This is a genomic window from Mycobacterium intracellulare ATCC 13950 (assembly GCF_000277125.1).
Taxonomy (GTDB): Bacteria; Actinomycetota; Actinomycetes; order Mycobacteriales; family Mycobacteriaceae; genus Mycobacterium; species Mycobacterium intracellulare.
This window is the reverse complement of record NC_016946.1, coordinates 1,533,195-1,648,537: the sequence shown is the minus strand read 5'-3', so window position 1 is coordinate 1,648,537 and position 115,343 is coordinate 1,533,195. Positions and strand designations below refer to the sequence as shown.

At 65.7% G+C, this 115,343-nt stretch carries 108 protein-coding genes, 1 tRNA gene and 3 rRNA genes (2 of these 112 cut by a window edge); 34 read left to right on the top strand and 78 right to left on the bottom strand.

The window, feature by feature from the left end; translation table 11 throughout:
* The 4 genes from OCU_RS32920 to OCU_RS32905 all read left to right on the top strand — a co-directional run.
* Positions 1-572 carry the final stretch of a DNA-3-methyladenine glycosylase 2 family protein gene (locus OCU_RS32920; RefSeq protein ID WP_009955327.1) on the top strand. 916 nt of this gene lie to the left of the window's left edge, so only the last 572 of its 1,488 coding nucleotides appear in the window; the start codon falls outside the window, past its left edge; it ends in the stop codon at positions 570-572.
* Positions 569-1,060, top strand: coding sequence for a methylated-DNA--[protein]-cysteine S-methyltransferase (locus tag OCU_RS32915; RefSeq protein WP_008254850.1), 492 nt, complete (start codon positions 569-571; stop codon positions 1,058-1,060). The genes OCU_RS32920 and OCU_RS32915 overlap by 4 nt, the downstream gene beginning before the upstream one ends.
* Before the next feature lie 61 nt (positions 1,061-1,121).
* Complete coding sequence (locus tag OCU_RS32910; RefSeq protein ID WP_008254847.1) at positions 1,122-1,430, top strand: hypothetical protein; 309 nt, start codon at positions 1,122-1,124, stop codon at positions 1,428-1,430.
* A 22-nt stretch (positions 1,431-1,452) separates the two neighbouring features.
* Positions 1,453-2,166 carry a hypothetical protein gene (locus OCU_RS32905; RefSeq protein ID WP_008254846.1) on the top strand — a complete coding sequence of 238 codons (714 nt, stop codon included), beginning with the start codon at positions 1,453-1,455 and terminating at the stop codon, positions 2,164-2,166.
* A gap of 30 nt (positions 2,167-2,196) precedes the next feature.
* On the opposite strand, the gene OCU_RS32900 is transcribed toward OCU_RS32905, so the two are convergent.
* Positions 2,197-3,351, bottom strand: a complete 1,155-nt coding sequence (locus tag OCU_RS32900; RefSeq protein ID WP_009955325.1) for a PPE family protein — start codon at positions 3,349-3,351, stop codon at positions 2,197-2,199.
* Between the two features lie 366 nt (positions 3,352-3,717).
* Here OCU_RS32900 and OCU_RS32895 point away from each other — a divergent pair, with 366 nt between their 5' ends.
* Both OCU_RS32895 and OCU_RS32890 read left to right on the top strand, forming a co-directional pair.
* Complete coding sequence (locus OCU_RS32895; RefSeq protein WP_008254840.1) at positions 3,718-4,017, top strand: PE family protein; 300 nt, start codon at positions 3,718-3,720, stop codon at positions 4,015-4,017.
* Positions 4,018-4,029: 12 nt separating this feature from the next.
* Positions 4,030-5,205, top strand: a complete 1,176-nt coding sequence (locus OCU_RS32890) for a PPE family protein (protein ID WP_014379596.1) — start codon at positions 4,030-4,032, stop codon at positions 5,203-5,205.
* A gap of 235 nt (positions 5,206-5,440) precedes the next feature.
* On the opposite strand, the gene rrf is transcribed toward OCU_RS32890, so the two are convergent.
* The 4 genes from rrf to murA all read right to left on the bottom strand — a co-directional run bounded on the left by rrf (position 5,441) and on the right by murA (position 12,179).
* A 5S ribosomal RNA gene (gene rrf / locus OCU_RS32885) occupies positions 5,441-5,553 on the bottom strand.
* An 89-nt stretch (positions 5,554-5,642) separates the two neighbouring features.
* A 23S ribosomal RNA gene (locus OCU_RS32880) occupies positions 5,643-8,751 on the bottom strand.
* Positions 8,752-9,033: 282 nt separating this feature from the next.
* Positions 9,034-10,564 (bottom strand): 16S ribosomal RNA (locus OCU_RS32875).
* Together the 16S, 23S and 5S rRNA genes form the textbook arrangement of a ribosomal RNA operon.
* A 361-nt stretch (positions 10,565-10,925) precedes the next feature.
* Positions 10,926-12,179 carry a UDP-N-acetylglucosamine 1-carboxyvinyltransferase gene (murA, locus tag OCU_RS32870; protein ID WP_008254832.1) on the bottom strand — a complete coding sequence of 418 codons (1,254 nt, stop codon included), beginning with the start codon at positions 12,177-12,179 and terminating at the stop codon, positions 10,926-10,928.
* A 114-nt stretch (positions 12,180-12,293) separates the two neighbouring features.
* Here murA and OCU_RS32865 point away from each other — a divergent pair, with 114 nt between their 5' ends.
* Positions 12,294-12,878, top strand: coding sequence for a cob(I)yrinic acid a,c-diamide adenosyltransferase (locus tag OCU_RS32865; protein WP_009955322.1), 585 nt, complete (start codon positions 12,294-12,296; stop codon positions 12,876-12,878).
* A gap of 30 nt (positions 12,879-12,908) precedes the next feature.
* On the opposite strand, the gene OCU_RS32860 is transcribed toward OCU_RS32865, so the two are convergent.
* From OCU_RS32860 to argS, 21 genes are all read right to left on the bottom strand, one after another.
* Positions 12,909-13,352, bottom strand: a complete 444-nt coding sequence (locus OCU_RS32860; protein WP_009955321.1) for a DUF2550 domain-containing protein — start codon at positions 13,350-13,352, stop codon at positions 12,909-12,911.
* Positions 13,353-13,358: 6 nt separating this feature from the next.
* The gene (locus tag OCU_RS32855; RefSeq protein WP_008254826.1) at positions 13,359-13,724 is read right to left on the bottom strand and encodes a F0F1 ATP synthase subunit epsilon; all 366 of its coding nucleotides are present in this window, start codon (positions 13,722-13,724) and stop codon (positions 13,359-13,361) included.
* Between the two features lie 50 nt (positions 13,725-13,774).
* On the bottom strand, positions 13,775-15,235 hold the full coding sequence (gene atpD / locus OCU_RS32850) for a F0F1 ATP synthase subunit beta (RefSeq protein ID WP_008254823.1): 1,461 nt from the start codon (positions 15,233-15,235) through the stop codon (positions 13,775-13,777).
* 28 nt (positions 15,236-15,263) lie between these two features.
* Positions 15,264-16,178: a F0F1 ATP synthase subunit gamma gene (locus OCU_RS32845; protein WP_008254818.1), complete on the bottom strand. Its 915-nt coding sequence runs from the start codon at positions 16,176-16,178 to the stop codon at positions 15,264-15,266.
* Between the two features lie 6 nt (positions 16,179-16,184).
* Positions 16,185-17,840: a F0F1 ATP synthase subunit alpha gene (atpA, locus tag OCU_RS32840; protein ID WP_008254816.1), complete on the bottom strand. Its 1,656-nt coding sequence runs from the start codon at positions 17,838-17,840 to the stop codon at positions 16,185-16,187.
* Positions 17,841-17,910: 70 nt separating this feature from the next.
* A complete protein-coding gene (locus OCU_RS32835; RefSeq protein ID WP_009955320.1) occupies positions 17,911-19,251 on the bottom strand; it encodes a F0F1 ATP synthase subunit B/delta in 1,341 nt (446 codons plus the stop codon).
* Positions 19,252-19,257: 6 nt separating this feature from the next.
* On the bottom strand, positions 19,258-19,791 hold the full coding sequence (locus OCU_RS32830) for a F0F1 ATP synthase subunit B (RefSeq protein ID WP_008254811.1): 534 nt from the start codon (positions 19,789-19,791) through the stop codon (positions 19,258-19,260).
* A gap of 9 nt (positions 19,792-19,800) precedes the next feature.
* Positions 19,801-20,049, bottom strand: a complete 249-nt coding sequence (locus tag OCU_RS32825; RefSeq protein WP_024636915.1) for a F0F1 ATP synthase subunit C — start codon at positions 20,047-20,049, stop codon at positions 19,801-19,803.
* A gap of 84 nt (positions 20,050-20,133) precedes the next feature.
* The gene (gene atpB / locus OCU_RS32820) at positions 20,134-20,892 is read right to left on the bottom strand and encodes a F0F1 ATP synthase subunit A (protein WP_008254800.1); all 759 of its coding nucleotides are present in this window, start codon (positions 20,890-20,892) and stop codon (positions 20,134-20,136) included.
* On the bottom strand, positions 20,885-21,379 hold the full coding sequence (locus OCU_RS32815; protein ID WP_008254797.1) for an ATP synthase subunit I: 495 nt from the start codon (positions 21,377-21,379) through the stop codon (positions 20,885-20,887). The genes atpB and OCU_RS32815 overlap by 8 nt, the downstream gene beginning before the upstream one ends.
* Positions 21,380-21,595: 216 nt before the next feature.
* Positions 21,596-22,774, bottom strand: a complete 1,179-nt coding sequence (gene rfe, locus OCU_RS32810) for a UDP-N-acetylglucosamine--decaprenyl-phosphate N-acetylglucosaminephosphotransferase (RefSeq protein ID WP_008254794.1) — start codon at positions 22,772-22,774, stop codon at positions 21,596-21,598.
* A 61-nt stretch (positions 22,775-22,835) separates the two neighbouring features.
* Positions 22,836-23,495: an L-threonylcarbamoyladenylate synthase gene (locus OCU_RS32805; RefSeq protein ID WP_014379592.1), complete on the bottom strand. Its 660-nt coding sequence runs from the start codon at positions 23,493-23,495 to the stop codon at positions 22,836-22,838.
* On the bottom strand, positions 23,492-24,418 hold the full coding sequence (gene prmC / locus OCU_RS32800) for a peptide chain release factor N(5)-glutamine methyltransferase (RefSeq protein WP_014379591.1): 927 nt from the start codon (positions 24,416-24,418) through the stop codon (positions 23,492-23,494). The genes OCU_RS32805 and prmC overlap by 4 nt, the downstream gene beginning before the upstream one ends.
* A 28-nt stretch (positions 24,419-24,446) precedes the next feature.
* On the bottom strand, positions 24,447-25,520 hold the full coding sequence (gene prfA, locus OCU_RS32795) for a peptide chain release factor 1 (RefSeq protein ID WP_014379590.1): 1,074 nt from the start codon (positions 25,518-25,520) through the stop codon (positions 24,447-24,449).
* Between the two features lie 99 nt (positions 25,521-25,619).
* Positions 25,620-25,850 carry a 50S ribosomal protein L31 gene (rpmE, locus tag OCU_RS32790; protein WP_008254787.1) on the bottom strand — a complete coding sequence of 77 codons (231 nt, stop codon included), beginning with the start codon at positions 25,848-25,850 and terminating at the stop codon, positions 25,620-25,622.
* A 172-nt stretch (positions 25,851-26,022) separates the two neighbouring features.
* Complete coding sequence (rho, locus tag OCU_RS32785) at positions 26,023-27,840, bottom strand: transcription termination factor Rho (protein ID WP_373368561.1); 1,818 nt, start codon at positions 27,838-27,840, stop codon at positions 26,023-26,025.
* A gap of 318 nt (positions 27,841-28,158) precedes the next feature.
* Positions 28,159-29,106, bottom strand: coding sequence for a homoserine kinase (gene thrB / locus OCU_RS32780; RefSeq protein WP_165576447.1), 948 nt, complete (start codon positions 29,104-29,106; stop codon positions 28,159-28,161).
* 76 nt (positions 29,107-29,182) lie between these two features.
* Positions 29,183-30,265, bottom strand: coding sequence for a threonine synthase (gene thrC, locus OCU_RS32775; RefSeq protein WP_008254781.1), 1,083 nt, complete (start codon positions 30,263-30,265; stop codon positions 29,183-29,185).
* Positions 30,262-31,587: a homoserine dehydrogenase gene (locus tag OCU_RS32770; protein ID WP_014379587.1), complete on the bottom strand. Its 1,326-nt coding sequence runs from the start codon at positions 31,585-31,587 to the stop codon at positions 30,262-30,264. The genes thrC and OCU_RS32770 overlap by 4 nt, the downstream gene beginning before the upstream one ends.
* Positions 31,588-31,591: 4 nt before the next feature.
* Complete coding sequence (lysA, locus tag OCU_RS32765) at positions 31,592-33,010, bottom strand: diaminopimelate decarboxylase (protein WP_014379586.1); 1,419 nt, start codon at positions 33,008-33,010, stop codon at positions 31,592-31,594.
* Positions 33,007-34,659: an arginine--tRNA ligase gene (gene argS, locus OCU_RS32760; protein ID WP_014379585.1), complete on the bottom strand. Its 1,653-nt coding sequence runs from the start codon at positions 34,657-34,659 to the stop codon at positions 33,007-33,009. Before argS ends, lysA begins: the two co-directional genes overlap by 4 nt.
* 115 nt (positions 34,660-34,774) lie before the next feature.
* Here argS and OCU_RS32755 point away from each other — a divergent pair.
* Positions 34,775-34,847 (top strand) — tRNA-Arg (locus OCU_RS32755).
* 35 nt (positions 34,848-34,882) lie between these two features.
* Here OCU_RS32755 and OCU_RS32750 read toward each other — a convergent pair.
* The gene (locus OCU_RS32750; RefSeq protein WP_008254773.1) at positions 34,883-35,206 is read right to left on the bottom strand and encodes a hypothetical protein; all 324 of its coding nucleotides are present in this window, start codon (positions 35,204-35,206) and stop codon (positions 34,883-34,885) included.
* 175 nt (positions 35,207-35,381) lie between these two features.
* Between OCU_RS32750 and OCU_RS32745 the strand changes: the two genes are divergently transcribed.
* Positions 35,382-36,065 carry a hypothetical protein gene (locus OCU_RS32745; RefSeq protein WP_029384887.1) on the top strand — a complete coding sequence of 228 codons (684 nt, stop codon included), beginning with the start codon at positions 35,382-35,384 and terminating at the stop codon, positions 36,063-36,065.
* A gap of 15 nt (positions 36,066-36,080) precedes the next feature.
* Here the strand turns inward: OCU_RS32745 and OCU_RS32740 are convergent, their stop codons facing one another.
* Both OCU_RS32740 and OCU_RS32735 read right to left on the bottom strand, forming a co-directional pair.
* The gene (locus tag OCU_RS32740; RefSeq protein WP_263646700.1) at positions 36,081-36,590 is read right to left on the bottom strand and encodes an Rv2253 family sensor-like surface protein; all 510 of its coding nucleotides are present in this window, start codon (positions 36,588-36,590) and stop codon (positions 36,081-36,083) included.
* 60 nt (positions 36,591-36,650) lie between these two features.
* A complete protein-coding gene (locus OCU_RS32735; protein ID WP_009955283.1) occupies positions 36,651-37,181 on the bottom strand; it encodes an NUDIX domain-containing protein in 531 nt (176 codons plus the stop codon).
* 68 nt (positions 37,182-37,249) lie between these two features.
* On the opposite strand from OCU_RS32735, the gene OCU_RS32730 reads away from it, so the two are divergent.
* Together OCU_RS32730 and OCU_RS32725 are read left to right on the top strand one after the other, a co-directional pair.
* The gene (locus OCU_RS32730; protein WP_009955282.1) at positions 37,250-37,621 is read left to right on the top strand and encodes a nuclear transport factor 2 family protein; all 372 of its coding nucleotides are present in this window, start codon (positions 37,250-37,252) and stop codon (positions 37,619-37,621) included.
* A 196-nt stretch (positions 37,622-37,817) separates the two neighbouring features.
* Positions 37,818-39,536: an NAD-binding protein gene (locus OCU_RS32725; protein WP_009955281.1), complete on the top strand. Its 1,719-nt coding sequence runs from the start codon at positions 37,818-37,820 to the stop codon at positions 39,534-39,536.
* Between the two features lie 16 nt (positions 39,537-39,552).
* Here OCU_RS32725 and OCU_RS32720 read toward each other — a convergent pair whose 3' ends face one another.
* Positions 39,553-40,419 (bottom strand): tetratricopeptide repeat protein, encoded by an 867-nt coding sequence (locus tag OCU_RS32720; protein ID WP_009955279.1) that lies wholly within the window; start codon positions 40,417-40,419, stop codon positions 39,553-39,555.
* 69 nt (positions 40,420-40,488) lie between these two features.
* The gene (locus OCU_RS32715; protein WP_009955278.1) at positions 40,489-41,367 is read right to left on the bottom strand and encodes an LLM class flavin-dependent oxidoreductase; all 879 of its coding nucleotides are present in this window, start codon (positions 41,365-41,367) and stop codon (positions 40,489-40,491) included.
* Positions 41,368-41,433: 66 nt separating this feature from the next.
* Between OCU_RS32715 and OCU_RS32710 the strand changes: the two genes are divergently transcribed.
* Entirely contained in the window at positions 41,434-41,847 is a 414-nt protein-coding gene (locus OCU_RS32710; protein WP_014379582.1) for a VOC family protein, read from the top strand.
* A gap of 43 nt (positions 41,848-41,890) precedes the next feature.
* Positions 41,891-42,280, top strand: coding sequence for a VOC family protein (locus OCU_RS32705; RefSeq protein WP_008254755.1), 390 nt, complete (start codon positions 41,891-41,893; stop codon positions 42,278-42,280).
* A gap of 17 nt (positions 42,281-42,297) precedes the next feature.
* On the opposite strand, the gene OCU_RS32700 is transcribed toward OCU_RS32705, so the two are convergent.
* From OCU_RS32700 to cysD, 3 genes are read right to left on the bottom strand one after another with little or no spacing between them, the layout of a single operon-like run.
* Positions 42,298-42,783 (bottom strand): Rrf2 family transcriptional regulator, encoded by a 486-nt coding sequence (locus OCU_RS32700; protein WP_008254753.1) that lies wholly within the window; start codon positions 42,781-42,783, stop codon positions 42,298-42,300.
* A 58-nt stretch (positions 42,784-42,841) separates the two neighbouring features.
* Complete coding sequence (cysC, locus tag OCU_RS32695) at positions 42,842-44,683, bottom strand: adenylyl-sulfate kinase (RefSeq protein WP_008254752.1); 1,842 nt, start codon at positions 44,681-44,683, stop codon at positions 42,842-42,844.
* A complete protein-coding gene (cysD, locus tag OCU_RS32690) occupies positions 44,683-45,612 on the bottom strand; it encodes a sulfate adenylyltransferase subunit CysD (RefSeq protein ID WP_009955272.1) in 930 nt (309 codons plus the stop codon). Before cysD ends, cysC begins: the two co-directional genes overlap by 1 nt.
* A gap of 163 nt (positions 45,613-45,775) precedes the next feature.
* Between cysD and OCU_RS32685 the strand changes: the two genes are divergently transcribed.
* Positions 45,776-46,165: a PaaI family thioesterase gene (locus OCU_RS32685; RefSeq protein ID WP_009955271.1), complete on the top strand. Its 390-nt coding sequence runs from the start codon at positions 45,776-45,778 to the stop codon at positions 46,163-46,165.
* Positions 46,166-46,239: 74 nt separating this feature from the next.
* On the opposite strand, the gene OCU_RS32680 is transcribed toward OCU_RS32685, so the two are convergent.
* Positions 46,240-46,731 (bottom strand): beta-class carbonic anhydrase, encoded by a 492-nt coding sequence (locus tag OCU_RS32680; protein WP_008254746.1) that lies wholly within the window; start codon positions 46,729-46,731, stop codon positions 46,240-46,242.
* A gap of 212 nt (positions 46,732-46,943) precedes the next feature.
* Between OCU_RS32680 and OCU_RS32675 the strand changes: the two genes are divergently transcribed.
* From OCU_RS32675 to OCU_RS32660, 4 genes are all read left to right on the top strand, one after another.
* The gene (locus tag OCU_RS32675; RefSeq protein WP_009955270.1) at positions 46,944-47,921 is read left to right on the top strand and encodes an ABC transporter permease; all 978 of its coding nucleotides are present in this window, start codon (positions 46,944-46,946) and stop codon (positions 47,919-47,921) included.
* A 101-nt stretch (positions 47,922-48,022) separates the two neighbouring features.
* Positions 48,023-48,898: an ABC transporter permease gene (locus OCU_RS32670; protein WP_009955267.1), complete on the top strand. Its 876-nt coding sequence runs from the start codon at positions 48,023-48,025 to the stop codon at positions 48,896-48,898.
* Positions 48,895-50,730, top strand: coding sequence for a dipeptide ABC transporter ATP-binding protein (locus OCU_RS32665; RefSeq protein ID WP_009955266.1), 1,836 nt, complete (start codon positions 48,895-48,897; stop codon positions 50,728-50,730). The genes OCU_RS32670 and OCU_RS32665 overlap by 4 nt, the downstream gene beginning before the upstream one ends.
* Complete coding sequence (locus OCU_RS32660) at positions 50,723-52,399, top strand: ABC transporter family substrate-binding protein (RefSeq protein WP_009955265.1); 1,677 nt, start codon at positions 50,723-50,725, stop codon at positions 52,397-52,399. Before OCU_RS32665 ends, OCU_RS32660 begins: the two co-directional genes overlap by 8 nt.
* On the opposite strand, the gene OCU_RS32655 is transcribed toward OCU_RS32660, so the two are convergent.
* The 3 genes from OCU_RS32655 to OCU_RS32645 form a co-directional block, all read right to left on the bottom strand.
* Complete coding sequence (locus OCU_RS32655) at positions 52,386-53,630, bottom strand: alpha/beta hydrolase (RefSeq protein WP_009955263.1); 1,245 nt, start codon at positions 53,628-53,630, stop codon at positions 52,386-52,388. The two genes, OCU_RS32660 and OCU_RS32655, sit on opposite strands and share 14 nt — an antisense overlap.
* Before the next feature lie 95 nt (positions 53,631-53,725).
* Complete coding sequence (locus tag OCU_RS32650) at positions 53,726-56,347, bottom strand: AAA family ATPase (protein ID WP_014379578.1); 2,622 nt, start codon at positions 56,345-56,347, stop codon at positions 53,726-53,728.
* A complete protein-coding gene (locus OCU_RS32645; RefSeq protein WP_014379577.1) occupies positions 56,344-57,495 on the bottom strand; it encodes a metallophosphoesterase family protein in 1,152 nt (383 codons plus the stop codon). Before OCU_RS32645 ends, OCU_RS32650 begins: the two co-directional genes overlap by 4 nt.
* A 162-nt stretch (positions 57,496-57,657) precedes the next feature.
* On the opposite strand from OCU_RS32645, the gene OCU_RS32640 reads away from it, so the two are divergent.
* Positions 57,658-58,161, top strand: coding sequence for a SixA phosphatase family protein (locus tag OCU_RS32640; RefSeq protein ID WP_009953977.1), 504 nt, complete (start codon positions 57,658-57,660; stop codon positions 58,159-58,161).
* 92 nt (positions 58,162-58,253) lie between these two features.
* Here the strand turns inward: OCU_RS32640 and OCU_RS32635 are convergent, their stop codons facing one another.
* Together OCU_RS32635 and OCU_RS32630 are read right to left on the bottom strand one after the other, a co-directional pair.
* The gene (locus OCU_RS32635) at positions 58,254-58,784 is read right to left on the bottom strand and encodes a DUF3558 domain-containing protein (RefSeq protein ID WP_009953976.1); all 531 of its coding nucleotides are present in this window, start codon (positions 58,782-58,784) and stop codon (positions 58,254-58,256) included.
* Positions 58,785-58,792: 8 nt separating this feature from the next.
* On the bottom strand, positions 58,793-59,350 hold the full coding sequence (locus OCU_RS32630; protein ID WP_008254722.1) for a DUF3558 domain-containing protein: 558 nt from the start codon (positions 59,348-59,350) through the stop codon (positions 58,793-58,795).
* 181 nt (positions 59,351-59,531) lie between these two features.
* On the opposite strand from OCU_RS32630, the gene OCU_RS32625 reads away from it, so the two are divergent.
* From OCU_RS32625 to OCU_RS32615, 3 genes are all read left to right on the top strand, one after another.
* Positions 59,532-61,298 carry an ABC transporter ATP-binding protein gene (locus OCU_RS32625; RefSeq protein ID WP_009953975.1) on the top strand — a complete coding sequence of 589 codons (1,767 nt, stop codon included), beginning with the start codon at positions 59,532-59,534 and terminating at the stop codon, positions 61,296-61,298.
* Complete coding sequence (locus tag OCU_RS32620) at positions 61,295-63,211, top strand: ABC transporter ATP-binding protein (RefSeq protein ID WP_009953974.1); 1,917 nt, start codon at positions 61,295-61,297, stop codon at positions 63,209-63,211. The genes OCU_RS32625 and OCU_RS32620 overlap by 4 nt, the downstream gene beginning before the upstream one ends.
* Before the next feature lie 178 nt (positions 63,212-63,389).
* Positions 63,390-65,156: a serine/threonine-protein kinase PknH/PknJ gene (locus OCU_RS32615; RefSeq protein WP_008254716.1), complete on the top strand. Its 1,767-nt coding sequence runs from the start codon at positions 63,390-63,392 to the stop codon at positions 65,154-65,156.
* Positions 65,157-65,199: 43 nt separating this feature from the next.
* On the opposite strand, the gene OCU_RS32610 is transcribed toward OCU_RS32615, so the two are convergent.
* Together OCU_RS32610 and OCU_RS32605 are read right to left on the bottom strand one after the other, a co-directional pair.
* A complete protein-coding gene (locus OCU_RS32610) occupies positions 65,200-65,772 on the bottom strand; it encodes a hypothetical protein (RefSeq protein ID WP_008254711.1) in 573 nt (190 codons plus the stop codon).
* Positions 65,773-66,051: 279 nt separating this feature from the next.
* The gene (locus OCU_RS32605; RefSeq protein ID WP_014382055.1) at positions 66,052-67,176 is read right to left on the bottom strand and encodes an adenylate/guanylate cyclase domain-containing protein; all 1,125 of its coding nucleotides are present in this window, start codon (positions 67,174-67,176) and stop codon (positions 66,052-66,054) included.
* A gap of 40 nt (positions 67,177-67,216) precedes the next feature.
* On the opposite strand from OCU_RS32605, the gene OCU_RS32600 reads away from it, so the two are divergent.
* A complete protein-coding gene (locus tag OCU_RS32600; protein ID WP_008254704.1) occupies positions 67,217-67,741 on the top strand; it encodes a DNA-deoxyinosine glycosylase in 525 nt (174 codons plus the stop codon).
* Positions 67,742-67,819: 78 nt separating this feature from the next.
* Here the strand turns inward: OCU_RS32600 and OCU_RS32595 are convergent, their stop codons facing one another.
* Positions 67,820-69,163, bottom strand: coding sequence for an amidase (locus tag OCU_RS32595; protein ID WP_231119620.1), 1,344 nt, complete (start codon positions 69,161-69,163; stop codon positions 67,820-67,822).
* 128 nt (positions 69,164-69,291) lie between these two features.
* Between OCU_RS32595 and OCU_RS32590 the strand changes: the two genes are divergently transcribed.
* Both OCU_RS32590 and OCU_RS32585 read left to right on the top strand, forming a co-directional pair.
* Positions 69,292-69,726 carry an HIT family protein gene (locus tag OCU_RS32590; RefSeq protein WP_036458463.1) on the top strand — a complete coding sequence of 145 codons (435 nt, stop codon included), beginning with the start codon at positions 69,292-69,294 and terminating at the stop codon, positions 69,724-69,726.
* A gap of 219 nt (positions 69,727-69,945) precedes the next feature.
* On the top strand, positions 69,946-73,812 hold the full coding sequence (locus OCU_RS32585) for a bifunctional diguanylate cyclase/phosphodiesterase (protein ID WP_014379571.1): 3,867 nt from the start codon (positions 69,946-69,948) through the stop codon (positions 73,810-73,812).
* A gap of 7 nt (positions 73,813-73,819) precedes the next feature.
* Here OCU_RS32585 and OCU_RS32580 read toward each other — a convergent pair whose 3' ends face one another.
* The 3 genes from OCU_RS32580 to OCU_RS32570 are packed head-to-tail and all read right to left on the bottom strand — an operon-like array spanning position 73,820 to position 76,862.
* Positions 73,820-74,851: an LLM class flavin-dependent oxidoreductase gene (locus OCU_RS32580; protein WP_009953967.1), complete on the bottom strand. Its 1,032-nt coding sequence runs from the start codon at positions 74,849-74,851 to the stop codon at positions 73,820-73,822.
* Between the two features lie 47 nt (positions 74,852-74,898).
* Positions 74,899-76,029 carry an FAD-binding protein gene (locus OCU_RS32575; protein WP_009953966.1) on the bottom strand — a complete coding sequence of 377 codons (1,131 nt, stop codon included), beginning with the start codon at positions 76,027-76,029 and terminating at the stop codon, positions 74,899-74,901.
* Entirely contained in the window at positions 76,026-76,862 is an 837-nt protein-coding gene (locus tag OCU_RS32570; RefSeq protein WP_014379570.1) for a uracil-DNA glycosylase, read from the bottom strand. The genes OCU_RS32575 and OCU_RS32570 overlap by 4 nt, the downstream gene beginning before the upstream one ends.
* A gap of 66 nt (positions 76,863-76,928) precedes the next feature.
* On the opposite strand from OCU_RS32570, the gene OCU_RS32565 reads away from it, so the two are divergent.
* Positions 76,929-78,296, top strand: a complete 1,368-nt coding sequence (locus tag OCU_RS32565) for an FAD-binding oxidoreductase (protein ID WP_009953964.1) — start codon at positions 76,929-76,931, stop codon at positions 78,294-78,296.
* A 689-nt stretch (positions 78,297-78,985) separates the two neighbouring features.
* Here the strand turns inward: OCU_RS32565 and OCU_RS32560 are convergent.
* The 10 genes from OCU_RS32560 to OCU_RS32515 are packed head-to-tail and all read right to left on the bottom strand — an operon-like array spanning position 78,986 to position 89,585.
* Positions 78,986-79,648 carry a hypothetical protein gene (locus tag OCU_RS32560; RefSeq protein ID WP_009953961.1) on the bottom strand — a complete coding sequence of 221 codons (663 nt, stop codon included), beginning with the start codon at positions 79,646-79,648 and terminating at the stop codon, positions 78,986-78,988.
* Positions 79,645-80,250 (bottom strand): hypothetical protein, encoded by a 606-nt coding sequence (locus OCU_RS32555; protein ID WP_009953960.1) that lies wholly within the window; start codon positions 80,248-80,250, stop codon positions 79,645-79,647. The genes OCU_RS32560 and OCU_RS32555 overlap by 4 nt, the downstream gene beginning before the upstream one ends.
* A gap of 42 nt (positions 80,251-80,292) precedes the next feature.
* Positions 80,293-81,747, bottom strand: coding sequence for an MCE family protein (locus OCU_RS32550; protein WP_026071521.1), 1,455 nt, complete (start codon positions 81,745-81,747; stop codon positions 80,293-80,295).
* Between the two features lies 1 nt (position 81,748).
* Positions 81,749-82,888 (bottom strand): MCE family protein, encoded by a 1,140-nt coding sequence (locus tag OCU_RS32545; RefSeq protein ID WP_009953958.1) that lies wholly within the window; start codon positions 82,886-82,888, stop codon positions 81,749-81,751.
* Positions 82,885-84,213 carry an MCE family protein gene (locus OCU_RS32540; RefSeq protein WP_225323279.1) on the bottom strand — a complete coding sequence of 443 codons (1,329 nt, stop codon included), beginning with the start codon at positions 84,211-84,213 and terminating at the stop codon, positions 82,885-82,887. The genes OCU_RS32545 and OCU_RS32540 overlap by 4 nt, the downstream gene beginning before the upstream one ends.
* Complete coding sequence (locus tag OCU_RS32535) at positions 84,210-85,535, bottom strand: MCE family protein (protein WP_014379567.1); 1,326 nt, start codon at positions 85,533-85,535, stop codon at positions 84,210-84,212. Before OCU_RS32535 ends, OCU_RS32540 begins: the two co-directional genes overlap by 4 nt.
* Positions 85,532-86,560 carry a virulence factor Mce family protein gene (locus tag OCU_RS32530; protein ID WP_009953955.1) on the bottom strand — a complete coding sequence of 343 codons (1,029 nt, stop codon included), beginning with the start codon at positions 86,558-86,560 and terminating at the stop codon, positions 85,532-85,534. The genes OCU_RS32535 and OCU_RS32530 overlap by 4 nt, the downstream gene beginning before the upstream one ends.
* Positions 86,557-87,921 (bottom strand): MCE family protein, encoded by a 1,365-nt coding sequence (locus OCU_RS32525; RefSeq protein ID WP_080552511.1) that lies wholly within the window; start codon positions 87,919-87,921, stop codon positions 86,557-86,559. The genes OCU_RS32530 and OCU_RS32525 overlap by 4 nt, the downstream gene beginning before the upstream one ends.
* Positions 87,922-87,957: 36 nt before the next feature.
* A complete protein-coding gene (locus OCU_RS32520) occupies positions 87,958-88,818 on the bottom strand; it encodes an ABC transporter permease (protein ID WP_009953952.1) in 861 nt (286 codons plus the stop codon).
* Positions 88,815-89,585, bottom strand: coding sequence for an MlaE family ABC transporter permease (locus tag OCU_RS32515; protein WP_009953951.1), 771 nt, complete (start codon positions 89,583-89,585; stop codon positions 88,815-88,817). Before OCU_RS32515 ends, OCU_RS32520 begins: the two co-directional genes overlap by 4 nt.
* Before the next feature lie 581 nt (positions 89,586-90,166).
* Here OCU_RS32515 and OCU_RS50285 point away from each other — a divergent pair.
* Both OCU_RS50285 and OCU_RS32510 read left to right on the top strand, forming a co-directional pair.
* A complete protein-coding gene (locus tag OCU_RS50285; RefSeq protein WP_014379564.1) occupies positions 90,167-90,490 on the top strand; it encodes an integrase in 324 nt (107 codons plus the stop codon).
* 744 nt (positions 90,491-91,234) lie between these two features.
* Complete coding sequence (locus OCU_RS32510; RefSeq protein WP_009953949.1) at positions 91,235-91,753, top strand: TetR/AcrR family transcriptional regulator; 519 nt, start codon at positions 91,235-91,237, stop codon at positions 91,751-91,753.
* A 4-nt stretch (positions 91,754-91,757) separates the two neighbouring features.
* Here the strand turns inward: OCU_RS32510 and OCU_RS32505 are convergent, their stop codons facing one another.
* The 9 genes from OCU_RS32505 to OCU_RS32465 all read right to left on the bottom strand — a co-directional run bounded on the left by OCU_RS32505 (position 91,758) and on the right by OCU_RS32465 (position 98,807).
* Positions 91,758-92,552, bottom strand: a complete 795-nt coding sequence (locus OCU_RS32505; protein WP_014379563.1) for a fumarylacetoacetate hydrolase family protein — start codon at positions 92,550-92,552, stop codon at positions 91,758-91,760.
* Positions 92,553-92,596: 44 nt separating this feature from the next.
* Positions 92,597-93,151: a YceI family protein gene (locus OCU_RS32500; protein WP_009953947.1), complete on the bottom strand. Its 555-nt coding sequence runs from the start codon at positions 93,149-93,151 to the stop codon at positions 92,597-92,599.
* Between the two features lie 121 nt (positions 93,152-93,272).
* Positions 93,273-93,869, bottom strand: a complete 597-nt coding sequence (locus OCU_RS32495) for an aromatic-ring-hydroxylating dioxygenase subunit beta (RefSeq protein WP_225323277.1) — start codon at positions 93,867-93,869, stop codon at positions 93,273-93,275.
* The gene (locus tag OCU_RS32490; protein WP_225323276.1) at positions 93,866-95,272 is read right to left on the bottom strand and encodes an aromatic ring-hydroxylating oxygenase subunit alpha; all 1,407 of its coding nucleotides are present in this window, start codon (positions 95,270-95,272) and stop codon (positions 93,866-93,868) included. Before OCU_RS32490 ends, OCU_RS32495 begins: the two co-directional genes overlap by 4 nt.
* Before the next feature lie 19 nt (positions 95,273-95,291).
* Positions 95,292-96,110: an SDR family NAD(P)-dependent oxidoreductase gene (locus tag OCU_RS32485; RefSeq protein ID WP_009953943.1), complete on the bottom strand. Its 819-nt coding sequence runs from the start codon at positions 96,108-96,110 to the stop codon at positions 95,292-95,294.
* Entirely contained in the window at positions 96,110-96,688 is a 579-nt protein-coding gene (locus OCU_RS32480; protein ID WP_009953942.1) for a VOC family protein, read from the bottom strand. The genes OCU_RS32485 and OCU_RS32480 overlap by 1 nt, the downstream gene beginning before the upstream one ends.
* A 37-nt stretch (positions 96,689-96,725) precedes the next feature.
* A complete protein-coding gene (locus tag OCU_RS32475; RefSeq protein ID WP_225331902.1) occupies positions 96,726-97,169 on the bottom strand; it encodes a nuclear transport factor 2 family protein in 444 nt (147 codons plus the stop codon).
* The gene (locus tag OCU_RS32470) at positions 97,160-97,606 is read right to left on the bottom strand and encodes a nuclear transport factor 2 family protein (protein ID WP_014379562.1); all 447 of its coding nucleotides are present in this window, start codon (positions 97,604-97,606) and stop codon (positions 97,160-97,162) included. The genes OCU_RS32475 and OCU_RS32470 overlap by 10 nt, the downstream gene beginning before the upstream one ends.
* Positions 97,607-97,625: 19 nt before the next feature.
* On the bottom strand, positions 97,626-98,807 hold the full coding sequence (locus tag OCU_RS32465; protein ID WP_009953938.1) for an acyl-CoA dehydrogenase family protein: 1,182 nt from the start codon (positions 98,805-98,807) through the stop codon (positions 97,626-97,628).
* Between the two features lie 817 nt (positions 98,808-99,624).
* Here OCU_RS32465 and OCU_RS32455 point away from each other — a divergent pair.
* Positions 99,625-99,849, top strand: a complete 225-nt coding sequence (locus tag OCU_RS32455) for a ferredoxin (RefSeq protein WP_009953936.1) — start codon at positions 99,625-99,627, stop codon at positions 99,847-99,849.
* Positions 99,850-99,878: 29 nt separating this feature from the next.
* Here the strand turns inward: OCU_RS32455 and OCU_RS32450 are convergent, their stop codons facing one another.
* Complete coding sequence (locus tag OCU_RS32450; RefSeq protein ID WP_009953934.1) at positions 99,879-100,457, bottom strand: TetR/AcrR family transcriptional regulator; 579 nt, start codon at positions 100,455-100,457, stop codon at positions 99,879-99,881.
* Positions 100,458-100,756: 299 nt separating this feature from the next.
* Here OCU_RS32450 and OCU_RS32445 point away from each other — a divergent pair, with 299 nt between their 5' ends.
* Positions 100,757-101,938 carry a cupin domain-containing protein gene (locus tag OCU_RS32445; protein ID WP_225323275.1) on the top strand — a complete coding sequence of 394 codons (1,182 nt, stop codon included), beginning with the start codon at positions 100,757-100,759 and terminating at the stop codon, positions 101,936-101,938.
* A 2-nt stretch (positions 101,939-101,940) separates the two neighbouring features.
* The gene (locus OCU_RS32440) at positions 101,941-102,906 is read left to right on the top strand and encodes a dihydrodipicolinate synthase family protein (RefSeq protein ID WP_225323274.1); all 966 of its coding nucleotides are present in this window, start codon (positions 101,941-101,943) and stop codon (positions 102,904-102,906) included.
* A 336-nt stretch (positions 102,907-103,242) separates the two neighbouring features.
* Here the strand turns inward: OCU_RS32440 and OCU_RS32435 are convergent, their stop codons facing one another.
* The 5 genes from OCU_RS32435 to OCU_RS32415 are packed head-to-tail and all read right to left on the bottom strand — an operon-like array spanning position 103,243 to position 107,398.
* Complete coding sequence (locus OCU_RS32435) at positions 103,243-104,697, bottom strand: aldehyde dehydrogenase (RefSeq protein ID WP_009953930.1); 1,455 nt, start codon at positions 104,695-104,697, stop codon at positions 103,243-103,245.
* Positions 104,694-104,891: a tautomerase family protein gene (locus OCU_RS32430; RefSeq protein WP_009953929.1), complete on the bottom strand. Its 198-nt coding sequence runs from the start codon at positions 104,889-104,891 to the stop codon at positions 104,694-104,696. The genes OCU_RS32435 and OCU_RS32430 overlap by 4 nt, the downstream gene beginning before the upstream one ends.
* A gap of 4 nt (positions 104,892-104,895) precedes the next feature.
* The gene (locus OCU_RS32425; RefSeq protein WP_009953926.1) at positions 104,896-105,681 is read right to left on the bottom strand and encodes a 2-keto-4-pentenoate hydratase; all 786 of its coding nucleotides are present in this window, start codon (positions 105,679-105,681) and stop codon (positions 104,896-104,898) included.
* On the bottom strand, positions 105,678-106,472 hold the full coding sequence (locus OCU_RS32420) for a 2-keto-4-pentenoate hydratase (RefSeq protein WP_009953925.1): 795 nt from the start codon (positions 106,470-106,472) through the stop codon (positions 105,678-105,680). Before OCU_RS32420 ends, OCU_RS32425 begins: the two co-directional genes overlap by 4 nt.
* Positions 106,472-107,398, bottom strand: a complete 927-nt coding sequence (locus OCU_RS32415) for a VOC family protein (RefSeq protein WP_009953924.1) — start codon at positions 107,396-107,398, stop codon at positions 106,472-106,474. Before OCU_RS32415 ends, OCU_RS32420 begins: the two co-directional genes overlap by 1 nt.
* 354 nt (positions 107,399-107,752) lie before the next feature.
* On the opposite strand from OCU_RS32415, the gene OCU_RS32410 reads away from it, so the two are divergent.
* The 3 genes from OCU_RS32410 (at position 107,753) to OCU_RS32400 (ending at position 110,931) form a co-directional block, all read left to right on the top strand.
* Positions 107,753-109,246 (top strand): aldehyde dehydrogenase family protein, encoded by a 1,494-nt coding sequence (locus OCU_RS32410; RefSeq protein ID WP_014379557.1) that lies wholly within the window; start codon positions 107,753-107,755, stop codon positions 109,244-109,246.
* 100 nt (positions 109,247-109,346) lie between these two features.
* Positions 109,347-109,922 (top strand): MarR family winged helix-turn-helix transcriptional regulator, encoded by a 576-nt coding sequence (locus OCU_RS32405; RefSeq protein ID WP_020415598.1) that lies wholly within the window; start codon positions 109,347-109,349, stop codon positions 109,920-109,922.
* A gap of 28 nt (positions 109,923-109,950) precedes the next feature.
* Entirely contained in the window at positions 109,951-110,931 is a 981-nt protein-coding gene (locus OCU_RS32400; protein ID WP_014379556.1) for an amidohydrolase family protein, read from the top strand.
* Between the two features lie 21 nt (positions 110,932-110,952).
* On the opposite strand, the gene OCU_RS32395 is transcribed toward OCU_RS32400, so the two are convergent.
* The 7 genes in view from OCU_RS32395 to OCU_RS32365 are tightly spaced (at most 50 nt apart) and all read right to left on the bottom strand, a layout consistent with a single transcriptional unit that may run on beyond the window.
* Positions 110,953-111,951, bottom strand: coding sequence for a substrate-binding domain-containing protein (locus OCU_RS32395; protein WP_036390486.1), 999 nt, complete (start codon positions 111,949-111,951; stop codon positions 110,953-110,955).
* On the bottom strand, positions 111,948-112,733 hold the full coding sequence (locus OCU_RS32390; protein ID WP_044059206.1) for an IclR family transcriptional regulator: 786 nt from the start codon (positions 112,731-112,733) through the stop codon (positions 111,948-111,950). Before OCU_RS32390 ends, OCU_RS32395 begins: the two co-directional genes overlap by 4 nt.
* Before the next feature lie 7 nt (positions 112,734-112,740).
* On the bottom strand, positions 112,741-113,985 hold the full coding sequence (locus tag OCU_RS32385) for an NAD(P)/FAD-dependent oxidoreductase (RefSeq protein ID WP_009953913.1): 1,245 nt from the start codon (positions 113,983-113,985) through the stop codon (positions 112,741-112,743).
* Complete coding sequence (locus OCU_RS32380; protein ID WP_009953912.1) at positions 113,985-114,182, bottom strand: ferredoxin; 198 nt, start codon at positions 114,180-114,182, stop codon at positions 113,985-113,987. Before OCU_RS32380 ends, OCU_RS32385 begins: the two co-directional genes overlap by 1 nt.
* Positions 114,183-114,219: 37 nt before the next feature.
* A complete protein-coding gene (gene hcaB / locus OCU_RS32375; RefSeq protein WP_009953911.1) occupies positions 114,220-115,026 on the bottom strand; it encodes a 3-(cis-5,6-dihydroxycyclohexa-1,3-dien-1-yl)propanoate dehydrogenase in 807 nt (268 codons plus the stop codon).
* Entirely contained in the window at positions 115,023-115,280 is a 258-nt protein-coding gene (locus OCU_RS32370; protein WP_196771120.1) for a hypothetical protein, read from the bottom strand. The genes hcaB and OCU_RS32370 overlap by 4 nt, the downstream gene beginning before the upstream one ends.
* 50 nt (positions 115,281-115,330) lie before the next feature.
* Positions 115,331-115,343, bottom strand: partial view of a 3-phenylpropionate/cinnamic acid dioxygenase subunit beta gene (locus tag OCU_RS32365; protein WP_009953908.1) — the 3' portion only. It continues 575 nt past the right edge of the window; 13 of the gene's 588 nt are visible here — the last part of the coding sequence; its start codon lies beyond the right edge, outside the window; it ends in the stop codon at positions 115,331-115,333.

The following is a 115,343-nucleotide window of genomic DNA, read 5'->3' as shown; positions in this document are numbered from 1 at the left end:
CGCCCGGGCAGCGCATTCCGCGCACCGTCGACGAAGCCGAACTCGCGGTGCGCGCAGTGCTCGGGCAGCAGGTGTCGACCAGGGCCGCGAGCACCCATGCCGGGCGGCTGGTCGCCGCGTACGGACGGCCGGTCAACGACGCCGAGGGAACGTTGACCCACACCTTCCCCTCGGTCGAGGAGCTCGCCGAGATCGATCCCGTCCATCTGGCGGTGCCCAAGGCCCGCCGCCGCACGCTCAGCGCATTGGTTGCCGGCCTCGCCGACGGCAGCATCGTGCTGGACACCGGATGCGACTGGGACAGTGCCCGCAGACAGTTGCTCGCGCTGCCCGGGGTGGGCCCCTGGACCGCGGAAGTGATCGCGATGCGCGGCCTTGGCGACCCCGACGCCTTCCCCGCCAGCGACCTCGGGCTGCGCCTGGCCGCCAAACAGCTGGGATTGCCGTCCGACGAACGCTCCCTCGTGGAACGCGGCGCCCGTTGGCGCCCCTGGCGTTCCTATGCCACCCAATATCTTTGGACCACTCTCGAGCATCCGGTAAACCATTGGCCGCCACAGGAGGTCGCATGATCGAGTACCGCACCATCGACAGCCCCATCGGATTGCTGACCCTGGCCGGTCGCGGCTCCGTATTGACGAACCTACGGATGGTCGACCAGACCTATGAGCCGAGCCGCGCCGGCTGGTCGCCGAACCCGCGGGCGTTCGGCGCCGCCGTCGAGCAGCTGGCCGCCTATTTCGCCGGCGAGCGCACCGACTTCGATTTCGAGTTCGACCTGCACGGCTCCGAGTTCCAGCGGCGCGTATGGAAGGCGTTGCTGACGATTCCCTATGGGGAGACGAGGTCATACGGATGGATCGCCGAGCAGATCGGCGCTCCGGGGTCCGCGCGCGCCGTGGGATTGGCCAACGGGCACAATCCGATCGCGATCGTGGTGCCCTGCCACCGGGTGATCGGCTCGAACGGCAGCCTCACCGGCTACGGCGGCGGCCTGCAGCGCAAGCGCGCCCTGCTGGATCTGGAAAAGACCCACAGTTGCGCAACGCTGTTCGACTGACCGCCGGCGGTGGTCGCGTTTCTTTTGCGAGGTCCGTCGTACGACGCTATCGTCCATATTTGTGGACGACAGTGCGAAGGATCCGGCGGTGGTGCTGCCGTATCTGGTCGGTAGACCCCTGGCGGCCACTGAGGTCTACGAAGCGTTCGGCTACCGCAAGTCCGCGTACTACAAGGCGGCTCGCGAGGGCAGGCTGATCACCGCCGACAACCTGATCAGGGCGGCCAAGTATTTGGGGTTGAACCCGGTCGACCTGCAGGTCCGCTACGGTCTGATCGACCCCGACTCGGTCACCGAGTACCTGGAGTCCCAGACCGGCCCGCCCAGGCTGCGCGACCTTCGCCCCGATCCCAACAGTCCGCCCGTCTGAGCGGCACTGCCGGACCGTTTGGATGATCAAAACCGCACTCATCGTCGTCACCTTGGCCGCCCTTCTGTGCAGCCTGTGGATCCGGCGTTACACCTGGCGCTCCCGATGGGAGGCCGGCGCCACCCGCAACATCGCACTGCATGGCTGCGCGGTGCTGCTGATGTCGCACTGGGCCGCGGCCGCGCTCGGACCCCCGCTACACCGCGTCTTCGGGCTGTGGAACGTGCAACACCTGCTCGGACACATCTGCTGGATCTTCGCGGTGACGGCGATCATCCGCCATGGGCTCATCCGCCTGGTCGACGAAGCCCACGAGAGCGAGCTGTTGCGCAAGCACGTCACGCGCCCGCTACGCATCGCGGTTCCGCTGCTGGTGGTTCTGTTCGTCATCGCCGACGAGGGCCATCACCTCGACTTCTTCGCGGCCCCCGCCGACTTCTGGCTGCTGGCTTACTGGCTGGTCCTGGGCGCCCTGATGATCTACCTGCTCTCCTACGCCGGGCGAGTGCTGCTGATCCTGCGGACGGATCCCCGCTCAACGACGACCGTCGACCTCTACCTGATCTCGGCGGGATTCGGGGTGGCGGCGAGCGTGATTCAAATCGGCACCGCCTGGGCGGGCACGGACATCGCCTTGCCCGTCTGGTTGTGCGCCTGCCTGAGCGCCATCGGCTTCGCCTACGGATCCGCGCGATCGTGGCAGGCCAAGGTGGCCTGGTTCACGTCCGGCAAGTAGGCCATCCGGCGCCTTCGGCGACCTGAGCGTTTATCCGCCCACCACGTGCCGGGCTACCACCATCGGGCGGAACCCGTAACGCTGCCCGACGATCTTGCCCCCGGCTCCCCGGCCCGTGCCCGACAGCGGGATGCCGCGGAGCAACCCGCTTCCCTTGGCTTCGGCGCCGGCGCCGACGGTGCTGACCGCCGGCGCGGCTGTGTCCGCGCTTGCCGCCGGAGCCGCGGCGGCCCAACTCTGCGGCACCGACAAGTGACCCACCGTGGCCGCCCTGCCCAGACCCGCCGACACGGGCGAGGACCCACCCGAGGACACCGGGCCACCGCCGAGCGTTCCTCCCACACCGCGCAAGGTGGCCGCGGCCGTCGCGGCTTGGCCGTCACCGGCGGCCGGCATCACGCCTTCCCAGATCTTCATCATGTGCTCCCAGTCGCCCGCGTGGTTGTAGGCCATACCAAGGTGGTTGGTATACAACGAGGTCAACTTTTTCCAGGACTCCGATGCCGACGATTCGGATGCCCCTGACGAGCCTTCCACCACTGCGCTGGAGACCAACGTTGGGTTTGCTAACCCCGAGGTGGAGGCACCGGGTTGCGTGCTTGTTTCGGCCGCCGTGTCGGCGGCATGGGCGACCGCGGCCGCTTGACCGCCCTCCCCCGCCGGGTTGGTGGTGGAGGGCGGCTGGTCGAACGGGGGCAACGCCGAGGCGCCGGCCGACGCCGCGGCGTAGCCATACATCGCGGCCGCGTCCTGGGCCCACATCTCGGCGTAGTGGGCCTCGGTGGCCGCGATCGCGGGCAGGTTCTGGCCGAAGAAATTCGTCGCGATCAGCATCATCAACTGGGCGCGGTTGGCCGCGATCACCGGTGGCGGAACCGTCATCGCGAACGCCGCCTCGTAGGCCCCCGCGGCGGCCTTCGCCTGGACCGCCGTCTGTTCGGCGTGTGCGGCGGTCGCGGTGAGCCACGCCACGTAGGGGGCCGAGGCGGCGGCCATCGTCGCCGACGCCGGACCCAGCCACGCGCCGGTGAGTTCGGCGATCAACGAACCGTAGGAGGCCGCGGTGGTGTACAGCTCGATGGCCAACCCGTCCCAGGCTGCGGCGGCCGCCAGCATCGGCCCCGAACCCGCACCGACGTACATCCGCCCGGAGTTGACCTCCGGCGGAAGCGCCCCGTAATCCACTAAGTGGTCCCCTCGTCTTGTCGGCGACGGCTGTCGCACGCGCGCCGACGCCCCCCGAAACTGTGGTCAGATACTTGTGCGCGGGTACCGTCCAGCGCAGCCGCCGGCGTCGGCCGTCGAATCACGAACGCGATGCCGATCCTCGGGCACGGCGGTCATCTCTTATGAGTGGACGTTTGTACACATATGTGATCGTAAGAACATATATGTACATATGAGTTCACAGATATGAACTGAATCTAGCTGAAGATGAACACTTGTCTTTAGCAATACACTATTGGGCGCGCAGCCCTTAACCTCGCGGTGGAGCGGCTTTCAGCGGCCGTTCAGCACCGTTGAATCGGAACCAGCGAGGAGAGAATCACCGTGTCGTTCGTGACCACCCAGCCCGAAGCGTTAACCGCCGCAGCCCAGAACTTGGCTGCCATCGGCTCGGCGCTGGCCGCACAGAATGCAGCGGCATCGGCGCCGACGATGGGCGTGGTTCCCGCGGCAACCGATGAGGTCTCCGTGCTGGTTGCCGCGCAGTTCGCCACGCACGCCCAGATGTATCAGACCGTCTGCGCCCAGGCCACGGTGATTCACGACAGCTTCGTGAGAATGCTGCACTTCGGCGCCGGCTCATATGCGGCAACCGAAGCCATCAACGCCGCCGCGTCCAGCTGAGGCGGGTGCGACGTGCTGGATTTCGGAGCGTTACCCCCGGAGATCCATTCGGAGCGCATGTATTCCGGCCCGGGCTCGGCCTCGATGATGGCCGCGGCGTGGGCCTGGAATCTGTTGGCCGCGGAGTTGGATTCCGCGGCCAACGACTACGACAGGATCATCACGCAACTGGTGAGCGAAGAGTGGATGGGCCCGGCCTCGGCCCAGATGGCCGAGGCCGCCAAACCCTATGTGGCGTGGATGCGCACCACCGCCATGCAGGCCGAACAGGCCGCCGTTTCGGCCAGGGCCGCGGCGGGCGCCTACGAAGCGGCGTTTGCCGCCACGGTGCCCCCACCGCTGATCGAAGCCAACCGCGCCCAACTCGTACAGGCGGTGTCGACCAATGTCCTGGGCCAAAACACGCCGCTGATCGTTCAGCTCGAGACGCAATACGCCGAAATGTGGGCGCAAGACGCTACGGCGATGTACGGCTACGCGGGTCAGGCCGCGCCGGTCACCCAGGTGACACCGTTCACCCGGCCGGCGGAGACCACCAATCCGGCCGGCGAGGCCATGCAGGCGGCCTCGGTCGCTCAGGCGGCCGGCACCTCGGCCGGGGCGGAGTCGGCACAGTCACAGTTGCTGTCCTCGGTACCGCCCACACTGCAGGCACTGTCGTCGCCCGCGGCGGCGAACACGGAACTGCCGCCGATCACCGACGTGCTGGAACAGAACCCCGTGTTCGACATGTGGGCCGAATACGCCAGCCCTGCCCAGAACACCCTCGCGATGATGTATCGCGTTACCGGGATGTCGACCCACTTCCTATCGCTCTCAAAGGGTTTGGCTCCCGCAGCCAAGGCCGCCAGTGAGGGAGCGAAGGCCGCCGCGAGCCTGCCCGCCGTGGGCGCATCGCTGCGCGGGCTGACCGGTGGCGGCGGCGCCATATCGGCGACTTTGGCTTCTGCGGCGCCGGTCGGCGGCCTCTCCGTGCCCCCCGCCTGGACCTCCGCGGCGGGCCCGGCGGTCGCCTCCGGAGCCTCGTCGATTCCGGTCAGCCGCTTCATCACCACTCCCGAGACATCGGGACCCGGAAACCTGTTGGGCGGTATGCCGCTGGCGGGTGTCGGCGGGGGTTCGACCGGCGCCGGCCCGCGCTACGGGATCCGCCCGACGGTGATGGCCCGCCCGCCGTTTGCCGGCTAGCCGAGCAACAACGTCCCGAGCAATCGGGTCGAGATCCGGCTCAGCGCACCGCCGTTGGCATCGCGGAGGGCGCTGCACCCCCGGCTCCACCGTGGCCCGTCGACCGCGCGTACCGCGTCGCCGGCTTACGGACACGGGACGCTGCGATCCCGCATGCCGGTGTAAATCCCTGTGCGCCAGTGGTTTTGGCTACGAATGCAAAAACACCCCCGTTGCCGGGGGTGTTTTTGTGTATGTTCGGCGGTGTCCTACTTTTCCACCCGTATGGGCAGTATCATCGGCGCTGACAGGCTTAGCTTCCGGGTTCGGAATGGGACCGGGCGTTTCCCTGTCGCTGTGGCCGCCGTAACTCTATTTAAATTTGTTTGGTGGGGGGTGCGGTGTTCAAGCTTCCAGCGGCAAAATGCCGCCGAAATGGACTGTGGTTGCGATTGTGTGTTGGTAAGTTTTCGGCCGGTTAGTGCCAGTTCCCTGCACTCATTGCTGAGCTTCCAGGTCTGGCCTATCGAACCCGTGGTCTGCGGGGGGCCTTATCCCTCTAAAAGGGTGAGAAACCTGATCTTGGAGAAGGTTTCCCGCTTAGATGCTTTCAGCGGTTATCCTGTCCGAACGTGGCTATCCAGCCGTGCTCCTGGTGGAACAACTGGTATACCAGAGGTTCGTCCGTCCCGGTCCTCTCGTACTAGGGACAGGTTTCCTCAAGTTTCTGACGCGCGCGGCGGATAGAGACCGAACTGTCTCACGACGTTCTAAACCCAGCTCGCGTGCCGCTTTAATGGGCGAACAGCCCAACCCTTGGGACCTGCTCCAGCCCCAGGATGCGACGAGCCGACATCGAGGTGCCAAACCATCCCGTCGATATGGACTCTTGGGGAAGATCAGCCTGTTATCCCCGGGGTACCTTTTATCCGTTGAGCGACACCCCTTCCACTCGGGGGTGCCGGATCACTAGTCCCGACTTTCGTCCCTGCTTGACTTGTAAGTCTCGCAGTCAAGCTCCCTTGTGCACTTACACTCGTCACCTGATTGCCGTCCAGGTTGAGGGAACCTTTGGGCGCCTCCGTTACATTTTAGGAGGCAACCGCCCCAGTTAAACTACCCGCCAGGCACTGTCCGTGAACCCGATAAGGGTTCGACGTTAGGTGTCCAATACGATCAGAGTGGTATTTCAACAACGACTCCATACAAACTGGCGTCTGTATTTCACAGTCTCCCACCTATCCTACACAAACCGTACCGAACACCAATACCAAGTTGTAGTGAAGGTCCCGGGGTCTTTTCGTCCTGCCGCGCGTAACGAGCATCTTTACTCGTAGTGCAATTTCGCCGAGTCTATGGTTGAGACAGTTGGGAAGTCGTTACGCCATTCGTGCAGGTCGGAACTTACCCGACAAGGAATTTCGCTACCTTAGGATGGTTATAGTTACCACCGCCGTTTACTGGGGCTTAAATTCTCCGCTTCACCTTACGGTTAACGGGTCCTCTTAACCTTCCAGCACCGGGCAGGCGTCAGTCCGTATACATCGTCTTGCGACTTCGCACGGACCTGTGTTTTTAGTAAACAGTCGCTACCCACTGGTTTCTGCGGCCGGATCCCGCTCCCACCGCAAGGGTGTTCACGGTATTCCGGCCCCCCTTCTCCCGAAGTTACGGGGGCATTTTGCCGAGTTCCTTAACCATAGTTATCTCGTACGCCTTGGTATTCTCTACCTGACCACCTGTGTTGGTTTGGGGTACGGGCCGTGTATGTGCTCGCTAGAGGCTTTTCTTGGCAGCAGAGGATCACCGAATTCACCTCAATCGGCTATGCATCACCTCTCAGGATTAATGAGCGACGGATTTGCCTATCGCTCTCCCTACAGGCTTGCCCCAGTATTACCACTGACTGGTACGGCTACCTTCCTGCGTCACCCCATTGCTTGACTACTACCAGCGAAGGTCCCACGCAGCCCCGAAACTCCATGCCCCCGAAGGGGAATGGTCGATCCGGTTTTGGGTGGTTAGTACCGCTGATTCATCAGGGACGCCCATACACGGGTACGGGAATATCAACCCGTTGTCCATCGACTACGCCTGTCGGCCTCGCCTTAGGTCCCGACTCACCCTGGGCGGACTGGCCTGGCCCAGGAACCCTTGGTCTTACGGCGGGCAAGGTTCTCACTTGCCTTATCGCTACTCATGCCTGCATTCTCACTCCCCCACCCTCCACCACCGGTCACCCGGAGGCTTCGCTGAATGAGGGACGCTCCCCTACCCACATCCACGTAAACGCGAATGTGCCGCGGCTTCGGCGGTGTGCTTGAGCCCCGCTACATTATCGGCGCATAATCACTTGACCAGTGAGCTATTACGCACTCTTTCAAGGGTGGCTGCTTCTAAGCCAACCTCCTGGTTGTCTCTGCGACTACACATCCTTTTCCACTTAGCACACGCTTAGGGGCCTTAGCCGGCGATCTGGGCTGTTTCCCTTTCGACGTACGGAGCTTATCCCCCGCCGTCTCACTGCCACGCTTTACACCACGGCATTCGGAGTTTGGCTGACGTCAGTAACCTAGTAGGGCCCATCGGCCATCCAGTAGCTCTACCTCCGTGGTGAACCACGCAACGCTGCACCTAAATGCATTTCGGGGAGAACCAGCTATCACGGAGTTTGATTGGCCTTTCACCCCTACCCACAGCTCATCCCCTCAGTCTTCAACCTAAGTGGGTTCGGGCCTCCACGCGGTCTTACCCGCGCTTCACCCTGGCCATGGGTAGATCACTCCGCTTCGGGTCCAGAACACGCCACTACACCCCAAAGGGGATGCGCCCTATTCAGACTCGCTTTCGCTGCGGCTACCCCGCACGGGTTAACCTCGCGACGTGTCCCTGACTCGCAGGCTCATTCTTCAAAAGGCACGCCATCACCCCACAAGGAGGCTCTGACGGATTGTAGGCACACGGTTTCAGGTACTATTTCACTCCCCTCCCGGGGTACTTTTCACCATTCCCTCACGGTACTAATCCGCTATCGGTCATCGAGAAGTATTTAGGCTTACCGGGTGGTCCCGGCAGATTCACAGCAGATTCCACGGGCCCGCTGCTACTCGGGAATTGATACAAGGTAGGTGACGGGTTTTCGCGTACCGGGCTCTCACCGTCTACGGCAGACCATCCCAGGCCACTTCCGCTAACCACGACACTTTCTGACTACCCCTCAGCCAGGTAGAGCTGAGATGTATCCTCCCACAACCCCGCACACACAACCCCTACCCGGTATCACATGCGTGCGGTTTAGCCTGTTCCGCGTTCGCTCGCCACTACTTACGGAATCACAATTGTTTTCTTCTCCTACGGGTACTGAGATGTTTCACTTCCCCGCGTTCCCTCCCGCACCCTATATATTCAGATGCGGGTAACACGACATCACTCGTGCTGGGTTTCCCCATTCGGAAATCCTCGGATCAATGCTCGGTTGACAGCTCCCCGAGGCATATCGCAGCCTCCCACGTCCTTCATCGGCTCTCGATGCCAAGGCATCCACCATGCGCCCTTAAACACTTACTTACACACAAAAACCAAAGAAGAAATTACACATTTCGACGAACGCATCAGCCCTAAGGACTATGCGCTCATCTAGATGCTCGCAACCACTATCCAATACTCAAACACCACACCCCACCACCAAGATGGAGGGACTCCACACGGATCGACCGAGTGTTGTCTCAGGGCCCAATAGTGTGTCTGGCAATCATTTGCTGTTGTGCACCCGGCCCCCGTCCACTACAGACGGGAACCCCTCACGGCTCGCACCCCACCAATTGGAGTGCTTTTCGTGGTGCTCCTTAGAAAGGAGGTGATCCAGCCGCACCTTCCGGTACGGCTACCTTGTTACGACTTCGTCCCAATCGCCGATCCCACCTTCGACAGCTCCCTCCCAAGGGTTAGGCCACTGGCTTCGGGTGTTACCGACTTTCATGACGTGACGGGCGGTGTGTACAAGGCCCGGGAACGTATTCACCGCAGCGTTGCTGATCTGCGATTACTAGCGACTCCGACTTCATGGGGTCGAGTTGCAGACCCCAATCCGAACTGAGACCGGCTTTAAAAGGATTCGCTTAACCTTGCGGCATCGCAGCCCTTTGTACCGGCCATTGTAGCATGTGTGAAGCCCTGGACATAAGGGGCATGATGACTTGACGTCATCCCCACCTTCCTCCGAGTTGACCCCGGCAGTCTCTCACGAGTCCCCGGCATTACCCGCTGGCAACATGAGACAAGGGTTGCGCTCGTTGCGGGACTTAACCCAACATCTCACGACACGAGCTGACGACAGCCATGCACCACCTGCACACAGGCCACAAGGGAACGCCTATCTCTAGACGCGTCCTGTGCATGTCAAACCCAGGTAAGGTTCTTCGCGTTGCATCGAATTAATCCACATGCTCCGCCGCTTGTGCGGGCCCCCGTCAATTCCTTTGAGTTTTAGCCTTGCGGCCGTACTCCCCAGGCGGGGTACTTAATGCGTTAGCTACGGCACGGATCCCAAGGAAGGAAACCCACACCTAGTACCCACCGTTTACGGCGTGGACTACCAGGGTATCTAATCCTGTTCGCTCCCCACGCTTTCGCTCCTCAGCGTCAGTTACTGCCCAGAGACCCGCCTTCGCCACCGGTGTTCCTCCTGATATCTGCGCATTCCACCGCTACACCAGGAATTCCAGTCTCCCCTGCAGTACTCTAGTCTGCCCGTATCGCCCGCACGCTCACAGTTAAGCCGTGAGATTTCACGAACAACGCGACAAACCACCTACGAGCTCTTTACGCCCAGTAATTCCGGACAACGCTCGCACCCTACGTATTACCGCGGCTGCTGGCACGTAGTTGGCCGGTGCTTCTTCTCCACCTACCGTCAATCCGAGAAAACCCGGACCTTCGTCGATGGTGAAAGAGGTTTACAACCCGAAGGCCGTCATCCCCCACGCGGCGTCGCTGCATCAGGCTTGCGCCCATTGTGCAATATTCCCCACTGCTGCCTCCCGTAGGAGTCTGGGCCGTATCTCAGTCCCAGTGTGGCCGGACACCCTCTCAGGCCGGCTACCCGTCGTCGCCTTGGTAGGCCATCACCCCACCAACAAGCTGATAGGCCGCGGGCCCATCCCACACCGCAAAAGCTTTCCACCTAAAGACATGCGCCTAAAGGTCCTATCCGGTATTAGACCCAGTTTCCCAGGCTTATCCCGAAGTGCAGGGCAGATTGCCCACGTGTTACTCACCCGTTCGCCACTCGAGTACCCCCGAAGGGGCCTTTCCGTTCGACTTGCATGTGTTAAGCACGCCGCCAGCGTTCGTCCTGAGCCAGGATCAAACTCTCCAAACAAAAACTCCTCGATGAACGAGGTGAATTTCAAATCAGAGATACCTGACAAGACACCAAATAACTGGCATCAAAAATTGCCATACCCACACACGGGGAGTGCTAGGTATGGCCAAAAAAACAACAACAAATAAAAAGACCAAACACACTATTGAGTTCTCAAACAACACTTGTTTCGCCCGTTTTGGGGCAACCCTGCCAGCTTAATACAAGTCCGGCAGTGGAGTCAACTCCCAGTTTTGGTCTTCCAGAGACCGAGTCGGGAGCAGCCGTGCCAGGCTAGTACCAATCCAGCGAGGGAGTCAAGGCCCCGCTCTCGTCCACCTTCGCGTCGGTGATCGCGCTTGTGGGGCACTGACTTTGGTTACTCTACCCGCTCGATCTCCGCTCCCAAAATCGCCAGGTTTTCCACGAACAACGGGTAGCCGCGATCGATGTGGAAGACGTCGTGAACCTCGGTGTCGCCGTCGGCGACGAGCCCCGCCAACACCAGGCCGGCGCCGGCCCGGATGTCCGAACACCACACCGGCGCGCTCGACAATTGCGGCAGCCCACGCACGACGGCATGGTGCCCGTCGGTGCGGGCGTCGGCGCCCAGCCGGATCATTTCCTCGACGAAACGAAAGCGCGCCTCGAATACGTTCTCGGTGATCATCGACGTGCCATCGGCGATCGACGCCAGCGCGATCGCCATGGGCTGCAGGTCGGTGGGAAACCCGGGAAACGGCAGGGTCGCGACATTGACGGCCTTCGGGCGCTCGTACTGGGCCACCCGGAAGCTGCTTTCCGTTTGGGTGACGGTGGCGCCGGCGTCGTGCAGCTTGTGCAGCACCACCTGCAGGTGCGCCGGGTCGACACCGGTGACCGAGATGTCTCCGCGGGTCATCGCGGCGGCGATGCCCCACGTGGCGGCGACGATGCGATCCCCGATGACGCGGTGTTCGGTCGGGTGCAGCCGCGGGACGCCGGTGATGGTCATCGTCGGCGAACCGGCGCCTTCGACCTGCGCGCCCATCTGGTTCAACATCGTGCAGAGGTCGACGACGTCGGGTTCGCGCGCGGCGTTGTGGATCGTGGTCACGCCTTCGGCCACGACCGCGGCCATCAGGATGTTCTCGGTGGCGCCCACCGACGGAAACTCCAACTGAATCTCCGCGCCGCGCAACGTATCAGCCTGCGCCACGACGCATCCGTGTTCGATGTTGCATTGCGCGCCCAGCTGGCGCAGGCCGGCCTGGTGCATGTCCAGCGGCCGCGAGCCGATCGCGTCTCCGCCGGGAAGGGCGACGCGGGCCCGCTTACACCGACCGACCAGTGGGCCCAGTACGCACACCGAAGCCCGGAACTGGCGCACCGCCGCGAAGTCGGCATCGTATTTCGGCTCGTCGGGCGAGGTGATCCGGGCGACGTCACCGTCGAGTTCGACGGTTGCCCCGAGGCCGCGCAGCACCTCGGCCATCAGCGGCACGTCGAGGATGTCGGGGCAATTGGTGATGGTGCTGGTGCCTTCGGCCAACAACGCCGCGGCCATCAGCTTGAGCACGCTGTTCTTTGCGCCCCCCACCGCGACTTCGCCGGACAACCGGTTGCCGCCGGTCACCACGAATCGCTCAGCCACCCGGGTCAGTCTAGTGAAGCGGTATCGGCTTGTCAGTCGGCCGGCTTGCCAGCGAGCCCGTATGCCAACGAGCCAAGTCTTGGCCCCTACACGCGCCGCAGTACCGTTTTGCTCATGGCAGTGCACCTGACCCGCATCTACACGCGGACCGGCGACGACGGCACCACGGGATTGAGTGACTTCTCCCGGGTCCCGAAAACCGACCCCCGCCTGGTGGCCTACGCCGACTGCGATGAGGCCAACTCGGCGATCGGCGTCGCCGTCGCCGTCGGTCACCCCGACGGCGAGCTCAAGGCCGTGTTACGCCAGATCCAAAATGACCTCTTCGACGCCGGCGCGGACCTGTCCACCCCGGTGGTGGAAAACCCCGAGTACCCGCCCTTGCGGGTCACCCAGCCCTACATCGACCGGCTCGAAAAGTGGTGTGACACATATAACGAGTCGTTGCCCAAGCTGAATTCCTTTGTGCTGCCGGGCGGTTCGCCGTTGTCGGCGTACTTGCACGTGGCGCGCACCGTGGTGCGCCGAGCCGAGCGCTCGGCGTGGGCGGCGGTCGACGCCGCCCCGCAGCAGGTCAACATCCTGCCCGCGAAATACCTGAACCGCCTGTCGGATCTGCTCTTCATCCTGTCGCGCGTGGCCAACCCGGACGGCGATGTGCTGTGGAAGCCGGGCGGCGGGCAAGCCCCCACGAGTTAACCGGCACCGCAGGGCGTTCGGTGATGCGGGCTAGATGCTGCGCCGGCGGGAACGCGGCGACGGGCGCGACTCCAGCCACGACAGGAACGCGGTCAGCGCACCCTTGTCGAAGGCGATCTCGTAGCCAGACCTGCGGTCCTGGGTCGTGTCGCGCAGTTCGATGACGACGATCTCGTCGGTCATGATGTCGAATTCGTCGCCACGTGGCGCGCGCCGGGCCACGATCTCAACGCCTCGCCGGCTCAGCCGCCGGTCCGGCCACAGTCGCAGGCTGGAGAGCCGGTAGAACGCGGCTTCGCCGCCGCGGTAACGGATTACACCATGCCGCCAGCCGTGACCGCCCACCGCGGGAACGTCGCGCATGATCCCCGCCGTGCCGCCCTGGCGCAGCTTCCACAGCCGATAACTCAACGCAACGACGGCGGCCGCCAGCACGACGACGAGCACGACCATGGCGGTCATGGGCGCGCTCATCGGCGCTTAGTCGATCGCGCCGACGGCGCGCAATCTGGCGCGCCCCCTGGCGGCGATACGCGGATCGTCCGACTCAGAAGCCTCTCTCGCGGCGCTCTCGTCGATCTCCGACTCGAACTCGGCGGATTCGGCCAGGATGGTCACCGTCTCCTCGGTGACCGACAAGAATCCGCCATCCACCGCGACCCGGAGATCGTCGTCGCCCTCTCGTTCGACGCGCACCATTGCGTCGTCGACCAATTGCGCTACCAGCGGGATGTGCCGCGGCATGATGCCGATCTCACCGACGGTGGTGCGGGTGAACAGAAACGTTGCCGCACCCGACCAGATCTTTCGGTCGACGGCGACGATCTCAACGTTCAATTCGGCCATGCCACAGACCCCTTCGATAGCGTGCGAGCCCGTTTCGGCCCGGGTGCAAGTTAGAGCTTGGCGCCAAGGCTCTCTGCCTTCTTGGCCAGGTCGTCCAGACCACCGATCAAGAAGAAGGCCTGCTCGGGCACGTGGTCGAACTCGCCCTTGGTCACGCGGTCGAACGCCTCGATGGTCTCCTTCAGCGGAACCGTCGAACCCGGCTGACCGGTGAACTGCTCGGCCGCCATCATGTTCTGCGACAGGAACCGCTCGATGCGCCGCGCCCGCTGCACCAGCTGCTTGTCCTCTTCGGACAGCTCGTCGATACCGAGGATCGCGATGATGTCCTGAAGGTCCTTGTACCGCTGCAGGATTCGGATGACTTCCTGGGCCACGCGGTAGTGCTCGTCACCGACGACGCTCGGGTCGAGGATGGTCGAGCTCGAGGCCAGCGGGTCCACCGCGGGGAAGATGCCCTTGGAGAACACCGACCGCGACAGCTCGGTGGTGGCATCCAGGTGCGCGAAGGTCGTCGCCGGCGCCGGGTCGGTGTAGTCGTCGGCGGGCACGTAGACCGCCTGCATGGACGTAATCGACTTGCCTCGCGTCGAGGTGATGCGCTCCTGCAGTTCGCCCATCTCGTCGGCCAGCGTGGGCTGGTAGCCGACCGCCGAGGGCATACGACCGAGCAGCGTCGACACCTCCGAACCGGCCTGGGTGAACCGGAAGATGTTGTCGATGAACAACAACACGTCCTGGCCGGCCTCGTCACGGAACCACTCGGCCATGGTCAGCGCGGAAAGCGCCACTCGCATACGGGTACCGGGCGGCTCGTCCATCTGACCGAACACCAGCGCGGTGTCCTTGAGCACGTCGGCCTCTTGCAGTTCGACCCAGAGGTCGTTGCCCTCGCGGGTGCGCTCCCCCACCCCGGCGAACACCGACGTACCACCGAAGTTACGGGCGATGCGGTTGATCATCTCCTGGATGAGCACCGTCTTGCCGACACCCGCACCACCGAACAGCGCGATCTTGCCACCACGCACGTACGGGGTGAGCAGGTCGACGACCTTGAGGCCGGTTTCGAGCATCTCGGTGCGAGGCTCGAGCTCTTCGAACGGCGGCGGCTTGCGGTGAATCGACCAGTGCTCGAGGTCTTCTCCGTAGCCCGGCTTGTCGAGGCAGTGCCCCAGGGCGTTGAAGACGTGGCCCTTGACCTCCTGGCCGACGGGCACCGAGATGGAACGACCCGTGTCGGTCACCTCGACCCCACGCACCAGGCCGTCGGTGGGCTGCAGCGAGATGGTGCGCACCAGGTTGTCCCCGAGGTGCTGGGCGACCTCGAGCGTGAGGGTCTTCGCCAGTTCCTCGAACGTGATCTCCGCGTTGAGCGCGTTGAACAGTTCCGGCACGGAACCGCGGGGGAACTCGACGTCGACGACGGGCCCGGTGACCCGTACCACCCGGCCGCTGGTGTCGCTCTTGGCCGACTTCGTGGACTTCTCGTCGGTTGCTGTCGTAGCAGGCATAATTTTTTTCGCTTCCTAGTGGTGCTACCTAGCGGGCGTCAGCGAGCGCGTTTGCGCCACCGACGATTTCGCTAATCTCCTGGGTGATCTGGGCCTGCCGCTCGCGGTTCGCCATCAGCGTCAGGGCCTTGATGAGGTCGTCTGCGTTGTCGGTGGCCGACTTCATCGCGCGTTGGCGCGAGGCCAGCTCCGATGCCGCCGATTCGAGCAGCGCCTCGTAAACACGGGTGGTCAGGTACCGCGGCAACAGCGACTCGAAAAGCGTTGTCGCATCCGGCTCGAACGAATACAACGTTCGCACTTCGGGCGGTTCCTCGACATATTCGACCACCATGGGGGCGATCCGGTGTGCGACCGCCGCCTGCGACAACATCGACTTGAACTCGCTGTAGACGATGTGCAACTCGTCGACGCCCTCGACGTCGGACTGGCCTTCGTCCTCGTCGCCGGTGCCCAGCATGAACGCGTTGACCAACGTCTCGCCGATCTCGGCGGCGTTCTCGTACTGCGGCTGCTCGGAGAAGCCGGTCCAGGAGCCGCTGATGTCCCAGTTGCGGAACTTGTAGTAATTCAGCGCTTTACGGCCGACGGCGTACAGCACCGGCGTCTTGCCTTGTTCCCGCAGCAAGGAGAAGAGCTCCTCGGCGCGGCGGAAGATGCTCGCGTTGTAGGCACCGCACAGACCTCGGTCCGACGTCACCACCAGCACGCCCGCCCGCTTCGGTTCGGGCCGCTCGACGAGCAACGGGTGGTCGAGGGCGGCCTCGGCGGCCAGCGTGGTGAGCATCGCGGTGATCTGGAAGGCGTAAGGCCTGGCGGCGTCCAGCCGCGCCTGAGCGCGACCGATCCGCGACGTCGCGATCAGCTCCTGGGCCTTGGTGATCTTTTTGATCGATCCGGCCGAGCGGATGCGTCCGCGCAATTCACGAAGTGTGGCAGCCATAGGTTGCTACTTCTTTGCCTTCTTCTTGGGCGCAGGCTTGGTGACCTTCACCGATTCCTTTTCGAGCTCGCCCTCATCGAGCGCCTCGACGTGCTCGTCGGGCACCACCGATCCACCACCGGTGGCGGCGAAGCCCTTCTTGAAGTTGTTGATGACCTTCTCGAGTTCTTCGGCCGCCTCGTCGGAGAGCTTCTGGGTGTCGCGGATCCCCGACAGGAGTTTCTCTTCGGAGGCCCGGATGTGGTCCAGCAATTCGGTTTCGAAGCGCCGGACGTCCTCAACGGGCACCGAGTCCAGGTGGCCACCGGTGCCGAGGAAGATCGAAATCACCTGCTCCTCGACGGGCATGGGCTGGTACTGGGGCTGCTTGAGCAACTCCACCAGCCGCGCGCCACGATCCAGCTGGGCCTTCGACGTCGCGTCGAGGTCGGAGGCGAAGGCCGCGAACGATTCCAATTCGCGGAATTGCGACAGGTCCAAACGCAGCGAGCCCGCCACTTCCTTCATCGCCTTGATCTGGGCGGCGCCGCCCACGCGGGACACCGAGACACCGACGTTGATGGCCGGCCGCACACCCTGGTTGAACAGGTCGGACTCGAGGAAGCACTGCCCGTCGGTGATCGAGATGACGTTGGTGGGGATGTAGGCCGAAATGTCGTTGGCCTTGGTCTCGATGATCGGCAGGCCGGTCAGCGAGCCGCCACCGAGTTCGTCGGACAGCTTGGCGCAACGCTCCAAAAGCCTTGAGTGCAGGTAGAAGACGTCGCCCGGGTAGGCCTCGCGGCCGGGCGGGCGGCGCAGCAGCAGCGAGATCGCGCGGTATGCCTCGGCCTGCTTACTCAGGTCGTCGAAGACGATCAGCACGTGCTTGCCGTCGTACATCCAGTGCTGGGCGATCGCCGAACCGGTGTAGGGCGCAAGCCATTTGAACCCGGCCGAGTCGGACGCCGGCGCCGCGACGATGGTGGTGTAGTCCATCGCACCACCCTCTTCGAGCGCGCGCCGGACCGAGGCGATCGTGGTGCCTTTCTGGCCGATGGCCACGTAGACGCAGCGCACCTGCTTGCGCTCGTCGCCGGACTCCCAGTTCTGCCGTTGGTTGAGGATGGTGTCGACGCAGACGGCGGTCTTGCCGGTCTTGCGGTCGCCGATGATCAGCTGGCGCTGGCCGCGGCCGATCGGCGTCATCGCGTCGATGGCCTTGATCCCCGTCTGCAGGGGCTCTTTCACGCTTTGCCGCTGAACCACCGAGGGCGCCTGGATCTCCAGGGCTCGCCGGACGTCGGTTTCGATGTCGCCCTGACCGTCGATCGGCTGGCCCAGCGGGTTGACCACGCGGCCCAGGAACGCGTCGCCGACGGGGACCGAGAGGACCTCGCCGGTGCGCTTGACCTGCTGGCCCTCTTCGATCTTCTCGAAGTCACCCAGGATCACCGCGCCGACGTTGTGCTCGTCGAGGTTGAGCGCGACGCCGAGCACGCCGCCGGGGAACTCGAGAAGTTCCTGGGTCATCACGGACGGCAGGCCTTCGACGTGGGCGATGCCGTCACCGGCGTCGACGACGGTACCGACCTCTTCGCGGGCGGTGTCGGAGGTGAAAGAGCCTACGTACTCCTCGATGGCGCTCTGAATGTCACCAGCGGAGATTGTCAACTCGGCCATGGCTTTTCGTCTTCCTACTTGATCTTCGTAACGCGTGCGTCGGGATGGATTTGTGGTTGGTCTGGGGTGGTCAGTCGGGCAACTGCGCCTCGGCCGCGGTCAGACGGGACGCGAGCGTTCCGTCGATCACTTCATCGGCCACCGAGATGAGCAGCCCGCCCAGCAGTTCGCTGTCGATCTGCAGCTGCACCGCCACCGGGTGACCATAGATGCGGCTGAGCACCTCGGTCAGGCGGGTGCGCTGGGCGTCGCTCAGGTCGGCCGCGGCGCTGACCTGCGCGACGACTTCGCCGCGGCGCGCCACCGCAACCTCTGCGAGGAACTGGATGGCCTCCTCGGCCGGCTGGCCCCTGAGCAACTCGACCGTCTGGGTCAGCAGCGCGGCCGCGATCGGATGAACCTTGGTGCTCGCGCTGTCGAGCACCTTGCGCAGCAACGCAACTCGGCCTTCCACCGGAACGGCGTAGTCGCCCAACAAGATCGCCAGTCGTGGTTGCGCATCCAGGATGCGCGAGAACCGGAACAGTTGTTCCTCGATCTCGTCGACCTTGTCCTCACGTTCGGCGACTTCGAGCAGCGCCTGCCGCGAGACATGCTCGAGGGCGTCGATGAGGTCGGAACTGGCCGACCAGCGCTCCGATACGGCCGAGCGCAGAACGTCGAGGGTAGCGTCGCCGACCTGGCCGGCGAGCAACCGCTCGATCAACCGGGTCCTGGGTTCCGCGTCCTCGGCGGGCACGGTGAGGTACCGGGTGACAACGATTTCGCGGTCCAGCATCTGCGCCACGGAGACGAGTTCGCCGGACAGGGTGGAAAGTCCCTTGTTGTCAAGGTCTTTGGTGATGGTGCTGAACCACTCCGAGAGGTTGGTCAGCGCGACACGGCTCGACGAGCGCATCTTGGTCATCAGCGGATACTGGACATCCGCCGATGCGGGCGCCATCGCGTCGAGGTCGTCGAGGAATCGATCCACGGTGGCCGATCGCTGTGCGGAGTCGGCGACGAAGTTACGCACCAGCTCGCCGGCCTGGCGCACCGCTTCGTGACCGAGTTCCAGGCGCAGCTGACGACTCAGCTGGGTACGTAGCAGGTCGACCTGGCGGCCGCCCTGCGACTTGATGCGTTCCGCCTCGACACCGGCCTGGGCTGACAACTGCTCGGTGATGCGCTTGGAGTCCGACTCCGCCTCTTCGACAACGCGTTTCGACTCTGCCTTGGCGTCCTCCACGGCCTTGCTGTGGGCGGTGGTCGACTCGGTCAACCGATCGCTCGCCGCGGCCGCGTCCTTCAATTGCTGGCGCACCGTGGCCTGCCGCGCGGCCATCAACCGACGCACCGGCGGCACGACATAACGCACCACCAGGAACACGATGGCCGCAAAGCCCACCAACTGGCCGATGAAAGTCGACATACGTAATTACCGTCCGGATGTCTTGGTTGCGGATGTGGTCGCTGCAGCGGGGGCGACGTCGACGCCGAGGATGCGACTGGCCAACGTCGCCGCCATGGACGCCACGTTGGCACGCAGATCCAGTTCCACGGCGTCCCTTTCCCGCTTCAGTTGCTGGGCGGCCAGCTGCAACGTCGAGGACACCTCTTGCTCGGCCCGGGCCCGCGCCTCTTCCACGACCTTACGGCCCTCGGCGCGCGCGTTGTCGCGTAACGACGACGCCTGCACTCGGGCTTCGGTCATGGCTTCTTCGTAATCGGCCTGGGCGGCCTCGAACTGCTCGGCCGCCTTCTTGGTGTCGGCGGCCGTCTTGGCAACCATGGCGTCGCGCTCGCGCAACACCTTCATGACCGGCGGCACGACGAACGTGCCGATGACGGCCAGCACGATCAGGAAGATGGCCAGCACGAAGAAGAAGGTGCCGTTGGGAACGAGGAAGTTGTTGCCTCCCTCTGCCACCACCTGGCCGGACGCCAGAACGCTCAGGCTCGCGTCACCCATCACAGCGAACTAGGTGCCGACGGGTGTTGCGAAGACGAACAGCGCCATGAAGGCCAGGTTGATGAAGTAGGCCGCCTCAACCAGACCGACGGTGATGAAGAACGGCGTGAACAGCCGACCTTGCGCCTCGGGCTGCCGGGCGATCCCGGAAACCAGCGCGTTACCGGCGATACCGTCACCGATACCGGCACCGATCGCGCCGCCGCCCATGATGAGTCCACCGCCGATGAGTGCAGCGGCAGCGACTTGGGGGTCCAGAGCCATTCTTATCCTCCTTGATATCTGGTAGGGGTCTACCAGGCCTCTGTAATGGTGCGTGGGACAAAACAATTCATGGTGGCTTTAGTCATGGTGATCCTCGATCTCCATGGCTTGACTGAAGTACAGGATGGTCAGGATCGAGAAGATGAAGGCCTGGATCGCCCCGACGAACAGGTCGAAGGCCTTCCAGATCGCGTTGGGCGCCCACATGATGTACGGCGGGAACAGCGCGATCAGCGCGACCAGGATGCCGCCGGCGAAGATGTTGCCGAAAAGTCGCAGCGACAACGAGATTGGCTTGGCCAGCTCCTCGACGACGTTGATCGGCGCCAGGAACGCCACGTGGCCCTTGAGCACGGCGAGGGGGTGTCCGACGACGCCGCGGCGCCAGATGCCGGCCACGTGGTAGCAGACAAAGACGAAAAGGGCCAGCGCCAGAACGTAATTGATGTCCGCCGCCGCCGACTTCAGCAGCTCGGTGGTGTGCCCGGAGGCGTCGGTGTACTGCAGCGGGAGCACCGACAGCCAGTTGGAGATCAGGATGAACACAAAGATGGTGACGGCCAGCGGCAACACGAACGGCGCGATCCGCATGCCGACCGCGCTCTCGATCTGGTCGCGCATCTGGACCGTGATGGCTTCCCAGAACAACTGAACACCGCTGGGGACACCGGTCGAGGTGATCTTCGCCCGCAGGAAGAAGGCCAGCGCGAGCACGATCAGCGCGGCGATCCCCGTCGACATGATGGTGTCGGTGTTGACGGTCATGCCGAGCCAGGTGGCGTGGTTGTGTTCGCCGACCTCGATCGCACCTTCGGCCAGGAACGTCGTCTCAGGCATCGGTGGTGTTCCTTCCTTCCGTACCTTCCGATCCTGCGTTGACGCCGCCTCCGGCACCGTCCGCGGATTCCACCCAGTCGCCGGCGCGCAGCTTCTTCCACACCGGCAGCGCCGTCGATGCCACCAAGAGGATCTGGAAAAGCGCCAATCCGAACACCACGCCCAGGCCGGCGGGCCGGAAGACGTAGGCGATGATCAGCCCGATGACGGTGATGATGGCCAGCCGAGACGCCGAGTTGACGGCCATCGACCTTTTCAGCGGGTGATCTTTCGCGGTGATCGACTCAACGGAGCGACGCACCAGTACCGCATTGAGCAAACCCAGCAGCAGCCCGATCCCGAAGAAGACGCCAACCATCAGGTGACCGGATAGCCCGGCTGCGAGCACCGCCACCGCCGTGATGGCAATGCTGATCGCGAAGAGCCGAACCGGACGGAAAGCAACAGAGGGAAACACCAACGGCGCGTCCTGCGCTGGTGTCGTCACTGCAGCACCTCAATCCCAGGTTGGTGAAACGGGAACCCCTCGACCGACTGATCGGTGGTCCGCCGAGCGTATCGCACGTCACAGTTGAATCACCCAAGGGGTATCTCCCGAGGCCGGTCTTGAACCAGCCCGATCGGATGAGCCTCCGAGGGGCCGGTCGCCTGTGCGGCTTTTTGGGGTTCTACCTGGACCGTACCACACAACACGCCCCTACTACTACCCCTCGTCGTAGTAGTCGTCGCCCCGGCGCAAGAGCGGGATCGCCGTCGCGACGCCGGCGACCACGATGGCGCCCAGCATCACCGCGGCGGTGTCGCGGGGGCGGAAAAAGATCGTGCTCGCCGCGCCGAACGCGACGATGCCGACCCACAGATAAATCAGCAACACCACGCGGCGGTGGGAATGGCCGATCTGCAGCAACCGGTGATGCAGATGCATCTTGTCGGGGCTGAACGCGCTGCGGCCCGCGCGGGTGCGGCGCACGATCGCCAGCAGCAAATCGAGCATCGGCACGAAGATGACGGCCGCGACCAGCAGGAACGGTGACAGCAGGGCGAACACGTCGCGGGCGCCGTAGGCGTTTTGCGAAACGGGGCCGGCCGCCGTCGTGGAGGCGGCGGCCAGCATCAAGCCGATCAGCATCGAGCCGGAGTCGCCCATGAAGATCTTGGCGCGATGAAAGTTGTGCGGCAGAAAGCCCAGACACGCCCCCGCGAGCACCACCGAGATCACCGCCGGCGGATAGAAGAGGACGTCGCCGCCGTGGTCGCGGAGCAGCCCGACCGAGAACATGCAGATCGCCAACGCGGTGATCAGGCCCAGCCCGGCGGCCAGACCGTCGAGCCCGTCGACGAAGTTCATCGCGTTGACCACCGATACGGTGAGCGCCAGCGTCAGCAGGATCGACGACGCCTGGTCGAGCACGATGGTGCCGACCCCGCCCATGGGGATGTACAGGACGCTCCAGGCCACACCCATGGTGACCAGCACGCTGGCCGCGGTGATCTGGCCGGCGAACTTGGTCAGGGCGTCCAGGCCCCACCGGTCGTCGATCAGCCCGATCCCCATGATGACCGCGCCGGCCACCAGGACCGCTGGCATGCCCGTGGAGTAGACGAACCCGCGGGTGAGCGCGGGAAGCTGGGAGGCCAGGAACACCGCGGTGACGACGCCGAGAAACATCGCCAGCCCGCCCATGCGCGGGGTGGGTGTGACATGTACGTCGCGCTCCCGCGGATAGGCGACGGCGCCCAGCCGGGTCGCCAGCACGCGGACCGGTCCGGTGGCGAAATAGGTGATGATCGCCGCGGTGAGTCCCACCAGCGCCAGCTCGCGTAGCGGAACACCGGCGCCGCGGTCAGAAAGGGCGAGCAAACCACCGGCAAGGTTGGTCATGTCGCTGGACACCAACGAGACCGTAGTGCACAAACCTGGGAGCTCGCGACAACCGCTCCAGTCAGGCCTCGGCGGTCAGGCCCTCAGGATCGACACCGAGGACTTCGGCGATGCGCTCCGCGCTGACCGGGCCCAGCCGCAGGATGCGTGGCGTGGGTCCGGTCAGGTCCACGATCGTGGAGGCGGCGCCCTGCTCGGACGGACCCGCTTCCAGGTAGACGTCGACGAGATCGCCGAGTTGATCTCGCGCCTCACCGGCGTCCACGGCGGCCGTACGGCCGGAGATGTTGGCGCTCGAGACCGCCAGCGGTCCCACTTCACGCAGGAGTTCGATGGCGACCGGGTGCAGCGGCATCCGCAGCATCACGGTGCCGCGGGCATCGCCGAGGTCCCACTGCAACGACGGCGCCTGCGTGACCACCAGGCTGAGCGCACCCGGCCAGAACGCGCGGATCAGGTCGCGGGCGCCGTCCGGCATGGTGTAGACGAGCCCCTCGATGGTGTGCCAGGAGCCGACCAGCACGCCCACCGGCATGTCGCGCCCACGCCCCTTCGCCGAGAGCAGCGCCGAGACCGCGGCGCTGTTGAACGCGTCGGCACCGATGCCGTACACCGTGTCGGTCGGCATGACCACGAGCCGCCCGCCCTTGAGAGCTCCTGCCGCCGCGGCGATTCCGAGCGCGCGCTGCTCGGGATCGGCGCAGTCAAAGACGTCGGTCATTGGCGCCACTCCTCCTCATCGCTGCGCTCTGCATCGTCGCGACGCGCGTCATCGGCGCCACTCCTCCTCGCCGTCACGAACCGCGGCCGGCCGGTCAGGTCCTGACGCGCCTGGACGTCCTCGAAAAGCCCGGTGCGAACGAACAATTCCACGGTCTCGCGCGAAGTGGTGTCGTCATGCTCGATGCCGATCAGCCCCCCGGGACGCAGCCAACGGCCGGCGAGGCGCACTATCGGAGCAATCACCGCCAGACCGTCCGGCCCGCCGAACACCGCCTGGTAGGGATCATGTTGGGCGACTTCAGGGTCCAGCACGGCGCCGTCGGGAACATAGGGCGGGTTGGCCACGATCAAGTCGACTCTTCCGTCCAGTTGCGGAAGCACGCCGGGTTCGGTGACGTCGGCCCGCACGATCTCGATGGCCGTGCCCTCAGCGTTACCGCGCGCGTACTCGAGGGCGGCGTCGGAGTTGTCGAGAGCGACGATTCGTGCTTCCTGCCCCAGTTCGGCCCGCTGGTGGGCCAGCGCCACCGCCAAAGCGCCGGACCCGGTGCACAGGTCGACGATGACCGGCCGTGGCGCAAGTCGTTGCGCGCGGGCCCATTCCAGCAGGGCCTCGGTTTCGGGGCGGGGTATGAACACGCCGGGACCGACGCGCAGCTGCACGGGACCGAATGCCGCCGTCCCCAGCAGATGCTGCAGCGGCACGCGTCGCGAACGAACGGCCACCGCGTCGCGGTACCGTCCGAGAAAGTCCTCGCCGGGCGATTCGAGCAACGCCAGGCGACCGCGGTCGATGCCCGCCAGGTGCGCGGCCAGCTGCTCGGCATCCCAACGCGCGGAATCGATTCCCGCTTCGGCGAGGGTGGCCGTCGCATCGTCGATCGCGCGCCGCAGGCTGAGCTGGCGTGTCCCGCTCCTCATCGCTTCGCTCCGCGTCGTCGCTGGGACGTCATGCTTGTTGCAGCCGACTTTGCTTGTCGGCCGCGGCCAGGGCATCGAACAACGGATCCAGGTCGCCGTCGAGCACTTGATCGAGATTGTGCGACTTGAAGTTGATGCGGTGGTCGGCGATCCGGTTCTCCGGGAAGTTGTAGGTGCGGATGCGCTCGCTGCGGTCCACCGTGCGGATCTGACTGGCCCGGTCCGCCGACGCGTCCGCCAGCGCCTGTTCTTCGGCCAAGGACTGCAGGCGCGCCGCCAGAACCTGCAGCGCCCGCGCCTTGTTCTGTAGCTGCGAGCGCTCGTTTTGACAGGTGACCACGATTCCGGTGGGCAAGTGCGTGATCCGCACCGCGGAGTCGGTGGTGTTGACACCCTGGCCGCCCTTGCCCGACGAACGGTAGACGTCGATGCGCAGATCCGACTCGTCGATCTGCACCTCGCCGATTTCTTCGGGTTCGGGATACACGAGCACACCCGCCGCCGAAGTGTGAACGCGGCCTTGGGATTCCGTCACTGGGACGCGTTGAACCCGGTGCACCCCGCCCTCGAACTTCATCCGCGACCAGACCCCGTCGGCCGAATCACCCTTGCTGGCGATGGACAGCGTCGCGTCCTTGTAACCGCCGAGGTCCGAGGTGGTTTCGTCCAGCACGGTGACGGTCCAGCCGTGCCGCTCGGCGTAGCGAATGTACATCCGGGCCAGGTCGGCGGCGAACAGCGCCGACTCTTCCCCGCCCTCACCGGATTTGACCTCGAGCACGATGTCGTCGGCGTCGTGCGGGTCGCGCGGGGCCAGCATGTCGGTGAGCTGGGTGTCCAACTCGGCCACCCGGGATTCCAGATCGCTCGCCTCGGCGGCGAAGGAATCGTCGTCGGCGGCCAGTTCGCGCGCGGCCTCGAGGTCGTCACGGGCGGCCATCAGCTTGCGGTAGGTGCCGACGATCGGGGCCAGCCGCGCGAAGCGCCGTCCGGCCTTGCGGGCCTCGTCGGGGTTGCTGTGCAGTTCGGGGTCGGCCAGCCGTCGCTCGAGGTCGGCGTGCTCGGCCAGCAGCACGTCAATGGTCTGTACCGGCTTCGTCATGCCACACCTCCTGCCCCGTTGTCGCCCGTCACTGCCGCAAACGCAAACCGACGCCCGGCCTGTGCGACTGCACGCACAGTTCGGGCGTCGGTAACCGAGCTATTTGTCGGCAGCGGCTCCGGCCTTGCGCTTGCCGTAGCGCTTCTCGAAGCGGGCGACCCGGCCACCGCTGTCCAGGATCTTCTGCTTGCCGGTGTAGAAGGGGTGGCACTGCGAGCAGACCTCGACGGTGATGTGGCCACCCTCTTTGGTGCTGCGCGTCTGGAAGGTGTTGCCGCATCCGCAGAGCACGGTGGTCTCCGCGTAGGCGGGGTGAATGTCAGCTTTCATGGTGTCCTCTTCGATCGTTTCAGCGTCCGATTATGCCGGGTCAACCGTCATGCCCCAAAACAGCGGGATGGGCTTCGCCATTCCCGGGGCGGTCGCCGCGAACTTGAATCACGGCGCTGGCGCCCGGTGTGTCTTGTGCGTGGTTTAAGTGTCGCGGTGAGCGACGGTCCCCCTAGTCGTTGTCCATCCCGGGCGTCGTCTTGGACACCTGGACCAGGAACTCGTAGTTGGTCTTCGTCTTGCGCAGCTGCGACATCAGCAGGTCGATGGCCTGGTGGGAATCCAGGCCCGACAGCACGCGGCGCAGCTTGTGCACGATGCCGAACTCGTCCGGCGACAGCAGCAGTTCGTCCTTACGGGTGCCGGAGGGGTTCACGTCGACCGCCGGGAAGACCCGGCGTTCGGAGATCTTGCGGTCCAGCTTGAGCTCGGCGTTACCGGTGCCCTTGAACTCCTCGAAGATGACCGTGTCACCGGTGGACCCCGTCTCGACCATCGCGGTGGCGATGATGGTCAGCGAGCCGCCCTCCTCGATGTTGCGCGCGGCGCCCAGGAAGCGCTTGGGCGGGTACAGCGCGGTGGAGTCGACACCACCGGACAGGATGCGGCCCGACGCCGGCGAGGCGTTGTTGTAGGCGCGCCCGAGGCGTGTGATCGAGTCCAGCAGCACGACGACGTCCTTGCCCTGCTCGACGAGCCGCTTGGCCCGCTCGATGGCCAGCTCGGCGGCCTGGGTGTGATCGGACGGCGGCCGGTCGAAGGTCGAGGAGATGACCTCACCCTTGACCGAACGCTGCATGTCGGTGACCTCCTCGGGCCGCTCGTCGACGAGCACGACCATGAGGTGGCATTCCGGGTTGTTCTTGGTGATCGCGTTGGCGATGTCCTGCAGGATCGTCGTCTTACCCGCCTTGGGCGGCGACACGATCAGCGCACGCTGGCCCTTCCCGATCGGCATGATCAGGTCGATGACCCGCGTGGTCAGCCGGTCGGGCGTGGTTTCCAGGCGAAGACGCTGGTTGGGATACAGCGGCGTCAGCTTGGAGAAATCGGGGCGCTTCTTGGCGTCCTCGACCGAGCCGCCGTTGACGCTGTCCAGGCGGACCAGCGGGTTGAACTTCTGCCGCTGGTTGGGCTGCTCGCCTTCCTTCGGCACGCGCACCGCGCCGGTGACGGCGTCACCGCGGCGCAGGCCGTTCTTGCGCACCATGTTCATCGACACGTAAACGTCATGGGGCCCGGCCAGGTAGCCGGAGGTGCGCACGAACGCGTAATTGTCGAGGACGTCAAGAATGCCGGCTACCGGCTGGACGACGTCGTCCTCGCGCAGTTCGGCGTCGCCGCCCTCTCCGGAGCGCTCGCCCCGGCGCCGGCGGTCGCGGAAGCGGCGTCCCCGCCGGCCGCCGCGTCCTTCGCCGTCGTCGTCCTGCTGGTTCGACCCGCCACGGCCCTGCTGGCCGCCGGAGCCCTGTTGATCCTCGCTCCCGCCACCCTGGCCGCGGTTCTCGTTCTGGTTGTCTTTGTCCTGCTTGCCTTCGCGGCCGTCGGTCTCGCCGGTGGCGCCGCCATCTCGGCCGCCGGTGCGCTCGCGATCGGCATCCTCGTTGGCGCGGTCGGTCGATCCCGCGTCGCGGGAAGCGCCGCGTCGTTCGCGGCGGGGCGCCTCGGTGGGGGCTGCGCCGTTCTGGCCTTCCTTGGCCGCCGGTGCGTCAGCGCCGTTGTCGTCCTTGGTGTCTTTGGTGTCGTCGTCTTTGGTGTCCGGCTTGCCGCTGTCCTCAGTGGACTTCGTGCCGTTGGCGGGCACGCCGTTGGCCTGTCCCCTGACTTCTTTGATCGCGGCGATCAGTTCGTTCTTACGCATACCCGACGTCCCTTTGACGCCGACCTGGTTAGCCAGCGCGCGTAGCTCGGGCAGCACCATGGTGGACAGGGCGCCGGACGAAGCGCTCGTCTTCGCGTCGGGAGTGTGAGTGGTCACGGCATTAGACAGTTGATTGGCGTCAGTGTTTTCGCCAGCCGTGAACAGGTCCGTATCAGTCACGGAGTTCCTTTCTTCCCCCAATGATCACGTCATACGGGGGGTTCGTTGCATTCAGCCAAATTGCCGAGTGCGCCCAATCATCGACTCTGCAACGGTGATCGCCTGGATCGGCGGAGTAAACGGCGAACCTCGTCCACAAGAAGAATTGGTGTTGTCCTAGCGGCAAGGCAGTATGGATGCAGATGCAGATGCTGCGATTGCTGGACGGCTCCGAGGATAGCCCCCATCCCTGCTGGAAGCAAGCAAACCCTCCGGCCACGCTGTTGATCAACCCGCGACGGTGACTCCCGGACTCCAGCGAACTCGTTCGCCGGCAGCCATCTTGATGAGGGCAAATCCGCTTGTGGCGGCGTACTCCACCGCCTCCGGGGGCAACCCCGCCGCCGTGGTCATCGCGATCACCGATGGACCAGCCCCGGACAGCGTCGCTGCCACGTTATGACGCCGCAGCAGCCGCAAATATTCCGCCGAGGCGGGCATGGCCGGTGCGCGCTGCGGCTGGTGGAGCACATCTTCGGTGGCCGCCATGAGCAGGTCCGGGCGTTCGGTCAGCGCGACCACCAGCAACGCGGTGCGGCTGACGTTGAAGCGTGCGTCGTCATGGCTGACCTGCGCCGGCAGCAGCACGCGGGTCTCGGCCGTCAGGGAGCGTTCCTCGGGAACGGCGCAGTACAGGTGGATGTCGGGGTGAAGCCGCAGCGGCACCGCCGCGTACCGCGGGTGATCACCGCTGCGGTCGACCCACGACACGACCGCACCGCCCAGCACGGCCGCCGCCGCGTTGTCGGGATGACCCTCGAAGTCCGAGGACAATTGAATCAGCTGGGTGTCGTCGAGCGTCTGCCAATCCGTCTGCGCGACAAGGCCGTTCGCGGCCGCAAGCCCGCCCACCACCGCCGCCGCGGACGAGCCCAGGCCGCGGGAATGCGGGATGGCGTTGCGGCACCGCACCACCAGCCCGGGGGCGCGGACCCCGACAGCTTGCAGGCCGCGCTCGAGGGCGCGCACCACCAGATGGTCGGCGTCCACCGGCAGTTGGCCGGCGCCTTCCCCCTCCACCGTGACGACCAAGCCGGAGGAAGTTGTCTCCACGGTGATTTCGTCGCACAGACTCAACGCCAGACCGATGCTGTCGAAGCCCGGCCCCAGGTTTGCGCTGGAGGCCGAAACCACGGCGGTGGCCACCAGCCCGGCGGGCAGCATCGAGGTCACCAACGTGACCGCCGAGTGTGGGCGCTATGTACGTGGCCCGCCTGGAATTCGTCCATAGGCCTCGCGCTCGGTGACCGCACTACGCCAGCCCCAGTTTTTCGACCACCAGGACCGGATCAACCGGCAGCGCGGTCACGGTGGGCATATCCCGTAGTGCCGTGTCGGGATCCTTGAGCCCGTTGCCCGTCACCGTGCACACGACCGTCGACCCGCGGGCCACCCAGCCGTCGTCGACGGCCTTAAGCAGACCCGCGATGCTGGCCGCCGAGGCGGGTTCGACGAAGACACCTTCGGACTCGGCCACCAGGTGGTAGGCGGCCAGGATCTCCTCGTCGGTGGCCGCCAGGAAGCGGCCGTTGGATTGGCGCTGCGCGTCGACCGCGGCCGTCCACGACGCGGGCGCGCCGATGCGGATCGCGGTCGCAATCGTTTCCGGGTTCTTGACCGGCGCACCGTTCACCAGGGGGGCCGCGCCGGCCGCCTGGGTGCCCAGCATCCGCGGCAGCTTTTCGATCAGGCCCTCGTGGTGATACTCGGTGTATCCCTTCCAGTACGCGGTGATGTTGCCCGCGTTGCCGACCGGAAGGGCGTGCACGTCCGGCGCTGCGCCGAGCGCGTCGACGATCTCGAACGCGGCCGTCTTCTGGCCCTCGATGCGCACCGGGTTGACCGAGTTGACCAAGGAGATCGTCGGGAAGTCGGCGGCCATCTTTCGGGCCAGTTCCAGGCAGTCGTCGAAGTTGCCGTCGATCTGGATGATCTTGGCGCCGTGCATCACCGCCTGCGCCAGCTTGCCCATCGCGATCTTGCCCTGCGGGATCAGCACCGCGCAGGTGATCCCGGCGCGGGCGGCATAGGCCGCCGCCGACGCCGAGGTGTTGCCGGTCGAGGCGCACAACACGGCCTGTTGGCCGCGCGCCACCGCATCGGTGACCGCCATCGTCATCCCCCGGTCTTTGAAGGAGCCGGTGGGATTGAGGCCCTCGACCTTGAGATGGACTGTGCAGCCGGTCTTTTCCGACAGGCGGGTCGCCGCGATCAGCGGGGTGCCGCCCTCGAGCAGGGTGACCGGGGTCCAGTCGTCGCCCACCGGCAACCGGTCCCGGTAGGCCTCGATGAGCCCGGGCCAGGGTTGGTGGACGGCGGTGCGCGGCGCGCTCATAGGGTGGTCCCTTCCAGTCGCAGCACGCTCGTCACGCTCTGCACGGCATCGAGGTCGGCGAGCGCGTCGACGGTTTCGGACAGCGCGGCGTCCGTGGCGCGGTGGGTGACCACGACGATCCGGGCCCCCACCCGTCGTCCGCCCTCGTCCGCGACGCCCTCCTGCCGCACCTCGGCGATGCTGACCTCGCGCTTGGCGAATTCGGCTGCCACCGAGGACAACACGCCGGGCTTGTCCGCCACGTTCATGCTGACGTAGTAGCGCGTGGAGATCAAACCCATTGGGGCCACGGGGAGTTGGGCGTACTTGGATTCCCGCGGCCCGCGGCTGCCCAGCACCCGGTTGCGCGCGGCCATCACCAGGTCCCCGGCCACGGCGGACGCGGTCGGCGCGCCACCGGCGCCCTGGCCGTAGAACATCAGCCTTCCGGCGGCCTTGGCCTCGACCACGACCGCGTTGAACGCCCCGTTGACCGTGGCCAGCGGATGCGACAGCGGCACCAGCGCCGGATAGACGCGGGCCGAGACCCGTTCCTGGCCATCGCCGTCCGTGATGCGCTCGCAGATGGACAGCAGCTTGATGGTGCAGCCCAGCGCACGGGCGGACTCGAAGTCGGCCGGCGTGACCTTGGTGATGCCCTCGCGATAGACGTCGTCGGCGGTCACCCGGGTGTGGAACGCGATGGACGCCAGGATCGCGGCCTTGGCGGCGGCGTCGTAGCCCTCGACGTCGGCGGTGGGGTCGGCCTCGGCGTAGCCGAGCGCGCTGGCCTCGGCGAGGGCGGTGTCGTAGTCGGCGCCGGTGCTGTCCATCGCGGACAGGATGTAGTTCGTGGTGCCGTTGACGATGCCCGCGACCCGCAACACCGTGTCACCCGCAAGCGACTGGGTGAGCGGCCGGATGACGGGAATGGCCCCCGCGACCGCCGCCTCGAAATACAGGTCGACATGCGCGCTTTCGGCCGCCTGCGCCAGCTCTCCGGTGGAGATGGACAGCAGCGCCTTGTTCGCCGTGACGACCGATTTGCCGTGTTCGAGGGCGCACAGGATGGCCTTGCGGGACGGCTCGACCGGTCCCATGAGCTCCACGACGATGTCGACGTCGTCGCGCGCGGCGAGCCCTTCGATGTCGTCGGTGAGCAGCTCGGCGGGAACGCCACGGTCGTCGGCGACGCGGCGCACTCCGACGCCGCGCAGCACCAGGGGCGCGCCGACGCGGGCCGCGAGGTCATCGGCGCTTTCCTTGATGATTCGGACGACTTCGCTGCCGACGTTGCCCAACCCGAGTACCGCTACACCGACCGGCTTTTCCTCACGCGGCACCAGTTCACCTCACTTCCAGACTCAGCAGATCGTCGACCGTCTCGCGGCGCAGGAGCAGGCGCGCGCGCCCGTCACGCACCGCGACGACGGCGGGACGGCAGACCATGTTGTACCGACTCGACAACGAATAGCAGTAGGCGCCGGTGGCGGCCACCCCGATCAGGTCGCCGGAATGCAGGTCGCCGGGCACCCACGTGTCGCGCACGACGATATCGCCGCTCTCGCAATGCTTTCCGACGACGCGCGCCAGCTCGGCGGGTGCATCGCTAAGCCGAGAGACCAGCCTGGCGTCGTATTGGGCGTCATACAGGGCGGTGCGGATGTTGTCGCTCATGCCGCCGTCGACGCTGACGTAGCGCCGGTGTGCCGTGGCACTGACGTCCACGTCCTTGACGGTACCCACCTCGTAGAGGGTGATGGTGCCCGGTCCGGCGATGGCTCGTCCGGGCTCGACGACCAGCCGCGGTGTCGGCAGCCCGACAGCCTCCGACTCGTTCTTCACGATCGCGCTCAGCTTGGCGGCCAGTTCGCCCATCGGCGGCGGGTCGTCCGCGGCCAGATACGAGATACCAAGTCCGCCACCGAGATCCACGGTCGAGATCTGCGCGGTCTTGTCGACGCCGAACTGCTCGACGGCCTCGTGCAGCAGGCCGAGGACACGGCGCGCGGCGAGTTCGAAGCCGGCGACGTCGAAGATCTGCGAACCGATGTGGCTGTGCAGACCGACCACCCGCAGGTGTTCGGCTTCGAATACCCGGCCGACGGCGGCCAACGCCGCGCCGCTGGCCACGGACAGTCCGAACTTCTGGTCCTCGTGTGCGGTCGAGATGAACTCATGGGTGTGCGCTTCGACGCCGACGGTGAGACGGACGAAGACGTCCTGGACGATACCCGCCTCGCCCGCAATGGTATTCAGACGCTCGATCTCGGTCATCGAGTCCAAAACGACGTGGCCGACACCGGCTTTGACCGCCGCGGTCAATTCCGCGACCGACTTGTTGTTGCCGTGGAAGGTGATGCGCTCGGGCGGGAAGTTGGCGTGCAGCGCAACGGCGAGCTCGCCGCCGGTGCACACGTCGAGCGACAGGCCTTCCTCGTCGATCCAGCGCGCGATCTCGCTGCACAGAAAGGCTTTCGCGGCATAGTGCACGTTCTTGCCCCCACCGAACGCCGACGCGATCTCGCGGCAGCGGGACCGGAAATCGTCCTCGTCGACGACGAACAGCGGGGTGCCGTACTCCTGGGCGAGGTCGGTCACCGCAACCCCCGCGATGCTGGCGACTCCGCCTTCATCGCGAGTCGTGTTGCGGGGCCACACGTTTGGCGCCAACAGCAGCAGCTCCTCGGCGGATTGCGGCCGCGGCGGGCTGTCGGCGTGGCGGGTCTCTTCGGCGTGCCGAGGACCGGCGGGATGAACGTTCACATTCGCTCCGGGGCAGTGACGCCGAGTATCGCCAAGCCGTTGGCGATCACCTGGCGGGTCGCCTGGCACAGCGCCAGGCGCGCGGTGTGCAGGACGGTGGGCTGCTCGTCGCCCTGCGGCAGCACCCGGCAGGAGTCGTAGAACCGGTGGTAGTCGCCGGCGAGATCTTCCAGGTAGCGGCAGATCCGGTGCGGTTCGCGCAGCGACGACGCCGTCGTGAGCACCCGCGGGAATTCGCCGAGGGTGCGCAACAGCGTCCCCTCCTTGTCGTGGTCGAGCAGCCCGAGGTTCCCGGTGTCGGGGATGAGACCGAGTTCGGCGGCGTTGCGGGCCAGCGCCGAGAGCCGGGCGTGCGCGTATTGCACGTAATAGACCGGGTTTTCGTTGGACGCCGACGACCACAGCGCGAGGTCGATGTCGATCGGGGTGTCCACCGAGGACCGGATCAGGCTGTAGCGGGCGGCGTCGACGCCGATCGCCTCGACGAGGTCGTCGAGGGTGAGCACGGTTCCGGCGCGCTTGCTCATCCGGACCGGCTGGCCGTCGCGGACCAAGTTGACCATCTGGCCGATGAGCACCTCGACGGTGGCCGGGTCCTCGCCGAGGGCGGCGGCGACCGCCTTGAGGCGGGCGATGTACCCGTGGTGGTCGGCGCCGAGCATGTAGATGCACAGGTCGAAGCCGCGTTGCCGCTTGTCCAGGTAGTAGGCGATGTCCCCGGCGATGTAGGCCGGCTTCCCGTCGCTCTTGATCACGACGCGATCCTTGTCATCACCAAAGGCACTGGCGCGCAACCATGTTGCGCCGTCCTTCTCGTAGATGTTGCCAGTCTCGCGCAGCTTGGCGAGGGCCTCGTCGACCCGGCCGCTGGTGTGCATCGCGTCTTCGTGGGTGTAGACGTCGAAGTCGGTGCCGAATTCGTGCAACGACTCCTTGATGTGGGTGAACATCAGGTCGACGCCGATGGCGCGGAAGGTCTCGTGCATCTCGGGGGCGGGCAGGCTCAGCGCGTCGGGGGCCTTCTGCACGATCTGGGCGGCGATGTCGTTGATGTAGGCGCCCGCGTAGCCGTCTTCCGGGGTGGGTTCGCCCTTGGCCGCGGCGATCAGCGAGCTGGCGAAGCGGTCGATCTGGGCGCCGTGGTCGTTGAAATAGTATTCGCGCACCACGTCGGCGCCCTGGGTGGACAGCAGCCGGCCCAGCGCGTCGCCGACCGCGGCCCAGCGGGTTCCGCCGATGTGGATCGGCCCGGTCGGGTTGGCCGAGACGAACTCCAGGTTGATGTGGTGACCGGCCAGCGCGTCGGAATGGCCGTAGCGAGCGCCGCCGTCGATGACGTTGTTGACCACGACCGCCTGCGCCGACGCCTCGAGCCGCAGGTTGATGAAGCCCGGTCCGGCCACCTCCGCCGACGCGACGCCGTCGGCCTGCGCGAGTGCCTCGGCGAGCCATCCGGCGAGCTCGCGGGGGTTGGCACCGACCTTTTTGCCCAGCTGCATCGCCAGGTTGCTGGCGTAGTCGCCGTGCTCGGGATTGCGGGGCCGCTCGACGGTCACCGTCGCCGGCAGCATGGCAGCGTCCAGCCCGCGCTCGGCCAGCACCGCGGCGGCGGTGTTTTTGAGCAGCTCAGCGAGGTCAGCGGGGGTCACGAGCGTCCATCCTATTGGCTCGCATGCCCGCGCCCCGAATCCGTTGCGGTGGCGGGGCGGCCGCCTGGATGCGCTAGTCTGTCGGAGCCCAATGGTGCAACAACAAAGTTGTAGCGCCCCCGTAGCTCAGGGGATAGAGCGTCTGCCTCCGGAGCAGAAGGCCGCAGGTTCGAATCCTGCCGGGGGCACCGGTGTTACCGCAGGTCAGATGGTGCTTTTGCGCTTAATCCGACGACTTGTCCGACTCGTCGGAGTCCTCTGGCCCGTCGGAGTCCTCTGACTTCTCCGCCTTTTCGGACTCGTCGGACTCGTCGGACTCCTCGGCCTTGGCAGACTCCTCGCCCTCGCCGGACTCCTTGGCCTTATCGGAATACGTCGCCTCGTCGAGCTTGTCCGCATACTTCGTCAGCAGCCCCGCCAGGTCGCGCGCCTCCTCGGCGGCCAACGAATCCTCGAAGAGGCGCTCGTCGCTGTCCGAGATGCGCTCGACGTAGACCGCGGCGGCCTTGATTCCGACGTCCCATCGGCCCCCCTCGTGACGAACCATGTGCTGCCGCCTTTCGACCGGTGACTCGCTCTCGAACTTCAGCGCCGCGCGCTAGTGCGTTGTTTACCCACTTCTGCTGTAGGCCAGACGGTCACATTCGCTCGAACGACGCGTCGCACGCCCGTCTTCTGAAAACACCGCCACACAGGTCACAGGCGACATTAAGCTGCTGGCCGTGGGCGTGAGAGTGTTCGCCAAGGGCGCTGGCCGATGGCTGGCGGTCGCGGCGTCGCTCGTCGTCTCGGCCGCCATGATCCACGCCCAGGGCACCAAGCCGCGGTGTTGCGCCGAGACGCCGGCGGCGACCCCCACCAGCGCCACCGCGGCGGCGGCCCCGCCACCCAGCCCACCGCACACCGCGAGTCCCGCCGAGGTGGAGGCACTCACCGCGCTGGCACCGCCCGCGCCGTCCGCCGGCCAGCAATTTCAGCTCGCGTTGCCCCGCGGCGTCGCGTCCGAGGATCGGCTACAGGTCAAGACCATCTGGGCGGCCCGCGCGATCGGAGTGCTGTTTCCGCAGATCAAAACGATCTACGGGTATCGGGAGGACCCGCTGCCGTGGCATCCCAAGGGGTTGGCGATCGACGTGATGATCCCGAACTTCCACACCCCCGAGGGCATCGACCTCGGCAACCAGATCGCCGGCTATGCGCTGGCGAACGCGAAGCGCTGGGGCATCAATCACGTGATCTGGCGCCAGAAGATCTACCCGGGCGTCGGCGGCGGCAATTGGACGGCCGACCTGGGCTCGGAGACCGCCAACCATTACGACCACGTCCACATCGCCACCGACGGTGGCGGCTATCCGACCGGTCACGAGGTGTATTACATCGCCTCCATGACCAGCGCGCCGGACTGATCGGCGTCGCCTTCGTCAGGCCGTCCCGGCGGCAAACGCCGCCACCGGCATTTCGACCGTTCCGCGGCACGGGCCGCCGTTGATGTCGGTGTGCCAGACACCGCGCAGCGATCCGTCCGCCTGCGGCGTGTAGAAGGCCCACGAACGCGCGGGCGCCCACACCTTCGGCACGCCCTCGCCCATATAGCAATCCCACTGAAAGTCGAAGCGCTCCACCCATTTCGCCCCGTCCCAGGTGTAGCGCGACGGCCGGGGCAGGGTCGGATTCTTGGGCGTAGGCCCGTCGGTGGCGGTGGCCACACACCGGCCCGACGAGCATGCGGTGGTGAAGACGTAGTCGGCGCTGAACGTGGCTTCGGCCTGCGTCGCGGCGACGCTGGTGCCGGTTTTGCCGGCCGCATACCGCACCAGTGAGTATTTGCCGTTCCACGACGGCGACACCGCATGGGCGCAGACGGCGGGGGCGCCGGCGACCGAGGCAGTCACGGCTGCGAGGACCGCAACTACCCGAAGCCTCGGTCGCATCGGTCAATGGTGAGCGTCCGATGACGCGGTGTGATCTCGGCGAGGACACGATCACGGTTTTCAGCGCAACAGGAACAGGGCATACGCGGCGATCGACTGCGCGTCGGCGATGACGCCCTCGCGGATCATCCGCTCCACCTCGTCGCGGGCGAACCACGCGCTGCGCATGTCCTGTTCCTCGTGTTCGCGGTCGGCTTCGCCCTCGATGATGCCCGTGGCCAGAAACACCCAGCCGCGCTGACTGGTCATCCCCGGGGCCGCGTCGAGCTCGCCGAGCGCCTCGAACGTCGTTGCGCGCAATCCGGTTTCCTCGCGCAGCTCACGCGAGGCCAACTCGGCCGGGTCGGCGTCGGCCAGGTCCGGGGCGGTGCCTTGGGGAAACTCCCAACGCCGCTCCCCGATGGGGTAGCGAAACTGCTCGACCAACCGGAAGCGTCGCCCGTCATAGGGCATCACGAGCGCGTAGCCCGGCTTGTCGACGACGCCGTAGAGGCCGGTGCTGCCGTCCGGGCGGCGGATGTCATCCTCGCGCAGCACCATCCACGGATTCCGGTAGATCTCGCGGCTCGCGAGGCATTCGATGAACGTCACGCCGCCAGTATTGCCGTGCACACCGCTCCTGAAGAGGTGGCCATGGCGAGGGAGTAGCGTCCGAATCCATGCCGTCCCTGCAAGCCATCACCGAGACCGTCAATCGCTACCTCGCGCTCGTCGCCACGGGCACCGCCGACGACATCGTGACCCTCTACGCCGCCGATGCCACCATCGAGGATCCGATCGGCGCCGACATTCGCCGCGGGCATGACGCCATCCGCGCGTTCTATGCGGGATTCCAAGACGCCAAGAAGGACACCGAACTCGCCGAATTGCGGGTCTCCGGCAGCGAAGCCGCCTTCTTGTGGCACCTCACGCTCGACGCCGGTGACAGCCGCACCCGGATCTCCCCCATCTCGACGATGTTGTTCGACGCGGACGCCAAAATCACGTCGATGCGCGCCTTCTGGTCACCGGCTGACGTCCAGGTGTTGTAGCCCGGTCGCCAATCCCGTTGGCAGATGGCTTAACTCGGATTCGCACCCACGATCGCAGTGCCTTTGGCCGCGGCCCACCGCCCGCCCGCCCGCCCAATCAATTCGCGCTTGAGCACATGTCGCACTGGCGTCAACCGGCACGGTGCCCGATAGTCATAGCAACACGTGAGCGCCAATGTCATCAAAGGTGGGGTTTATGGGTGGCATCATCGTCAGCGGCGACGACGTGCTCGCGACCACGATCGCCACGGAACTGAACCGCGCGGGCGCCACCGTCGTCAAGCTGCCGAGCGAGGACCTCACCGACGCGGACCTCACCCAAACAAGCGCCATCGTCTGCGCCGGGCGTGACGACGCCAAGAATCTCGAAAACGCTTTATTGGCAAGGAAAACGAATCCGAATCTGCGCGTGGTCGCCCGGTTGGGCAACGACGTGCTGCGGGGAGCGGTGGCCGCCGACAACGGCCCCGGGGCCATCCTCGATGTCGCCGACCTCGCGGCGCCGTCGGTCGTCGAGGCGTGCCTGGCGAGCAACACCCACCCGGTCGAGGCGGCCGGCATCGACTTCGTCGTGTCGGGCGCCGAGGCGCCACGCGACGCGACCCTTCGAGAGATCTACGGCGACCTGGCACCGGTGGCCGTGATCCACGGCCAGGACGCCGCTACCCCCGGCGAGGTGGTGCCCTGTCCGGGCCGCGACCATCGGGTGCGCGCCGGTGATTGGACCGCCATGATCGGCAGCGCCGACGAACTGGCCGCCCGCGGCATCAAAACGCCCCGGCCGACGGCGACGCGCTCGCGCCGCTCGTGGGTGCGGCGGGCCTCGGACGCCGCACGCGCAATGCGCGACGACGTCAACCCCCTGCTCTTCCCCGCCATGCTGCTCGCGCTCACCCTGCTGCTCGCGTCGACGATCGTCGTGCACTTCTCCTACACGAAGCCGCGCCTGTCCTGGCTTGACGCAATGTATTTCACCGCGGAGACCATCACCACCGTGGGATACGGCGAATTCACCTTCGCCCAACAATCCGCGTGGCTACGCATCTTCGCCGTCGGCCTGATGTTCGCCGGCGTGACCACCACCGCGCTGCTCGTCGCCTTCGTGGCGGACTTGCTGTTGTCGCGCCGCGTCCTGCAATCGGCCGGTGTTCGGCGGGCGCGCCACCTGCGCGACCACATCATCGTGGTGGGGCTGGGCTCCTTCGGCAGCCGCGTCGTCGGCGATCTGACCGCGGCCGGATACGACGTCGCGGTGATCGAACGCGACGAGAACAACCGGTTCCTGTCGACCGCGGCCGAACTCGACGTGCCGGTGATCTTCGGGGACGCCACGCTGCGCCAGACGCTGGAGTCGGCCCGCGTCGACCGCGCCCGGGCCGTGGCCGTGCTGACTCAGGACGACATGGTCAACATCGAGATCGGCATCGTGCTGCGCGAGATGCTGGGTCCCCGGGTGATGCCCGAGGTCAACCGGCCCGACGTGCCGATCGTGCTGCGCATCTACGACCGCACCCTCGGCGACGCGGTGGCCAAGCGGTTCGGGTTCGAGAACGTCCGGTCGACGGTCGACCTGGCCGCCCCGTGGTTCATCGGTGCGGCGATGGGTTTGCAGGTGCTGGGCACGTTCTCGGTCGGGCAGCGATCCTTCATGGTCGGCGCTATGCACGTGGCGGCCGGCAGCGAACTCGACGGGCTGCGGATGTTCGAAATGTCCACCCAGACCCGGGTCATCGCCATCACCCGTCGGGACGCCCCGGTCGAGCTACACCCGCGCCGCGACGCCTGGCTTCGCGGCGGCGACACGGTCTACCTGGTCGGGCCGTACCGGGAGCTGCTGGAGACGCTGCGCAAGGGGCAGCCACCGCAGGAGCCTGCCGTCGACGACGAGCGCCCGGCGGACAAAGCGGCGACCTGACGCCGGCACATCCAGGTCAGGAGGCGGACCAGTCCACGGGGGTGTCGGGTTCGCCCGCGCGGGCGCGGTGCCGGGCACACCAGCCGGCCAATTCCTGGCGGGCCGCGATTGTCACCGGATGCTCATCGCCGAGGACGCGGGCTTCCTCCTCGACCAGCGCCTCCCATGCGGTGACCCCGTCCGTCACGCCGGCCCGTTTCGGGGCCCACAGCGTGAACATGTGCCGCGCCATGAGCAGATGAACGTGGTCGCTGCCCAGCTTGTCGCGCAGCTCGCCGATCAGCCACTCGAGTTCGGTGATCGCCCCGGGGATGTCACCGGCCCGCCCTCGCCAGATCGCCAGCATCAACCGCGTCCCGAGGGTGTCGGCGTGGTCGTCGCCGAGCACCCGGCGCCGTGCGGCGAGCACATGTTGGCCCTCGGTCATAGCCCCGGCGAAATCACCGGTCTCCCAACGCTTCTCGGCGACCCTCTCGCGGGCCATCAGCGTGCTCTCGTGGTCGGGCCCCAGAATCCGCTGTTCGTCGGTGACGAGCTGCGACCATTCGGACAGCGACGACACCGGCGCTTGTTGGCGACCGGCCAGCAGGTGGCGCGCGGTCAAGGTGCTCAGGTGATCGCGACCGAGCACCTCGACGAGATCGGGTATCAACTCCTTTAGGTCGGCGTAGACGGCGGCGTCCTCGCCCGCCCGCAGCTGCACGGTGGCCAGCGCCACCTTGAGCTCGAGGACGTTGGGATCGCGCTCCCCCAGCGTTGCCCGGCACAGGGTCACCAGCTCGTTCGCCTGCAGCGCGGCCCCGGCGAAATCGCCGTTGTTCGCGCACTGCGCCATCAGCCCGGTCATTTCGGCCAGCGGGGCGGGCAACTCCTGCTGCGTCATGTCGCTAATGAAAACCCCGCGGCGCCGATGCGGCAATTCACCCCGTGCCGCCGCTCGGCCCGAGCAGGACTACAGCCGCCCGGCGACCTCCGCGGCGCGGCGCAGCTGATCGACATCCGAGCTCGTCGGGATGAGCTGAACCTCGTCGGTGCCGATCTCCTCGAACCGGCGCAGCACGTCCAGCAGCTCGTCTTCGCTGCCGGCCCACCCGGTCATCGGCGCCATGGCGTCGACGTATTCGGCCGGTATCCAGTTCATGTAGCGACGTAGATGGCGGTGCACCTGGGCGCGGGACTCCTCGGGGGACCCGAAAGCGAACCAAAACGAGGTGATGAGGTGGGGTTTGGGCTTGCCGGCCCGCGCCCAGGCGTCTCGCGTGACGTCGAACAGCTCGTTCTGCTTGGCGACGTCGAGGTCCAGGGTGGTGCCCGCCAGCCCGTCGGCCCACGCCGCGGCGCTGCGGATGGTCTTCGGACCGATACTGCCGACGAACAGCGGTGGACCGCCGGGCTGCACCGGCGCCGGACCGACGGGCCGCACCGAGTCGGTGGTCTTCTCCCCCGCCCAGACGCGCTTCATCACCGCCACCCGTTCGGCCATGCCGCGCATGGTCTGTGTGGCGGGGTCGGCGCCGACGGCGTGGTAATCCTCGTGCCGGCCGCCCACGCCGATGCCGACGGTCAACCGGCCGCCGCTGAGCATGTCGCCGGTCGCCAGACCCTTGGCGAGCATGACCGGGTCGTGCAGTTGCGGCACGATCACCGTCGTCAGCAGCCGCACCCGATCGGTCCAGGCGGCCAGCGCGCCCAGCAGCGTCAGGTTGTCCGGATTGTCGAACGCGATGCGCTCACCCCAGCACAGTGACGAGAACGGCCCGTCGTCAATGGTGCGCGCCCAGGTCTCGAGCACCGTCGCATCCAGATCCGGTTCCATCACCGGCATCGTCATCGCTATCTGCACGACGGCGATTCTGGCATGTTTAACATGCGACCCATCAGTGGAACCATGGACCGAATGGACTTCACCAGCACTTCCATCGCGCATGTCCGGCTGACCGTGACCGATATCGAGCGATCCCGGCAGTTCTACGAGAGCGTGTTCGGCTGGCCGGTGTTGCTGGAGGTCCCCGACAACGCCGACGAAGCCACCCGCAATCAGTTGAGCTTTTTGTTCGGCGGTGTCATCTACGACCTCGGCGGCACGCTGCTCGGGCTGCGGCCCGTCGCCGCGGGCCGCTTCGACGAGAATCGCGTCGGGCTGGACCACATCGCGTTCCGGCTCACCACTAGGGACGAATTGGATTCGGCGGCAGCGCATCTCGATGACCTCGGCCTGGCTCACGAGCCGATCAAGGACATCGGGCCGTCTTACATACTGGAGTTCCGCGACCCCGACAACATCGCCCTGGAGCTGACCGCGCCGAAGTAGCGCGTTGTCGCGCGGGGCGTGCGGTGGTTGACTGGACAGAACTATGAGCATCAGTTTCAACCACACCATCGTCGCGTCGCGCGACAAACGAGAATCCGCCGAGTTTCTCACCGAGCTGTTCGGGCTGCCCAGCCCAAAGCCGTTCGGCCACTTCATGGTTGTCGAACTAGAGCACGGTGCCACCCTGGACTACGCGGATGCCCCCGACGGCGCGGACATCCCGCGTCAGCACTACGCCTTCTTGGTGTCCGAGCAGGAGTTCGACACGATCTACGACAAGATCCGGGCTCGTGGCATGCAGCACTGGGCCGATCCGGGCGCCACGCGTCCCGGCGAGATCAACCACAATGACGGCGGACGCGGGGTGTATTTCACCGACCCCTCCGGTCATGCCATGGAGATCCTCACCCGCCCCTACGGGTCGGGCGGCTGAGCCGTTGTGCACGTTGCCTAGTCGCCGGTGCGCGCCGAGCCGTGCCGCTGGCTCTCCTGTTTCCGATAGTCGTCGGCCAGTTGCGCCACATGCTTGGGCAGGCCGCCGGTCGCGACGTCGGCCAGGGTGGTTTGTTCCAGCACGGACCGCATGCTGGCGCGCAGCGCCCGCCAGACGTCGGTGAGCGCGGCGGTCGGTCCCGAATACGGCAGGTCCCCGAGTCCGATGTCGCGGACGCTGGCCAGTGGCCCATCGATGCAGCGCAGGACGTCGGCGATGCTGATGTCGCTGCCGGAGCGGGCCAATTCGTAGCCGCCCTCACGGCCACGATGGCTGCGCACGAGCCGGTCGGTGCGCAGGTTGGTCAGGATGTCGACGAGAAATTGCGGCGGGATGCCCTGGGCCTGGGCCAAGTCGTCGGTCTTCACCAGCGTCCCGTCGGACACCGTGGCGAGCTGGATCATCGCCCGCACGGCGTACTCCGCCTTCGCTGACATGCGCACTCTCAGGATTGTGCCATCCGGTGCGGACATTTCGGCGCAGCCGGGCGGCACCGGCGTGCTACCCGCGCGATTCGAGCAGGTCGAGGACCCGCTGCGCCTGCTCCTCGATGGTGCCGTCCGGGGTGAGCCGCAGATCGGGATTCGCCGGCGGCTGATACGGACTGTCGATCCCGGTGAACTGGGTGATCTCACCGGCGCGCGCCTTCGCGTACAGCCCCTTGGGGTCACGCTTTTCGCATTCGTCGATGGGGGTGTCGCAGAAGACCTCGATGAACTCGAACCCGGCGTCGGCGTGCACCTTGCGGGCCAATTCGCGTTGTTCGGCCAGCGGGCTGATCGCCGGCACCAGCACGACGTTGCCGCAGTCGGCGAGCAGCGCCGCCACATGCGCGAGCCGGCGCAGGTTCTCGGCGCGGTCGGCCATGGAAAAGCCCAGGTCGGCGTTCAAACCGTGCCGCAGGTTGTCCCCATCGAGAACGTAAGCCAGAGACCCCTTTTCGAGCAGCTTTTGCTCGACCAGCATGGCCACCGACGACTTGCCGGAGCCGGACAGACCGGTGAACCACACCGTCTTGCCGCGGGGGCGAGCCTGCGCGATCGCCGAGGGCTTGTGCCGCACCGTGTTTGGGCTCGCCGCCTGCGCCGACGCGTCGCGCAACACCATGCCGGCGGCCACGGTACCGTTGGTGTGCGGGTCGATGAGGATGAACGACCCGGTGCTCGGGTTCCGGGTGTACTCGTCGAGGAGCAGCGGAACCTGGGTGCGCAGCGAAATGCGGCCAAGCTCGTTGAGCTTCAACGCCGTCGCGGACTTGTCGCGGTGCAGCGTGTTGACGTCGAGGCGGTAGTCGAGCGCGGTCACCTTGGCGTGCGTGGTGCGGGTGGTGTGCTTGATGACGTAATCGCGGCCGGGCTCGAGCGCCGCGCCGTCGGCCATCCAGCACACCGTCGCGTCGAACTCCTGCGCGACCCGGGGCTGGTTGTGGGTGCGGGCGATCAGATCTCCCCGCGAGATGTCGATCTCGTCGGCGAGGGTGACGGACACGGCCATCGGCGGGAACGCTTCTTCCACCGGACCATTCGGGCCCTCGATCGCGGTGATGCGGGTGTGCTTGCCGACGGGCAGCACCACGACCTCGTCCCCGGCGCGCATGACGCCGCTGGCGACGGTGCCGGCGTAGCTGCGGTGGTCTTGATGTTCGCGGGTGTGCGGCCGGATGACGTACTGCACCGGGAACCGCACGTCGACCATGTTGCGATCACCGGCGATGTACACCTCTTCGAGGTGCGACAACAAGGCCGGCCCTTCATACCACGGCGTCTGGTCCGACTTCGTCACCACGTTGTCGCCGTGCAGCGCGGAGATCGGGATGGTGGCCACGTCGTGCACGTCCAACCGAGCGGCGAAGGCGTGGAACTCGTCGCGGATCGCCTCGAATTTCTCTTTGTCCCAACCGATCAGGTCCATCTTGTTGACCGCGAGCACGATGTGCTGGATGCCCAGCAGGGACGCCAGGAAGGCGTGGCGGCGTGACTGCTCCAAGAGGCCGTGCCGCGCGTCGACGAGCACGATCACGAGCTGGGCGGTCGACGCCCCGGTCACCATGTTGCGGGTGTACTGGATGTGGCCGGGGGTGTCGGCGATGATGAATTTGCGCTTGGGAGTGGCGAAGTAGCGGTAGGCGACGTCGATCGTGATGCCCTGCTCGCGTTCGGCCCGCAAGCCGTCGGTCACCAGCGCCAGGTCGGTGTAGTCGTGGCCGCGGTCCTTGGACGTCTGCTCCACCGCGGCCCACTGGTCCTCCATGACGGCCTTGGAGTCATACAGTAGGCGGCCGATCAGGGTGGACTTGCCGTCGTCGACGGAACCCGCCGTTGCGAGCCTCAGCAAGGTGGCCATCAGAAGTATCCCTGTCGTTTGCGGTCTTCCATGCCGGCCTCCGAGATCCGGTCGTCGGCCCTGGTCGCCCCGCGTTCGGTGAGCCGGGACACCGCGGTCTCGGCGATGACCTCGTCGACGGTGGCAGCTTGCGATTCCACGCATCCGGTGCACGTGACATCCCCGACGGTGCGGAATCGCACCGTCGCCTCGAACACCGGCTCGTCGGCGTTGGGCTGCATGTTCTTATCGACCGCCAACAACATGCCGTCACGGCGAAAGACCTTGCGCCGGTGCGCGTAATAGATCGACGGAAGGGCGATGTTCTCGGCGCCGATGTAGGACCAGATGTCGAACTCGGTCCAGTTGGACAGCGGGAAGACCCGGATGTGCTCGCCCTTGTGATGCCGGCCGTTGTACAGGTTCCACAGCTCGGGCCGCTGCGCCTTCGGATCCCATTGACCGAACTCGTCGCGGAAGCTGAACACACGCTCCTTGGCGCGGGCCTTCTCCTCGTCGCGGCGCGCCCCGCCGAACGCCGCGTCGAACTTGTTCTCCCGGATGGCGCGAAGCAGGGTCACGGTCTGGATGGGGTTGCGCCCCTGGCGTGGCTCGACCACCCGCCCGGCGTCGATGTCTTCCTGGACCGAGGCGACGACCAAGCGCACTCCGTGCTCGTTGACCAGCTCGTCGCGGGTCGCGATCACCTCGTCGAAGTTGTGTCCGGTGTCGACGTGCATCACCGGGAACGGCAATCGGCCCGGACGGAACGCCCGCAGCGCCAGATGCAGCATGACGATGGAGTCCTTGCCGCCCGAGAACAGCAGCACCGGCCGCTCGAACTCGGCGGCCACCTCCCGAATGATGTGGATTGCCTCTGCCTCCAGCGAGCGCAGGTGGCTCAATTCGTACTGTCCGACGGCGGGGGCCGTCTTCAGATCACTGGTCATAGCTTCCTTCGCTCGCTAAAACCTGGCAGAACTGACCATATTTGGCATCTTAGCGATATATGAGACCAGCTGGCGCTGGACCTGTCAACCTGGGGTGCGAAAACATGGACGAATGACTTCTCACTCCGGACCTTCTCGCCCGCCCGCGCCGAGCGGCCGCGACGTGATCGCGCAGTTCCTCCCCCAGTCCCCGTTCGTCGTCAAGCTGGGCATCGTCGCCGACCGGCTCGAGGAGGACGAGGTGCGGCTGCGGCTGCCCTGGGACCCGTCCAACGTGACGCTCGGCGACATGGTTCACGGTGGGGCCATCGCCACCCTCGCCGACCTCACCGTCATGGCGGCGGCGTGGTGCGGCGTCCCAGCCCCGCCGGAACTGCGCGGCGTGACGGTGTCGATGGCGCTGGACTACATGGCCCCGGCTCGGGCCACCGACGTGATCGGCATCGGCCGGGTGCTGCGACGCGGCCGATCGCTGGTCAATTGCGAGGCCGAGATCGTCGACTCGGGGGGCACGCTGGTGGCCAAGGCCTTGGCGACCTACAAGGTCGGCTGAAGGGCCACCGAACGTGCACTGATGGCGGGGATCGGGCCGATTTTTCGCCGTGGCTACACGCTCGGCGCGCGCTTCTAGAGCGTGACCTCGTTGAGCTTGCCGGTGGCGACGTCGAAGAAGAAGCCACGCGCGGAGACGTGCTTGGTGACGAACGGACTGCCCTCGATGCGCCGCAGCGACTGCCGGACGTCCTCGGCGACATCCGGGAACGCCTCGGCCGCCCACGGCGGTTTGACCCCGGTCTCCTCCTGGATGGTGCGCTTGAAGTCGTCGTCGGTGAACGTGAGCATCCCGCAATCGGTGTGGTGAATCAGGATGATCTCTCGCGTCCCCAGTAGTCGTTGGCTGATGGCCAGCGAGCGGATGACGTCGTCGGTGACGACCCCTCCGGCGTTGCGGATGACGTGGGCCTCCCCCTCGTTGAGGCCGAGGAGGCGGTACACGTCGAGCCGCGCATCCATGCACGCGACGACCGCCACATGCTTGCCCGGCGGCATCGGCAGCGGCCCGTTGAAGGTCTTCGCATATTCGGCGTTGTTGCCCAGCAAGTCATCGGTAACCGTCACGCAAGCCTCCTCGACAGTGTCGCGGTCTGAGGCGTGCCGCAATCGCCGCACGGCTCGGTACCGCGGTGGATGTTAACAACCGATCACACGCGATTCACGCATGAGAATCAAGCAGATCTGAAGCTCACCGAACGCGCCCGGCGCTGCACGCGCGACGCCGTGCCGCCGGCTCGATAACCTGTCCCAATGCGACGCGTGCTGTGCGGACGGGTATGACCCGGTTTCTCGCCCGCCGCTTGCTCAACTACGTCGTGCTGCTGGCGCTGGCATCGTTTCTGACGTTCTGCCTGACGTCGGTGGCCTTCAAACCGCTGGACAGCCTGTTACAGCGCAACCCGCGACCACCACAAGCCGTCATCGACGCCAAGGCCCACGCGCTCGGTCTCGACGAGGCGATCCCGATCCGCTACGCGCACTGGGCTTCACACGCCGTCCGCGGTGACTTCGGCAAGACCGTCACCGGGCAGCCCGTCGGAGAGTCACTGTGGCGCCGCGTCGGAGTGACGCTGCGCCTGCTGGTCATCGGGTCGCTGGTGGGCACCGTCGCGGGCATCGCGGCCGGGGCGTGGGGCGCGATTCGGCAGTATCGGCTCAGCGATCGCGTCGTCACCATGGTGGCCCTGCTGGTGTTGAGCACCCCCACGTTCGTCATCGCCAACCTACTGATCCTGGCCGCGCTGCGGGTGAACTGGGCCGTGGGCCTGCAGATTTTCGACTACACCGGGGAGACATCGCCGGGGGTGTCCGGCGGGGCCGGCGCGCACTTCTTCGACCGGTTGCGGCATTTGGTGTTGCCGTCATTGACCCTGGCGCTGGCGGCCGCGGCGGGATACAGCCGCTATCAGCGCAACGCGATGCTCGACGTCCTGGGCCAGGACTTCATCCGCACCGCGCGGGCCAAGGGGCTGACCCGCCGGCGCGCGTTGGTCAAGCACGGGTTGCGCACCGCGCTGATCCCGTTGGCCACCCTGTTCGCCTACGGGGTGGCCGGGCTGGTCACCGGAGCGGTCTTCGTGGAGAAGATCTTCGGCTGGCACGGCATGGGCGAATGGCTGGTGCAGGGCATCGCGACGCAAGACACCAACATCGTCGCGGCCATCACCGTGTTCTCCGGCGCGGTGGTGTTGCTGGCCGGGCTGCTCTCCGACGTGTTTTACGCGGCTCTCGACCCGAGGGTCAGGGTGTCATGACCCGCGCCGCCGACGATGCAGAGCGAAGCGATGAGGCGGCGGGGCGTTCATGGACCTCCGCGGCGGATATCGATGGCGCCCACGGGTTTTCGAGTCACGACGTGGCGGACTTCACCTCGCGCCGCACGCTGGTGCTACGCAGGTTTGCGCGCAATCGGTTCGCGGTGGCGTCGCTGATCTTGTTGGTGCTGCTGTTCGTGGGCTGTTACAGCCTGCCCGCGGTGCTTCCCTATTCCTACGAGGACCTCGATTTCACCGCGCTGCTGCAGCCGCCCAGCGCGCGCCACTGGCTGGGCACCAACGCGCTGGGACAAGACCTGCTGGCGCAGATCCTGCGGGGGATGCAGAAGTCGATGCTGATCGGTGTGTGCGTGGCGGTCATCTCCACCGGCATCGCCGCCACCGTCGGTTCGGTCTCGGGCTATTTCGGCGGTTGGCGCGACCGTGTGCTGATGTGGCTGGTCGACCTGCTGTTGGTGGTGCCCAGCTTCATCCTCATCGCCATCGTGACGCCGCGCACCAAGGACTCGGCGAACATCGTGATGCTCGTTCTGCTGCTGGCGGGATTCGGCTGGATGGTCAGTTCCCGCATGGTGCGGGGCATGACCATGAGTTTGCGCGAGCGCGAATTCATCCGTGCCGCACGGTATATGGGCGTATCCAGCCGCCGCATCATCGTCGGGCATGTGGTGCCCAACGTGGCGTCCATCCTGATCATCGACGCGGCGCTCAACGTCGCCTCGGCCATCCTGGCCGAAACCGGCTTGAGCTTCCTGGGTTTCGGCATCCAGCCACCGGATGTGTCGCTGGGCACCTTGATCGCCAATGGCACCCTGTCGGCGACCACGTTCCCGTGGGTGTTCCTCTTTCCCGCCGGGGTGCTGGTGCTGATCCTGGTGTGCGCCAACCTGACCGGCGACGGCCTGCGGGACGCGCTCGACCCGGGCAGCACCCCGGTGCGGGGCGGTGCGCGATGAGCCCCCTGCTCGAGGTGACCGACCTGGCCGTGACCTTCGCGACCGGCGGCGATCCGGTGACCGCGGTCCGCGGCGTCAGCTACCGCGTCGAACCGGGCGAAGTCGTCGCCATGGTCGGCGAATCCGGTTCGGGCAAGTCCGTTTCGGCGATGGCGGTCGTGGGCCTGTTGCCCGAGTACGCGCGGGTGCGCGGCTCGGTCCGGCTGCACGACACCGAGCTGCTGGGCCTGGACGACGACGCGATGTCGCGGTTCCGCGGCAAGACGGTCGGCATGGTGTTCCAGGATCCGATGTCGGCGCTGACACCGGTGTACACCGTCGGCGACCAGATCGCCGAGGCGATCGAGATCCACCAGCCGCGGGTGGGACGGCGGGCGGCCCGTCATCGCGCGGTCGAACTGCTCGAATTGGTGGGCATCGCCCAGCCGGAGCGACGCGCCCGCGCGTTTCCGCACGAGCTCTCCGGCGGTGAACGGCAACGGGTCGTCATCGCGATCGCGATCGCCAACGACCCCGACTTGTTGATCTGCGACGAGCCCACCACCGCACTCGATGTCACCGTGCAGGCGCAGATCCTCGAGGTCCTCAAAACCGCCCGCGACGTCACCGGGGCCGGGGTGCTGATCATCACGCACGACCTCGGTGTGGTCGCCGAGTTCGCCGACCGGGCGCTGGTGATGTACGCGGGGCGGGTCGTCGAATCCGCCGAGGTGCACGACCTTTACCGGGACCGCCGCATGCCCTACACCGTCGGGCTGTTGGGCTCGGTTCCGCGGCTGAACGCCGCACAGGGCACCCGGTTGGTGCCGATCCCCGGCGCACCGCCGTCGTTGGCCGGTCTGGATCCCGGCTGTCCGTTCGCCCCGCGCTGCCCGCTGGCCATCGACGAATGTCGGCTCGAGGAGCCGGAACTGCTTCCCGTCGGTGCCGACCATCGGGCGGCCTGCATCCGCACCGATCAGGTGGGCGGCCGCAGCGCCGCGGACATCTACGGCGTCAGCACCACGGCACAGTCGGTGAGACCCGATGACTCGTCGGTCGTCGTCCGGGTGCGTGACCTGACCAAGACCTACCGGCTGACCAAGGGCGTGCTGCGCCGCCGCGCCGGCGGGGTGCGCGCGGTCGACGGCGTCAGTTTCGAGCTGCGGCAGGGCCGTACCCTCGGCATCGTCGGCGAGTCCGGTTCGGGGAAATCGACCACGTTGCACGAGATCCTGGAACTCACCGGGCCCCAATCGGGATCGATCGAAGTGCTGGGCACCGATGTCACGACGCTGAGCCCGGCGAGCAGGCGGTCGCTGCGACGCGACATTCAGGTCGTGTTCCAAGACCCGGTCGCCTCGCTGGACCCGCGACTGCCGGTGTTCGAGCTTCTCGCCGAACCGCTGCGCGCCAACGGGTTCGACAAGGGCCGCACCAACGCGCGCGTCGCCGAGCTGCTCGAGATCGTGGGCCTGCGCCGCGCCGACGCGATCCGCTACCCCGCCGAGTTCTCCGGTGGGCAGAAGCAGCGCATCGGCATCGCCCGTGCGCTGGCGCTGCAACCGAAGATCCTGGCGCTCGACGAACCCGTCTCCGCGCTCGACGTCTCCATCCAGGCCGGGATCATCAACCTGCTGCTCGACCTGCAAGCGCTCTTCGGCTTGTCCTATCTGTTCGTCTCCCACGATCTTTCGGTGATCAAGCACCTCGCCCATGAGGTGGTCGTGATGCGTTCCGGAACGGTCGTCGAGCGGGGCGACAGCCGGCAGGTCTTCGACAACCCGCAACACGAATACACCCGGCAGCTGCTGGACGCGGTGCCGCGACCCGATCCGGGCGCACGTGGCTAGCGTCGGCATCCGGTTGGCGGCAGCGCTTTTCGCGGTGGCGCTGGCGCTGTCGGGCTGCTCGCCGGCCATCAACCTGATTCCGGAAACGGGGCAAAACGCGCGGATCGGGACGTCCAGCGACATCAACCCGCGCGATCCGGCCACCCTGCGAGACGGCGGTGACCTGCGACTCGCGCTCACCGCCTTCCCACCGAACTTCAACATTTTGCACATCGACGGCAATTCCGCCGAGGTCGCCGCGATGATGAAGGCCACCTTGCCGCGAGCCTTCGTCATCGGGCCGGACGGCTCGACGACGGTCGACACCAACTACTTCACCAGCATCGAACTGACCGGAACCGCACCGCAAGTGGTGACCTACACGATCAACCCCAAGGCGGTGTGGTCGGACGGCACCCCGATCACCTGGGAGGACATCGCCAGCCAGGTCCACGCGCTGAGTGGCGCCGACAAGAATTTCGAGATCGCCGGGCCCAGCGGCGCCGAGCGCGTCGCCTCGGTGACCCGCGGCGTCGACGACCGGCAGGCCGTCATGACCTTCGCCAAGCCGTACGCCGAGTGGCGCGGCATGTTCGCCGGCAACGGGATGCTGCTGCCCAAGAGCATGACGGCTACCCCCGAGGCGTTCAACAAGGGCCAGCTGGACGGGCCGGGCCCGTCGGCCGGCCCATTCATCGCCACCTCGTTGGATCGGACGACCCAGCGGATCGTGTTGAGCCGCAACCCGAAATGGTGGGGCCCGCGACCGCGCCTGGACAACATCACCTACTTGGTGCTCGACGACGCCGCGCGGCTGCCGGCCCTGCAGAACAACACGATCGACGCCACCGGGGTCGGCACCATCGATCAACTGACCATCGCGCAGCGCACCAAGGGAATCACCATCCGGCGCGCCCCCGCCCCGGCCTGGTCGCACATCACCTTCAACGGCGCCCCGGGGTCGATCCTGGCCGACAAGGCGTTGCGGGTCGCGGTGTCCAAGGGCATCGACCGCCAGACCATCGCCAAGGTCGTCCAGTACGGCCTCACCAGCGACCCGGTGGCGCTGGGCAATCACATCTACGTCGCGGGCCAGAAGGGCTACCAGGACAACAGCGCCGTGGTTCCCTACGACCCGGCCGCGGCCAAGCGCGAGCTCGACGCCCTGGGCTGGAAGCAGGTCGGCCAGTTCCGGGAGAAGGACGGTCGCCCGCTGGTCATTCGTGACCTGTTCTACGACGCCCAGGGCAGCCGACAGTTCGCCCAGATCACCCAGCACAGCCTCGCCCAAATCGGCGTCAAGCTCGAGCTTGTCGCCCGCGCGGGCAGCGGCTTTTTCACCAACTACATCAACGTCGGAGACTTCGACCTCGCCCAATTCGGTTGGCTCGGGGACGCTTTCCCGCTCTCATCGTTGACCCAGATCTACAAGTCCGACGGGGAAAGCAACTTCGGCAAGATCGGCAGCCCGCAGATCGACGCCGCCATCGAGCGGACCCTGGAAGAACTCGACCCCGACAGGGCGCGGGCGCTGGCCAACGACCTCGACCGGCTGATCTGGGCGGAGGGGTTCAGCCTGCCGCTCACCCAGTCGCCCGGGGACGTCGCGGTGCGCAGCACGCTGGCCAACTTCGGCGCGGCCGGCCTCGGCGACCTGGACTACACCGCAATCGGATTCACGCGCAGCTGAGCCGGCGCAACAGCCGCGTGGGGACCGGCAGCGCGCCTTCGGCGGCGGCCGCCGTTTCGATCAACTTCCACAGCAGCCGCACCTCGGGGCGCGGCGGCAGCGCGTCCAGCGCCGACGCTTGGGCGGCAAGCCCTTTCAGGTCGCCGCGCCCCACCGCCTCGGCGGCGGCGAGCGCGACGGGCTCGCGGAAATCCAGCGCGCTGTGCGCCATGCTCGGCAGGCTCAAGAGCACGGCATCGGGCAGCAGCGACGCGACGCGCTCGGCCACCGCCGGCGGGGTGATGAGGTCACGGCCGCCGGAAATCACCGCGGTGGGCCAGTTGAAGTTCGGCATTTCCGTGGGCAGGTCATAGGGCTCGTCCTCGAAAGTCACTCGCTGCGTGCGCGCTTCGCTTTCGGCCACTGCAGGGTCCAGCGGCAGGCCGTCGGGTTCGGCGGCGTAGTCCAGCTCGCGGAACGCGATGCGGCTCACCAGATCTTCCTCGTAGCGGAACGGCAGATTGCTCAGGGTGGTGAACCGGGATAGCGTCCACCACAAGAGTTTCCGGCGCTGCAGTAACAGATCGAGTTGACGCTCGAGCAGGTCGGCGCCGCCGTAGCCGTAAATGGTCGCGACGACGTGTGTCGCCGCCGGGGTCATGACGCCGGCGTCGACCAGTTTGCGCATTTTCGGTGCCAAGGCGGCGGTTTCGGGGCTGTCGCCCCGGAGCAGCAGCCGGCGAATCGCCCGGCGCACGATGACGATGTCGTGCCGCGACAGCAGCGGCGAATCGAGCACCATCGCGTGCACGCGGTCGGGATGGCGCACACCCACTCCGGCCGCGATATAGGTGCCGTAGGACGCGCCATAGATGTCGGCCGAGTCGGCGTGGGCGTCGTCGAGCACCGCCGCCACGTCGTCGACGACCTGATTCACGGTCATGGACTGCGGGGGCAGGTCGGCACCCGAATCGTCGTGGCGCGACATCCCCACCCCGCGGTGTTCGATCATGATGACGTCGAGACCGGCCGCCGCCGCGCGTCTGCGCAGTCCCTTGTACATCTGCACCGACGCCACGCCCGGCCCGCCGGGGATGATGACCAGCGGGTGGCGGGACTTGCGGCCCGTGCGCACGTAGTACAGATCGAACTCGTCGGCGCTGTGCGGCGAGATTGGCCGGCGCACGGCGCGCACGCCGGGCAATTCCGCCAGCTTCTGCTGCACCCGGCTCCGCTTCGCGTTCATCGTCATTCGTGTCGGACCGCCATGGCCCCATTCTGCAGGCAGCGCATCCCGGCACGCGCCGAGTCGTCACACCCGGCGGTATCGGCTGAGGTCAGCGGCCCTCAGGCGGTGAGGTCGATGCGATGCGCGCCCCGCACACCGTCGTAACGGTCGGGACTGCAGGTGAGCACGATCACCTGCCCGTGAGTGCCGACGCTGTCGAACAACTGACCCATTTTGGCCAGCCGGTCGGGGTCGGTGAAGCCCAGGGCGTCGTCGACGACCACCGGCACGGCGTCCTCCTTGGCGACCAGGGCGGCACCGGCCAGCCGGGCCAGGATGCCCAGTTGCTCCTTGGCGCCGCCCGACAACGATTCATAGGGCACCGTGATGCCGTTGAGCGTGCGGCTACGGATGCACAGGTCGCTGTCGATGTCGACCTCGAAACTCGGCCCGAACACGGGACGTCCGAGCCGCTGCAGCTCCGCGCGATAAGGCTCGACGTAGCGTCTGCGCGTGGTGTCGCGGTGACGCGTCATGACCGAGCGCAGCAGTTTCGCTGCCCGGGCCCGCGCGCCGATCTGACTGTGCTCCGTGGCGGCGTGCTCGCGCTCCGTTTCCGCGGCGTCCAGCTTGCCCTGGCGCCCCTCACTGCCGAACACCGAGAGTTCGATGGTGATCTCACGCAACGCGCGGGCGGCTTCTTCGTAGCGCTCCCGCAGCGACTCGGCTTCCTTTGTGGCCTCGGCCAATTCGGCGGCAACGGCATCGGGGGACGCGGCGGCCAAGGCGGCGGCGAGCTCGCCGACTCGTTGGTCCGCGGCCTGCGCGGCCCGCAACGCCGAGTCCGCCGACGCCGCGAGTTCCTCGTCGCTGACCGAGGCGCGCTCGGCGGCCAGTCGGCCCGCGGTCGCCTGCAGCTCGGCCCGCTGGGCTTCCAACGTGTTCTGCAGAACGGTTGCCCGGGTGGATAACTCGGCCAGCGCCGCGGCGGCGGTGGTGGCGGCCTGGCGGTGAGCCTCGCAGTCGGTCGACGCCGCCGCGTGACCCTGCTGGGCCGCGTCGAGTTCGGCGCGGGCGGCGCCGATGTCCGTGGCACCGGGCGCCGGCTCGGCCGGGTGCTGGGCCCGCAGCTGCGCCAGGCGCGAGCGCATCTCGTCGATCTGCTCGTCGCCGCACAGACCGGCCAGCGTGGCGCCGAGCTGATCGCGGGCGCTCACCAGCTCGCGGCGCCGCTGGTCGGCCGAGCGCGCAGCGGCGAGATCGGCCACCTCGGCGGCGGCCAGCGCCGCCGCCATTTCTTGTTGTGCCGCAGCATGTTTCGTGTGGATATCCAGCGTGGTCGCGCCAGGGGTGACCCGGGCGGTCAGGACGTCGGACACCTCGACCACGGTGGACCCGGCGGCGGTGATCGACCAGCTCTGCCCCGCCGACAACGAGATTCGCTCACCGCCGACCACCAGGTGAATGTCCGCGGCGGCGGTGAATTCGATCGCCGCCGACGTCGACGCCAACTGGTCCCCGATGCGATCGACCGCGGCGCAGGCGTCCTCGATTCGTCGCAGCAGTTCCTCGGTGACGGCGATCGTGCTGAGCTCGGCGCAGATTCGCTCACGATCCCGCTCGATGGCGTCGACCTTGGCCAGCCGGGTGCTCAACCGGTCGGCCTCCTCGAGGTCGGCGAGCCGGTCGACGCGGCGGCGCGCGGCGTCGACCCGGCACTGCAGGTCGGCCAGGACCTGCGTGGCCCGCTGGAGCGTGGCGTCGCACGCCTCGGCCTCGGCGCGGGCCGACGCGTGCGCGGACGCGGCTTGGTGCGCCTGGGCCTCCGTTTCGGCGACAGCGGCGGCGCGGGCGTCGATTTCGGCGAGCAGCTGTAAACGGCCGGTGTGGGCGGCGGTCGCCGCGGCGCTGGTGGCCGCCGCGGCGGCGGCCACCAATTGGGCTTCGCGCTGCTGCGCGGTGAGCTCGGCGATCCGGTCGGCGGCTTCCCGGGCGGCCGTCACGCGCGGGCCGGCGGCGATGCGCCGCTGGGAGAAGTCGGCCACCTGCTCGGTCAAAACGGCGTGGCGAGCGACCCGGTCGTCGACCTCGGCGACGGCGGCCGCGCACTCGGCGACCGCGGCCTCGGCATCGGCGAGCCGGGCGATCGCGGCGGCCCACTGCCCCGTCGGACGCCCGGTCGGGGTGAAGTACCGCGCGTATTCGGTGTCGATCCGCTCGATCAGCAACGGCTCGGTGCCACAGAGCCCGCCGCTGTCACCGGCGGCCACATCGAGCGCGCGTGACAGCGCGTCGCACCCGGACAGGTCCACCGCGGCGGTCGACGCCGACTGCAGCACACGCTGGGCATGCCAGAGGTCGCTGTCCACCGTCTCGGCCAGCATCGCCCGCACCCGTTCGTGGGCTTCGTCGCCGGTCAGCTGTTCGCGGCACGGCGTGATGATCGTCAGCTCCGTCTCGCACTTCTTGTGAAACCGCTTGCGATAGACGAAACGGTAGGGGCCGCAACTGATTTCGGCGGAGACCTCGGAGCCCACGTCGCTGTGGGTGGGTTTGACCTGCTTGACTTCCTTCTTCGTCGACCGATCCCGGGACTCCAGGAGCAGGTCCAGCGCCTCGATCATCGACGACTTGCCGATCTCGTTGGCGCCGCACACCACCACGACGCCGTGGTCGGGGAATTCGATCTCCCGGTGCGAGATGCCGCGATAGTTCGTCAGGATCAACCGGTGCAGCTTCACGCCGCGCCCCGATCGGCGAGGCGCAGCAGCAGCGCCAGCGCCGCCTGGGCGTCGACGGCGGTGGCGGAATCCTCCTCGCGCGCCGTCGCCACCAGTTCCTCGACCGCCGCGGCGGCGAATCCCCCGATCCCGAGATCGCTGAACTCGCCGTCGGCGGGGATCACCGCCAGGTCGGTGTGCCGTTCCCACAGGCCCAGCCAGGCGAACAACCGCGCGTATTTGTCCAGGCAGGCGTCCAGGGCGGCGCGGTCGGTGACCGTCAACGAGCCGGTGAGCGCCAGGCGCACCACGGTTCGGTCCTTGTCGGTCATCAGGTCCAGGTTCACGTCGAGGTCGGCGATGTCGCGGCTCGTGTCGACCTGCCGGTGCAGCGTGACGAAGCGCCAGCGTCCGACGTCTCGTGCGGTCACCGAGACCGCGCCCCGCGGGTCGGTTTCGTCGACGTCCACGACCAGGACGTGGCCCGGGTCGGATTCCACGTCATCGAAGTTGGTGACTTCCGGCGATCCGGAATACCAGACCCGGCCGCTGTCGCCGACCTGGGTCAGAGAGTGCTTGTCCCCCAGCGCCACATAGTGCACCGCGCCGCGGGACAGCGCGTCGTCGAGCGTGGCGAGCCGGATCAGCGAGGGCTTGTCCTTGTCGGGGTCCAGGACGTCGACCCCGCCGTGCGCGACGAGGATTCGGGTGCCCGCGGCCGCGGGCAGGCCGTCGAGGACGTCGGCGACCAGGTCGGTGGTCGGCACCTTCGACCGCCACGGCGCGGCGACGATCTCCAGGCCGGGGCGCACCTGATGCACGCCGGCACGGTCGAGCACGACGACGTTGTCGGGGCGCTCGGCGGCGAACAGCGCGCTGGTGTACACCGAGGAGGCGTCCAGGGGGTCGTGGTTGCCCGGAAGCAGATACACCGGAATTCCGATGGCGCGCATGGCTTCCAGGGACTGTCCGATGACCGTCGGTGGGAGCTGGTTGTGCTCGAAGACGTCGCCCGACACGACGACGAACTCGGCGCCCACCTCCGCGGCGAGCGCCCCCAGACCGGCAACCGCGTCGCGGCGGGCCGCCGAGTAGCGTGGCTGGGCGTCGCCGGCGAGGAAGTGCCGGGTCATGCCCAGTTGCCAGTCGGCGGTGTGCAGGAATCGCATGCGGGCGACCCCCTTTCGAACTGCGTGTTTACCGGGGCATCGCGAGTTTAGGTCTGCGCACCGACAAGACGCGGGACCTCGATCGGCAGGTCTTGGCACTGCGCAAATTCCGGCGCAGCGGGCGTGGCCGGCCGGGTGCCACACTGGTTAATCTGATCCTTCGTGACTGCCGAGCGCACCCTGCTGTTGATGCGGCATGCGAAGTCCGACTACCCGGCCGGGGTCGCCGACCACGACCGGCCGTTGGCGCCCCGCGGCGTCAGGCAAGCCGGGCTCGCCGGCGACTGGCTGCGCGCCCACGTGCCCCCCGTCGACGGGGTGCTGTGTTCCACGGCGACCAGGACCCGCGAGACACTGCGGAACACCCGCATCGCTGCGCCGGTGCGATACAGCGAACGCCTCTACGCCAGCACCCCGGGCACGCTGATCGACGAGATCAACACGGTGGACGACGGCATCGGCACGCTGCTCGTCATCGGACACGAGCCGACGATGTCGGCGCTTGCGCTGGGGCTGGGCCGCGCCGGCGGCACCGACGCCGCTGCGGCCGAACGCATTTCGGCCAAGTTCCCGACGTCGGCGATCGCGGTCCTCGCGGTGCCGTGCGCGTGGAAGGAACTGGAACTCGGGGGTGCGTCGCTGATCGACTTCGTCGTTCCGCGCTGAGCACACCGCTTCGCCGAACGTCGACTTGTTGGGCTCAAAACGCGAAATCGACGACAACAAGTCGACGTTCGGCGTGGTGGCGCAACCTCCGGCTAGGAGTTGGTGGCCAGCGTCAGTTCCATCAGCTTGATGGCCTGCCCGCACGCATCGATTCCCGGCGCCTGCGGGTTGACCCACCAACCGACCACCCCGGCCGCGTCGCTGGCCACGCCGCACGCGCCGTTGGCGTCGTCGGGACGCATCACGATCGAGTCGATCCCGGCGATGGGCCGCGACTCGATCTTGTACTTCAAGAACTCCGCGACCTTGCGCTCGTTGCTCAGGCTGCCCTGCTCGAACCAGAACCGGGTGATGTCGATCAGGCCGGCCGGGTTGGCCGCCTGCCACCGGCAGATCGCGCCGACGAACGTGCTCTGAATGTCGAGCGGGTCGGCCCCCACGGTCTTGGCCAGGATGTCGCTGGTCAACACCTCACATTCCTTGAGCAGGTTCGGGTACTGCTGCTGGGAGTTGTTGTTGCGGGGCACGTTGCCGCCCGCCTTGACCGCGTTGCCGCCGATCGACCTGGAGCAGCCGGTCAGCACCAGCAGCGCGGCCAGCAAAACCACGGCGGCAGCGCGCATCGGGGCCCTCATTTCGAGTTCGCAATCGACTGACGAGCCAGCTCTTTCGCGATATCGCACGGCGGCGGGAACGGCTTCTGACTGAAACTGATCGACCACTCGATGAAGTCGTCCTGAAACTGAATGCCTACTTCGCACAGCGAGTCACCCAGGTTGGGCTCGTTGCCGACGGCGATGAAACCGCCGTGGCCGTTGATGTTGATGTCGTCGACGCTGGCACGTGAGAGCTCCTCGGTCTTGCGTTCGCGTCCGATCGGGCTGCCGCGATACCAGGAGAAGGAGAAGTGCGGCCCGAGGATGCCGCCCCCGGCGAGCCATTGGCAGCCGACGGAGTTGCGGGCGGTGTTGATCAACCCTGTCACCCGGGTCAGCTCGGCCACCGTCTGGTCGCTGATGCCGCCGCACTGCGGGAACATCGGCCCGTGGTTGCCTTGCCCCTTCTGCGGCGTCGAAGACGCCGTCGCCCCGGGTTTGTTGCCGCCGGAATCGGAGCAGGCGGCAACGGCGGGAATCAGGATCGTCAATGCTGACGCCACAAGAGCCAGCGCCCTCGCGCTACGCCGCACCGCTACCCTGCTTCCGTTCCGCCCGCTGCTCGTCCACACGATGCACTGTAGCGGCAGCCCAGCGGGTCAACCACCGACGCGCCTGAGCAGGTATTTCAATGTCGCCGGCGAGTGCCGTGCGCGCGTTGACCGTCGCCGGTTGGCGGGGACGCCCGGGCCGCCGGTGTGCGACAGTTACCCCATGCTCCTGGCACTGCTGCGCCAGTACATCCAGCCGTACCGCCGGCTGGTCGCAATGCTGATGGTGCTGCAGCTGATCAGCAACCTCGCGTCGCTGTACCTGCCGACCGTCAACGCGGCCATCATCGACGAGGGCGTCGCCAAGGGCGACACCGCCGCGATCGTCCGGCTGGGCATCGTGATGCTCGGGGCCACCGGCTTGCAGGTGTTGTGCTCGGTCGGCGCGGTCTATTTCGGCTCCCGGACCGGGATGGGCTTCGGCCGCGACCTGCGCGCGGCGGTGTTCGAACACGTCCTCACCTTTTCCGAGCGCGAGAGCGCCCGATTCGGCGCGCCGACCTTGCTGACGCGCAGCACCAACGACGTGCGGCAAATCCAGTACCTGGTCCAGATCACGGCCACCGTGCTGGTGACCGCCCCGATCATGTGCCTCGGCGGAATCGTCATGGCCCTGCGCCAGGAGGCGGCGCTGACGTGGCTGTTGCTGGTCAGCGTGCCGGTCATGGCGGTGGCCAACTACTGGGTGATGTCGCACATGCTGCCGCTGTTCCGCAGGATGCAGGGCCTGATCGACGGCATCAACCGCGTGATGCGCGACCAGCTGGCCGGCGTGCGGGTGGTCCGCGCGTTCGCCCGGGAAGGTTTCGAGCGCGACCGCTTCGCGCGCGCCAACGCCGCGCTGTCGAACACCGCATTGACCGCGGGCAACTGGCAGGCGCTGATGCTGCCGGTGACCACGCTGACCATCAACGTGTCCAGCGTCGCGCTGATCTGGTTCGGGGGGCAGCGCATCGATCGCGGCCAGATGCAGGTCGGCTCGTTGACCGCCTTCCTGGCGTACTTCACGCAGATCCTGATGGCCGTGCTGATGGCGACGATGACGCTGGTGGTGTTGCCGCGGGCGTCGGTGTGCGCCGAACGGATCACCGAGGTGCTCACCACCCGTCCCGCCGTCACCGACCCGCCCGGCCCGGCGTCTCCCCCGGGCAAAATCACCGGTGTGGTCCGCCTGGACGGCGCAACATTCACCTATCCCGGCGCCGATCGCCCAGTGCTACAAGACATTTCGTTCATCGCCCGGCCCGGGACCACCACCGCGATCGTCGGCAGCACGGGATCGGGAAAGTCGACACTGATCTCCTTGATGTGCCGGCTCTACGACGTGACCGGCGGAACCGTCCTGGTCGACGACATCGACGTCCGCGATTACCACACCGAGCTGCTGTGGTCGGCGATCGGTCTGGTCCCCCAGCGCGGCTACCTCTTTTCCGGAACGATCGCCGACAACCTGCGTTACGGCGCCGCCCCGGGGCACGACATCACCGGCGACGAGATGTGGGAAGCGTTGCGGGTGGCCGACGCCGACGGGTTCGTGCGCGCGCACCCAGACGGGCTGCAGATGCGGGTGGCCCAGGGCGGCATCAACTTTTCCGGCGGGCAGCGGCAACGACTCGCCATCGCCCGGGCGGTCATCCGCCGCCCCGCCGTCTATCTGTTCGACGACTCCTTCGGCGCCCTCGACGTGCACACCGACGCGCGGGTGCGCGCCGCCCTCAAGCAGATATCGAAGGAAGCCACCGTCATCGTTGTCACCCAACGGGTTTCGACCGCCGCCCAGGCCGACCAGGTGATCGTCATCGACGGCGGAAGGCTGGTCGGCGCCGGCACGCATGAGTCGCTGCTCGCCGACAGCGCCACCTACGCGGAATTCGCCGACTCACAAGCCGTGGGCGCCTTGCCGTCAGGCCACGTCGGGGGCGCGCAATGACCTCGTCGACCAGCACCGCGACCCGGGGCGTGGCCCCGCCGCCGGCCGGGCGATCCCGCGATTTCTGGGGTTCGGCCGCCCGGTTGGTGAAACGACTTGCGCCGCAACGCAGACTGAGCATCGCGGTGATCACGCTGGGCCTCGCGGGCACGGTGATCGGCGTGATCGTCCCGCGGATCCTCGGCCATGCCACCGATCTGTTGTTCAACGGCGTCATCGGGCGGCAGCTTCCCGCCGGCATCAGCAAGGCACAGGCCGTCTCGGCCGCTCGCGGCCGGGGCGAGAACACCTTCGCCGATCTGCTGTCCGGAATGAACGTGGTGCCGGGCCACGGCGTGGATTTCGGGGCGGTCGCGCGGACACTGACGCTGGCGCTGGCCCTCTATCTCGTTTCCTCGGTGCTGATTTGGGCGCAGGCCCGGCTGCTCAACCTCACCGTGCAGCGCACCATGGTGGCGCTGCGTTCCGACGTCGAGGACAAGATCCACCGGTTGCCGTTGTCGTACTTCGACGGGCGCCAGCGCGGCGAGCTGCTCAGCCGGGTCACCAACGACATCGACAACGTCCAGTCGTCCCTGTCGATGACGATCAGCCAGCTGCTGACTTCGGTCCTGACAGTGGTGGCGGTGTTGGCGATGATGCTGTCCATTTCGCCGCTGCTGGTGGGGATCACCGTGCTGACGGTGCCGCTGTCGCTGCTGGCGACACGGGCGATCGCGCGGCGTTCCCAGCGGCTGTTCCTCGCCCAATGGGCGAGCATCGGGCGCCTCAACGCCCACATCGAGGAGACCTACAGCGGATTCACGGTGGTCAAGACGTTCGGCCACCAGGCCGCGGCCCGCGAGCAGTTTCGGGCCCTCAACGGCGACGTCTACCGGTCCAGTTTCGGCGCCCAGTTCTTCTCCGGGCTGGTGGCACCCGCGACCACGTTCATCGGCAACGTCGGCTACGTGGCCGTCGCCGTGGTGGGTGGCCTGCGGGTGGCCACCGGGCACATCACCCTGGGCGACATCCAGGCGTTCATTCAGTATGTGCGGCAATTCAATTCGCCCCTGAGCCAACTGGCCGGGATGTACAACACCCTGCAGTCGGGGGTGGCCAGCGCCGAACGCGTCTTCGCCCTGCTCGACGAACCGGAAGAATCCCCGGATCCCCAGCCCGCGGCGCCCCCGCCTGCCGATGGCGCCCCACGCTGGACCGGCCGCGTGGAATTCGCGCATGTCAGCTTCGCCTACCGGCCGGGCGTCCCGGTGATCGACGACCTGTCGCTGGTTGCCGAACCGGGTAGCACGGTGGCGATCGTGGGACCGACCGGGGCGGGCAAGACCACGCTGGTGAACCTGTTGATGCGGTTCTATGAGGTCGATTCCGGCCAGATCCTCCTCGACGGGGTGGACATCGCCACGTTGGACCGGCATTCGCTGCGGTCGCGGATCGGCATGGTGCTGCAGGACACCTGGCTCTTTGACGGGACGATCGCGCAGAACATCGCCTACGGGCGCCCCGAGGCCGGCGACGGCGAGGTGGTGGCGGCAGCCGAGGCAGCCCACGTCGACCCGTTCGTGCGGTCGCTGCCGGACGGCTACCAAACCCGGGTCAGCGGCGACGGCGCCAACATCAGCGCCGGCGAAAAGCAACTGATCACCATCGCGCGCGCGTTCCTTGCCCGCCCGCAGCTGCTGATCCTGGATGAGGCGACCAGCTCGGTCGATACCCGCACCGAGGCCCTTATCCAGCGCGCCATGTGCGATCTGCGCCGGGATCGGACGAGTTTCATTATCGCGCATCGTCTTTCGACGATCCGCGACGCCGATCGGATCCTGGTGATCGAGGGGGGCCGGATCGTCGAACAAGGCAACCACGCCGAGCTGCTGGCCCGGCGCGGCGCCTACTACGCCATGACCCGCGCATGACAACCGCGGCCGGCGTCGCGGCCACGAAATGCTGGCCCGCCGATTGTCGGCGTTATCATGCGGCGCGACGGGTGGGCGCTTACCGTCATGATTGCTCGGTCACGGGTCGACGATCGGGCGTGCGTCCGCAACGTTGCCACGGGACGGCGGGCCGGGGGTCGGGTTGGAAGGATGAGCAATGAGCGACGAGCAGGCCTCACGGGCGGGGTCGATGTTCGGCCCCTACCACCTGAAACGGCTGCTGGGCCGCGGTGGGATGGGTGAGGTCTACGAGGCCGAACACACCGTCAAAGAGTGGACCGTGGCGGTCAAACTTCTCTCCGAAAGCTTCAGCAGAGACCCCGTCTTCCGCGAGCGGATGAAACGCGAGGCCCGCACCGCCGGACGTTTGCAGGAACCCCATGTGGTGCCCGTGCACGACTACGGCGAAATCGACGGCCAGATCTTTTTGGAGATGCGCTTGGTCGAGGGCACCGACCTGGACAGCGTGCTGAAACGCTTCGGCCCGCTGACCCCGCCACGCGCGGTCGCCGTCATCACCCAGATCGCCTCCGCGCTCGATGCCGCCCACGCCGCCGGCGTCATGCACCGCGACGTCAAACCGCAAAACATCCTGGTCACCGCGGACGACTTCGCCTACCTCGTCGACTTCGGCATCGCCAGCGCCACCACCGACGAGAAACTCACCCAACTGGGCACCGCGGTCGGCACCTGGAAATACATGGCGCCCGAACGGTTTTCCGACGCCGAGGTCACCTACCGCGCCGACATCTACGCGTTGGCGTGCGTGTTGTTCGAGTGCCTGACCGGGGCGCCGCCCTACCGGGCCGACAGCGCCGGCATGCTGGTCTCCGCCCACATGATGGACCCCATACCCGCGCCCAGTCAGCGGCGCCCGGACATCCCCAAGGCCTTCGATGCGGTGATCGCCCGCGGCATGGCCAAAAGGCCCGAGGACCGCTACGCGAGCGCGGGCGACCTCGCGCTGGCCGCCAAGCAGGCGCTGAGCCACCCCGATCAAGACCGCGCCGCCACCATCTTGCGCCGCAGCCAGGAAGCCGCACTGCCCACGGCCGTCAACCCCGATCCCCGGCTGAGCACCGCGCCGCCTCCCCGGCCGTACCAGCCCGCGTTCAACACCCCGCCGCCGTCGCCGTCCGCGGCGCCGTATTACCAAGGCGCCAGCGCCAATTGGGGCGGCCCGCCGCCGCAGTTCGCCAATGCGACGCCGTGGGGTCAGCCCCCGCCCAGGCCCCGCCGCAACGTCTGGCTCATCGTCGCGGCCGTCGCCGTGGTGTTCGTTCTCCTCGGGAGCGGGTTGGGCATCTGGCTGGTCACGCGGCCCGATCCCGAACCGCCACCCCCCGCGCCGCTGGAGGCCGACCGTCTCAGCGCCCTGCTGCTCGGCCCGTCCGATATCAACACCGTGATGGGCTCGTCGACGATGCAGCCGGGCAAACCCATTACGTCGACGGACCATTCGGCGGTGACGGTGTCGACGCCCGACTGCCAGGGCGCGCTCTACACGACCCAAGACCCGGTATATGCGGGCACCGGTTACACCTCGGTGAGTGGACTGGTGTCCTCGGAGCCGGGCGACAACTACGACCACTGGGTGAACCAAGCGGTGGTGCTGTTTCCGTCCGCCGACAAGGCCAAGAGCTTCCTGGAGAACTCTGCGGAGAAGTGGAAGGGCTGCGCCGGCAAGACGGTCACGGTCACGAACAAGAGCAAGACCTATCGGTGGACGTTCGCTCAGGTTCAAGGGAGCCCGCCGAAGATCACGCTGATGGACACCCAGGAAGGCGCCGACGGTTGGGAGTGCCAGCGCGCACTGACCGTGGCCAACAACGTGATCGTCGACATCAACGCGTGCGGGTATCACATCAGCGACCAGGGCGCCCAGATCGCGGACAAGATCGCCGCCAGAATCGCCGACGAGTAGCCGGACGGTTACGCGCCAACGCCGTTAGGGCGTCACGGCATTGCTACGACTGCAGATCGGGACCCTGCGCACGCAGGTCGTCGACCGCCGTCATCGCGTCGCGCAATTTGGCCAGCCATTCCTCGGCATGTTCGCCGACCAGCTTCACCGACCACGCCAGGGCGTCGGCGCGCGACCGCGCGACGCCGGCATCCACCAACGTGTCGAGCACCTGGCGTTCGGGCTGCTTCAGCCGGGTCATCACAGGTACTGCGATGTGGGTGAACAGGATTCGCTCCGAGCCGACCTCGACCCCCCAGGAAACCTTGCGTCCGTAGCGATCCTGGGCTTCGTCGGCGATGTGCATTCTCTCGGATCGCGTCTCCTCGCGGAATCGCGACGCCCGTCCCGCCGCGCGGGCCTCACTCTCCCCGCTCTCGGCGCTCGCCGTGTCCGGGAGCCGTCCCATGACGGTGATCTCTTCGCGGTCGACGATCACCGTGGGGTCGCCGTCGAACCACTTCTCGGGAAGGCGTCCGGCGAACCATTCCGCGGCGTCGCCGGCGTCGGGTTGCTGGGCTTGCTGCCAGCCTCCGGGGCGACCGTACCGCCGCCCATGGGTGTGATGCGCTTTCATGATTACATGATTACACCGTTGCACGTATAACGGAACAGCGTTCGCCGGGGGCGAAAGACGGGCCGGTCGCCGAACACATCTCCACGCCTGAAAACCCGTTGATCCGGGCTGTTGTGCGGCGTATTTTGGGTAGCGAAGCAGGCCCGGGAAGCGACCAATTCGAAGCGCCGGAACACGGGGTAGGAATCCGGCCGCGTAGGACACGCGTAAGACGGAGTCAGACGCCCCCTGGAGTCGCACCGGGCCTGCCCATATTGATGTCACCGCGGCCGGCGGCCGTCAGTCCTCGGCATCGCCGCGCCGGATGCGGAACAGTTTGACCTCGCCCTTGATGCCCTTGAGGTGGCGGGAGCCCGCGAACGATGCCGAAAACTCACCGCGCTCCCCGATGACCTCCCACACCGAATCCGCCGCCAGGACCGTGCCCGGGCGCGCCACGCTCGTGACACGGCTCGCCACGTTGACCGGACTGCCGAACCAATCGCCGGCACGGCTCACCGCCATGCCGGAGGCCACGCCCGCCCGCAGCCGAGGGAAGTCGTTGTCAGAGTCGACGGCTTCGACCAGTTTCAGGACGACGTCGAGCAACGGTTGCGGCTCGGGGCAGACGAACATCACCGCGTCGCCGATGGTCTTGATGAAACGCACCGGAGGAACGGTCATGTCGCGGGCGAGGATGGCCAGCCGGTTGGCCAGATGCCCCAGCTCTTCGGGCGTGACCGCCTCACCGATCCGGGTGAAGCCGACCAGGTCGGCGAAGGCGACGCTGATTTGGCGCGCGCCCGGCAGCGGCTTGCCAGCGGCGCGCTCGGCGGCGTTGACCGCTTCGGTCTCCATCATGTGGCGCAGCTGCATGAACAGCATGTGCTGGATCATCGGGCCCAGCATGGGCGCGATTTTGGTCACCAAAGCCTTTGAGGCTTGGGCGATTTCGAGCTCGCTGGCGCCCGGGCGCATGATCGCCGAAAGCGCCGAGTACCGCATGACCTCGGCGGTCCGCGACAGACCTTCGGCGAGCACCCGGACCACGAGAATCACGTGCTCGGGGTCCAGGCCCAGCTCGACGAACCGCTGGGTGAAGGCGGCGGCCTCGCCGTCGGCGCGCATGTGAACGGCCGCGTCGGGGTCGTCGACGCGGACCAGACCGATGGCGCGTTGCACACGCTGCAGCAGTCCCAGGTCGATGCCGTGGGTCTCGCTGATCTCCCGCGTCGACACGTACGTGCCGTCGTCGCCGATGATGTGGCGGGTGGCCAGCAACAGAGGCGGGTTGGTCGCCCGGATCTCCTCGGCGGTGATGCCCTGCTCGAAGAGCCACCGCACCAGTTCGGCCCGTTCCGTGCGCGCGGTTCCCTCGAGCCCTTCGAGCAGGTCGTCGATGGTGTGGTCGTCCCCGTCGTGCACGTCGCCAACGTACAACGCGGGCGCGGCATGATGTGAGGTGATGAGCACACCGTTGCTGCGGGGATTCCCGCCGGTCGTCGACGAGCGCGCCAGGACGCTGATTCTGGGGTCGTTTCCCAGTGCGCAATCACTGGTGGCGGACCAGTACTACGCCAATCCACGCAACGCGTTCTGGTCGATCACCGGTGAGCTTTTCGGCTTCGACGCCGCCGCGCCCTACGACAGGCGCCTGGCGGGACTGCAATCCCACGGAATTGCGCTTTGGGATGTTCTTCACACGTGCCGCCGCCGCGGCAGTTCCGACTCGGCCATCGATCCAACCAGCCTGACGGTCAACGATTTTGGCGCGTTCTTCGCCGACTACCCCGCCATCACGGCGGTGTACTTCAACGGCGCCAAGGCCGCCGAGCTCTACCGCCGGCGGGTGGTGTCGCCCGACGAGATCCAGTGCCACCGGCTGCCGTCGACCAGCCCGGCCCACGTGATGCGGCCGGGCGCCAAGCTCGCGGCGTGGGCGCCGATCGCGAGCGCGGCGCCGCCGGGCGAAGCGGGTCGGCGCGCGTAGATCAAGCCGATCGCGAGCGCGGCGCCGCCGGGCGCCAAGCTCGCGGCTTGGGCAGTGGTTGCGGAGGCCCGTCCGCTCTCATGACACCGGCGGCCGGCGAAGGGCCCACGGTCGAGCGGCTTCGATCTGCGCCGACAGCGACAACAGCGTCGCTTCGTCATAAGGCCGGCCGACGAGTTGGACCGACATCGGCATCCCGTCTGCGTCGAGGTCCCAGGGAACCACCGCGGCGGGCTGTCCGGTCAGGTTCCAGACCTGTTGGTAGGGAACGTATTGCCCCACCCTCAGCAGGGTCGACACGGCGCCGCGCCGTTGGTAGGCGCCGATACGGGATGGGCCCGTCGCCGTTCCCGGCGTGACGACGACGTCGACATCGTCGAAGATCGCCTGGATCCGCGACACCACGGCCCCCTCGGCCGCCCGCAGGGACTCCATCCGGCGGTCCGAGAAGAAAGACCCCAAGCGGGCCATGTTGCGGGTGCGCGGTTCCAGGCGTTCCGGATGGGCCAGGGCGTCGGCGTCGTCGCAGATGCCGCGCAGGTAGCGGGGCAGGTAGTTGGTGAGGATCGCCGAGGCCGGATATTCCGGGTCGGCCGTAATGACGTCATGCCCGAGGTCGCGAAGCAACGCGCCGGCCTCGTCGACCGCGGCCAACTCCCGCTTGCCGACCCGAACCGGCAGCGGGGTTGGGACCTTGGTGCTCAACGCAATTCGTAGCCGCCCGGGGCTGCGGGTCGCCGCGGTCACGAACTCGCCCTCGGGCCCGGGCACCGTCGAGGTCGCGTCCAGGAACACGGCAGCGTCGATCACCGTGCGGGCGATCGGGCCGTTGACGCTCAGCCCGTACCAGGCGTCGTCGTGGGGTTCCAGCGATACCCGGTCGCGTTGCGGCTTCAGGCCGAACACGCCGCACCAGGTCGCCGGGATGCGGATCGACCCGCCCCCGTCGGAGCCCAACGCCAGCGGGGCCAGCCCGGCCGCGACCGCGGCGGCGCTGCCGCCGCTGCTGCCGCCCGGCGTGCGCCTGGGATCCCAGGGATTGCGGGTAGCTCCGAAGGTCAGCGACTCGGTGTACGGCAGCATCATCAGCTCGGGCACATTGGTCTTGCCGACGATGACGGCGCCCGCGGCGCGCAGCCGGCGCACCACCTCCGCGTCGGAGCTCACCGCGGGCCGGTGCCCGCCGCTGCCGAAGGTCGTCACCTCCCCGGCGACATCGACGTCGTCCTTGATCGCGACCGGCACGCCGAGCAGGGGCAGCCGTTCGCCCGCGTCCAGGCGGTCCTGCGCCACGGCGGCCTCGTAGCGAGCTTTGTCAGCGAGCACCACGCGGTAGCACCGCAGCTGGCTGTCGAGCTGCGCGATCCGCTCCAGGTAGACCTCGAGCAGCTCCGGTGCGGTCAGTTCACCGTCGGCCAGCATGCGTGCTTGCGCCGCCGCGCCGGCGAAGGCGAGATCGTCGTTCACTGCGGCAGCGTAACCCCGCAATTGGGCCGGGCCCGGGCTGGCGTCGGCGGGGCCGCGGCGCGGCAACAAGTACCGTGGGCGACATGTCCTGCGTGTTCTGTGCGGTCGTCGCCGGGGAAGCTCCGGCCATCCGGATCTACGAAGACGACGACTACCTGGCGATCCTCGACATCCGCCCGTTCACTCGTGGCCACACGCTGGTGCTGCCCAAGCGGCACAGCGTCGACCTCACCGACACCACGCCGGAGACGCTGGCCGGAATGGTCACCCTGGGCCAACGCATCGCCCGGGCCGCGCGCACGACGGAATTGGCCGACGCGACCAACATCGCCATCAACGACGGCAGCGCCGCCTTCCAGACGGTGTTCCACGTCCACCTGCACGTCTTGCCGCGCCGCAACGGCGACAAGCTGTCGGTGGCCAAAGGAATGCTGCTGCGCCGCGACCCCGACCGCGACGCCACCGGCCAGATTCTGCGCAACGCACTGGCCCGTATCGACGCAAGTCAACCGGATTAGGCCCGTGGCGGCCGTCCTTCGGCGGCACCGGAAACGGCACCAACCTGGCAAAAGCCACACTTAGCGCGCGTCTGCAGCGGTTTAATGCCCTGTAACTCGTGGTGATGCTGTTGTTTCTTCACCACACAACAGGGGAGCTCAAGCGTGACGAAACGGCGGGCGGTGAATCCGTGGCGGCGGTCGGGGGTGCCGGCACCCGCCGGGTGGGTCCTCGTCTCCGTGTACGGCGTAGCCGGCGTGCTGATCGTGCTGTCGTCGTTCTGGGGATGGCGCGGCCCGTACGGGACGCACCCCATCAACGGGTTCGTCATCGCGATGTGCCTTGCCATCGCGGCGGCATACGCCGCGCGCGCGGCCCGCTTCAAGCCCCGGCGGCAACGATACGGATGGCTGGCGCTGGTGACGGCCCTGCTCGGCTGGGCGGCCGGTGAGGTCATCTGGGCGTTCTACGACGTGCGCCCGGAATTCGATCACGCCACCCACCCTGCGGCAACCGAGTTCGTCCTTCTGCTGTGGCCGGTCGGCGCGATGACGTCGTTGGTGCTGCTGTCCCAATTGTCTCGCAAGAGCCCCCGGCGTCTGCTGCTCGACGGTCTCATCGTGGCGACGTCGCTGTTCGTCATCGCCTGGGTGTTCGTGGTCGAAGCGCAGCTGCAGGAGCATTCCGGCGCGCGGCTGGTGACCTCGGCGGAGGTCTTCGCCGACATCGTCCAGGTGACGACGGCGATCCTGATGCTTTCCCGGGCTCGTCCCGGCGACCGGCCGAGCCGCAGCCTGCTCGCCGCTGGCGTCGCGACCATCTGCATCGCCGACATGGCGCTGGTCTTCTATACCGGCATCGCCAGCTATCACACGGGCGGGGTCGGCGACCTGGTCCGAGTCGCGGGCCTGGCGTTATTGGCGCTCGCGGCCCTGGCCGCCGCGCACGAGCGTCCCGCGCCCGCGCCGCCGGATGAGACCGAGTTCCGGGCCCGGCTGTGGCTGCCCTACTTGCCGCTGATCCTCGCCGCCGCGGCGGGCTGGGCGCACGCGGCGGGCCATTCGATACACGACCCCATGCTCGCCGCGCTGGGCATCCTGGTGGCCGCCGTGCTGGCCCGGCAATTCGTCGTCCTGGTCGACAACCAGAATTTGTTGTCGGAGGTCGCGCGCGAGGCGTTTCGCGACAACCTGACCGGTCTGGCCAATCGCGCCCTGTTCCTGCAGCGCCTGGAACAGGCCGTCGCGCGCCGGCATCCCAACGGCATGCCCATCGCGGTGCTGTGCCTGGACCTCGACAACTTCAAGTCGGTCAACGACGCCCTGGGCCATCCGGCCGGCGACGAGCTTTTGGTCAGGGTGGCCGGGCGGCTCACCGCGGCGTTGGGGGAAAGCGGGACCATCGCCCGGCTCGGCGGCGACGAATTCGCGGCGGTCATCGAGGCTTCCGTCCAAGAATCGCAGGCGGCCGCGCACCGGATCCTCGACGCGTTCACCGGGGCCATCCTGATCGACGGCATTCCGATCATGGTCCGGCCCAGCATCGGATTCACGGTGTGCACCGGCGCATCGGCCTGCACGGTCGACCAGCTGCTGAGGCACGCCGACCTCGCCATGTACGCCGCCAAACGCGAAGGCGGGCAATGCATCCGCAGCTTCATGCCCGACCTGCCGTTGCCGTACGCGTTCCCGGCGTCTCCCGATTCCGGGGAATCCGACGTGGCGCCGCCGGTCGATGGCGGCGGCGGTGTCGCGACGCCGCAGGCGTCACCGCCCGTTTCCGACCTCGCGACACCGACCACGAACTCGCCCTCCGGCGATGTCGGGGACGATGCCCCTCGGCCACCGAGGGGTATCCGGGTGGGCTTCGCGGTGCTGGCGGTCGGCGTGATCGCCTTCGCCGCGTCCAGCGTCGCGCATCCGGACGCGGGACACGGCATGTTCTCCGCCACGACGCTGTATTCGGCGCTGACCGTGTTGGCCGCCGGTCTGGTTGTCCTTCGCGCGTACCGCGTCTCGGCGGACCGGTTGGCGTGGTCACTGATCGCCGCCGGGATGGCGTTCTCGGCCGCGGGCGACATCGTCTACGCGTTGTTTGTGCCCAACGGTCGCTCCCCGTCGGTGGCCGACCCGGTGTACCTGGCGTACTACCCGCTGGTGTACGCCGGGCTGCTGCTGCTCATGCGGGCACGGTTCAAGCGGTTGCCGATCCCGATTCAGCTCGACTCGCTGGTGTGCGCCCTGACGCTGGCGGCGGTGGCCGCGGCCGTGACGGAGGGCCCCATGCGGGCGGCGACGTCACGCACGCCCGCGACGGTGTGGATGGGATTGGTCTACCCCTGGATTGACCTGGTGCTCCTGGCCCTGGCCGCCGGCATGCTGCCAATACTCGGTTGGCGCAATGACTTTCGCTGGGCGCTGCTGATGACCGGACTGGTCGTGTTTGCGGTGGCGGACGTAGCGTACCTGTTCCAGACGACGGCGGGCTCCTATCGGGTCGGCACCTTGCTGGATGCCTGCTGGCCGGCGTCGTCGTTGCTCATCGCGATGGCCAGCTGGTCCCCCTCGTCGCCGACGGCGCCAGTGCCCAGACACCGATTCAGCCCGTATGTCACCCCGGTGACGACATCGGTTGTCGCGCTGGGAGTCATCGTCCTGGCTCATCATTCGCGGCCGGCCGCCACCCTGGCGGCGTTGAGCCTGGTCGTGGCGACCGCGCGATTCTCGCTCACCTTCCGGGACGTGAGCCTGTTGCACACGAACGCCAAGCACGCCATGACCGACGAGTTGACCGCGCTGCCCAACCGGCACTCGCTGGCCAGCGCCCTCACCGCGTTGCCCACCACGGCGCCGGGGCCGACGTCGATTCCGGGCAGAGCGCGCGCGCGGCGGGCTCTGTTGCTGTTGAGCCTGAGCGATTTTCACGAGATCACCGACTCGATCGGCCGCCACTTCGGCGATGAGTTGCTGTGCCACATCGCAAACCGCTTGTCCGGCAGCGTCCGTCGCGACGACATGCTGGCGCGGGTCGGTGATGACCAATTCGCCGTGCTGCTCGCGGACGGGGCCAACCTGACCGCCGCCAGCGCTCAGGCGGGCCGGCTGCTGGAAGCGTTGAGTGAGCCGATCGCGTTGGATCCGATCACCGTGCAGGTCGAAGGCCGCATCGCCATCGCGCTGTGTCCCGACCACTGCGACCACCCGCAAGAGCTGCTGGGCCGCGCCGAAACCGCGATGGCGCACGCCGAATCCGCCCGCAGCAAGATCGCGGTCTACGACTCGTCCTTCGAGGTTTATCGGAACAACGACCCCAACCTCATCGAGGACCTGCGTACGGCACTGTTCGACACCGACGAACTGAAATTGCACTACCAGCCCAAGATCGACGGGCGCGACGGCAGCGTTCACAGCGTCGAGGCGGTGCTGCGCTGGCAGCACCCCACCCGCGGAACGCTGCTGCCGGAAGAGGTCTTGCCCGTCGCCGAGCGCGCCGGACTGATGCGCAAGATCTCCAACCGCACCCTGAGCATGGCGCTGAAACAGGTCCGGTGCTGGCGTGAGCAGGGCATCACGCTCACCGTCGCGGTGAACCTGTCGACGACCAACCTGCTCGACATCGAGCTCGTCGGCACCGTCGAGCGGCTGCTCGCGAATTATGACCTGCCCGCGGACGCGCTCATCCTCGAGATCACCGAGAGCGCGCTGGTGGATTCCGCGCGATCCCGCAACACCGTCGCCGCCTTGCAACGCTTGGGAATTCGCATATCGCTCGACGACTACGGCACCGGCTGGTCGTCATTGGCCCGGCTGCAAGAGGTTTCGGTCGACGAGCTCAAACTCGACCGGATTTTCGTAACCCGCCTGGATCACGACGCACGATCGGTCGCGATCGTGCGGTCCACGGTGGCGCTCGCCCACAACCTGGGCGCCGACCTCGTCGCCGAGGGTGTCGAGAACAAGGGCACCCTGGACGCGCTGCACCGGTACGGCTGCATGATCACCCAGGGTTACGTGCACACCGCGCCGTTGCCGCCGGACGAGTTGCGCAACTGGATCGCCAACCACACACCCGAACCCCACACCAGCCAGTCCCACCGGCGGGCGTGAGCGGGACTCAGAACAGCTCTTTGGCCAACAGCTCCAGCGTCGCGACGCGCGCCGGTGCGGTGTCCGGGTCGGTGCCGCGGCGGGCCGAGGCCACCGGGTTCACCATCACCTCGTCGACGCCGAAGTGTTCGGCGAGCGCGCGGATCTGCTCGGCGGCCTCCGCCGGCGTCCCCAGGACGGCGCGTCGCAGACCACTGTCGACGATCGCCTGCTGCTGTCCGGTCAACTCGGCCACCGCCGCCTCCTCCACCAGCGGCACCGGCCCGAGTGGCTGCCCGGTCCGCAGCCTGGCCATCATCTGCAGGTTGGGCAGCATCAACGCCGTTGCCTCCTGCTGGGTTTCGGCCACCGCGGCGTTGACCGTCAGAAACGTCCGCGGCTCGGCGGCAAACGCGCTGGGCGTGAATCGGGCGCGGTACACCTCGAGCGCCTCTTCGGTTCCCTTGCCGGAGAAGTGATGTGCGAACACGTACGGCAGCCCCTTGGCGGCGGCCAAATGCGCCGAATACATCGACGAACCCAGCAGCCACAGCCGCGGTTCGGTCGCGGCGGCCGGGGTGGCCTTGAGCGTGTAGTCGCCCGAGCGCAGCGGAACCCGCACGCCGCGCGCGCTCATCAGCGCCGCCACGTCGTCGAGGTATTCGGGGAAGTTCTCGATGTCCCGGCCGTCCTGCCCGCCCCGCAGCGCGTAGGAGGTCACGGGGTCGGATCCCGGCGCCCGGCCGATGCCGAGGTCGATGCGTCCGGGGGCGGCCGCTTCCAGCAGCGCGAACTGTTCGGCCACCGCGAGCGGCGCGTGGTTGGGCAGCATCACCCCACCCGAGCCGAGCCGTAGCTGCGAGGTCTGTGGTGCCAGATAGGCGAGGACCACCGGCGGGCTGGTGGCACCGACGGAAGGCATGTTGTGGTGCTCGGCGACCCAGTAGCGGGTAAAACCCAACCGATCCGCGGCCTGCGCCAGCTGCACGGTGGCCGCCAGGGCGTCGCCGGTCGTCTGGTCGGTGCGCACCGGGATGAGATCAAGGACGGAAAGACGCACGATGGCGTCAACGTGCGCGGGCCGGCAAACGTTCCCGAACCCCGGCCCTAGTAGTCCTTGAGGGTGATCGAGGAGACGATGCGGTCGAACACCTCCTGCGGTATCGGTGCGCCGCCGGGAATGTTGTCCACGACCAGCCATTGATTGCGCTGCACGTAGTCGGCGAATTCGCGGTGGTAGTTGGCGAATCCGCGCTCGTGGTCGGCGGTCCCGTCCGAGGTGGCGGACTTAAGCTCGCCGGCGAGGACGTAGGCGCCCAGCAGCGCGACGCTGGTGCCCTGTCCCGACAGCGGCGAGCAGCAGTACCCGGCGTCCCCGACCAGTACCACGCGGCCGTGCGACCAGCGGTCCATCTTGATCTGCGACATCTCGTCGAAGTAGAAGTCCGGTGCGGTCCGCATGTACTCCAGCAGTTGGGGGCGAACCCATCCTTCCCCGGCCATCCGCCGCTCCAGCTCGGCGAACTGGGCTTCGGTGTCGCGGTAGTCGATCCGCAGCTCCGGGTCCATGAAACCCAACATGGCCCGGGCCTCGGCGTTGTGACGCGCGCTGTAGATCCCCGCCATGGTGGAGTCGCCGTAGTGCCACATCTGCCAGTGGTCCAGGTCCAAGAAATTGGGCACGGTGAAGATCGCCGCGTGCGTGCCCAGCCGTTCGATGAAATCCTCCTCCGGCCCGAACACCAATCGCCGCACGTTGGAATGCAATCCGTCGGCGCCGACGACGAGGTCGAATTCCCGTGGTGCGGCACGCTCGAAGGTGACGCGAACGGCCGCACCATCGGCCTCCAACGCGGTGATGGTGTCGTCGAATAGGTAATCGGTCGTCCATTGGCTTGCGCCGTAAAGCAATTCGACCAAGTCGTCGCGCAGCAGTTCGATGTCGGGGCTGTCGATGCGCCCGCCGGTGGGTGTCGATTCGGTGTCGCGCGACAGTTCATTGCCGTCACGGTCGACCACGGAGGAGCCGCGGATTTGCGTCTTGCGCTTCTCGGCGGCGGCCAGCAGCCCCATGCGGTCGAGCACGGTCAGCGCCGGGCCGCGAACGTCGATCGCCTGGCCGCCCGGCCGCGGCCCGGTATGGCGCTCCACCACGGTCACCGAATGGCCGTGCCGCCCAAGCCAAAACGCGGCCGCCGTGCCCGCCACGCTGGCGCCGGAAACGAGAATCTCGCTCACTTGATCCCTGCCAGTTCTTTCGCGTCGCGGAAGATGTCGTCGAGCATTGCCGGTGTCAACCTACCGGTGAACATGTTTTGCTGGCTCGGGTGGTAGCAGCCGAGCAACCGCACCCCGGGGGCGAGGTCGGCAACGGCGCCGTGGCCGAACCGGGGCTTGGGTCTCGCTGCTCTACCGGAGGTGCCCGGCAGTCGCAGCGCGATCTGCCAGCCGAATCCGCCGAGGGCCACGACCACGCGGACGTGGTCGGCCACCAGCTGCCATTCGGCCTGCAGCCAGGGCCAGCAGGTGTCCCGCTCGGCGGGGGTCGGGGCGTTGGCCGGAGGCGCACACCGCACCGGCGCGACGATGCGAATCTGGTTGGTCCGCAACCCATCCGCGGCGTCGACGCTGGTCGGTTGGTTCACCAGGCCGGCCCGGTACAGCGCCGCGTACAACTGGTCGCCCGAGCGGTCGCCGGTGAACATCCGGCCGGTGCGGTTGGCGCCGTGGGCGGCGGGCGCCAGCCCGACGATGAGCAGCCGCGGCCGCGCCGCTCCCCAGCTGGGTACGGGCCGGCCCCAATACGGTTGGTCGGCGAAGGCCCGCCGTTTGACCCTCGCCACCTCCTCGCGCCAGTCGACCAGCCGCGGACAGGCCCGGCACACGCTGACCAGGGCGTCGAGCTCGGGGATCGAGGTGGCCTGTTCCGCGAGGGCGACGACCCGAGCGGCATCGGCCGCCACCGGGGTCTGCGGCGTGGCCGGGTCACCCGGCCATCCGGTGCCCGCGCCAACCGGAGAGTCGAACGGCTGGCCGGTACGCGGGTGGTCGAGCACATGAACATCCTGCATTCAGTGGCCACATCGTGCAGACCCGGGCGCCGTCCGGGGCCGCGACACGCGGCTTACTATCGGGCCGTGAGCTCTGACGCCCTGGCCAGCCTGATCGCCGACCTGCCCGACGGGATGGTCGTCACCGATCCCACCGTGACCGAGGGCTATCGCCAGGACCGCGCGTTCGACCCGTCGGCCGGCAAACCGCTGGCCGTGGTGCGACCGCGGCGCACCGAAGAGGTGCAGACCGTGCTGCGCTGGGCCACCGCTAACAGGGTGCCCGTCGTGCCCCGGGGCGCCGGGAGCGGCCTGTCCGGCGGGGCGACCGCCCTGGACAACTGCATCGTGCTCTCGACCGAGAAGATGCGCGACATCTCGGTCGACCCGGTGACGCGGACCGCCGTATGCCAGCCCGGGCTGTTCAACGCCGAGGTGAAAAAGGCCGCCGCCGAACACGGCCTGTGGTATCCGCCGGATCCGTCCTCGTTCGAGATCTGCAGCATCGGCGGCAACATCGCCACCAACGCCGGGGGGCTGTGCTGCGTGAAGTACGGCGTCACCACCGACTATGTGCTGGGCATGCAAGTGGTGCTGGCCGACGGGACCGCGGTCCGGCTGGGCGGGCCGCGGCTCAAGGACGTCGCGGGCCTGTCGCTGACCAAACTCTTCGTCGGCAGCGAAGGCACGCTGGGCGTCGTCACGGAGGTGACGCTGCGGCTGGTACCCAAGCAGAACGCGTCCAGCGTCGTCGTCGCCACCTTCGCCTCGGTGCAGGACGCGGTCGACGCGGTGCTCGGGGTCACCGCCCGGCTTCGCCCCTCGATGCTGGAGTTCATGGACTCGGTGGCGATCAACGCCGTCGAGGACACCCTGCGCATGGACCTGGACCGCGGGGCGGCGGCCATGCTGGTGGCCGGGTCCGACGAGCGCGGCCGCGCCGGCAGCGAGGACGCCGAGATCATGGCCAAGGTCTTCGCGGAAAACGCTGCGACGGAGGTATTTTCGACCGACGATCCCGACGAGGGCGAGGCGTTCGTCGTCGCGCGGCGGTTTTGCATCCCGGCCGTCGAAGCCAAGGGATCGCTGTTGCTCGAGGACGTCGGCGTGCCGCTTCCGGCGCTGGGCCGGCTGGTCACCGGGATCGCCGGCATCGCCGCCGAGCGCGACCTGATGATCTCGGTGATCGCCCACGCCGGCGACGGCAACACCCACCCGTTGATCGTCTACGACCCCGCCGATGCCGACATGACCGAACGCGCCCACCTGGCATTCGGCGAGATCATGGACCTGGCCGTCGGTCTCGGCGGCACGATCACCGGCGAGCACGGGGTGGGCCGGTTGAAGCGGCCCTGGCTGGCCGGCTATCTCGGGCCCGAGGTGATGGACCTGAACCGGCGCATCAAGCAGGCGCTGGATCCGCAGGGCATCCTCAACCCCGGGTCGGGCATTTAGTTCTGGCTGTCGAGCGCCCGGCCGGCCGGGAAATCGATGTCGACGGCTGTAGGTTCTCAAGCTGCGTGGCGGACGGCGATGCCCTGACATGCAGGTCTCTAGAATTCTCATGGAAATGGCGGACATATTGTTCTCATCTTCGTGGCGGATCCTAAAACCAGAGGGTTGTGTTGAATTTCAATGCGCGACCTGGCTTGGTTTCGTATCGCAACGGCCGCCGGGACAACGATTTCGCTAAATCGTGCCCGCCGAAGGATTCCAATTGTTAAGATGACACGTTGGGTGACACGAAAGTGTCGCTGTGACAGCGCTTTAGGACATTACGCGTCGTGTCGGTGTCAGCCGGGGCCTAACACACTGCGTATCAACGAGTTTGGCCCGAGGGGGGTAAATGACCCGGGCGCTTATCTCCGAGGCCGAGTCAGACTATCGGTAGTTTGCGCTGACTCCGACGCCCCTCGCTCCCAAATTCGTCCGGTCGGAAAATCATGACGGTCGATGTAGAGTGCCTCGCCCCCTGGGCCCACTACATAGCGAAGCCGATCTGGCGCAGCGACTCCTGCACCCACTGGCTCGCGACTCGCGCCGCGGCCTGACGGAGCCTCGCTCGGGAGCCCAGCGCGACTAATGAGATTCTCATATTGGTGGCGGATCCGCAGGAAAACGATTGGTGCAGCATCACCGTGGGCTCAGATGGGATCGAACTCAGCGATCAGCCACCGACCGTCGACTTTGTCGAGCGTGACTCGGACGCTGGAGGCGCTGTTGGTCGGCGAATCTTGGCCGATGGTGACGGTCTGGTTTACGAACAGCAAAACGACGGCATGGCTGCCGGTCGCCTCTATCGGCGCTGCGGCCGGCACCGTGGCCGACGCAGAGATGTGCTTCTGCTTGGCTCCCGGGATGACTACGTCGTGGGTCAGTGACGTGTAGGCGTTAAGGAACTTGCCGGTGAGTCTGCTCCGGGCGGCCTCGAGGTCCTTTTCCACGCTGTCGGCCCGATACGACAGCAGAGCGATGGTGCTTTCGGTGGCGGTACGCACGGATTCCGTGGCGGCCAACTGAGCGGTGCGCGCGGAGCCGCCCTGCCACTTCAGGAAGCCTGCGGCCACGGCCAGCGACAGCGCGAGGCCGGGCAGTAGTGCGTACACGATCGCCCGCGCCCAGCGGATGTGATGCTTCGCAGGTGTCGAACTTTGACGGTCGCCTGACTCGTCGACCTCGGTAGTCGCAACATCGGTGTCCGGCTTGTCCCCGGCGATCGCCGTCGGGCCCGGCGTGGCAGGCGCTTCCTCCGATGAGGCGACATTGGTGTGATCGTCCGCGCGGCGGAGCAACTTCGGAAACTTCATGGCACGAACTCGACGTTGGAGACTTTGACCTGACCGTCGGTCTTCTGCACGAAGATCCGCATTCGCCATGCTCGTGGCGCCTGATCAGACGCAGCGGCGTCTGACGTTTGCACAGTCATGGCCACCAGCACCTGGGCGGTGTCGGCCGTCTCCGACTCCAGCCCTGCCGAGCTGATGGTACCGACCGTGATGGCTTTGGCTTGCTTGACGACCTCGATAAACGGCTTCGACCGTTTGGCGAAATCGTCGTGTAACTGTCCTGTCGCCCCATCCAGGATGCGCTGTACATCGGTGTCAGCATGCCGCCAGTCGATCGTAGTTAGGTTCAGCGCGCCCTGCCTGGCCACTTGCAGAAATTGGTTTCGCTGGATCTGCGCCTGATGCGTCTGGTAGCTGCGAAATCCCAACCATCCAACCAACACAGACAAGGCAACGACGATAGTCAGACAGACGCGAATTGTCGGCCGCAGGTGGAACACCGATTCTGCGGAGCGTGGTGTAGATGCGTTCTCCGTGGGGTCTATATCAGACTCGATGGTGTCCCCATCCGCGTCGACGACGTCGCCGCCCGGGGACGCGTGGAAGTCAACCGCCTCACGCATACCGTGCTCCGTCCGTCGTCGTGGTTCTGCGCGTCATATTCGTCAGCTGCCCGGCGGCATCAGCATTGTTTGCCATGTCTTATCCTTGGGCGCGGTTTGGGCTAGATCGGATTGCGTGTATTGATGCCCGTCGGGCCCGATGTAGGTGCCGGTGGCCGGGTCGTACTGGGCGGCGGCGATCGGCGGCGGCGCCGAGGCGGGCGGGCCCGCAACCGCTGGCGGTGAGCCGGGTGGCAGCTGCGGGATGCCTTGGCCCGATAGGGTGGCGTTCGGGTCACCTTTCCAGTTGAAGCCGTCGTTAAGCGGCACATAATGTTCGTTGCTTTCACACATCTTGACCGTGGGTGCGCGTTTACCCGGAACCGTCTCGCAGGGCACATTGCGCACGCCGCGCACGGCCAAGGGCGAGTCCTGGGGGGCCCGGCAATACAGGTCACCTGCCGGGCGATCCGGGTAATCTACTTCGGGCACTCGGTGCTGCTGAGCCGGCAGGAAGCCGGTGGTACATAGTGGGGGCAGGTTCAGGTTCAGATTGAAGTCGAGATAATAGCCCCGGTAAGCCTGTTTGGTGCCCATATTGGGTACGTCGCCGCCGGCCTGAACCGCGGTCGCCTGGGGCAGCAGTACTAACAACTGCTCGATGTCGTTCCGGTAGGTGACGGCCACCTGACCGATGCTGACCAAGTTGGCGAGCATGATCGGTAGGGTGGGCCGCAGCCGGTCGAAAAGTTGACGTACTTCGTTGGCGGCCGGGCCGCCCTTTTCGAGTACACCGGCGACGGCTGCGTCATGGCCTTGCAGCTGGTCGGTGATGGTGGCGAGATGCTTTGACCATGCCAGGATCGAGGGCGAGGTGCCGGCCTGTGAGTCGAGCACCGGCTGTGATTGGTCGATCAAGGCGGTGAGAGAGTCCACGTTTTTCCTCGCGTCCGTGGCCAGGGCGGTGGATCCTTTGACGATGCGGGAAAGTTCCGGGCCGAGTCCACCGACGGCGGTGTAGCTCTCGTCGATCACCGTTTTCAGGTTGTCGCGCGGGATCGCCTCCAAGGCTCGGTTGGTCGCATTGAGCAGTGTGTTGATGTCCGGGGGCACCGACGTGTGGTTCTCCGGTATCACGTCACCGTCACGCAGTGGCCGGGAATTGCCGTTGCGCGGCAGCAGTGAAACGTATTGTTCGCCGACGGACGATTGGCTGTGGACTTGCGCGTCGAGATCGGAGGGGATGTCGAGCCCTGATTTGAGGAGGAGCACGGCGTCGACGCCGGTGGGGGTTATCCGTACGTCCTTGACCCGGCCGACGTAGGTGCCGCGGTAGGTGACGTTCGCCCTCTTATATAGACCCCCAGCTTGTGAGAGTTGGACGGTCACCTTGTACTGCCCAAGACCGGGTATCAAGTTCTCGACCTTGATGTAGCCGAAGACTGTCACCGCGGCGGCGATGCCCGACACCGCAGCAAAAATGCTCAGCTTTATCCAGATTTGAAGGCCCAAACGCATGTTACGGTCCTTGATCCAGGTGATAGGGAATGATGAGTGGGTTGCCCTTGGTGTACGGACTGGGCTGCTGTCCAATGGTGCGACCCCACTGCAATTCCAGTTCGGTCAAGTTCCCCTCAAATCGGGTGCCGGTAAATAGCGCCGAATCAATCCGGCTCAGCGTCAGGTCAACAATGAGTGTGAGGTTGGCATAGTCACCCCGGAGCCAGTTGGTGAGCGGCTCTTTAACCCATGGAAACACCGTAAAAAAGCTCAGCGAGCGGGTGAGGGAGGGACCCGCGTTAGCCAGCGATTCGAGTACCGGGCCGAGGTCCTTCAACTCCTGGACGAGCGCATCTTTGGTCTGATTGACGGAGTCGGCGGCCAGCGCGCTGAACTTGCCCAGCTGGTCGGCCGCGTCGGCCAGTTTTGCCCGCTCGTCTTTGAGCACCGCCAGCGCGTCGGGAAGGGTGCTTAGCAATCGGTCAACGACGGGTTTCTGTTCGGCGAACTGTCCCGCGAGGTTATTTACGCTGTCGGTGGCTTTGATGATGTCGTCGGTTTGCTCGTTGAGATGACCGATGAACTGGTCCAGTTGTTGGATCAGGTTCTTCAGATCCTTCTCACGTCCCGCAAACGCCGTGCTTAACGTCTTGGTGATGTCTTGAACCTGGCCCAGGCCCCCACCGTTGAGGACTAGCGACAATGCAGCCAGCGTCTGCTCGGTCGTCGGGTATTCGCCCGCGGCCGAGAGCGGAATTAGGGACCCGTTTCGCAGCCTGCCTTCGGCCGGGACATTGGTGGGCGCTGCGAGTTCGACCTCCAGCGAGCCGAGGAGGCTGGTCTGACCGATCTTGGCGGTGGCGTTGGCGGGGAGTTTGACGTTGCCGTCGAGCCGCATGGTGAGCAGTGCATGCCAGCCCTCACGTTCAACGTTAGTGACAGTGCCGACCGTCACGTCGCCTACCTGGACGCGGGAGTTCGGCTGGACATTGACGACGTCCGGCATTTGCGCCTTCACCTCGTAGGAGCCAGGGCCGCCGCCTGCAGTGCCGGGTAATAGGATGGAGTTCAGGCCTCGCCAGCCGCAGCCCGATAATAGGCTGCCGGCGAGCGCCACCAGCAGGCCTGCGGTGACGCCCACCCAGCGGGACCGTCTCATGATCCCCCTTCTGGGGGGACCATCATGCCGGAAAGCCCCTGGGCGGGGTTGGTGGTTGCCACCACCTCGGCGGGCGAGGGCGGGGCGGTGTGGGCCGGCGCTGGTTGCCCGGCCGGAGCCGCCGTGGTTTCCGGGGCATCCGGACTTGGCGGCACGTAGTCCGGACGCAAGCGGTCCTCGCTGTACGTAACCTCGTTCGGACGAGCGCTTTCGCCGACGAACAGGTTCTCCCCCAGCGGGGGAAAATTGTACTGACGGTTCTTCACGATCGGGGCCAAGTACTGCACGCATAGCTTCGCGGCCTGCTGACTATTCAGCCGCGACGCCGCCTGTACGGCTCCGCACAGAAAGGAGATTGGATCGGCGAAGTTGTTGACCGCCAGCGCACCGGTTATCGCCCCTTGCGTGGGCTGCCAAATGTTGGTGTAGTTCGCCAGTGCTGTCGGCAGGACGTGCAGGGTCTGCTTGATGTCGTCGAGGCTGTCGGTGACCGTCCCGGAAAGAGATGCCAGTTTGTCTGACGTAACGCCGATGGCCGCGCGGTTTTCTGCCACGAAACGCTGGACGTCGCCGGCGGCGGTATCGAGGTCCCTGATCGCCGCGGCTACTTCATCGGGATCATTAGCAAGCAATCCGGTCACAAATGCCAGGTTCCGATTCAGCTGGCTCATCGAATCCGAACTGCTTTGAAGGGCCGAGACGATTGTCGCCAAGCTCTTTACGGTGCCGAAAATGTCGCTGCTGTGGTCCCCGAGTACCGAGAAGGCTTGCGATAATTTGATCACCGTGTCGCGGATGTCGGTGCCCTGGCCGCGCAGGTTGTCCGCGGCTGTATTGATTAACGATCCCAGCGGAGCGACGCCGCCTGGTTGAGTCGGCTGCAGCGTCTGCGTGAGCTTGTCGAGCTGTGTGCGCAAGTCGTCCCATTCAACGGGGACGGCGGTGCGTTCCTCCGGAATCACCGCGTTGTTGCGCAGGGCCGGCCCCGCCGCGTAGGCAGGCGTGAGCTGAATAGCCCGCGAAGTAACCAGCGCCGGGGACACGATCACGGCCTTGACGTTCGCGGGCACCTTGTATTTGCGGTCGTACCAGAAAGTTATCTTCACCCGTTGGGGTTGCGGTTCGATTTTCGCTATTTTCCCTACCGGTACACCCAGGATCAGCACCTCGTCGCCGGCAAACACACCGTTGCTGTTAGCGAAGTACCCGATGATGTTCGTCCGGTCGATCTGATCAGACGCGCGCTGAACGGTCATAAGGCCGCCGATGAGCAACAGACTCAGGACGACGGCCAGGCCCGTCTTAGCCTTGCGCGGTGCCCTCACCGTCCTGCCTCCCCGGGCGGCCCGACGGGCACGGGCGATGGTCCGCCTGTTGGCCCTCCGCTGGACGGTCGCGGGACCGGCGCAGAAGGACGATCGGGCGCGGGCTCATAACCAGCCGGCGGGCCGGGCGGCGGCCCCCCAGGGGGAGGCTGGGGCAACGGCGGCCGGTAGGGGTAGCGAGGGTCGCCAGGTTTGCCCGTGATCGCATCGGGCAGCGTCAGTTTGGGATCCCCGCCCTGGCCGGTGCGCGGATACGGAACCGGCAGAGGAGGCGTCCCCGGCTGGCCCAGCGGCGGCTCGGTGCGCTGCGAAGGCAGCAAGACGCTGGGGTCCAGACCAAGATCGGAGAATGCGGCGTCGATGAATGGTTGCACGAACTGTCCCGGAAGCAGGTTGACCACATAGCCTTTGAAGAATGGGCCCGAGGCGACCGCCTCACCCAACGACATCACGTAGGCGTTAAGCATTCGAATCGACTTCTGCACCCGATCTTTGCGATTGTCGACAATCGTCAGCACGCCGTTGAGCTTGTCCAGCGCCGGGCGCAACTGGGCGTGGTTCTCCGCGATGAACTCAGACAGCTGCTTTGACAGTGCTGAGACGTTGTAGGAGATCGAATCCAGTGCGCTGCTCTGGTTCTTTAGCTCGATCAGCAAGGCGTTGGTGTTGGCGATCAAACTGGCTATCTGGGCGGCGCGGTCGGCCAGCACGCCCGTGACTTTGTTGGTGTTGGCCAGTAAGTTGCGCAGCTGCCCGTCCCGCATGTCGAGGGTTTGTGAGAGCCGGGCGACGCCCTGAACTGCTGCCTTGAGATCCGGCGGGGTGTCGGAGAATGTCTGCGCCAGCGTTGCCATCGAACCGGATAACTGATTGGTGTTCAAGCCGCTGATCGTGTCTGCCAAATCACCAAGCGCGTCAGGTAATTGATAGGCCGGCGTTGTCCGATTGAGGGGAATCGGTTCAGACAGCCGGCCGTCCCCGCGGGGGGTGACCTCAAAGACCTTGGTGCCCAGGACGCTTTTGGTCTTGACCGCTGCCTCGGTGCGGTCTCCAAGCCGGATGTTTTTCGCAACGGTGAATTTCACCAGCACCCGGGGTCCGTCAAGGTCGATGCGCGACACCTGACCCACCCGGGCACCGAAGACTTGTACGGCGGCCCCTGTCTTGAGGCCGCCGGCCTCGGCAAGGTAGGCCGCATACTGGCCGCCGCCGGAGAAGAACGGCAGCTTGTCGTACTCGGTTGCCGCCAGCACCGCCGCAGCCGTCACGGCGCAGCCGACGATACCAACGACGAAGGAGTTACGTTCGGCGAAGGATTTCATTTCGGCGTGCACCTTCCCGAAGACTGGCCAGCCAGCTTGATGTAGACGGGTTGGCCGCCTTTCCCGTTGACCTTGAGCAGCAGATCGCACAGATAGAAGGAGAAGTAGTCGCCATAGAGCCCCTGCCTGTCCAACGCCTGATAGGCGTCGGGGAGTGTGTTGAGGAGGTCGTCGAAATAATCGTGATCAGCGAGGACGATCCCGCTGACTCGGTCAGCCTGATGGATGGTGTTCTGCAGGGCCGGGCGAGCCTGTCGAAGCAGGTCGGCGATCGAACCAGATGCTGCGTTGATGTGGGCCACGCCGTTACTGATGTCTGATTTGCGGGCCGCGAGCCCCTTCATGAGCTCTTGCAACGAATCGACCGCCTTAGCGAACTGGTCGTGCTGATCGCCGAGGGAGGCCAGCACGGTGTTGAGATTGGCGATCACGTGCCCGATCAGCTCGTCGCGGTCGGCAAGGGTGCTCGTCAGCGTGGCAGTCTGCGCCAGAAATGAGCTGACAGTCGCGCCCTGACCCTGGAAAGTCGAGATCAACTGGCCGGTAAGCGCATTGACTTGTGCGGGGTCTAGCGCCTCGAACAACGGGTGGAAGCCCCCAATCAGCGCGTCGAGATCCAGCGCCGGGGCGGTCCTCGCCAGCGGGATAGTCTGCCCCGGTTTGAGTGGTTTGACGTCGCCGGCACCCTCCTCGAGAGCCAGGAACCGGTCGCCGACTAGATTGCTCCAACGGATCACCGCTTTGGTGCCCTGGGTCAGCACGACCGACTCGTCGGCGGAGAACTCGACCACTGCGAACGCGTTTTGCTCGATTGAAATGTTTTTGACCTTGCCGACCTCGACGCCGGCGATGCGCACGAAGTCGCCGCTTTTCAAGCCGGCCACGTTGGTGAACTCGGCATGATAGGTCTTGTCCTTCTGGAATCGCAGCTGCGCGAACACCGCGAAGAGCGCAAAGAGGCTTAGCAGACAGACCGTTGCGAAGATGGCGAGCCGCCAGACGGCGCTTCCCAGGTTGTCTCTCATGGATGTGTTCCCGACGTGTCGGACGGACTGTGTTGCGGCCCGGGTGGCGGTGGGTTGAGCGGTGTCCCGTCCGGTCCGTATTGCGCTGCACCGTACGGTGGAGCGCCGGAGTACGGGATCGGCCCCGGTGCCGGACCCGGGATGCACTCGCGAATGCTGGGCGGCTGCGGCACGGCGCGCGTCACCGGCAGGTAGTCCGCATAGCAGGGATGGCCGATGCCGGGGTTCGGCCGGATGTCGAGTCCGGTACCCCAACCAGTGTCTGTAATTAGTTGACGGACCGGATAGTTTTTGCTGGGGTCGGGCAGTGACCCGCAACTCGGCTTGCCGCCGGGTCCGCCTTTTGCGGCCACAATTGGCAGGTTTTGCGGGTACTTGTATGGGTCGTCGCCGAGCAGCAAGGCGGCATCCACAATCATCGAGTAACCATTGGAACCACCCAGCGCGTCCCGGCCACCGTTGTCTACATACCAGGTGGCGCCGAGAAGCATGCAGGTGTACTCGGGGTTGTATTTCATCAGTAGGTTTGTCGTTGGTTCAAGCAGGTTGATTCCACGGACGAAGTTGCTCTGGTTGGGCGCGATTAGATCGGTACCGGACTGCGACAGACCAATCGCATTCAGCAGCAAGGCGTCGAGTGCCGATGTATGGCTTGTGACGGTCGCGCTCGTGGTACTCACGGCCGCGAGCGTCCTCAGGATGTCTTGTCCGGCGGCGCTGTAGGCGTCGCTGAAACCGCTCAGCGATCGGAGGTCTTGCTGCACAGTGCCCATGCGCGGATTCAGCGCCAGCAGCACCTGATTGGCGTCGGTGATGGCCTGCCCGATGGTCTGGCCCTCACCGCGCAGACCGATTGCCCACGCGGTCAGAGTCGCGTTGAGCTTGGCGGGGTCGATTTGTTTGAGCACTAAGGCGAGGTTCTGGAAAACGGTGTTGACCTCGGTGCTGACATTGCGGGATCGCAGGAGCGCGCCTGCGGCTATGTGCTTGGTGCTGGGATTCTCGGGGTAGACCAGATCGACGTACTTGGAGCCAAACAACGTTGAGGCTTTGATCTGGGCTTCGATATTTGCCGGAATATTTCTGACCTGATCGGGGTCGATCTCTAACTGCAGACTGACTGGTTCGGTCCCGCCGGTTACCGAGGCGACGCGGCCTACTTGTACGCCACGTAGCATCACCTTGCCGCCGGGCTCCATGACAAGGCCGGAGCGATCAGAGGTCAATGTCAGCGGAACGAAGGAACGGAATGTCCCATTGAACAATGCGGTCGCTAAGGTGATCAGCGCAACGATGACTCCGCAAGAGATGGTCGCCCAGCGCCCCAGGTGAGCATCGTCTGCTGAAGACGAAGGTTTCATTGCGCTATCCCTTAACGATGTTGGGCATAATCAGGGCTATCCACCCGAGAAGTGGAAATTGCCGGTCTTGCCGTAAATGGCAAGCGAGGAGAATAAAATTACTAATACCGCGGAGACCATTGAGCTACGCACCGCTCTACCCACGGCTTCGCCCACCCCGGCGGGCCCACCGGAAGCGGTATAGCCGTAGTAGGTATGCACCAGCATCACCACGAGGCCCATCAGGACTGCCTGCAGAAGCGACCAGATGATGTCGGTGGGCTGTAGAAATGTCGAAAAATAGTGGTCGTAGACGCCCGTCGGTTGCCCGTACACGGAGGTTGTGGCGAACCGGGCAGCATAGAAGGACATCCAGAGCCCTATGCAATACAACGGGATCACTACTACCACGCCCGCAATTACCCGGGTGGAAACCAAATAAGCAATCGAGCGGATGCCCATCACCTCGAGGGCGTCGATTTCCTCGTTAATCCGCATTGCACCCAGTTGCGCGGTGGTGCCGGCCCCGATGGTGGCGGACAGGCCGATTACCGCGGTTAGCGGCGTGACGATACGGCCGTTAACGTAGGCGGAAACGAAACCAGTCAACGCCTCCACACCAATACCGCTCAATGAGCTGTAGCCCTGAATCGTGACGAGGGAGCCCCCCGATAGTGTCAGAAAGCCAACGATTCCCACGGTGCCGCCAATGACCGCCAGCGCGCCGGCGCCTAAGCCCATCTCGGCGATCATGCGCAAAGTCTCGTGCTTATAGGAGGACAAGGCGTCCCGGATCGCGCCCAGAGTTCTCGCGTAAAAACGCGCTTGCGCGCCGATGCGCCGCCAGCCCGCAACCCAGCCATCCAGTGTGTAGCTCAATCGCGGAAATAGCTGGCTGGCAATCGTGCGGCTACTCATGATGTCGCCTTCACGCCCACCGCGGTCACGACGACGTCGATGAAGAATAACGACATAAAGGAAAAGACCACCGTTTCGTTCACCGCATTACCGACGGCGGCCGCCCCCCTGCCCACCGAGATGCCCTTGTAGCACGCGATGAGACTGGCGGTCAGACCGAACAGCCCAGCCTTGACTAGCGCGATGACCAACTCCCGCGCGCCGGTGAGCAACGTCAATCCTGCGGCGAAGGACCCGGGCGTAACGTGCTGGACAAAGACGGAGAACTCGAACCCACCAACGAGGCCGGTTACGATTACCACGCCGGATAACAGCAACGAGACGAAGGTGGCCGCGAGCACGCGGGGCACTACCAACGATCCGATCGGGTTAATGCCGAGCACGCGCAGCGCGTCGAGTTCCTCACGAATAGTGCGTGCACCCAGGTCGGCGCACATCGCTGTTGCGCCGGCACCGGCAACCACCAGCACCGTGACAAGCGGGCCAATCTGCGTGACCGTGGCCAGTGCCGCGCCGCTGCCAGAAAAGTCTCCAGCACCGAACTCGATCAACAGAATATTTATTGTGAACACCGTGAGCACGGTGAAAGGAATTGACAACATCATCGTCGGCGCTATTGATACCCTGGCAACGAACCAGCTTTGCAAAAGGAATTCGCGCCCAGCAAACGGGCGCCGCGGTATCTGCAACAATGTGTCAAGCGCCAGGGCAAAAAAGTCTCCCACGGAGCGAACCGGTTTGGCGAAGGTATTCGGCGAGATCAACACCGGCCTCCGTTCACATCACACGCCATGGTGATACCTGTACCGATGGGCGGCCACAGCGGATCTCGTCCGTCCCCTCGCATTCCAATGACATCCACAAGGTTCAACTTGCCGTACTTGTCGTAGGCAGCCGGTGCTTGAAGATGACCGCAGGGCCCCCAAGGTGACTGTTCGGCAGCCGACTCATCCCCACCCGCAAACCGCCTACCAACCTGATTCCCACCGCCACGCTCAGAACATGGCGGTCTACCAAAGCCGAGAAGCTGAAATGTTTGGGGCCGACGGCACCGTCTTCATGCCGCCGATCGGCAGCCTCTGCAGTGAGCTTGGGACCACGAGAACCCTCCCCGATTCGTAGAGTCTGGTAGCAGAACTTTATTTTCATAACAAAACTTTGTCAAGCATCCATCAGGGGGTGGAGTGGTCCTAGATCAGTCTGGCGGTTCTGCGCCAGGACTGGGGTTTTCGAGCAGGCCGTCACCGACCGGTTGTCTGCGTGAGGGGGCGACGGATTGGGGAGACGCTCGGATTTCGCCGACCCGATTCTGGAACTGCCTCCCAATCCGCGCGGTGGGGATTGTGCGGTGCTGGACGCCCAGGTAGATGTGCCGCACCGGCCCAATTCCAGTGGCGCGTTGGCGAAATCGCGGTTTCCCCGCACCGTACCGGCAACCCAAGCGGTGCTATCGAGGTACGCGGACTACCAGATCGAACGTATGGACATCCTCGGTGACGCCGACTGCGACATGGTGTTCGTCGCCCTCTACCACGAGAACCGCTGGGTGCGCCGATCACATATCGTGCACATAGCGGTGCTTTGCGCGGCTGGCCACCGACTGCGGCTTTGCGGTACGGGCGCATATGTCCCGCCATCATACGGCGGCCAGGAACTGGGTGCTCCGCGGTGAATCTCGGTGTGTACAACAGGTTTTGGCCAAGGCGCGTTGGACTCGACCGTAATTGACTGCATGCGCGGGGCCGAGGACAAGCGGCGAGCCATAGAGGCTGTAACTACCGGGGACGCCGCCGGGGCGAGCACTGTGCCGGTTCCCCGGTCGTCCGCGAGAGGCCGCGGATTGCGGCCCACCAGCCCCGCTTGGTGGCCTGCCCGAGCTGGTGGGCTTTGAGCTGCGCTTAGCACTGCAACGCCGCGATGAGGTTCGAACTCCGCTGGATCAGTTGCCGGTTCGGGCTCCTCCTCAGTCACCTCGACGGGGACCGCGCGGGCCGCCGAGCCGACCCTGAACGGTGTGTGAAACCATTGGCGCGCAAGATAACCTTGCTATCGCGCGCTTGTTCCGTCACTACACCGTTATCTGGAACGAGACTGGACCCATTCCACCGGCAGCAACGCTTATGCCGGCGACGTCGTGTGGCGGGTGCAGGTGCTGGTCCGCAGTCCAACGGCTAGCGCCGCCGGCCGGCCTTCGGCCTGATCGAGCTGCGCTGGCTGCGCGAGGTGCTCACGGCCTGGCCCGTGACACCCGCTTCAAATAATCGAGCTGCGATATAATCGTTTAAATGTTGGTCGGCAGCGGCAGCTGCCTCATTCCTGAAAGGCTTTTTCCTTGGCGTCCAGGGCAGGTACCGAGGCCCGTATCTTCGACGGTGCCCTGAAGGCGATTGCTCGGCAAGGCCCCAAGAAGCTAGCAATGAGCGATATCGCGCACGAAGCCGGCGTATCTACCGGGACGCTATACCGGTATTTCAAGAATAAGGACGAACTCCTTCGGTCGTTGGGCGACCATTTCGTCACGCGACTGCAGGCGGTCCTCGACGCCGCGATCGAGGCGAACCCGCGGCCAGCTGACCGCTTGCTGATCGTCATTGACGTCATGCTGCGATTTTGGTTGGAGAACCCTGCCACAATGCAGATCGGAGAACTTGAACCGGGATTCGTTGTGGACTATATCAAGCGGGTTGCGCCTCAGCTCTCCGGTGTTCTGAGCGATGCGTTGGAGCCTGCACTGGTCGACAGCCCTGCCGTACTCAATGGATCGGCCGAACTGAATGAGATTGCGGACTTAATCGTGCGGATGGCGTTTTCGCACTACTTCATGCCTTCGCGCGACTATCGGAGGTTCCGCGACATTCTCGTCGTGCTCGGTGAGTCAGGTGGACTCAAACCCAGAAAGTCGCGCTTCCGTTCACAGCGACGAGCCGTGGGCTGAGATCTCAACCTAATCTGGCGCCAACGACGTTGCGCAGTACGCCGACTCCTTCGACTTCCGCCTCAACCACGTCGCCCTCACCAAGGAATCGGCCGTCCTCGAACCCCACCCCGTCGGTCGTGCCAGTAAACACGATATCACCGGCGGTGAGCGGCATCCTTTCGATGATGTACTCAAGGCATTCGTCGATGCTGAAGATCATCTTGCCGGTGCGGTCATGCTGGCGCAGTTCACCATTGACGCGTAACGATATGGCGACATCAATCTGGCCTGACCCGCCGAACTCGTCCCTGGTGGTGATCCACGGCCCCACCGGCGTCGCCCCTCCGAGTGCCTTGATGGAAAACAGGTCCAGCCCACCACTCAGAGGCGTGGCCGCGTCACGGGCACTGACATCGTTGCCGACTGTGTAGCCGAGCACCGCGCTGGTTGGCTGCTCGCCGAGGTGACTCATCGACTTCGCCATCACCGCAACAAGTTCGACCTCGAAGTCCAGTTGCTCCGTGATCGAAGGATTCGCCAGGACGTCTCCGTGGCCGATGATCGCCACTTGGGGTTTGAGGAACCCCAAGGTGGTCTTCGGACGCTCGGTGACACCCAGCTTCTCCAGGTGCGACCAGTAGTTCATACCGACCCCGATGATCGTAGACGTAGGGGTGATTGGTGGTCGCCAGCGAACGTCGGTCATCGCTAACGGAGGACCGACCTTCTCGAAATGCGCCGCACCATCGGCAGCCGCCGAACCCCACTCCTCGATACCACCCCGAATCGGCTGCACGGTACCGGCATCGACGTCCACCAGACCCCAGACGTCGGCGCCCCCTCGATGAATCCTTGCGATTTTCAGCGTCCTATCCCTTCGGTCGCGGCGGCTGACGCCGCCTCGAGCCGTACCTTAACGCCCACACTCGACGAGATCGCGCGATCGAGGAAGCGCGGCCGGGCCTGATATATCAACCCGAAGTCGCGGCGGGTGAACTCGCCCGCCGCGGTGATGACCGGCTGGTGCGAACCACCAGAGGTGGAGCGCTGCAGCCGGATCCGCATCGGTACTTCCCGCGTGACACCCAGCAATTCCAGATCTCCATGTAGCAGGAATTCACCGGGAGGTTCGGCGAGATCCAGCCGCTGGGACCGGTAGGTCGCCGTGGGCCGGCTGGATACGTCGAGTAGGTGCGCCGACCGGATCGCCTCGTCCCGGCCCTTGCTTCCGGTGTTGACCGAGCCGAGGTCGATCGTCGCGTCAACCGCCGAATCGAGCGGATCTTCGGCCATGACGATCCGGCCTGACACGCTGAGCGTCCCACGCACGGTGTGCACCCCGAGGTGGCCGACCGAGAAGGTGAGACCGGACCGCGCTGGATCGATTGCCCAAATGCCAGGCAAATAACCGGGCATCTCGTCTGTTGCAGAAGACAATTCACACCTTTGACGTCAGAGTGCCGGCCATGCAGGTAGACACTCAGCCAACATCTCGATAGGTAGTCAGCTTTACTGAGGACCGGATACGGGTAACGGACTACAAATAGACGGCCAGGTTCTGCACCCCCAGCGTGGCCTGCTCGAAATAGACCGTCCGCGCTGCGAGCTTCCACTCGTCACCCGTCCGGATGGTGTCGACCCGGCGGGCCGGCAGGAACTCCAGTGCCGGCTCGTCATAGCGCGACCGGATGAGCACGATGGAGCTGAAGACCTCGTATTCGCCTGCCTTTTCGGTCTCGTATGACCGCACCTTGTGCACGATCCGCTGCGTCCGGGACAGCGGATTCTCCGACCAGGCGCTGTCGGTCTGGGTCAATCGCATCAGCTTCAACATCAGGGTCATGATGTTCTCGTTGAAGTGGTACATCTCCGCCTCGAACACCCCCTTGGTCCGGTGATCGCGGGTGGTCCGCACCGGTGCCCGGTAGATGATGTCGGGCGCGAGCAGCGCCAGCCAGCCGGTCAGGTCGTCCTCGTCGAGAAGGGTCGACTCGTCTTCCAGCCACGCGACGATCTCAAGGTGCCGCGGGTCGGTGACCTTGATCCGCTTGCCCTTAGGCGTCGGGTAGTCGACGGTCCCCATTGTTGCCCGTGCGGCGGGCACCACCCGTTCTCGAGTTGCTTCCGTGGTCACCACGCTCTCCCTTCCATGAACTCGCTGTAGCGCAGCCAGAAATTCCACTGCGTGTCATCCTTCGGGAACCCGGCATAGACCTGCGCCGGACCCGGCCAATCACTGGGCTTGTTTTCGCCGGTGATCGCCTGGTAACGCAGCTTCTGCTGGGCTCCAAGCGCACCCTTGGAGGCATAAGTCTGCATGGGCCACGTGTCGGTGTCGTCGGCCTCGACGAAACCGCTGATACCAAAGGTGGCCGCCGTCATCAGGTTCACGGTGTCGCGGAGCTCCTCAGGCGCGTCGCGTTCGACCAAACTCCAATGGAACAGCTCGAAGTGTTCCGGTCCCCTGGGTACCCAGACCCGCCAGCTGAGGAAGGCCGACGGGGTGCCGTCGGGGAATTGGAACGGCATGCAAAGCGCAGCCGTATTCGGCCACAGCTGACCGACCTGCGGGGTGTACCCCGCAAGGATCTTCAGTTGCCCATCGTCGAATCGATCTGGCAGCCCCTTTACCATCTCCGGTGACATCCCCGGCGGGGGAACCAGGTGCAGCCGCTCCAGCGGCGACATGTCCGCAAGATTTTTGCCCTTGAGGGCATTGACGTAGTGCTCGTTGGTCAGATCGAAGCACCGCACGAAATGGCCTTTGTGGCTGGCGCTGACGCCGGCCATTGCCGGCTCCTGTGACTCGCCCTCGGTGGAGAGCAGTTGCAGTTCCTGCATCGAACGGTGCAGCGACAGCGTGTGGAAGATGTCTCCGGCGAACTGCTCGGCGGCGCTCTTCCAGTTCGCCTTGATGATGAACCGCTGCGGGTGGCCGAGCACCGTCATACCACCGGGCGTGCGGTCGAACATCAGGTCCCAGTACCAGGTCATCGGGCCGAGGTACTCGCGCAGGGTCGGGGCGTTCTCGTCGAAGGTGACGAAGATCATGCCGCAGTAGGTCTCTGCCCGACCCTTGGTCAGACCAAGCTCAGACTTGGGCCGCAACAGCCCGTGCATGTCCTCCCGAGCGATGGGTGCGCCGACGAAGCTGCCGTCGGACTTGTAAACCCAACCGTGGTAGGCACATTGGAATGTCTTGGCGTTGCCGGCCTCGAACCGGCACACCTTGGCAGCCCGGTGTGCGCACACGTTGAGCGCCACCGTGAAGGTGTTATCCGCCGCCCGGCTGACGATCACCTGATCTTCGCCGACATACCGAAGTACGTAGTCGTCGACATTTGGGACTTCGTCCTCGTGCGCCACGACCGTCCACGCCTTGGCAAACAGCTGTTTCAGCTCCAGTTGGTAAAGCTCGGGGTCGGTCAGAACCCGAAGCGATACCTCCCGGAAGTCTTTGTCGATCAGCTCCGACAGCGGGGTCCCGTCCGAAAGAACAGGTCCGGTCGGAGCGTGTTTCACCTCATCTATAGTCATTTTTGCTCCTATTCCTTAGTTATTGCCCACTGGCCGGCGCAGAGTCGAACACCGAGGGATCCGGTGGTTTGGTGTTCACCCGAGGCACGTGCAGGCCGCCGTCAACCGGGATCGTGGCCCCGGTGATGAAGCGGGCTTCGTCGCTGGCCAGGAAAGCCACCACCGGGGCGATGTCCTCTTCCGGATCACCCATGCGTCCCATCGGAATCATCGTTGGAATCGCCGCACCCAGTTCTGGGTTGTCGGCCACCATCTTTTCGAATGCGGCCGATGCGGCTATCGGAGCGATGGCGTTGACACAGATGTTGTGCCGGGCCCATTGGAACCCGGCGGTCCGTGTCAGCGCCTGCACGCCACCCTTCGCGGTGTTGTAATCAGCGTGCACCCAGTGGCCGTCGTCCGCGTCGATCGAATAGAAGTTGATGATGCGGCCTCCGCCGCGGTCCTTCAACAGTGGGAACGCGGTCTGCATGCCCCACCAGACGCTCCAGAGCCCGACTTTCATCGTCTGCTCGAGCATTTCGTCCGTCTTGTACTCCAAAGGGACGTCCGGCGTCAGAGCGATGGCGTTGTTCACCAGAATGTCCAAGCCGCCGAAGGACTCCTGGGCGGCAGCGATGGCGCCCTCGATATCGGTCTTTCGGGACACATCGGTCTGCACGAACAACCCTTGGCCACCGAGCTCAACGAGGTCCCCGACCACCTGCTTGCCCGCATCCGAATCCAGTTCGGCGACCACGACTTTGGCGCCTTCGCGGGCGAACCGGCGAGCGATACCGCAGCCGATTCCCTTGCCGGCGCCCGTGACGACGGCGACCTTACCGTCCAACCGGCCCATTATGCGGTGCTCTCGGGTGCGGCTTTGGCTTCGATGACCTGACGGACCCGTCCGCGGAAGTCGGGATCGTGGGTGTGGCTGAAGTTCACGTTTCCCGTCTCGCCGTCGAACTCGTGCAGACCGGTGAGATCCCGGTCCCGATCGGCGAAGTCTGCAGCGTAGCCATTCTCGCGGACCGCCACGATCTCCCACCAGTTGCCATCGGGATCGGTGAAGTAAAAGGACGTGTCGCCGTGCATGTGACGGGGCTCGGTGATCTGCTTGATTCCCCACTGGTCTTTGATCTCGAGCAGCTTTTCGTGCGCGGCGTAGACCTCTTCCACGCTGCCGACGTCGAGCCCGTTGTGTGCCAGCATGGTCATCGTGCTCGCCTTGCCGGTCTCCACCACGGCGTAGGCGTGGTTGGTTCCCAGCCGGATCATCATCGACCTGCTGCTCGGCTGAATCACCTCCAAGCCCAGCACTTCCTCATAGAAGCGACGCGCCCTGGCCAGATCCATGGTCTCGAGGGTGCCGTGACCCAGGCGCTGGAGCTTCAGGACAGGTTCACCGGTGAACTTGTCTGTGATTGCGGGCATCGGGAGCGTCCTTCTCGTGGTTGGGATATAGGTCCGGTCACACCGGGGTCTGCGGGCTGGCTTGTAATGCTTGCATTGCGGCCGCCATTTGGGCCGAATCCATGTATTCGTCGATCCGCCGAATTTGACCGTGCACCACGGAGATTCGCTGGATGGCGGGGATGGAGGCCTGCTGGCCTCCGGGCAGCGTGAGGTGGACCGCGTGGCGTTGAACGCAGGCGTCGCCGACCAAGTCGCGACCTGCAATCTCATACCGGGGCGCAAGTGCCGCCAGCCCGGCCAATGCGGCAAGCGCCTGCCTGGCCGGCTGTTCGACCTGGTCGTAGTTGTGCCAAATCACCGCGTCGTCCGTGAACAGCGCGTCGAGATTGGCGGCATCGCCAGTCGTCAGCGCGGCGACGAACCGTTCGACGGTGGCCAACACATCATGCTGGTTCTCAGCCATGGGACTCGCTTCCGTTGTCCTGCCGGTCACGGCCATACCTCGGGAGTGAAGATCGGGCGCGCGATCCGTGACGAGATGCGCCATCCCTCCGGGGTTTTGGCGTACGTGTCGTGAAACTCGATGACTCGTCCGTTGTCAGTGGCGTAGACCACCGGTTCCCCGTCATTCGCGAGCGGACCGTGATAAACCATGGCGCAGACCACCGCCTCCGCGGAGTCGTCGTCGGCCTTGGTCAAATAAAAGTTCGTCAACAAGTGACGAGTGGTCACCTTCGGCCGATCACGCATCCCCTGACGCATCTCCTCATGGCCGTGATGGACGATTCCGGCCCGGTCAAACACCGCGTCAGAGGTGAAAAGCCGGATCATTGAATCGAATTCACCATTGTCCATAAAGTAGACGAAAGCGTTGTTCAGGCGGCTGAGCTCCCAGTGGAGCGTCACGTCCTGCGGCGTCATCGCGTCTGTTGTCATCGTGTCGGATGTCCCACCGCTAGGCCAAGGCGGCCGGCGGGACGTCCTCTCCCGCGAGCAGCGCCCCGACGATCGTGTAGATCTCTCCACTGGCGGCGGCGTGTTGCGCCGCCGTCCGCACGTCGCGAAGGCGTCGCTGCAAAATCGACTTGTTGTACATGGCGGTGCTGCCTGCAAGTCCGAACGCCTCGTTGACGATCTCGACACACTCGGTGTGGGCCCGTGCCACCATTGCGCGCTGGCGGGTGGCCTGCAGCGGCGAGATGGGTTCGCCTGCCGACGCTGCGTCCCACATCAGCCGGACCTCTTTCTCGGCCAGCGCACGAACCGAACCCAACCGGACGTCGAGTTGCCCTAGCCGGTACTGGAATACGGGGTCTTCAGCCAGTCGCATCGTGGGGTTGAACGCGGGTCGTTTCGTCTTGGCCAACTGACGAAGGTCGCTCAGAGCACCCTCGGCGATTCCCACGACCACCGCGACATGGGTCGGGCCGAGCGCCAAGCGGATAGGCAACCGGAACAGCGTGGTGTCGACGGTGGCCGGTCCGAAGAAGTTACCGACATGCTCATCGGGAACGAATACATCCTTGAGCACAAAGTCATTGCTGCTCGTCCCGCGCAATCCAACAGAATCCCATGTCTGAACGAAATCAGCCTGCTCTGCAGGCACCATCGCGAGCACCATCTCGGGCACACCCGCGTCGGTCATGACCGGCGCGCCCTGCTGCAGCACGATGCAGCTGCCCATCATCCACTGGTGCTCATAACTACCGCTGGCGAGGGGCCACTGACCGTTGACGAGATAGCCACCGTCGGTGCGGATCGCCACACCCTTGGGCGCGAACGCCCCGCGGGCCATGGTGTCGGGTCCTTCTGGATAAATTTCTCCGTCGAGGACGTTCTGGGGAAAACGGCCGAATACCGGCGCGAAGTCAGCACCAATCATCACGGTCCACCCGGCCGAGGCGTCGGCCTTCGCGACCTCTTCGATGACAGCCATGGCCTCGAGGAGGGTCATCTCTTCGCCGCCGTACTGGCGAGGCACAAACATCCTGAAAGCCCCTGCATCCGTGAGCCGTTGGATTAAATCGGCTGGGATCAGCTTGGCCGCCTCGATCTCATCCGCGCGCTGGGCGATCTCGGGAACGAGCGCCCGAACGGCGTCCAGCACGGTGGTGGTCTCGGCCTCGAGGGCTGTCATGTGGGGTCCTCCAATTGACCATGGTTAGGGCTTCGCCAGCCTGCTTGTTCTCGCGTCGGCCTACTTGAATGAAAAGTCCTATTTGAACATTACTTGTATTATGTGTTCATCGTCACCGTGTGGTCAAGGTCTTGGCTGAAGTTCCTTCGCACGGGAGCCGACGCGCACCGGTGATCTGATCGGACCGTCCGAGTGGGCCCGACGCGACCTTGGTGCTCACGGCCACCTCGAGCCGACGAAATTCGCTGCCGCGTAACACCTGTGGGGCAATGCCGGGCTTGAGGTGCAGCCGATGAATCTTCAACGCGGCGATGGTGTTGGTCGCCGCCCGCAACCTCATCGAACACCCTCCATTCCACCCACACCCCAGGCACCTGGCACGAACGCGACCCCATCGCCCGTAGGCTCCCGGTCGATGTCGCTGAAGCGGTCGCCCGTGCCCGATACCGAACGCAGGCATCCTCCGGAGAAGGACGCGCTCGGCAGGCAGACTGCCACCCCACGGCGGATCCAGCGACAGCGAGACGAACGAGGTCACCGCCATGCTGACTGGGTTGCCTTCTGCGCCGACGCCGCACACAGCGGTCACTCCACAGGGAAAGCACCCAGACCCGTACGTAGCGGTCCGGGGCGGATGACACTGAATTCAATTCCGTGGCAGGCTGTTTCGGGTCAGCTGGCCCGCGCTCCTATGGCGATCGCGCACTCGCACGTGAGAGACAATATGCGATTAAGACACCATCTGTATAGTATGTCTAATGCTGGAAATTGCCTCGGGTAGTTTTCACGTCCCAGCCCACCGGAGGAGCCGATCATCATGGCAGACAGCCAGCTACCCCTTCTGATCACTGTCGACCGGTCGAAGTGCTGCGGCTACACCCTGTGTGCCGCCGAAGGTCCCGACGTCTACTCGATCGATGACGCCGGATACGCGGTGGCACCTGAGAGCGTGCCGACTGAACTCGAGGCGCAGGCTTGCCGAGGTGCGGAGGCGTGTCCTGACAGCGCCATCACGGTGCGCCGCGCCGACGCGGGCGAGTGACGTGGCGACGCTTGGGGTCGCCTCAGGTTTCAAACCAGGTACTGGTCGGGAGTCCACCGGGCCAGATATGGCATTGCCAGGATCGCGCGCGGCAGGTCGGCCACATCGCGAGTCGGAAAGACGTACGCCGACATTACGATTCGAAGGATGAGTTCACAGAGTTGACCACTGGTCATACCCATGGACCGCACGCCAAGGGTCAAGCTCAGCGCCGGCGCCAGTAGCTCTTCCAGCACGCCGACGAATTCCGGGAAGATCTGCTGCAAGAAGTCCACTCCGAAGCCCGGTTCAAGGGCAATCACCTGCATGATTTCCGGATGCGCCCGGCCGACGTCGATCATTGCCTCTACGACCGCCCGGACACGAACGTCGAGTTCGGGCCGCTCTTCGACGGCGTTGACTACCGCCCCTTCGAACAGCTTCACGACTCGTACGCCGACCGCATACAGTAGGTCCTGCTTCCTACCGAAATAGTGATACAGCGTTCCGCGGGGGATCCCCGCTTCAGCGCTGACGTCGGTCATCGAAAGCGCTTTGGCGCCACTGCGTGCCAACGTCGTAGTGGTCGCATCGAAGATACGCGCAAGCATGTCGCCGTTCGCCGCCATCAGGGTCCTCCTCGTCTTCCCGCTTCGCAGAGTGTATTCCCGCCCTGCAGAGGAAGAGGTGGGATCCACAGCATTAGGCGTTTCTTTTTGAAACGGATCACGATCCCCCGGTCGACGGCCTGCCAGAAGCTACCGCCTGCATAAAAGGCGTAGTACGAGAAGTACTGTTTAGACACAAACCATACTAAGTGTCTTGTGGACGGCTGCGGCCGGTGCTAGCGTCAGCGCTGCGTCATCATCACCGGGAGTGGTCCCGCCGACCCGAGGCATCGACGCTCGAGGCCGCCGGGACCCTTCGGTTGACCAGCGGCGCGGTCGATCGCGACCTGTCTCTAACAGCCACGGTTTCTTCACGAGGACAAGGGATTATGACGACTACACAGGAGCCCGCTTCAGATCTGGCACAGTTCGACAGGAAGCTTGACGAACTGCACCTCCGTGGCCAGTGGCAGTACGATGCGCAGCTGGTCCAGCTCACCGACGGTCCCGTCCCGGCGGGTGTGCCGTTCCGGTGGTCATGGGAACTCGCGGATCGCGCCCTGACCGAGATGTGCACGGCGGTGTCCGGCGAAACTGCCCGCAGGAACTTCACTTTCATCAACCCGGCTCCTGACGTCAACGGCACGACGCAGACCTTGGCGATGGGTATGCAGATCACCCTGCCTGGCGAGATCGCCCCGGCGCACCGGCATTCCATCAACGCCTTGCGCTTCGTCGTGGACGGTAGCCCCGACCTGTTCACCGCGGTCGACGGAGAGAAACTTGCGATGGAGGACGGTGACCTGATCATCACGCCGGCCTATTCCTGGCACGATCACCACAACGAAAGCGACAAACGCGGCGTCTGGGTCGACATCCTCGACGTACCGCTCATGGGTTACCTGCGGCAGATGTTCTTCGAACCGTTCGGTGGGCGCACGCAGCCGTTGCACGAAGACGCTGCTGCCTTCACCAGCAGTCGCGCCTCCCACATACGCCCCGCGTGGGAAGCTCGACAGGGTGAACGGATTCCGTTCCGTTACGCGTGGAGCGAGGTTCGGGCCGCCTTGGACACGCATCGCCACAGTAGCGGAAGCCCGTTCGACGGCGTCATCCTGCACTACGCCCACCCGATCAGCGGGGGCCCGACACTGCCCACTATCGACTGCTTCGCACAGCTGCTCCGTCCGGGTCTGTGCACCGAACGCCACCGCCACACTTCCAGTGCGGTCTACTACGTCGTCGAAGGCGAAGGCACCACAGTTGTCGGTGACGAGGAAATTCAATGGTCTGCCGGCGACTCGTTTGTAGTGCCCAACTGGATGTGGCACGCCCACATGAACCGGTCCTCCGAGGTCGACGCCGTGCTCTTCTCCGCAACCGACGCTCCCATGCTCGAGGTGCTCGGAATGTACCGCGAGGAGCCGCGTCACTCGTTCGGTACCCAGCCGTATCCCGCGGTGCCAGGCGATCTGGCATCCCCGGCGAATAAGAGGGTATGACCATGACGATCACCCGTGCAGACATCAGAGGGATCGTGGGCATCGTTCCGACGCCTGCGACCAGCGACGCCGATGACTGGCGCTGCCTGAACAGCGTCAATGTCGCTGAGACCGAGAAAATGGTCGAGCAGGTCGTCGAGGCCGGGATCGAGCTCGTGATGTCCACCGGAACCTTCGGCGAGTGCGCATCGCTGACTCATCAAGAATGGCTTCAGTTCTCGTCCTGCGTCGCCGAGACGATCCGGGGTCGGGTGCCCTTCTTCGCCGGCGTGACGACGTTGAACACCCGCGACACCATCGCACGAGGTCGCGAAGCGATCGATGTGGGCGCCGACGGACTGTTCGTAGGTCGTCCGATGTGGCTGCCGCTCGACGACGCCGGCATCGTGCGCTTCTATCGCGATATCACCGAGGCGTTGCCCGGGGTACCGGTCGTCATCTATGACAACCCCGCCGCGTTCAAAGGAAAGATTAGCGTCGAGGCCTACCGGCAACTTGCCGATGCGCCCGAGGTCGTGGCGACCAAGCACGCAGGCGGACCGACACTGGAGGGCGACATCGAGGCCTTCGGCGACAAGGTTGCCGTGCTGCCCCTCGACAGCGACTGGGTCCGCGTTGCCAAGCGCTTTCCCGCTAGGGCCACGGCTTGCTGGTCGGGGAACGTGGCCTGTGCACCGTCCCCGTTGGCTGCGCTGTCGCGCGCCGTGCTGTCCGAGGACTGGGCACAGGCGGATCGCATTTCCGAGCAGGTGAACTGGGCGTTGGCCCCGCAGTTCGGCGGTGACATGTCGCGCTTCATGGATTACAGCATTCCGGTCGGGCGTGGCCGGTTCCGCGGAGCGGGCTTGATCGACTGCGGGCCCAGTCGGCCGCCTTACACCGATGCTCCGCCCGACATGGTCGCTGGCGGTGAGGAGACCGGCCGCCGGTGGGCGGAACTGGAGCAGAAGCACCGCGGTTTGCGCTGAGGTGACCTAGGACGGTTCCGTTCTAGTGACTGAGTTTCGTTGGGCGGGAGCAGGTTTGGCGCGGATGGGCGACGAGGATCACATGCAAGGCACTTAGACGGATACCAGCTGGGTCGATTTGATGAAGTGCTGCTGCTGGTCGGCGATCGGTTGTCTGCGGGCAGTATCCGTCTGCCGGCCGAGCACGGTGGGGCCATGACGGGGTGTTTCGGATCGTGCGGCGGGTGCCCGAGATCGGCTGATTTGCACCGTTCAACTTCAAGCCCCCCGTGTCATAAGTCGCGAGCACGGACCGCCAATTCCGGCACCGCTGCAGGTCACTACATCAGCGACGTCCTAGGCGGTGCCACCGTCACTGATCGCCATCACCACCGCCTTCGGCTCGGTGAAGAATTCGCGGCTGAATGTGCCACCCTCACGGCCGATTCCGGAATCACCCACCCCGCCGAACGGCGCCCGCAGGTCACGAATGAAAAAGCAATTCACCCACACGGTGCCCGCGTTCAGCGCGGCTGCCACGCGGTGGGCACGCGAGAGGTTCTCGGTGAACAACATCGCGTTTAGCCCGTAGGGTGTGTCGTTGGCTGCAGCAATGCCGTCTGCCTCGGTGTCGAACGGCGCGACGACCGCGACGGGGCCGAAGATCTCTTCACGGCAGAGGCGCGCGGTTGCAGGCAGGTCGGTTACGACCGTCGGGTGGATGAGCCACCCCTCGCCCTGACCACCCGTGCGCATGGTGCCCCCTTCGGCGGGGATCCCCTCGACGTAGGAGCGGACCTTCTTCCAGTGTTCTTGCGAGGCCAGCGGTCCAACCTGGGTGTCAACGGCTTTCGGATCTCCAGCAATCAGCGATTCGGAGGCTCTCACAAAACGTGCCAAGAACTCGTCGTAGACCTGCCGCTGGACGTACAGGCGGCTACCGGCGAGGCACACCTGCCCGGCATTGGAGAAGATGGCCCGGATCGACCAGCTCACCGCGCTGTCGAGGTCGGCGTCGGCGAAGACCAGGTTGGCACCCTTTCCGCCCAGTTCCAGGCTTACCGGGGTCAGGTGGGCCGCCGCCGCCGCCGCGATGGTTCTGCCGGTACCGGTTTCGCCGGTGAAGGTGATCCTGTCAACGCGGGGATCGCCGGTGAGCGCGGATCCCACAGAATCGGGACCATATCCGTGCACGACATTCAGGACGCCATCGGGCATCCCGGCCTGCAGGGCAAGTCTCGCCAGGATGGTCGCCGACGCGGGAGTGTCCTCGGCAGGTTTGAGGACGACCGTGTTTCCCCACGCGAGGGCCGGCGCGACCTTCCACGTCTCGAGCATCAGCGGGAAGTTCCACGGTGCGATCGCGGCGACGACACCCGCCGGCTCGAATCTGGTGTAGGCATGGTGACCGGTGTCCATCGGCAGTGCTTCACCGGCTGAGAGCCGCGCATGGTCTGCGAAGAAACGGAAGTTCTGCGCAGACCGCGGCACGTCGTTGCCTCGTGTGTCGGTGATCGGCTTTCCCATATCGGTGGTGTCCGCGAGGGCCAGCTCGTCGCGATGCTCGATGATTAGATCGGCCAGCCGGTGCAGAATCGCGCCCCGCTCAGCCAAACCCATTCGTGGCCAGGGGCCTTCGTCGAAGGCCCGGCGCGCCGCGGTTACGGCCCGGGCGGCCTCCTCAGCGCCGCCGAGCGCCACCCTGGCCCACGGCTGGCGGGTCCACGGATCGACGGTGTCGAAGCACGCCTGACTGGCCGACTCGGTCTCTTCACCATCGATGACGTGAGGTATGAGCTCGGTCATGATCATGAACTCTTGTTGCGCTCGGCGATGGTCACGTCACCGGCGGCCCAATGGGTATCGGGAACTTCACGCAGGACCACCCGGATGGCGGAACGTGAGACGCCCAGCGCCGTCTCGACGGCGTCGGTCAACTCGCTGATTAGCGTGCGTAACTGGTGTGGTGCCCGGCCCTGGACCAGGGTGACTTCGACTAACGGCATCGCGTTACTTCCCTTCGTGGACGACCAGTGAGCCTAGGTTCGAAAAATGCATTCTCACAACGCTTTTAGGACCGAGCGCAACCGCATCGGTCATCCCGCCGGTGAGCACAATCCAACCGCGTTCGATCGCCAACCCCCGGTCGGCGAGCACGTTCGCCGCCAGCGCCAGCGCCTCCGCAGGGTGACCTTGAACCGCGGCTCCGGTGGCGCTGTCGACGATGACGCCGTCGACTTCGACTAAGCACGCCTCCAGTGAGAGGTCCAGTTCTTCCGGCGGCAATCCGATTGGGCCCGTCAGATATCGACCCGATGAGGCGTTGTCGGCGACGACGTCAGGCAGCGTGAACCGAAAATCGCGATAGCGGGAGTCAATGATCTCCATGCCCGCGTAGACGTGCCCCACCGCTGACATCGCTTGTGCCGCTGTAACACCGGGACCGCTCAACCGCTCCTTCATGACGAAGACGAGTTCCGGCTCGACGCGCGGATGAATCAACACGCCCGCCGGCAACGGCGCCCCGGCGGGCAGCGTCATCGCATCGGTCAGCCACGCAACGAGCGGCGACGAAATACCCATTCGCTGCTGCTTGGCTCGAGACGTCAGGCCCAGCTTCACACCGACGACGCTTTCACCACGCTCGACTCGGCGGCACAACGCCTCGTCCTGAACCGCATAGGCGGTCCTCAGGTCGAGGTCGGCCCAATCATCGGTGATCGGGTTGCGGGCGGTTCGCGTGTCCTCTGCGTCAAGCAGCGCGGAGGCCGCCCGATCAACGGTCCATTTATTCACGACTCTCCTGCGGCGAAACGTGTGGTGACGAGCCCGAGTTGGGCAAACTGCGCGGTCCAGACATCGCCTGGTCGCACCGGTTGTGCCGCGGTCACCGAACCCGGCAGCACGACATCACCGGCTCTCAGGCAGTCGTTCTGCTGACCCAGGGTGTTGGCCAGCCATGCCAGCGATATCACCGGCGAGCCGAGCGCCGCTCCCCCGGCACCCGTCGCGACCACCTCGCCGTTGCAGTACAGGTTGCATCCGAGGAGCCGAAGGTCCGCATCTGTGGGTCGAACAGGACGCCCGCCGAGCACGACTCCCCCCGACGAGGCGTTGTCGGCAACCGTGTCGGCGACGCTGATACGCCAGTCGGCGATGCGGCTGTCGATGATTTCCAGTGCCGGCAGCACGAAGTCCACCGCGGCCAGGGCCTCGGCGACTGTCACGCCGGGACCGGCAAGGTCACGCTTGATTACTAGGGCGATCTCCGGTTCGACACGCGGCTGCAGGAAAGCAGTCACCGGGATGGGATCGGACTCTGGGTGGAACATCTGGTCGTGCAAGACACCGAAATCCGGTTGATTCACCCCCATTTGGCGTTGCATGGCCGCAGAGGTCAGGCCAACTTTGTGGCCTTTGATGATCCGGCCTTCGGCCATCCACCGGTCGACCTGTGCTCGCTGGATGTCGAAGCCCTCCGCCACGGTCAAGTCAGGGAATCGGTCGGTCAGCGGGGCGATCGGGCTGCGCGTCTGGTAGGCCGCCAGCAGCTCCTCGGCCATCTGATGGCACTCTTCGGTACGCATCACACGCTGAGCTCAGGCGCAACGACAGAAAGCGATGCTGTCGAGCGGCCTACGAGTTGACTCTGGGAGACGGTCCGCTGGGTTGGACCCAACCACATATCGATCGAGCCCGGCTCTCCGAGCTCGAACATGCGGGGGGTCCACGCCTCGTCTTCAATCAACTGAACCCCGAATGAGTACTCGTAGGTCAGGTTGTCGGGCCCGAGGAAGTAGACGAAGATGGCCGTCGACGTCGGGTGACGGCCTGGCCCATGCAGAATCTGCACATCGTTCTGTTGCAGGAATCGCCAATTGCGCATCACATCGTCGAGCGTCTCGACCTGGAAGTTGATGTGACAGAAGCCTGGTCCCGCGTCGCTCTGGAAGAACGCGAGCTTGTGATGGACGGGGTCTATTCGCATCAGGCAAGCGCCCTCACCGATCCAGTCGGACACCTTGGCGCTGAACACCGTAGACCAGAAGGCGTGCGCAGCCCGTACATCGGGGGCATCGAGGCACAGGTGGCCGAACTCCGTGATACCTGCGGCGGGTCGACCGAAGTTGATCGGACGCGCCAGGGTGCTCTGGCCCGTGACCAATTCGACGTGATTGCCGAAGGGGTCGTCGAAAGCGATGAAATTGCGAACATGTCGGTGTCGCGCTTCCTGTTCGGTGCCACGCGAAACCGTGCAGCCGTACTGCTGCAACTCGACTTCGGCTGACTCGAGCGCGGCATCGTCTCGCAACGAGAACGCCGATGCGAGGACGCCGGGCCGGTTGCTTTCGATCAGCGCTAGGCAGTGATGACGGCCGTCGGCCCGCAAATAGGTGACACCTTGGTCCTGCGCGACCGGATCCAGTCCCACGATGTCGACCGCGAAGCGGGTCGCACGCTGGAGATCGGTCACCCCCGATCGCACGTAAGCAATGTCCTGCAGTTCGATCATCTCCGACCTTCCTGAACCTGACGAGGCAACTCAGCCCGCACCGCGACATCCCAGATGCGCCACTCGGTTTTTACTTATGCTTGTGAACTATATTGCGTACTGCCCTTCGGGTCAAAGCCGTCCCTGCACACCTAGGGAGGTGGCGAGCGCAATGACCCCTGTCGGATCGAAGTCGCAAGATTCGCCCTGCGCAACAGGCCATTACGTGACCTGGTCGCGGCCACGTAGCGGTGTGCGGTAGCGTCCGAATTAGTTATAGTTATGAAATATTTGTGGATATAGGCTCAACGGCAGGTTTAACCGCTAGAGTCGGCTTACGCTGACGAGTGGTCCTCCAGAAAGTGGGCATAGCACGTGCAATCCTCTCTCGAAAGCAACAAGACGGACGTCGCTAGGCTGCTCGACCGTGACTGGCGGATGCTCATCGGGGGCGACCGCGTCAGCGCCGCTGACGGCGCGGCGATGGAGATCACCGCCCCGCATGACGGCTCCACCATCGCCCGCGTTCCTGCCGCGGGCCTCCCCGACGTTGACGCAGCTGTCGCGGCGGCGGTGGCGGCGTTCCCGCAATGGCGCGGCACCACATTGCTTGAGCGCTCGGAGATGATTAGGTCGTTCGCGCAGAGATTGCGTGCCCGCGCAACCGATTTCGGTCTGCTCGACGCTATCGACACCGGCAATCCCGTGACAGCCATGGTCGGCGACGTCATTATGGCTAGCCGGTGGCTCGACTACCACGCGGCGGTGGCCTTCAGCGTCACCGGCGACACCCTTCCGTCGATGACGCGCAGCTGGCTGATGACCCGCAAAGAACCGTACGGCGCGGTCGGGCGGATAATTCCCTATAACCACCCCATCCTGTTCGCCGCCGCCAAAGTAGGCGCTCCGCTGATCACCGGCAACACACTGATTCTCAAGGTGCCCGATCAGGCTCCGCTGTCCTCCCTGCTGATGGCCGAGGTGGTTCTCGAGTCGTTTCCGCCCGGCGTTGTCAACATCATCTCGGGAAGCGGTGCGGTGGCGGGAGACGCACTGGTCCGACACCGCGACGTCAAGCGCATCGCACTCATCGGCAGCGTCCCCACTGGCCAGAAAGTGATGGCCGCGGCAGCCGAGGCGGGCATCAAACACGTCACCCTGGAACTCGGCGGCAAGAACGCGATGATCGTCTGCCCAGACGCCGACCCGACCGCCGTCGTCGAGGGCGCGGCTTTCGGCATGAACTGTCATTGGAGCCAGGGACAGTCCTGCGGATCGACGACCCGGCTCTTTCTTCACGAGTCACTTCACGACCAGGTGGTTTCCGGCCTGGTCGAGCGATTGAAGTCGATCAGGATCGGTCATCCGCTGGATCCGGCCACCGAGATGGGATGCCTGGTATCCCAAGCGCAGTTCGACAAGGTGAATCACTACATCGACGTCGCGAAACGCGAAGGGGCTAGCTTGGTCACCGGCGGCGGACGGCCGCCGGGGAAGCAATTCGAGGCGGGCTTCTACGTCGAGCCGACGGTCTTCGCCGACGTCGACATGTCGATGACCGTTGCCCGTGAGGAGATTTTCGGCCCGGTCTTGTCGGTGCTGCGATTCACAGATCTTGACGCCGCCATCGCTCAGGCCAACGCACTACCGTTCGGTCTAACCGGCGCGATCTGGAGCAACGACATCACGACCGCAGTCTCGGTGGCAGACAGGCTTGACACCGGCTATGTGTGGATTAACGGCAGCGGCAGCCACTTTCTGGGTGCGCCGTTCGGTGGGCGCAAGGACAGCGGAACAGGTACCGAAGAGGGAGTCGAGGAATTGGAGAGTTACCTCCAGACCAAGACCGTCAACATTCCTCTCCCGTGAGTTGTAAACCATTCACCCGACACCGCGACAAATTTGTTGACGTCGGTACTGTACAGAACCGGAACTATCCACAATCGTGATCAAATCGGGAGGCGATCCCATGCCGCGACGACCCCGTAACCCACGCTCGATCGCCGAGGAGATCGCAAGGGCGGCCGACCGGGAGGATCCGGGATTCGACACCGCAGTCCTGGGACTGACGTTGGCGCTGTTCCGTACCGCGACCGCCTTTGAGCGGGCTCACGTCAGCGAACTACTGCCGCATGACCTGAACATCAGCCAGCTCAATATCCTCACGGTGCTCGACCGCGCCTCGGAGCCGCTGACGATGGGGGCTCTTGGTCAGGCGGTCTCCGTGCTGCCGGCTAACCTGACCGGTGTCGTGGACGGGTTGGCGCGGCGGGGTTACGTCGAACGCATAACGAATCCCGATGACCGTCGGTCCTTCCTGATCCGCATCGGTAAACCCGGCCGCGCCTTTCTACGCAAGTTTCTGCCCGGACATTGGGCATACCTACAGACCCTGATGAGCGATCTGACACCCCCGCAGAAGCGTCAGCTGCAGACGTTGCTCGGCAAGTTCTACGACTCGATCGAACAGAACTGCCAGACCGTCACCAATGGCGCCGATCTCAAGCGCCCACGCCCGAGGCTCCGTGGTCAGGTGTCTTCATGAGACTACCGGCGTCTTTTCAGGCGATATTGTGATCGATCTCCACACCCATGGCCTGCCCCGCTCCCTACCCAACTTCGGCCGACGCTTCGCGGGTTCCTGGCTGGAACTGGTGGAAACCGGTCCGTGTAGCGCCGATATCATGCTCGGCGACCGGCACTTTCGTTCGATCACGGACCAATGCTGGAACCTGGAGCGACGACTCGCCGACATGGAGACTGACGGCGTTGCAAGACAGGTTATTTCACCCATACCGATAACTTTCTCTTATGGTCTGAGCGCCGATGGCGTGGCCGAGATGGCGCGGGTGCAGAACGAATGGATCGCCGACGCGGTTCGCGCATATCCGGCGCGGTTCAGCGGGCTGGGCACAGTCCCGCTGCAGGACCCGGACCGGGCCGCGGAGATGGTCGTCGAAATTCGGCAGGTTCTCGGCCTCGCTGGTGTCGAGATCGGCTCGAACGTCCGCGGACTTAATCTCGACGACCGCGCGCTGGATCCCTTCTTCGCGGCCTGTGCCGATCACAGCGCTCTGGTCTTTGTACACCCGTGGCAGGTGCTGGGTTCGGATCGGCTCACGAAGTACGGTCTCGCCGATTCCATCGGAATGGGCGCTGAGACGGCGACGGCTGCAGCGTCATTGGTGATGGGCGGCGTTCTTGACCGCCATCCCAACCTCGACATTCTGCTCGCTCACGGCGGAGGTGCATTTCTGGCACTGCTTCCGAGAATCGAGCGATTCTGGGAGAACTCATCGGCAGTGACGTACTGCAGCGACCGTCCGTCGAGTTATGCCGGCCGCTTCTATTACGACTCGCTGCTCTTCGACGAGGACGCGGTTGCGGCTCTGGTCGGGCGGGTCGGGGCAGATCGGGTGGTGGTCGGCACCGATTATCCGTTCGCCATCGCCGAACGACCAGCAGGAGCGGCCCTGCTCGGCGCCGGTCTCCCCGACGCGGTCACTTCGGCGGTCAGCGTGCTGACCGCCGAGAGGATCCTTGGACTCGCCTGAGTCACAGCGGGTTTGTTGGGGCTACACGCGCGCTGCGCTGACGGTCGACGGTACGAACACATCCTCGAGTCGCAGCGGGCGTTCGCTGAACCCCTGCTCGTGCGCGTAGGCCAGCAGTGCCTGTAGGGCGGCGAGGTTCTCAGCGACGCCGCAGCGGAAGGGATCGCCGAGAATGTCTTTTTCTGCTTCCGCGTAGGAGGACTCCCATATCAGGCTGGTCGTGCAGACTGCGGTGTCGATAAGCTCCCGCTGTACGGGTTTGCGGGCCCGTTCGAACGCATCGACGAGGTTGTTGGCCACCCATGGATGAGCGGTCAACACCGAACGTTTGACGACCACCACATGCATGATCGGAACAATCTGAGTCGCCTCGAAATAGGCGCGCTCCACGGCACGGAAGTCTGGCCACAACCGTCGAATCCGCGGATCGCCTTGCAGGAACGCCCGTGGGGCACGCGCTGTGATCAGTCCGTCCAGTTCACCGCGGATCAGCTGTTCGCTGAGGGTGTCCTCGTCGTCGATGCGGGACACGTCGAAATAGGCAGGGGGTGTCACCGGCGCCTTCTCCTGACGACCCGGCTCCTCGAGACCACCTGTGCGCCAACGGATCGACGCGAGATCGACACCGTGGTGCTCGCCCAGTATGCCGCGCATCCACAACGAGGCGGTCATGCTCCATTCGGGGGTCCCGATGACGCCGGCGTTGAGGTCGGCCGCCTCGGACACATTCGCGTCGTCGCGCACGTAGACACTGGAGTGGCGGAAAAGCCGAGACGGGAAGACCGGGAGGGCGACGAAAGGCCGATCGGGATCGTCAACCGTGGACAGGTATGCGCCCATCGAATACTCGGCCACGTCGAACTCGCCGTACTTGCCCTGGCGCCAGAAGAGGTCTTCGATCGCGGTGTGCAGGTAGCGCATCCGTATACCCTCAGGTGCGACCTCGCCCGTGTAGAGGCGACGCGTTCTGTCATAAAGTTCGCCACCGTAGGTCAATTCGAGACGCTCTGCCCGGTTCATGGCAGCAGTCCATCGATCTCATCGGTAGCAGCAATCAGCTCACTGAGCACTGTTCTGCGCAAGCGCTTAGTCATTCGGCTGACGGGCACCGATGCGTTGAGGGCATACGATCCGCCGCGCAGCGCTACTGCGATGGAGATCACGCCCACCTCGCCCTCTTCATTACTGATGGCATACCCGCGCTTGCGCACCTCGGCGAGCTCCGCATCGAGCGCCACCCTCGATGCAATGGAATTCCGCGTCATCTGGATCAGATCGGCGTGGGGATAGAGCCGGTCGAGCTCCCCGGGCCCAAGAGCGGAAAGCAACGCCTTGCCGGTCGACGTGCAGTGTGCGGGCATCGCCACGCCCAGACGGTTAGACACCCGCAGCGCCTGCGGACTCTCGATGGAGGCGACGAAGTCGACCTCGGCGCCTTCCAGCCTTCCCAGATGCACGGTTTCCTTTAGACCGGCGTTCAGTTTTTCCAACACCGGCCGGGCACGGTCGCGGACATCCAGCTGGCGCAGCACGCTGAAGGCGAGCAGATCCAGACCCGGTCCTACACGGTAGGCCCTAGTTTTCGGATCCTGGCGGATCAGTCCGCGGTAGGACAGCATGGCGAGTAGCCGGTGCGCCGTTGAACTCGCCACGCCGAGGTAGGCGCTCACATCGGTAAGCCGGAGTTCATTCCGGGTCGCCAGGAGCATGACGATCTGCAAGGCGTTGTCGACCGATTCCACGGGGTACTGGGGTGTCGGCCCGTATGCCCGGGCAACGATCGGTTCTGCTTCCATAGTCATCCGGTGATCACCCTCCGGCCGATTGGCCTACGTTGAGCTGCGGTAAGCGTTCCACTTCCGCCAGGCAGTCGGCGACGGTCGTTCCCGCGCCAATCATTCTGCGGCACAGCATCAAGGCCTTCGGCCAGTTGACGGTGACAGCCGCAGTCAGCATCCCGTCCTGATCGCCGAATACTGCTGCACTCTGCGGCGGGTCGACGTCCAGGTCGCCAACGATCCGATCGAGCGTCGCTCGGTGCGGCCGCCCGGCGATTTGTATCTTCCAGTCGTACTGGTCACTCCACACGTATTCGGTCGGAGCGTAGGAACGCAGTTCGTCGGGGTGGGTGATGTTGTGGGCCACACAGGCGGCCTGCTCGGCGGCGTTGGTCCAGTGCTCGACGCGTACATCTTCCTTATGCCCAGGATGACGCCAGCGCACCACGTCACCGACCGCGAAGACGCCCGGATGCCCTACCGCGCGGCAGAATTCGTCGCACACCACGCCATCGTCGATCAGCAGTCCGGAGGAGGATAGCCAGGCGTCGTTGGGGATGGCGCCAATACCGACGACCACGATGGCCGCGCGCAGCGTCTCGTTGCTCGTTAGGGTGACGCGAAGATCGCCCTCGCGACCATCGACCGACTCGACACCGGCGCCGAATCGCGTCTGCACCCCGTGCCTCGCGTGCACGCTGGTGAGGATGGCGCCGAGTTCAGCCCCGACGATCCGGCCGATCGGCGCGGTGAGCGGATCGACGATGGTCACGTTCCGCCCCGCGGCGTGCGCAGTCGAGGCCACCTCGGCGCCGATGAACCCGCCGCCCACGACTACCACCGGTCCGGCGGCCGCCAGCGCGCGAGCCAGTCCACGGCTGTCGTCGAGCGTCCGCACGAGATAAACGCCGGAGGCCACCGGCCACGGGGCCGGTCGCGCATCAGCGCCGGTGGCGACGACCAGGATGTCGAATGGGACGCGCGCGCCGTCGGCGAGGACCACCGCTCGATCAGCAAGATCAAGTTGCTCAGCTGCGTTGCCGAGGCGCAGTTCGATACCGGCCTCGTCGGCTTGCTCCGCGGTGAGCATCGTCAGCCGGCTCTGATCCCACGAGCCTGCGAGGAACTGCTTAGAGAGGGGCGGCTTGTCGTAGGGCAGATTGCTCTCGCGGCCGATCAACACGATTCGGCCGCCGAAGCCCTGGGATCGTAGCGCCTTCGCGGTGCGCACTCCGCCGACGGACGACCCCACGATGACGACGGTCTGCCCGGACATCAGTCGGCCTCGATGCTCAGGGCGTTCACGGGGCAACTGCCAACCGCGTCCTCGATTCGTGAGCGCTCAGGCTCTGCGAAGGTGTCGCGCAACAGCACCACCACGCCGTCGTCGTCGACATCGAAGGTGTCGGCAGCGCCGGTTACGCAGTTGCCATAACCCTGGCACGACTGGTAGTCAGCGTGGAGTCTGGGCATAGTTGTCCCCTCTCTTCCGATCGTGCGGTGCGAGTGCTCAACTGCGCTTCCTCGGGGCCGCGGCAACGCTCATGCCTCCGTCGGGGTGGATCACGTCGCCGGTGATGCCACGGGCGCGATGCGATGCCAGGAAAACGTAACTCCACGCGTGGTCCTCAGCGGACAAGGCGACCTGCAGGGGAACGCGCGCCGACATCTCTTCGGCACGACCGGGCACTTTCGAGATGCTGCGGTCCGCCATGCCCAGAACGGCCAGGCCGCGAAGGTCGGTACCCAGGGTGGCGCCGGGGGCAACACCGTTGACCCTGATCTGCGGCGCCAGGTCATGAGATAGCGCGGTGACCAATCCGCGGACGGCGAATTTGGAAGCCACGTAGAGCACCCCACCTCGCCCCGCGTAGTACCCGGACGTGGACTCGGTCAGCACGATGGCGGGCCGCTCGGATTCACGCAGCGCGGGAAGCGCCGCCTTGACCGAATGCAGGTAGCTTCTGACGTTGACGCGAAAGATCTCGTCGAATGCCTCGTCGAGCACGTCCACGTCGATTTCTTCAATGCTGCGGTAAAAGTCGAACACCCCAACGCAGTTGACCAGCACGTCCAGACCGCCGAACGCCTCGACAGCGGCGTCGACGGCCGCGTCATTGGCGGCGCGCAAGCTCGCATCGCCACACACCACGGGGACGTCGGGATGCTGGGCGCTCAGCGCCGAGCACTTCTCCTCATCGCGTTCCAGAACAGCCACGCGCGCACCCTCATCCAGGAAGGCGTCGACCACCGCCCTGCCGATCCCCGAACCGGCGCCCACGACAAGAGCCCGCCGACCGGTGAGCCAGCCGGTCACCACGACTCCGGAGCGGACTGACCCGACCGCTCGTCGACCAGGGATCCGAAGGGGTGTCCGATCATTGCCGAGAATGTCGCGGTCGACTGCCACGTCAGGGCCTCGACTTCGAGAGGACACAGCGCCACCCACTGCCCGGACTTCTGCGATTCGATCAGCAGCCGCGAGCCGTTGCGGGTATCGACCCGGGTGAGGCGCACCTCACTGAACTCGTTACCGATTGTGATCGGTTCGCCGACAACATGTTTGAGCAGCTCACTGCGTGCCGCGCCCGGCGAGCCAGTCTGCTCACGCTCGGGGGGCGTCACAGAAACACC

Bases quoted from the DNA above. Each gene is read 5' to 3' on its own strand.
- OCU_RS32595 (WP_231119620.1), bottom strand. From the start codon at position 69,163: ATGCTGGCCGACGGTGAACTGACCGCACCGGAGCTGCTCGAGGTCTAC.
- prfA (WP_014379590.1), bottom strand. From the start codon at position 25,520: ATGACGAAGCCGGTACAGACCATTGACGTGCTGCTGGCCGAGCACGCC.
- OCU_RS32525 (WP_080552511.1), bottom strand. From the start codon at position 87,921: ATGAAACCTTCGTCTTCAGCAGACGATGCTCACCTGGGGCGCTGGGCG.
- OCU_RS32740 (WP_263646700.1), bottom strand. From the start codon at position 36,590: ATGCGACCGAGGCTTCGGGTAGTTGCGGTCCTCGCAGCCGTGACTGCC.
- OCU_RS32705 (WP_008254755.1), top strand. From the start codon at position 41,891: ATGAGCATCAGTTTCAACCACACCATCGTCGCGTCGCGCGACAAACGA.
- OCU_RS32475 (WP_225331902.1), bottom strand. From the start codon at position 97,169: ATGGCCGTGACCGGCAGGACAACGGAAGCGAGTCCCATGGCTGAGAAC.
- atpA (WP_008254816.1), bottom strand. From the start codon at position 17,840: ATGGCCGAGTTGACAATCTCCGCTGGTGACATTCAGAGCGCCATCGAG.
- OCU_RS32855 (WP_008254826.1), bottom strand. From the start codon at position 13,724: ATGGCCGAATTGAACGTTGAGATCGTCGCCGTCGACCGAAAGATCTGG.
- OCU_RS32480 (WP_009953942.1), bottom strand. From the start codon at position 96,688: ATGCCCGCAATCACAGACAAGTTCACCGGTGAACCTGTCCTGAAGCTC.
- OCU_RS32560 (WP_009953961.1), bottom strand. From the start codon at position 79,648: ATGAAGTTTCCGAAGTTGCTCCGCCGCGCGGACGATCACACCAATGTC.
- OCU_RS32905 (WP_008254846.1), top strand. From the start codon at position 1,453: ATGATCAAAACCGCACTCATCGTCGTCACCTTGGCCGCCCTTCTGTGC.
- OCU_RS32590 (WP_036458463.1), top strand. From the start codon at position 69,292: ATGTCCTGCGTGTTCTGTGCGGTCGTCGCCGGGGAAGCTCCGGCCATC.
- OCU_RS32555 (WP_009953960.1), bottom strand. From the start codon at position 80,250: ATGCGTGAGGCGGTTGACTTCCACGCGTCCCCGGGCGGCGACGTCGTC.
- OCU_RS32915 (WP_008254850.1), top strand. From the start codon at position 569: ATGATCGAGTACCGCACCATCGACAGCCCCATCGGATTGCTGACCCTG.
- OCU_RS32390 (WP_044059206.1), bottom strand. From the start codon at position 112,733: ATGACTATGGAAGCAGAACCGATCGTTGCCCGGGCATACGGGCCGACA.
- OCU_RS32750 (WP_008254773.1), bottom strand. From the start codon at position 35,206: ATGGTTCGTCACGAGGGGGGCCGATGGGACGTCGGAATCAAGGCCGCC.
- OCU_RS32615 (WP_008254716.1), top strand. From the start codon at position 63,390: ATGAGCGACGAGCAGGCCTCACGGGCGGGGTCGATGTTCGGCCCCTAC.
- OCU_RS32520 (WP_009953952.1), bottom strand. From the start codon at position 88,818: ATGAGTAGCCGCACGATTGCCAGCCAGCTATTTCCGCGATTGAGCTAC.
- OCU_RS32550 (WP_026071521.1), bottom strand. From the start codon at position 81,747: ATGCGTTTGGGCCTTCAAATCTGGATAAAGCTGAGCATTTTTGCTGCG.
- OCU_RS32725 (WP_009955281.1), top strand. From the start codon at position 37,818: ATGGGTGGCATCATCGTCAGCGGCGACGACGTGCTCGCGACCACGATC.
- OCU_RS32430 (WP_009953929.1), bottom strand. From the start codon at position 104,891: ATGCCGTTAGTCGAAGTCACCCTGGTCCAGGGCCGGGCACCACACCAG.
- rfe (WP_008254794.1), bottom strand. From the start codon at position 22,774: ATGACCAACCTTGCCGGTGGTTTGCTCGCCCTTTCTGACCGCGGCGCC.
- thrC (WP_008254781.1), bottom strand. From the start codon at position 30,265: ATGAGCGCGCCGCGCACCGCCGTCCACCAACCCTGGCCCGGGCTCATC.
- OCU_RS32865 (WP_009955322.1), top strand. From the start codon at position 12,294: ATGGCAGTGCACCTGACCCGCATCTACACGCGGACCGGCGACGACGGC.
- OCU_RS32420 (WP_009953925.1), bottom strand. From the start codon at position 106,472: ATGCGTACCGAAGAGTGCCATCAGATGGCCGAGGAGCTGCTGGCGGCC.
- OCU_RS32835 (WP_009955320.1), bottom strand. From the start codon at position 19,251: ATGTCGACTTTCATCGGCCAGTTGGTGGGCTTTGCGGCCATCGTGTTC.
- atpD (WP_008254823.1), bottom strand. From the start codon at position 15,235: ATGCCTGCTACGACAGCAACCGACGAGAAGTCCACGAAGTCGGCCAAG.
- OCU_RS32485 (WP_009953943.1), bottom strand. From the start codon at position 96,110: ATGGGCCGGTTGGACGGTAAGGTCGCCGTCGTCACGGGCGCCGGCAAG.
- OCU_RS32440 (WP_225323274.1), top strand. From the start codon at position 101,941: ATGACGATCACCCGTGCAGACATCAGAGGGATCGTGGGCATCGTTCCG.
- OCU_RS32715 (WP_009955278.1), bottom strand. From the start codon at position 41,367: ATGACGATGCCGGTGATGGAACCGGATCTGGATGCGACGGTGCTCGAG.
- OCU_RS32710 (WP_014379582.1), top strand. From the start codon at position 41,434: ATGGACTTCACCAGCACTTCCATCGCGCATGTCCGGCTGACCGTGACC.
- OCU_RS32675 (WP_009955270.1), top strand. From the start codon at position 46,944: ATGACCCGGTTTCTCGCCCGCCGCTTGCTCAACTACGTCGTGCTGCTG.
- OCU_RS32830 (WP_008254811.1), bottom strand. From the start codon at position 19,791: ATGGGTGACGCGAGCCTGAGCGTTCTGGCGTCCGGCCAGGTGGTGGCA.
- OCU_RS32385 (WP_009953913.1), bottom strand. From the start codon at position 113,985: ATGTCCGGGCAGACCGTCGTCATCGTGGGGTCGTCCGTCGGCGGAGTG.
- OCU_RS32415 (WP_009953924.1), bottom strand. From the start codon at position 107,398: ATGATCGAACTGCAGGACATTGCTTACGTGCGATCGGGGGTGACCGAT.
- OCU_RS32860 (WP_009955321.1), bottom strand. From the start codon at position 13,352: ATGAGCGCGCCCATGACCGCCATGGTCGTGCTCGTCGTCGTGCTGGCG.
- cysD (WP_009955272.1), bottom strand. From the start codon at position 45,612: ATGACCAGTGATCTGAAGACGGCCCCCGCCGTCGGACAGTACGAATTG.
- OCU_RS32720 (WP_009955279.1), bottom strand. From the start codon at position 40,419: ATGACGCAGCAGGAGTTGCCCGCCCCGCTGGCCGAAATGACCGGGCTG.
- OCU_RS32380 (WP_009953912.1), bottom strand. From the start codon at position 114,182: ATGCCCAGACTCCACGCTGACTACCAGTCGTGCCAGGGTTATGGCAAC.
- OCU_RS32805 (WP_014379592.1), bottom strand. From the start codon at position 23,495: ATGACCGACGTCTTTGACTGCGCCGATCCCGAGCAGCGCGCGCTCGGA.
- OCU_RS32435 (WP_009953930.1), bottom strand. From the start codon at position 104,697: ATGATCATGACCGAGCTCATACCTCACGTCATCGATGGTGAAGAGACC.
- OCU_RS32465 (WP_009953938.1), bottom strand. From the start codon at position 98,807: ATGACAGCCCTCGAGGCCGAGACCACCACCGTGCTGGACGCCGTTCGG.
- OCU_RS32450 (WP_009953934.1), bottom strand. From the start codon at position 100,457: ATGGCGGCGAACGGCGACATGCTTGCGCGTATCTTCGATGCGACCACT.
- OCU_RS32570 (WP_014379570.1), bottom strand. From the start codon at position 76,862: ATGCAGGATGTTCATGTGCTCGACCACCCGCGTACCGGCCAGCCGTTC.
- OCU_RS32545 (WP_009953958.1), bottom strand. From the start codon at position 82,888: ATGAGACGGTCCCGCTGGGTGGGCGTCACCGCAGGCCTGCTGGTGGCG.
- OCU_RS32620 (WP_009953974.1), top strand. From the start codon at position 61,295: ATGACCTCGTCGACCAGCACCGCGACCCGGGGCGTGGCCCCGCCGCCG.
- OCU_RS32845 (WP_008254818.1), bottom strand. From the start codon at position 16,178: ATGGCTGCCACACTTCGTGAATTGCGCGGACGCATCCGCTCGGCCGGA.
- OCU_RS32665 (WP_009955266.1), top strand. From the start codon at position 48,895: ATGAGCCCCCTGCTCGAGGTGACCGACCTGGCCGTGACCTTCGCGACC.
- OCU_RS32490 (WP_225323276.1), bottom strand. From the start codon at position 95,272: ATGACTATAGATGAGGTGAAACACGCTCCGACCGGACCTGTTCTTTCG.
- OCU_RS32470 (WP_014379562.1), bottom strand. From the start codon at position 97,606: ATGACAACAGACGCGATGACGCCGCAGGACGTGACGCTCCACTGGGAG.
- cysC (WP_008254752.1), bottom strand. From the start codon at position 44,683: ATGGCCACCTTGCTGAGGCTCGCAACGGCGGGTTCCGTCGACGACGGC.
- OCU_RS32405 (WP_020415598.1), top strand. From the start codon at position 109,347: ATGCCGCGACGACCCCGTAACCCACGCTCGATCGCCGAGGAGATCGCA.
- OCU_RS32395 (WP_036390486.1), bottom strand. From the start codon at position 111,951: ATGAACCGGGCAGAGCGTCTCGAATTGACCTACGGTGGCGAACTTTAT.
- OCU_RS32635 (WP_009953976.1), bottom strand. From the start codon at position 58,784: ATGCGCGCTGCCGCCGTGGTTTTGCTGGCCGCGCTGCTGGTGCTGACC.
- OCU_RS32645 (WP_014379577.1), bottom strand. From the start codon at position 57,495: ATGCGATTCCTGCACACCGCCGACTGGCAACTGGGCATGACCCGGCAC.
- OCU_RS32655 (WP_009955263.1), bottom strand. From the start codon at position 53,630: ATGACGATGAACGCGAAGCGGAGCCGGGTGCAGCAGAAGCTGGCGGAA.
- OCU_RS32625 (WP_009953975.1), top strand. From the start codon at position 59,532: ATGCTCCTGGCACTGCTGCGCCAGTACATCCAGCCGTACCGCCGGCTG.
- prmC (WP_014379591.1), bottom strand. From the start codon at position 24,418: ATGAGGAGCGGGACACGCCAGCTCAGCCTGCGGCGCGCGATCGACGAT.
- OCU_RS32730 (WP_009955282.1), top strand. From the start codon at position 37,250: ATGCCGTCCCTGCAAGCCATCACCGAGACCGTCAATCGCTACCTCGCG.
- OCU_RS32610 (WP_008254711.1), bottom strand. From the start codon at position 65,772: ATGAAAGCGCATCACACCCATGGGCGGCGGTACGGTCGCCCCGGAGGC.
- OCU_RS32500 (WP_009953947.1), bottom strand. From the start codon at position 93,151: ATGCCCGGTTATTTGCCTGGCATTTGGGCAATCGATCCAGCGCGGTCC.
- atpB (WP_008254800.1), bottom strand. From the start codon at position 20,892: ATGCCTGAGACGACGTTCCTGGCCGAAGGTGCGATCGAGGTCGGCGAA.
- OCU_RS32535 (WP_014379567.1), bottom strand. From the start codon at position 85,535: ATGAAATCCTTCGCCGAACGTAACTCCTTCGTCGTTGGTATCGTCGGC.
- rpmE (WP_008254787.1), bottom strand. From the start codon at position 25,850: ATGAAAGCTGACATTCACCCCGCCTACGCGGAGACCACCGTGCTCTGC.
- OCU_RS32530 (WP_009953955.1), bottom strand. From the start codon at position 86,560: ATGAGAGACAACCTGGGAAGCGCCGTCTGGCGGCTCGCCATCTTCGCA.
- OCU_RS32455 (WP_009953936.1), top strand. From the start codon at position 99,625: ATGGCAGACAGCCAGCTACCCCTTCTGATCACTGTCGACCGGTCGAAG.
- OCU_RS32510 (WP_009953949.1), top strand. From the start codon at position 91,235: ATGAGCGATATCGCGCACGAAGCCGGCGTATCTACCGGGACGCTATAC.
- OCU_RS32600 (WP_008254704.1), top strand. From the start codon at position 67,217: ATGAGCACACCGTTGCTGCGGGGATTCCCGCCGGTCGTCGACGAGCGC.